The following is a 114585-nucleotide window of genomic DNA, read 5'->3' as shown; positions in this document are numbered from 1 at the left end:
CTGTTCGCCGGGTAGTGTTTCTGCAGATAGTCGGCCAGTTCAGAACCGTGATTGGGCCCGGCCACGGAGGTTACCGAGGCGACCAGATCCGGCCGTTTGGCAGCAGCATAACGTGCGGTCAGCGAACCCTGGCTGTGGCCGAACAGATTGACCCTGGCTGCGCCGGTCTCGCGCAGAATTTCGTCGATGCGCGCCAGCAACTGCTCGCCACGCACCTCGGTGGAATTGAGCGGCGATACCTGCACCGCAATCACCGTCGACCCGCCACGGCGCAACGCCTTGATGATGCCGTACCAGTACGGATACAGCAGCAGCCGGATAAACCCGAGCATGCCCGGCACCAGTACCAGTGGATAACGTGTCGCCGAACTTTGTGACATGGGCAAACATCCTTGTGGTCGCTGAGTGGATGCCAGACGTGCAAAACGCCCGCCAAGCCTCCTCCTTGATGATGACAACTGCACCATCAGCCTACTTCAGGCCCACCACCCCCGCCACAATCAGCCCCACCGACAGCAGTTTGACCAGAGTCAGGCTCTCGCCGAGCAGGGCAACACCGAGAAACACCGTGCCCAGCGAGCCGATCGCCGTCCAGATCGGATAGGCGATGCTCACCGGCAACTCGCGCAGCGCCAACGTCAGGAAGTAAATCCCGCCAATCGCAGCCACCACCGTGATCAGCGACGGCCACAAGCGGGTGAAGCCTTCGGCGTACTTCATGCCCATGGCGAAAGTCACCTCGAAACCGGCGGCGATCAGCAAGAACAGCCAGGCCACTTAGAACGTCCGGGCGAGGTCGAGCAAACGCTGCTCGGCCTCGGCCACTGATACCGCGAAGGTGCGCTCGGCCGATTCCTCGCCCTCGGCCGCGACCACGCTGACGTCGTTGATGCCGATAAAGCCCAGCGCGGTGCGCAACCACGGATCGGCATGATTCAACGCTTCCAGTTCGCCGCCGGGGCCGAAGCCGAAACCGCCACGACTGGTGACGATCAGCGCTTTCTTGCCTTGCAGCAGCGGCGTGTACTGGGCCACGCCGTTGTCCAGGGTGTGGTCGAACGTCAGGCCCAGACGCACGATCTGATCGACCCACGCCTTGAGGCCGCTGGGTACGCTGAAGTTGTACATCGGCGTGGAAATCAGCAGCAGGTCATGCTCGAACAACTCGCCGACCAGTTGATCGCTGAGCGCCAGATCGGCCTGCATCGACAGCGGCCGTGCTTCGGGTTCAGGGTAAAACGCCGCCGCCACGAACGCTTCGTTGACCGCTGGAATCGGCGCCCGTCCGACTTCACGGCGGGTGACCTGCGCCTGCGGATGACGTAATTGCCAGGCACTGAGAAAGCTTTCCGCGAGGCGCCGTGAATGCGAACGGTCACCCCGTGGACTGGCATGGATCGCAAGAATCTTGCTCATCTGAATCTCCTTGGGACTAGACTTGAATGGCTGTGTAGCGCCAGATTGGCGCCGACCCGCCGCTGTCTCAACTGAGCAAAAATCAGTCGGGATGAATCCATTTCATCCATGGAGCATTGAATGTTCGCCTCGTTGCCGCTGACCGCCCTGCGCGCCTTCGAATCCGCTTCGCGGCTGTTGAGCTTCAAGGCCGCTGCTGAAGAGCTGTCAGTCACACCGACGGCGATTTCCCATCAGATCCGAGCGCTGGAAGACTGGCTCGGCGTGGCGCTGTTCGAGCGTTTGCCGCGTCAGGTGCGCCTGACCGAAGGGGGCGAGCGACTGTTTCGCAGCCTGCACGGCGCGCTGCTGGAGGTGGCACAAAGCGTCGACACCCTGCGTCCGCAACGCAGTGGCAGCAGCCTGACACTGTCGACCACCGCCGCGTTTGCTGCGCTATGGCTGGTGCCGCGCCTCGGAAGGTTTTATGCGCAACACCCGAACATCAACGTACGCCTCGATACCCACTGCGAAGTCATCGACCTGCATCAGGACGCTAGCGTCGATCTGGTGCTGCGCTATAGCCTCGACGACTACCCCAACCTTTACGGCTTGTGCCTGTTCGATGAGACCTTCGGCGTGTACGGCTCGCCGGAACAGGTGGCGCTGGCCGCCCGGCGCACGCCGGCGCTGATCAGCGTGCGCTGGCACAACTCGAAGCTGTATGCCCATGGCTGGGAAGCGTGGTGCGCTCGCTCCGGCGAGTCGTGGCTGAACCAGCATCCGGCGATCCGTGAATACGATGAGGAGCATTACGCCTTGCAAGCGGCGATTGCCGGGCAAGGTCTGGTGCTGGCGAGCAATATTCTGGTGTCGCAGAGCGTCGCCAGTGGGTTGCTGGTGCCGTACAAGGGGCAGGTGCAAGTCGATGGTGCCGGATACAGCGCGCTGTGTGTGCCGGGACGGGAGCGGCATCCGCCGGTGCGGGCATTTTTTGCCTGGTTGCGCGAAGAAGCGCAGTTGTCCGGGCTGGTACCAAGGTCGCCGGAAATCTCATAAAACTTTTTGCGTCGCTCAGGACTCACAACTTGGGTAACCGATCACGCCTGTAGAGCGTGGCGCCATTGGATTAGCCTCCTGGAGATCAACATGAGCGACGACCTGCACTTGTCAGATGTCAAAACCCTGCGCGAACGTGCGCGACAACACGTCGAGAACGGCGCGGTAACCGAGAGCTACAGCGCCGACCGTGACGAGGTGCTGCGCTTGCTCAACGAGTCGCTGGCCACCGAGCTGGTCTGCGTGCTGCGTTACAAGCGTCATTACTTCATGGCCAACGGCGTGAAAGCCCACGTGGCCGCCGAAGAATTCCTCGAACACGCGACCCAGGAAGCGCAACACGCCGACCGTCTGGCCGAGCGCATCGTGCAACTGGGCGGCGAGCCGGAGTTCAATCCGGACCTGCTGTCGAAAATGTCCCACGCTCAATATGTGGCGGGGAACACCTTGAAGGAAATGGTCTACGAAGACCTGGTGGCCGAGCGGATCGCCATCGACAGCTACCGCGAGATCATCCAGTACATCGGCGAGAAAGACCCGACCACCCGGCGCATCTTCGAAGACATCCTCGCGCAGGAAGAAGAGCACGCGGATGACATGGCCGACATTCTGAAAGACCTCTGAACCTTTGATACCGCTATCGCGAGCAGGCTCACTCCTACAAGTTTTGCGCTGTACCTGTAGGAGTGAGCCTGCTCGCGATGACGCGTTTACAGACGCTGAAGATTTACTTGGTTGGCTTGACGGTCACTGGCGCCTTGCCCGCCTTCATCTGCTCAAGCAGAGGCGCACACTGATTCGGCTCCCCGCCGCTCGGCGCCACCAGCGCCAACAGCCCCGCCGCCGGTGCAGCAATCACGCCCAGCGCCACCATCCCCGCCCCGCGTAGCATCAACGGCACGGCCTTGACCCCGGCGTCCGGCTTGATGAACTTGCCGCGCACGTACAACGGTGAACGCAGCGAAATCAGACGCCAGCCTTTGGACTCTGGTGTCACCGTCAGGTCCAATTGCTCGGTGGCCATGTTCGCGGTGCCGTCGATGTAGATGATCGCGTTCTCGGTATCGAACACAAACAGCCGCGTGGTCGCCAGGCCAGTCTTGATGTCGAAGTCCGCCGCCGCGCAGTTGATCTTCACTTCCTTGTCGCCAAAAATCTTGCCGACCACGTAGTTACCGACGTTGAGTCCCGCCAGTTCCATCAGCTCACGGCTGATCGCCCCGTCGTTGATCAGCATCTTCAACTTGCCATTGGCGCCGCCGAGCAGCTTGGCCACCGAGTTGCCGCGACCGCTGATATCAGCATCACCGTTGAGCTCACCGAAGCTGGTTTTCATCGGTTCGAAGGTCGGGAACAACTGCTTGAGCTTGAAGCCGCGCGCAGTCAGTTTGGCCCGGCCTTCCAGCGGTTCGGTGCGACCATTGAGGCGGATCTGCGCGTCCAGATTGCCGCCGGCCACGCCGAAGCGCAGCGGTTCGAGGCTGAGTTCGCCGTCGTTGAGTTTCAGGTGGGTATAGAGGTCGGTGAACGGCAGCTTTTCGCTGTGAACGATGCGCTTGCCGGTGAACTCGACGTCGGCATCCATCGCGCGCCAGCGGTCGGTCTTGAATTCTTCCACCGGCAGCACTTTGTCGGTCGGCTGCTTGCTCTCGCCGCCGCGGGCCTTCTGCTTGTCATTCGAGTCGGCGCCGATCAGCGGCGCGAGGTCGGCGAACAGCAATTGATTGGACAGCAACGCGCCGCTGAGCTTGGGCCGTGGCTGGCTGGCGACGTAGGTCAGATCGCCGTGAATGTCACTGCCGCCGATCTTGCCGTTGAACTGTTCATAAGTGAATTTCGCACCGGCGGCATCATGCAGCTTGGCAATCAGATGGCCGTCGGTGGCGTACGGCGGCGTGTCCGGCAGGGTCACGCCGGTCAGTGGATAGAGGTTGCCGAGGCTGGCGCCGGCCAGTTTCAGACGCAGATCGAGGGCGCCGAGGTTGAGCGGGTCGGTCAAGGTGCCAGCGAGTTCGATGCTAGTGGCGCCGATCTTCGCCTGAGCCTGCAGCGGGAATGGCTTGTTCGCGTCCTGCAACGCCAGTAATCCGCCTATCTTGCCCTGGCCGGTAAGATTCTGACCGTGGTACTGGCCTTTGACCTTCAGCGCGAATGCATAGTCCTGCGGCGCGGCGCCCTTGTCCTGCGCGGTCTTCGCGGCTTTGGCGCCGACGATATCGCTGAACGGAATCGGTTTGCCCAGCGGATCGATCAACACGTCGAGATTAGTCTTGAGTGTCTGGTCATCCAGGGTGACGTGGCCCTTGTCGAAACCAATGGCTCCGATGTCCACCACCCAGTTCGACGGTTCGGCATTCGGGTCTTTCGGGTCGAACTTGAAGGTCCAGTTGGCGCGGCCATCGGCCAGGCGTTGCAGTTGCGCGTTGGGTTCGGTCAGGTCGATGCGCGGGATCGTCACCCGTTGCGCCAGCAGTGCCAGCGGCGAGATGCGCAGTTCCACGCGTTTGAGCGTAACCATCTGCGGCTGCTTCGACCAGTCCGGGTTGCCCAGCGTCAGGTCTTCAGCCACCACATGCGGCCACGGCACCCAGGCCCGCCAGCCGCCCTCGTCCGGCTCACGCTGCCAGATCACCGCGAGGTTGCCATTGATGGCGAACGGACGATGCAATTCTTCCGAGACTTTGGCGTTGAGCGGCGGTTTGATCCGGTTCCAGTCGAAGAACACGATGATCAGAACCAGTACCGCCAGCAGCAGTACGAGGATGGCGAAGGTCCAACTGAAGATTTTTCCGGTGCGCGTCATGCACAAAACTCCTGATGACGACCGCACGCCGACTTCGCGACGCACAGCTGAAACGGCGGGCCAAAGCGGCCCTCATGAATTCTACGACTGGCAAACAGTGCGCAGGTTTAATCGGAATATAGATTCCGCGGCAAAAAATCGCCCGAATGCTGACCGATTGGTCGAACAGCGTTACCGCTGCCCGCACATTTGCGAGGCGCGAGTGAGTCGAAAATACCCACTGCGGTGCAAAACCACCGCCCGCAAATGCCCGAGCTAGAGCGCTCCCGCAGAACAATCAATTCTGTTGATTATTACCATTGCGTTTATGAACTTTTATATCGACTTATCGAGAGTAGCATTGGCTTCGTACCCACTTTATCGCCCTCCCAAGGAGCAACCCATCATGAAACGCCAATTACTGCTCAGCCTTACCCTGTCGATGCTAGCCAGCACCGCTTTTGCCCTGCCCGCTGCCGATCAGGCTACCCCACAAGTGAAATCCAGCCACTCGGTGTTCAGCCAGACTGTGGCGGCTGACGGCAGCGACCGTACTCCACAAGGTCAGACTCTGGCTGAAAACGGTCGTCATCGTCTGGAAGAAAAAGGTCTGGTTGAAGATGGCTACGACAAGACCCCACAAGGTCAAGCTGTAGCAGAAGGCGGCCGTGATCGCCTGGAACAGAAAGGTCTGGTTGAAGACGGCTATGACAAAACTCCACAAGGTCAGACCCTGGCTTCCGATGGCAGCGACCGTACTCCACAAGGCCAGACCCTGGCTGAAGACGGTTTCGATAAAACCCCACTGGGCCAAGCCGTTGCCGAAGGCGGTGGTGACCGTGTGATCGAACGCAACAGCGCTTTGAGCTAAGCCCATGGCGGCCTGGAAAAAAAGCCCAATCACCGGATTGGGCTTTTGACTTTTTCAGTACCGACAATCTGCGAAACCTTTTTTCCTGCTGACTTTTCCCCCTGCCGTTCGACGCCAGCAAAGCCGATTTGCTAGAGTGCGGCGCTTGTCCCGCTCAAGAAAACGCCTTTGCGATGCTGCCCCGCGCCGAACAGAAACAACAGACCCGCAACGCCCTGATGGACGCCGCCCGCCATTTGATGGAAAGCGGCCGAGGTTTCGGCAGCCTGAGCCTGCGCGAAGTGACCAAGACCGCCGGCATCGTGCCCACCGGTTTCTATCGGCATTTCGCTGACATGGACGAGCTGGGTCTGGTGCTGGTCAGTGAAGTCGGTCAGACCTTCCGCGAAACCATCCGCCTGGTGCGCCACAACGAATTCGTCATGGGCGGGATCATCGATGCGTCGGTGCGGATCTTCCTCGACGTGGTCAGCGCCAACCGTTCGCAGTTCCTGTTTCTCGCTCGTGAGCAATACGGCGGCTCGCAGCCGGTGCGTCAGGCGATTGGCCGTCTGCGCGAAAACATCAGCGCCGACCTCGCGGCCGACCTGACATTGATGCCCAAGTTGCAGCATCTGGACGCTGCCGGGCTGAGCGTAATCGCCGACCTGATCGTCAAATCGGTGTTCGCCACTCTGCCGGACATCATTGACCCGCCCGCCGAGGCCCTGCCGGAGCATCTGACGCCGCAGGCGAAGATCACCCAGCAATTGCGCTTCATCTTTATCGGCCTCAAGCACTGGCAAGGGTTGGGCAGTACCGAGTAATTCCCCTTTTTTCAAACCCAACACAAATCCCTGTGGGAGCGGGCTTGCTCCGGGCGGCGATCCGACGAAAGCGGTGGGTCAGTCACTTCATTGTTGACTGATGCACCGCTTTCGCGAGCAAGCCCGCTCCCACATTGGTCATGCACCGCCGCTCACATTTGGTGCATGTAAAAATCTTCACGCACCAAAACCTTCCAAAATTCTGCAACATCTTGAAACATTCTCTACGCTCCGACAGGGATTTCCTACATCTCGTCCGGTTGGCAAGCCCCTTGCTCTAGCCCTCCTACAAGTCCACTGCTGGAAGCTTTCCGATGCTGGTGATTCATCGCAGAATCGACCCTCAACCTGTCTGGTCCGCCGAGTTGCACCTGACCTTCGAAGCGCGGAGCAAAAGCCGTCTGCGCTGTTTCAGTGCCGATGGCGAAGACGTCGGGTTGTTTCTGGAGCGCGGTCAGGCACCGTTATATGACGGCGAATGCCTGCAGGCCGAGGACGGCCGCATCGTTCGCGTCTGCGCCCGCCCCGAGCAACTGCTGCACGTCACCTGCGCCAATGCCTTCGAACTGACCCGCGCCGCCTATCATCTGGGCAATCGCCACGTCGCCTTGCAAGTCGGCGATGGCTGGCTGCGTTTGCTCGACGATTACGTGCTGAAGGCCATGCTCGAACAGCTCGGCGCCCAGGTCGAGGCGATTGAAGCGCCGTTCCAACCGGAACACGGTGCCTACGGCGGCGGCCATCACCATTCGCGGCATGGCGACGAAGATTTCAACTACGCGCCCAAACTCCATCAGTTCGGCGTACGCCTGTGAATCCGGCCTGGGCGCTGCTGCGCCTGGCCAGTCCGCAACTGCCGATTGGCGGCTACAGCTATTCGCAAGGCCTGGAAATGGCGGTGGATAACGGCCGAGTGAACGACCCTGACAGTGCCCGCCGCTGGATCAGCGATCAACTACTGCTCAACCTCGCGCGTTTCGAGGCGCCGCTGCTGCTTGCCCATTGTCAGGCCGCGGCCGAGGAAAACTGGCCCGAGTTGCTGCATCTCTGCGAAACCCACCGCGCCAGCCGCGAGACCCGCGAGTTGCATCTGGAGAGCCGGCAGATGGGCTACTCGCTGCAGCAATTGCTCAACGGTCTGCCGGAACTCGACACGCCGGCCCGCAGCTTTCTTGAGCAATGCGCTGAACCGCACCTGGCCCTTGGCTGGGCACTCGCTGCCCGCGCCTGGCAGATCAGCCCACAGGACGCCCTCGCTGCGTGGCTATGGAGCTGGCTGGAAAACCAGCTCGCGGTACTGATGAAAACCCTGCCGCTGGGCCAGCAAGCCGCCCAGCGCCTGACCAGCGAACTGTTGCCGTTGCTGCAACAGGCGCAGCAGGACGCCACCCGCATCAATCCCGAACACATCGGCAGCGCCGCATTCGGCCTGTCTCTGGCGTGCATGGCGCATGAGCGCCAATACAGCCGTCTGTTTCGCTCTTAGGGCCTGTCATCTTGGAGAAGCACATGAACACACAACCCCTGCGCGTCGGCATCGGCGGCCCGGTCGGTTCCGGCAAGACTGCATTGACCCTGGCCCTGTGCCTGGCGTTGCGCGATCGCTACAACCTGGCCGTCGTTACCAACGACATCTACACCCGCGAAGACGCCGACTTTCTGGTGCGCAACGAAGCGCTGGCACCGGAGCGGATCATCGGCGTGGAAACCGGTGGCTGCCCGCACACGGCGATCCGCGAAGACGCTTCGATCAACCTCGAAGCCGTCGATCAACTGAACCGGCGCTTTCCGGGGCTGGACCTGATTCTGGTGGAATCCGGTGGCGACAACCTGTCGGCAACCTTCAGCCCGGAGCTGTCAGACCTGACCATTTACGTGATCGACGTCTCCGCCGGCGACAAGCTGCCGCGCAAGGGCGGCCCGGGGATCTGCAAGTCCGACCTGCTGGTGATCAACAAAATCGACCTGGCGCCGCTGGTCGGTGCCTCGCTGGAAATGATGGATAGCGACACCCAGCGCATGCGCAACGGCAAGCCATTCGTCTTCAGCAACCAGAAAACCGGCCAGGGCCTGGAAGAGATCATCGCCTTCATCGAGCGCCAGGGCCTGCTGAACGCCGCCTGATTCAATGACCAACAAGGAAGCTTATCCATGACACTCAAACGCATTCTCGGCGCCGTGGCGCTGCTGCTGACCCCGGCACTCGCCTTCGCCCACCCGGGCCACGGCGACAGCGGCTTGATCGCCGGCATCAGCCACCCGATCGGCGGCCTCGACCACTTGCTGGCGATGGTTGCAGTCGGCCTGTGGGCCGCGCAGCAGCAAGGCGCGGCACGCTGGGCGCTACCGTGCACGTTTGTCGGCACCATGCTGATCGGCGGCATGCTCGGTTTTGAAGGGCTGGAGTTGCCGGCGCTGGAAAGCGGGATCGCCGCTTCGGTGCTGGCGCTGGGTCTGGCAGTGGCACTGACGGTGCGTCCACCGCTGGTGATGGCGGTGGCGGCAACGGCGTTGTTTGCGCTGTTCCATGGCGTGGCGCATGGCCTGGAGCTGCCGGACATGAGCAACCCTTGGGCGTATGCCGCCGGTTTTGTCGCGGCGACGGCGGCGTTGCATGCGGCGGGTTATGGCCTGGTGCGCGTGTTGCCTCAGGCTGCTGCACCATTGGTGCGAGTGGCGGGGGCTGCTTCGGCGCTGACCGGTGCATGGTTGCTGGCCGGCTGATCTTTATCGCCTGAACCGGCCTCTTCGCGAGCAAGCCCGCTCCCACCCTGGATTTGCGGTGTACACAAAACCTGTGGGAGCGGGCTTGCTCGCGAAGGCGGACTGACAGACACCGCGTCTCATCAGGCCGTCGCTCTGCTACCATGTCGCGCAATCGCCCCAGCCGTGACGACGTCCGCCAATGCCCCATGCTTGCCGCTCCACCTCCCTGCCCGAATTGACCGCCCTGTTCAGCGATGTGCAACAGCACTTTCTGAACGTGATCGTGCCGCTTTGGCAAGGTCCGGGCTGGAACGCCGACATGGCGCTGCCCTACGAGGCACTCGACGCGGCGCATCAACCTTTGCCACCGCAACGCTATCGGGCGATGGCCTGCGCACGGCAGCTGTACCTGTTTTCCAGCCTGATCGGGGTTGTGGATAACGCCGAGGTGCGCGCCGCCGCGCTGTTCCGCTCGCTGCAACGGCAGTTCCACGACGCCGAGCACGGCGGCTGGTTCTACAGCGTCGACGCGCAAGGCAAGCCGCTGGATCAGCGCAAAGACCTCTACACCCACGCTTTCATCCTGTTCGCCTGCGCCCATTACTGGGCCAAGTCCCGGGAGCCGCTGGTGGAATCCACGCTGAACGCCGCACTGGAAATCATCGGTCGGCGCTTCGCCACCGGTGACGGCCTGTACGAAGCGTGCCTGGACCGCGACTGGATCACCCTGCAAACCGGCCCGCTGCAAAACCCGCTGATGCACCTGGCCGAGGCGTTCCTCGCCACCCTCGAGGTACGCGAAGACGCGGCGACGCAGAAAGCGCTGGTCGAGTTATGCACAGCCATGCACAAGCAGTTCGTCGACCCGCAACATGGCGTGTTGATGGAAAAACCACTGGGGGCTGTGGATAACTGGTACGAGCCAGGGCATCAGTTCGAATGGTATTTCCTGCTTGAGTCTTCAGCCCTGCTGCGTGGTTCGAAACTGCACGCGGCGCTGGAGCGAGCCTTCGCTTTCACCGAGCAATTCGGCGTTGAACAGCCATCCGGCGCCGTGCGGGCAATGCTCGATCTGGAACTGGACGGTCGCCCGAAAGATTCGACTCAGCGCATCTGGGCGCAGGCGGAATACCTGCGCGCCCTGACCTTGCGCCCGAACAGCGAAGGCACCGTGCTGCGCCAGTTGCAGGCGCTGCAGCAGCGTTTTCTGCACGCGGGCGGGTGGCATGAATGCCGAGATGAGCTGGGAGAGGTCAGCCGCAAGGACATGCCTTCGACGACGCCTTATCACCTGGCGACGTGCTACAGCGGGCTGGCTGAATATCTGCGTTGATTGAAAAATAGCTTTCGCGAGCAAGCCCGCTCCCACAGGGGAATTTCGGCGAACACATAATCTGTGAACAGCCTGGATCCCTGTGGGAGCGGGCTTGCTCGCGAATAGCCGTTACACGGTCTCTAGGCAATCCACTTCTTGTCACCGGTAAAGCTGATCGTCAACCAGCGTGCCGCATCCGGCTCGCCGAGCTGCGCCGAGATTTCCTCCCGCAACACATCCAGCTGACCTACGCTGCTCAGCGCATAATCCGCCGGCAACACCACATGAATCTCGATAAACCGCGCCCGCCCGTGCTTCTGCACGTAGGTCACGTAATCATCGAAACCATGCTCGACCTTCGCCGCTTCCATGACCTGACGCACCTGATCATCCAGGGTGTCCGGGGCAATACCCAGTACATCACGCAGTGCCGGGCCGAGGATTTTGAACGCCGGTGGCAACATGGTCAGCGCCAGCACGATCAGGATCAGCGGGTCGACAAACTTCGCCCACTCGTCAAAGCCCTGGGCCTTGAGCAGCAACGCGGCGAGAAAACTGATCAACAGGCCGACCGAGAGCATCGCGTCCACCAGCCAGCTGATGTTGTCGAACTGGATCAGGCTGGACTTGAGCTTGCGATTGCGCCGACGCACATAGAAGAAATAGGCGAATTCGACGACGGTGAACACCGCCGCATAAATGATCACCAGCCCCAGCTCGATGTCGCGGCCGCCGTTGATGATGCCGAACACACCGTTGAGAAAGGCATAGATCGCGATCAACAGCAGGAAGCTGCCTTCGATCAGCAGCACCATCGGCTCCAGATGCCAGAAACCGAACTGGAAGCGGTGATTGCTTTCTTTGGCGATCAGCCGGGCGGTGATCAGCATCAGCACTTTGATGAACGTTGCGATCAGCGAGAAAAAACCATCGAAAAGGATGGATTGCGAACCTGAAACAAAACCGGTGACGATCCCGGCAATCGACACCGCGAACATCAGGATGGTCGATTGTTTGAGCAGTGACTGCTCACCTCGGTTACTCACTTTAACTCCTCGAAAACCTTGAAAACCTTGAAAACCTTGAAAACCGCAGGGTGCGGTGGGGTTGTTGCGAGGAGAGTTTACCTTATCGGTATTTATTGCCTGTGACGGCCCCTTCGCGAGCAAGCTCGCTCCCACATGAGACCGCGATCAAATGTGGGAGCGAGCTTGCTCGCGAATGGCCTCAACGCGGTGTCAGGCCTTGTTACGCTCGATCGCAAACCCCGCCCAGGTCTGGCTCACCGGCATCAGCTCCAGGCTGTTGATGTTGATGTGCGCCGGGGCGTTGAGCACCCAGAAGATGGTCTCGGCGATGTCCTGCGGCTGGATCGGCTCAGCACCGGCGTAAGTGGCGTTGTAGCGTTCCTGGTCACCGGCAAAGCGCACCAGCGAGAACTCGCTTTCGCACAGACCCGGCTCGATGTTGCTGACACGCACGCCAGTGCCCTGCAGGTCGCAACGCAGGTTCAGCGAGAATTGCTTAACGAACGCCTTGGTCGCGCCATACACGTGGCTGCCCGGGTACGGGTAGTTGCCGGCGATGGAGCCGAGGTTGACGATACCGGCGCCACGGCCGTGAGCGATCAACCGCGGCAGCAGCAGACGAGTGCTGTACATCAGACCTTTGACGTTGGTATCGACCATGGTGTCCCAGTCGTCGAGGTCGCATTTGGGTGCCGGATCGACGCCCAGCGCCAGCCCGGCGTTGTTGATCAGGCCACGCAGCTTGGCGAACGACGGCGGCAGATTGGCAATTGCCTCTTCCATCGCCTTGCGGTCACGCACGTCGAGCACCAGACCATGCACTTCAGTCTGCTTCGACAACTCGGCGCACAGCGCGTCGAGACGTTCTGCACGACGGCCGGTCAACACCAGTTTCCAGCCAGCCTCGGCGAAACGACGGGCACAGGCTTCACCAAAACCGGAGGTTGCGCCGGTAATAAACAGGGTGTTGGACATCGTGTTCTCCTTGCGTCGGCCGCCAGCGCAGCCATTGGAATAGAAAATCAGCAGCCAGCATGCCCGGCCCGGCATTTACGAGCAACACCCGCACCGGGACATCTTCCGATCAAAATTTGATCAATCGTCGCTACACCGTATGTGGCTTGGCCTGTAGCCATGTGCACGCACGTTATCCACAGTCCCTTCCACAGTTTCCGGGGGCAAGTGGAAACGCGCAAAGCCGCGCCATACAAGGCTTTGCGCGGGAAACAGAAAGTTTTTTGCTTGACCCTGAAGCGGCTGATGTGCCGGAGATGGCATTTTGCACGACCGACCGGTCAGCGCAGTGATTGCGCGAGGCCAGTAATTACGGCCCTCAGCGGAGTCTTTCCAGAGTTTAGTCACAGACTTATCCACAGGCTTGCTCACACGTAATTGTCTCCACAGCACACCCTAGAAAAAGGTTGACAACAGCGTCTTCAGCTCCAGCAAAAACGCCTGATCAAAAAGCGATCACCAGCCTGCAAGCCACGGAACACAAGGGCTTCAGCCAGCTACTCCCACGTTATTCACAGCCAGCTCCACAGTAAACGGGGACAAGTCAAAACTGTGGAAAAACAGCCATTTGCAGCGTCTATATGTCGCGCTTTGGCAGCTATGGGAATTTGTTTTCCACAATTCTGAAATCTGGCGCAGATCAACTGTGGGAGCGGGCTTGCTCGCGAAGAGGATGTGTCATAAAACACGGCGTTATCTGACACACCCTCTTCGCGAGCAAGCCCGCTCCCACAAGGGATTTGTGCGGGACTTGGGATGTAAAAAGCCCCGCGACTTTCGTCGCGGGGCTTTGTGGACAACTCAAGCAGAATCAGTGCCCGCCCAGGTAAGCGTTACGCACCTCCTCATTCACCAACAACTCCTTACCGGTACCGGTCAGACGAATCTCGCCGTTGACCATCACGTACGCCCGATCCGACAGCTTCAACGCATGGTTGGCGTTCTGCTCGACGAGGAAAATGGTCATGCCGGTTTTCGCCAGTTCCCGCAGGGTGGCGAAGATCTGCTTCACCACGATCGGCGCCAGGCCCAGGCTCGGTTCATCGAGCAACAACAGCTTCGGCCGGCTCATCAGCGCACGGGCAATGGCGAGCATCTGCTGCTCGCCGCCGGACATGGTCATCGCCCGCTGAGTGCGGCGCTCTTCGAGCCGCGGGAACAGCTCGAACATGCGCTGCATATCCTCCTTGGCATATTTGTCGCCGATCGGGATGGTACCCATCAGCAGGTTCTCCTCGACGGTCATGTCGGGGAACACCCGCCGCCCTTCCGGCGACTGCGCGATGCCGTTGGAGGCGATGTAGTGCGAGGACTTGTGGGTGATGTCGACGCCTTGATAGAGGATCTGCCCACTCGCCGCGCGCGGCTGGCCGAAGATCGACATCAGCAGCGTCGATTTACCCGCGCCGTTGGAGCCGATCAGGCTGACGGTCTCGCCTTCGTTGATCTGCAGCGACACGCCCTTGAGGGCCTGGATCGGGCCGTAGAACACGTCCAGGTCTTTGAGTTCGAGGATCGGTTTGCTCATACCAGCTCCTCTTCGTCGGCGCCCAGGTAGGCGGCAATCACTTTCGGATCGTTGCGAATGGCTTCAGGCCCGCCTTCGGCGATGACCACGCCGTGATCCAGCACCACGATGTGGTCGGAAATGCTCATGACCATGCCCATGTCGTGTTCGATCAGCACCACGGTCAGATCGTGCTCGTCGCGCAGCAGCCGGATCATCGCGCTCAGCGCTTCGGTTTCCTGAGGGTTGAGGCCAGCAGCCGGTTCGTCGAGGCAGATGATCTGCGGCCGCGTGCACATGGCCCGGGCGATTTCCAGACGGCGTTGCTGGCCGTAGGACAGTTCACCGGCCAGACGGTTGGCGCAGTCCACCAGATCCACCACTTCCAGCCAGTAGAACGCGCAGTCCAGCGCATCACTTTCGGCCTTGCGGTAGCCCTTGGTGTTGAGGATGCCGGCGAGCATGTTGCGGTTGACCCACATGTGCTGCGCCACCAGCAGGTTCTCCAGCACCGACATTTCCTTGAACAGGCGAATGTTCTGGAATGTCCGGGCCAGGCCGGCGCGGTTCACCAAATGGGTGCCGCCGAACATCTTGTAGTACAGGCGACTGAGGAAGCTTTTCGGCGAGACGAAGTCGGTCGGTTTGAACGACTCGCCCAGCAGCTGGATGACGTTGGTCTGCTTGCCGCGCACGTTGAGTTCGATCTTGCCGCCGGAGGCCTTGTAGAACCCGGTCAGGCAGTTGAACACCGTGGTCTTGCCGGCGCCGTTGGGGCCGATCAGGGCGAAGATCGAGTTGCGTTTGACCTTGAGGCTTACATCGCTCAGGGCCTTGATGCCACCGAAGTGCATCATCAGTTTTTCCACAGAGAGTACGACTTCACTCATGGCGCAGTCCTCTCATAGTGAATGGCACCTTTGCGTGGAGTGACCCCGGTACGGCTGATGCGAATCAGCCCGCGAGGTCGCCAGATCATCATCAACACCATCAGGATGCCGAACAGCAGCACGCGGTATTCAGCGAAGCCGCGCAGCAGCTCCGGGGCAACCGTCAGCACGAACGCTGCAATCACCACGCCGATGGTCGAGCCCATGCCGCCGAGCACGACGATGGCGAGGATCAGCGCCGATTCGAAGAAGGTGAACGAGGTCGGGTTGACGAAGCCTTGATAGGTGGCGAAAAACACCCCGGCCAGCCCGGCGGTGGATGCACCGATAGTGAACGCCGAGAGCTTGACCAGCACATGGTTGAGGCCCATCGAGCGGCAGGCGATTTCATCTTCGCGCAGCGCTTCCCAGGCGCGACCCACCGGCATTTTCACCAGCCGATGCTTGATGTACAGCACGGCCAGTACCACCAGGAACAACACCGTGTAAATGAAGTAATACTTCACGTCCGGGTTGTAGGCGATGCCGAAGAACTCATGGAACGGTACCCCGCCATCCTTGGCCCGCTTGCCGAATTCCAGACCGAAGAAGGTCGGCAGTGGCGCCGGCATGCCGTTCGGCCCGCCGGTCAGCGACAGCCAGTTGTTGAGGATCAGGCGAATGATTTCACCGAAGCCCAGGGTCACGATCGCCAAGTAGTCACCGTGCAGACGCAGCACCGGAAAACCGAGGATGCAGCCGGCCAGGCCCGCGGTGATCGCCGCCAGTGGCAGCACGGTCCAGAAGCCCAGCCCGAGGTATTGATAACCCAGCGCCAGACCGTAGGCGCCGATGGCGTAGAACGCCACGTAACCGAGGTCGAGCAGACCGGCCAGACCGACCACGATGTTCAGCCCCAGCCCCAGCAGCACGTAGATCAATCCGAGGATGACCACGCCCAGCAGGTACGAGTTGGAGACAAACGGCACGATGACCGCGAGCACGATCAGCAGTGGAATGATCCAGCGCAGGCGTGATTTGTGATCGGCAGGCAGCACATGCACACCGGACCCGGTGCTCTCGAATCCGTCGAGAATCTTCAGGCCCTTGGGCGTCTGCAGAAACAGACTCAAGGCAAAGCGGCCGATCATGACAATGCCGATAAGCCACGCCACGCGGGTTGGTTCGAGGTTGAAGCTGTAGCCTTCGAGCACGACGCCGACAATCGGGCCGAACACGATCAGGGCAATCAGGCCGGCCAGAATCGCCTCAACCAGACTTTTTTTGATATCGATGGATTTTTGGGTGGTTGAAGACATCGCTTACACCTTCGACACAAGAGGACGGCCCAACAGGCCCTGAGGCCGGAAGACCAGAACAAGTACGAGCAGCGAGAAGCTGAACACGTCTTTGTAGTCGGAGTTGACCAGGCCCGAGAACAGCGACTCGGAAATGCCGAGAATGATCCCGCCGAGCATCGCGCCGGGCAGTGAGCCGATCCCGCCCAGCACGGCGGCGGTGAACGCCTTGATGCCGATGACGAAGCCGGCGTAGAAGTCGAACGTGCCGTAGTTCATGGTGATCAGCACGCCGGCCAGCGCCGCCATCGCCGCACCGATGATGAACACGTAGGAAATCACCCGGTCGGTGTTGATTCCGAGGATCGAAGCCATCTTGCGGTCTTGCTGGGTGGCGCGGCACATGCGGCCGAGCTTGGTGTACTTGATCACGTAGGTCAGCAGGCCCATGCCGACAAATGCGGCGACCAGAATGAAGATCTTGGTGTAGGTCAGTTGGACGAAACCGCTGCCGACGTCGATGCGCCAGGCACCGGTGAGGAGCGTCGGAACACCCTGTTGACGGGCGCCCTGGCTGATCTGGGCGTAGTTCTGCAGGATCAGCGAGATACCGATGGCACTGATCAGCGGTGCCAGTCGAGTGGAGTTGCGCAGAGGTTTGTAAGCGACGCGTTCGATTACCCAGCCATAGACGCCGGTGACGACGATAGTGAAAACCAGCGTGCCAAGCATCAACAGCGGGAAGGATTCGATACCGAAGTAAGCCAGCAGAGCCAGACTGATTGCCGCGAGGTACGCGGAAATCATGTAAACCTCGCCGTGGGCGAAGTTGATCATGCCGATGATGCCGTAGACCATTGTGTAGCCGATGGCGATCAGGCCATAGACCGACCCGAGGGTCAGGCCGTTGACCAGTTGCTGCAGGAAAATACCATCCATAACGCAATCTCACGCAATGAGAACCTGCCCACCGGAGCGGGCGGTTCTTCTAGGAAAAATACAGATTTACGTCGGAGCAATGCAGACACGTTCCCCCGGAACACCATCGCCTCCTGTGGGAGCGGGCTTGCTCGCGAAAGCGGTGTATCAGCTACCGTTGATGGCGACTGACATCCCGCATTCGCGAGCAAGCCCGCTCCCACAGGGGTTCATGGTGTTCGGATGATCGCGTCAGCCCTTACTTCTGTTTTTCCAGCTGATGGTATTTGCCGTCCTTGTCCCACTGGTAAACCACGTAGTCAGAGACTTTCAGGTCGCCCTTCTTGTCCCAGGCTTTCTCGCCCATGACGGTTTTCACCGGGTTGGCCTTGAGCCACTCGGCGGCTTTTTCGCCACTGTTGGACTTGGCGCCGTTGAAGGCGGCCGCCAGGGTCTGAACCGACGCGTACGCGTACAGGGTGTAGCCTTCAGGCTCGGTGCCGGCCTTGCGGAACGCGTCCACTACCGTCTTGCTGTCTGGCAGCAGGCGAGGGTCGGCGCCGAAGGTCATCAGCACGCCGTCAACGTATTGCGGGCCACCGGCGGTGGTCACCAGTTCGTCGGTGACGATGCCGTCGTCAGACATGAACTTGACGTCTTTCAGGCCTTCGGTACGCAGTTGCTTGACCAGCGGGCCGGCTTCCGGGTGCAGGCCGCCGAAGTAGACCACGTCGGCACCGGCTGCACGAATCTTGGTGACCACGGCGCTGAAGTCTTTCTCGCCGCGGGTCAGGCCTTCATACAGCACCGGCTTCACGCCACGTTTTTCCAGTTGAGCCTTGGTCGCATCGGCCAGGCCCTGACCGTAGGTGTCCTTGTCGTGCAGCACGGCGACTTTCTTGCCCTTGAGCACGTCGACGATGTAGTCGCCCGCGACGATGCCTTGCTGGTCGTCACGCCCGCACATACGGAACATGGCGCTCAGGCCGCGCTCGGTCACTTGCGGGTTGGTGGAACCCGGGGTGATCGCGATAACGCCGGCTTCGTCGTAGATTTCCGAGGCGGGGATGGTGGAAGAGGAGCAGAAGTGACCGACCACGCCGGCTACCTTCTGGTTGACCAGATCCTTGGCGACTGTCACTGCCTGTTTCGGTTCGCAGGCGTCATCGCCCTTGACCAGTACGATTTTCTCGCCGTTGACGCCGCCTGCCGCGTTGACTGCGTCCGCCGCTGCCTGTGCACCCTTCATGTACTGCTCGCCAAATGCCGCGTTGGCGCCAGTCATCGGACCCGCTACACCGATTTTCACATCAGCTTGAGCAAACGCAGAAACACCCAGCGCAGTAGCTACTGCGAGGGCCAGAAAGCCTTTCTTGTAAAACGTCTGGGACATGAGGTGGTGCTCCAAGGTTTTTTTTAGTTGGCACTGCGACTTCACTTCACTGAATGCTCTGAGCAAGCGCCGTGCCATCGGTTTTTTATTCTTCAAAAAGTCGCTGCTTTCTTGTTATTTCGACTGTTTCGTTCCCATTTTCATTGGGCGTGCAACCGTCTAAACCGCGGAAGGTGAAACCTTTTTAAATCTGAGGCGCAACCCGCTTGCGCCATCATTGCAACCGCGGCACCAAACGACGTGCAACCAGCCTGTAACAGCTCGCGTCACCGAACTGCACACTGCTGGTGCGGGACTGCTACAACCCGCACCATTAGAGGCTAGTCGCTACGCCGAAAAGCGCCGCTTCCGGCAACATATTTCAACACTCAAATGACGATGCGCAGGCACTGGCCCGCGTGATACAGCGAGAAGCCGGCCTCGTACAGGCAACTGCGCAGGCCGACGCCGGCCAGGGGCTGCATCGGTGCGAAGGGGATCGGCAGGGCTTGAGGATTTCCGTCACACAGGTAGTCGGCGAAGGCTTTGCCGACCACAGTGCCGGTGGTCACGCCACGACCGTTGTAACCGGTGACGGCCACCAGTCCCGGCGCCGGTTCGAACAGGCGCATCAGGTGATCGGGGGTGAAGGCGATGCGCCCGGTCCAGGTGCATTCCCATTCCACCGGTTTCAGGTTGGGGAAGTAGTGTTGCTGCACCCGGTCGGCCCAGGCCTTGAGGAACCACGTCGGCTTCTGATTGCCGTTGCCCAGACTGCCGAGCAACAACCGGCCGTCCTTATCACGACGGATGCTGCTCAGCACTTGGCGCGTGTCCCACGAGCCCTGCCCGCCGGGGAGGATGTCATGGGCGGCGTCTTCGGTCAGCGGCACCGAAGCGACCTGATAGTAGTAACCGGGGAAGAAGTTGCGCTTGAGTTCGGTCCAGTCGCCCTCGGTGTAGGCGTTGGAGGCGATCACCACTTGCTCGGCGAGTACCGAACCTAGCTCGGTCTGCACCGACCATAGCTGGCCCACGCGTTCGAGACGGGTCACTGGCGAGTGATCGAACATCTGCCCGCCCAAGCCCTTCACCGCGTTGGCCAGGCCGGTGACATAGGCCATAGGGTTGAGCGTACCGGCGCGGCGATCGAGCAGTGCGGCGGCAATCTTCTGCGTACCGGTGGCTTGCTCGCAGGCCTTGCCGGTGAGCAGCTCGACCGGCGCCCCGCGGCGCTTCCATTGTTGCTCGCGACTTCGCAGATCCGCCTCGCCCTTGGCGTTGTGCGCCATGTGCAGGGTGCCTTCGCGGCGCAACTGGCAATCGATGTTGTATTTATCCACAAGGCTGAACACCAGCGCCGGCGCCGCCCCGAGCATGCGGTTGAGCTGACTGCCGACCGCTTCGCCGAATCCGGCTTCGATCTCGTCCGGCGGGATCCACATGCCGGCGTTGACCAGCCCGACGTTGCGTCCGGAGCCGCCATACCCGGCACGATGCGCTTCGAGCACGCAGACGCTTTTGCCCTTCTCCAACAGATGCAGCGCCGCCGACAACCCGGTAAACCCGGCGCCGATCACGCAGACATCGACTTTGACCTCACTCTTGAGCGCGGTGTTATCCGGGCGCTGCGGCGTGAGTTTTTCCCACAGACATTCTTCGCGTAACGGCATTGCCAGACTCCAACAGAAACCTGCCAAACACACTGCTGATCCTGTGGGATAAAGCCCTGTGGCGAGGGGATTTATCCCCGATCGGTTGCATAGCAAACGTAAAACCAGTGCATGCGGTGTATCTGAAACTCCGCGATTGCATGTTTTGGGGCCGCTGCGCAGCCCATCGGGGATAAATCCCCTCACCACAAAAGCCCGCTCCCAGGATCTGCTTCATTCCAAACTCAGTCGAAGGTAATGCCCTGCGCCAGCGGCAACTCCAGCGAGTAGTTCACGGTGTTGGTCTGGCGGCGCATGTAGGCGCGCCAGGCGTCGGAGCCCGACTCACGACCGCCACCGGTCTCCTTCTCGCCACCAAACGCGCCGCCGATTTCCGCGCCGCTCGGGCCGATGTTGACGTTGGCGATGCCACAGTCGCTGCCGACCGCCGACATGAACTGCTCGGCCTCGCGCACGTCGGTAGTGAAGATGCACGACGACAGGCCCTGCGGCACCGCATTGTTCAAGCGCAGTGCTTCCTGGAAGTCGCTGTAGCCGACCACGTAGAGGATCGGGGCAAAGGTTTCGCTGCAGACCACGTCGCTCTGCTCTGGCATTTCGACAATGGCCGGCGACACGTAGTAGGCGTTGGGGAACTGATCTTCGAGCTGACGCTTGCCGCCGAACACCCGGCCGCCCTCGCTCAGTGCCTGCTCCAGCGCGTCCTGCATATTTTCGTAGCTGTGTTTGTCGATCAGCGGGCCGACCAGATTGCCTTCCAGCGGATGACCGATGCGCACTTTGGCGTACGCGGCTTTGAGGCGGGTGACGATTTCTTCCTTCACCGACTCATGGGCAATCAGCCGCCGCAGGGTGGTGCAACGCTGCCCGGCAGTACCGACCGCACTGAACAGGATGGCGCGCACGGCCATGTCCAGATCGGCGCTCGGGCCGAGGATCATCGCGTTGTTGCCGCCCAGTTCGAGAATGCTGCGAGCAAAACGTGCGGCGACTTTCGGCGCCACTTCACGGCCCATGCGGGTGCTGCCGGTGGCGCTGACCAGCGCGACACGCGGGTCATCCACCAGCGCTTCGCCGGCATCACGGCCACCGATGATCACCTGGCACAGGTGCGCCGGCGCATCGGTGAAATTCTTCACCACGCGATCGAACAGTGCCTGGCAGGCCAGTGCGGTCAGCGGGGTTTTCTCCGACGGCTTCCACACCACCGGGTTACCGCAGACCAGCGCCAACGTGGTGTTCCACGCCCACACCGCGACGGGGAAGTTGAACGCGCTGATCACGCCGACCACGCCCAGCGGATGCCAGGTTTCACGCATGTGGTGGCCCGGGCGCTCGGAGGCGATGGTCAAACCGTACAGCTGACGCGACAGGCCGACGGCGAAGTCGCAGATGTCGATCATCTCCTGCACTTCACCGAGGCCTTCCTGAGTGATCTTGCCCGCTTCCCACGACACCAGTTCGCCAAGGTCAGCCTTGTACTCACGCAGCACTTCGCCGAACTGACGCACCAGTTCGCCGCGACGCGGGGCCGGCACCTTGCGCCACAGCTCGAAAGCATGATCTGCGCGACTGATGTGCTGCTCGACTTCAGCCGGGCCTTCCCAGTTCACGGCGGCGATGCGGCTGCCGTCGATGGGCGAATGCACCGGCACTTTGCCGTTCTGATACAGGGCCGGGTTCACACCAAGACGATCAAGCAATGCGGCAACCATGGGTCACTCCTCAAGCGAAAAACAGAATGTGTGCGGACGCATTTTCGCGACCGGGCAGGCCTTTAGTTGTAGCTTCCCGAGGGCAAGGCAACAAACGACCTTTACGCGAGATATCATTCCGTTTATTCATGCTGCGCACAGAAAGACAAGAAAAAGGGATCACCCATGCTGAATAAACGCCACCTGCCATCGATCACCGCGTTGCAGTGCTTCGAGGCCGTGACCCGGCACCTGAGCTTCACCCGGGCCGCCGAAGAGCTGAACCTGACCCAGAGCGCTGTCAGCAAGCAAGTGGCGCAGCTTGAGGAATTGTTGCAGCACTTGTTGTTCCGTCGGGTGCGTCGTCGCTTGCAGATGACCCCGGCCGGGGATTTGTACCTGGTGGAAGTCCGAAAAATCCTCACCCAGGTGGAAATGTCCACGCATTACCTGCGTTCCTACGGCGGCGAGACCGAAGTCCTGCGCGTTTCTACCCCTTCGACCTTCGGCGCGCGCTGGCTGGTACCGCGTCTGAAGGGCTGGCGTCTGCGCCATCCGTCGATCCATCTCGACTTGTGCAACGAACAGGAGGCCGACGATTTGCTGCAGGGGCGCAGCGATCTGGCGTTCTATTTCGGTCAGGGCTCACGCCCCGGCACCGAATGCCTGAAGCTGTTCGGCGAAGAGCTGGTGCCGGTCTGTGCGCCCGGCAGCCTGCCGGATCAGCCCTTCACCGACCCGACGCAACTGACCGATCTGGTGCTGCTGCAAAATGCCTCGCGCCCACAGGCCTGGCATGACTGGTTCGACAGTCAGGGTTACCACACCGAACACAGCTACCACGGCCCGCGTTTCGAAACCTTTTATATGTGCATCCGCGCCGCCCAGGTCGGCTGCGGTGTGGCGCTGCTGCCACGGTTTCTGGTGGAAGAGGAATTGGCCGACGGCAAACTGGTCATTCCCTGGCAGCATGCAATGCCCAGCTCCGACGCCTATTACCTGGCCTACCCGGAGCATGCGGCGGAAGTGCCGAAGGTGCGGGATTTTGTGAAGTGGATGCTGGAGCAGATCGACAGCCCGGACCTGACGCCGATATAGAGTTTTCAACAACCCTGTGGGAGCGGGCTTGCTCGCGAATGCGGTGGGCCAGTCAATTCAAATGGGACTGATGCACCGCATTCGCGAGCAAGCCCGCTCCCACAGGTGATCTCGACGCTCTTAAAAAATGCTGGCAATCCCCACCGCTGATATGCGCCACTAGCGTCATTGATTGATCCCGCGCATCCGCGCGGTGTACCTGGAGACCCCGTTTATGAGCGAGAGTGTGTTTGCCGATCGCATCGTGCAGAACCTGCTCGACACCGACTTCTACAAACTGACGATGATGCAGGCGGTGCTGCACAACTACCCCAACGTCGAAGTCGAATGGGAGTTCCGTTGCCGTAACAGCGAGGATCTGCGGCCGTATCTGGCCGAAATTCGCTACCAGATCGAGCGCCTGGCCGAGCTGAGCCTGAGTGCCGACCAGTTGAGCTTTCTCGAGCGCATCACCTTCCTGAAACCGGATTTCCTGCGCTTTCTCGGACTGTTCCGCTTCAACCTGCGCTACCTGCACACTGGCATCGAGAACGGCGAGTTGTTCATCCGCCTGCGCGGTCCGTGGCTGCATGTGATCCTCTACGAAGTGCCGCTGCTGGCGATCGTCAGCGAAGTGCGCAACCGCTATCGCTACCGGGAAATCGAACTGGTGCAGGCGCGCGAACAGCTGTATCGCAAGTTCGACTGGCTCAGCGCCAACGCCTCGGCCGACGAACTGGCGCAATTGCAGGTCGCCGATTTCGGCACCCGCCGGCGCTTCTCGTACCGCGTGCAGGAAGAAGTGGTCAACGTGCTCAAGCACGATTTCCCCGGGCGCTTTGTCGGCACCAGCAACGTGCACTTGTCCCGCGAGCTGGACATGAAACCGCTGGGCACCATGGCCCATGAATGGATCATGGCCCACCAGCAACTCGGCCCACGCTTGATCGACAGCCAGATCGCCGCGCTCGACTGCTGGGTGCGCGAATACCGTGGCCTGCTGGGGATTGCTCTCACCGATTGCATCACCACCGACGCCTTCCTCGGCGATTTCGACCTGTTTTTCGCCAAGCTCTTCGACGGTCTGCGCCACGATTCCGGGGATCCGGTGCAGTGGGGTGAAAAGTGCATCGCCCACTACCACAAACTCGGCATCGACCCGATGAGCAAGACCCTGGTGTTCTCCGACAGCCTGACCCTGCCCAAGTCGCTGGAGATCTTCCGCGCGCTGCACGGGCGGATCAACGTCAGCTTTGGCATCGGCACCAACCTGACCTGTGACATTCCGGGTGTCGAACCGATGAGCATCGTGCTTAAAATGACCGCCTGCAACGGCCAGCCGGTGGCGAAGATCTCCGACGAGCCCGGCAAGACCCACTGCAAAGACCCGAATTTCGTCGCCTATTTGCGACATGTGTTTCAGGTTCCTGCCGTTTCCAGTCTATCTAGCAAGGAGTGAATTCATGCAAGCCGTACAGCGTGAGATTGCTGAACAGCTCAAGGTGCAACCGCCATTCGCCGGGCATCAGGCCCTCGAAGCGGAAGTCGCCCGGCGCATCACCTTTATCCAGGATTGCCTGGTCAATTCCGGCCTCAAGACCCTGGTGTTGGGCATCAGCGGCGGCGTCGACTCGCTGACCGCCGGCCTGCTGGCCCAGCGCGCCATACGTGAACTGCGCGAGCGCACCGGCGACGACGCCTACAAGTTCATCGCCGTGCGCCTGCCGTACGAAACCCAGTTCGACGAGCACGACGCCCAGGCGTCGGTGGACTTCATCGCTCCGGACGAACGCCACACGGTGAACATCGGCCCGGCGGTCAAATCACTGGCCAAGGAAGTGGCGGCGTTCGAAGGCAAACATGCGGTGTCGGTGGATTTCGTGCTCGGCAACACCAAGGCGCGGATGCGCATGGTCGCCCAGTACACCATCGCCGGCGCGGCGCACGGCCTGGTGATCGGCACCGACCACGCGGCGGAAGCGGTGATGGGCTTCTTCACCAAGTTTGGTGACGGCGCCTGCGACCTGGCCCCGCTCAGCGGTCTGGTGAAAAACCAGGTCCGGGCGATTGCCCGCAGCTTTGGCGCACCGGAATCGCTGGTGGAAAAAGTGCCGACCGCGGATCTGGAAGACCTGTCGCCGGGCAAACCGGACGAAGCCTCCCACGGCGTAACCTACGCCGAGATCGACGCCTTCCTGCACGGCGAGCCCGTGCGTCAGGAAGCGTTCGACATCATCGTCAGCACCTACAACAAGACCCATCACAAGCGGGTCATGCCGTTCGCGCCTTGATCGGCGACCGAATGAAAAAGCCCGCTGAGGAGCGATCCTCAGCGGGCTTTTCTTTGGCCAGTTCACCTGTCGATGCTGATGGCCTCTTCGCGAGCAAGCCCGCTCCCACAGTGTCCCGGTTGTTCACAAAATGTGTGACCGACACAAACCCTGTGGGAGCGAGCCTGCTCGCGAAGAACGATAACGCGGTGAACCTGCTTACTTCACAGCAATGGTGCCTTTCATCATCGAGATGTGGCCCGGGAAGGAGCAGAAGAAGCCGTAGTCAGTGCCAGCGGTCAGCTTCGATACGTCGATGGTCAGCGTATCTTTCTCGCCGGCGCCGATGATCTTGGTGTGAGCGATAACGCGCTCGTCGCCGTCTTTCAGGTAGTTCTTGTCGATGCCAGCGGCCAGGCCGTCGGTGGCGATCGGCTGCATGTCAGCGGTTTTGCTGACCACCAGGTTATGGCCCATGACGTTCTTCGGCAGGCTGCCGGAGTGAGTCAGTTCGACGGTGAAGGTCTTGCAGCTCTTGTCGATCACGATCTCCTTGGTGTTGAAGGACATCTGGTCGGTGGAATCAACGGTGGTTTTGCACTCGGCAGCCATCAATTGGCTGCTGGCCAGCGCCAGCAGGGATACCGCAACAACTTTGGAAAACATGGTGAATCTCCAAGGCAGGGTTAACAAAAACACTAATGGTGGAAAGACTGCCTGAAATCTTCGCAAGTTCCTATGACTTGAGTCAAAAATTGTATACAACTTTCAGGCTATGACACTCATCGAAACAATCTACCGGCCAGAATCCAAGGCCGGGCCTATGATCGGCGCATCTACTGAAACGGAGTACCGATCATGTTCTTTAACGGTCTGTTGTGCAGTTTGCTCGCCGCCTACGCCTGTGGCGCCAGCGGTACCTTTGAATCGCCAGAACGCGAAGCTTAGTCCTTGGATCAAGGCTTGCCAGCCATTACCCTGTGACGGATTGACCCAGGAGGAAGGCATGTCTCTCAAATCCGTTTGTGTATTTTGCGGTGCCAACGCCGGCACTGATCCGGCTTACACCGAAGCCGCCCAAGCCCTTGGCCGGGCTCTCGCCGAGCGCCAGCTGACGCTGGTTTACGGTGGGGGTGCCGTGGGCCTGATGGGCCTGGTGGCGGACGCCGCGCTGGCCGCTGGCGGCGAAGTGATCGGGATCATTCCGCAAAGCCTGATGGACAAGGAGATCGGTCACAAAAGCCTGACGCGCCTTGAAGTGGTCGATGGCATGCACGCGCGCAAGGCCCGCATGGCTGAACTGAGCGATGCGTTCATCGCGTTGCCCGGTGGCCTCGGCACGCTGGAAGAGCTGTTCGAAGTCTGGACCTGGGGCCAGCTCGGTTACCACGGCAAGCCGCTGGGGCTGCTTGAGGTGAACGGTTTTTACAGCAAACTCACCGCTTTTCTTGACCATATCGTCGGCGAAGGCTTCGTTCGCGCCCCACACCGTGACATGCTGCAAGTGAGCGAATCAGCACAAACGCTGCTCGACGCGCCCTGGATAACTGGAAGCCGACCGTCACGCCCAAGTGGGTCGACCAAAAACCCGGCTAACCGCCAGGCACCGATACAGGGCAGAATACGCGCCGCTCAACCTCACCTTCGACCCCAGAGGATCGCCCATGGCCAAACCCAATTACTCCTTCGCCAAACGTCAACGAGACCTGGAAAAGGAAAAGAAGAAAGAGGAAAAGCTTCAGCGCAAGAAACAACAGGCTGAAGAAGCGGCACTAAACCCTGACGGTGAAGTGGCGACTGACAACGATGATGAAGTTGTTGATGCACCGAAAGACCAGGCGCCTGACGCCTGAGCTGATTGCTGATTCGCTCCCTGCGGGAGCGATCTGTGGTGAGGGGATTTATCCCCGATGGGTCGCGAAGCGGCCCCAAATTGTTTTGCGACTGCTTCGCAGCCGATCGGGGATAAATCCCCTCGCCACAAAAGCTCCCCACACTCGATTGTCTTCACTCCAATGGCATCACCGTGACCCGCACTTCCGGATCATGCGAACCGCCCCCCAGAATCACCCCCCGCAACGGCGACACATCGGAAAAATCCCGGCCCCAGGCCAGGGTGATGTGCTCCAGCGCCGGCTGCACGTTGTTGGTCGGATCGAAATCCACCCAGCCCAATACCGGACAGAACACCGACACCCAGGCATGCGACGCATCGGCGCCGATCAGCCGTGGCTGCCCCGGTGGCGGCTGGGTCAGCAGATAGCCACTGATGTAGCGCGCTGCCAGTCCTCGCGAGCGCACGCAAGCGAGCATCAGATGCGCGAAGTCCTGACACACGCCACGCCGGCGCTCGAGCACCTCGACCAGCGGCGTCGCCACTTGCGTGGCCTCGGCATCGAAGGTGAATTCGCTGAAAATTTTCTGCATCAAGGCCTGCACGCCCAGCAACAAGGGCCTGCCTGGAGGAAAACAGCTTTCGGAAAACTCGACGAAGCTGCGTTTCAAATGCACGTAGGGTGATTGAAACCGATAGCGACAAGCCTCCAGCATTTCGGCGGACAACGGCTGACTGCTGTAGGTCAGCGCGTTGCGCGTCTGCTCCCACGCCGGGGACAGACTGAAATCCGCCAGTGGCCGCGCCAGCACCTCAACCGTGAGCCGGGCGTTGACCTGCAACTCGTCATGCGGGCGCTCGAAGGCCAGTCGGGTCAGCGGATTGCCGAACACATCCAGTTCATCCCGCCGCGTGGTCGGGTCCGGGCTGATCAGCAATTGCTGCTCGGTGCAGCGTTGCCACGTGCACTCACGCGGCCACAGGTGCGCGAGTTGCTGTGCCAGCGAAACCGGGCTGTCGTAGTGGTAACAGGTGTCGTGAAAGATCTGGTAGTGCGCGCTCATCAGACGGACACCGTGCGCTGGCTGACATCATCGACATGGGCAAAGTGGCGCAGCGCCAGCCGATCGGACACCTGACCGCTGGCTTCGGCAATCTCTTGCAGCAAATCCGCCAGACCATCGAGCGCGGCACGCACGCTGTTTTCCCCGAACAGCGGGTTCTCCAGACAGCCCAGATCGAACCGAGCCAGACGCTCGACCAACTGCGGCAATCCGGCCTCGCGAGGCACGCCGAAATCATCGTTCAAGCGTTTCAAAGTGCGGGTCACCAGTTTTAACTGGAACAGCACCGCGTGCGGGTTCTGCTCATCCAGCAGCAACAGGTCGAGCACCGGAATCAACTGCGCCACCGCCAGATACCGCGAACGGTAGGTGATGCTGCTGTTGCCCAGTTCCAGCAGCCATTCCAGCCCCGCCTGATCGAACGCCCCGGCGCCGCGCAGAAATGCGGCCAGACTGCGGCTGAGAAACTGCAAGCGTTCGATCCGCCGACCGATCATCAGAAAGCGCCAGCCTTCGTCGCGGGTCATGTCGTCGAGCGCGAAACCCGAAAGCGCCGCCAGCGACATCACCAGCCGGTTGAGAAAATCCAGCAACTCGCCGAAGTCCGGCTCCTCGGTGTCCAGTTCCAGCGCCTCGCGTTGCAACTCGACCAAGGCCTGCCAGTTCTCCCGCGAGAGCTTGCCGCGCACCTGCGAGGCCGCCCATTGCAGGCGCTGCAGGTTGGAGCGCAGGCTGAACGACCAGTCCTCGCCGAGCAGCGCCGCCAGCAGCCGCTCCGGCAGCTCACCCTCCTCCGGCAGCAACATCAGACGCTCACCCAGCTCCACAGCGGCCTGCAACGCTTGCGGATCATCGCCATCGACATACCGCGCGAGCATGATCCGCAGCAGTCGCGCACTGTCGTCACAACGCTCGCAGTAACGACCGAACCAGAACAGGTTTTCCACTACCCGCGAGGGCAGATAAGGATCGCGGCGCACCAGATCGTGTACGCCGACGTTGCGCTGGGTTTTCCATTGTTCGCCACTCGGCGCACGCTCGCCCAGCACCCAAGTGTCCTTGCTCGCGCCACCGCGCTGCATCGACACCACTTCGGCATCGGCCTCGGCGGCGACCCGGGTCAGCCCACCGGGCAATACGCGATAGCCATCGCGACTGGCCACGGCGTACATGCGCATGCCGATGGCTCGCGGTTGCAACTGGCCGTCTTCGGCTTGCCAGATCGGCGCCTGCGACAACTGCGCCAGCTCTTGCGCGACATACGCGTACGGCCGCGCCTGCATCCGCTCGGCGAGTGCCTGGCGCTGTTGTTCACTCAGATCGCGGCCGAATACCGGGGCGAAGCTTTGTGAGGGGAACGCCGGTTTGATCAGCAGCTCCGGAAGCTTTTCCAGCGCCTGCGCCAATACCGGTGCCTCGCCGCACCACCAGGTGGCGATGGACGGCAGGAGCAGTTCCTCGCCGAACAGGTACTGATTGATCTTCGGCAGAAATCCAAGCAATCCCGGCGACTCCAGCACGCCGCTGCCCAACGCATTGGCCACCAGCACCCGGCCCTGACGCACCGCTTCCAGCAAGCCAGGCACCCCGAGTGCCGAGTCGGTGCGCAGCTCCAGCGGGTCGCAGAAGTCATCGTCGAGCCGGCGCATGATTGCGTGCACCCGGCGCAGACCACTGAGGGTTTTCAGGTACACCGTGGCATCGCGCACGGTGAGGTCGCCGCCCTCCACCAGCGGATAACCGAGCTGGCGTGCCAGATAAAGGTGTTCGAAGTAACTTTCGTTGAAGCGCCCTGGCGTGAGCAACACCACCAGCGGCGCGTCATCGGCACACGGCGCCTGACGCGCGAGGGTTTCCTGCAGGGTGCGGAAGAAGCCGGCCAGGTGCTGCACTTTCAGATCGCGGTACAACTCGGGAAACGCCCGCGAAACGATGGTGCGATTTTCCAGCGCATACCCCGCGCCCGACGGCGCCTGAGTACGATCCGCCGTGACCCACCAGCGCCCGTCCGGCGTGCGCGCCAGGTCCACGGCGTACAGATGCAGAAAGGCATCTTCCGGTGGCGCGATGCCCTGACAGGGCCAGAGAAAATTGTTGTGGCCGAACACCAGCTCCGCCGGTAACAACCCTTCGCTGATCAGCCGCTGTGGCCCATACAGATCGGCCAGTACCGCATTGAGCAAGCGTGCTCGCTGGGCAATCCCCGCCGACAGTTGCTGCCACTCATCAGCAGCGATCACGTGCGGCAGCAGGTCCAGCTCCCACGGGCGGTCAGCGCCCTTGGGATCGGCATAGACGTTGTAGGTCACGCCGTTTTCCTGAATCTGCCGGGCCAGCAACGCCTGCCGCTGCACCAGTTGCCCCGGGGTGCTGCGCTGCAATTGATCGAACAGCCGCCGCCAATGCGGGCGCACTTCCCCGCTGTCATTCAGCAGTTCGTGATAAGTGCCCGCGGTCAGCGGGTAGCGGTCTAGCAGGTCAGGCATGGAAAGCTCGGCAGACAGCAGGGAACGGTCAGACTAACGCAGGCACATGACGTGCGGATATACGAAAAATCCGCATGTCGTGCAGGACTTAGAAACGTCGCAAATCGAGCGTCATCGGCAACTCGTCGGAGATTGTCAGGTTCGGTATCGGAAGTTTCCCCGGCGTGTGTCCGATGCGGAAAAACCGCGCCATGCGCCGGCTCTCCGCTTCGTTGGCATTGACCGGTAACGTCTCGTAATTGCGCCCGCCCGGGTGCGCCACGTGGTACTGGCAACCGCCCAGTGAACGCTGCATCCAGGTGTCGAGCAGGTCGAACACCAGCGGCGCGTGCACCGGGATGGTCGGTTGCAGGCAGTTGGCCGGTTGCCAGGCCCGAAAGCGCACGCCGGCGACGAACTCACCGATGCGCCCGGTCGGTTGCAGCGGCAGCGGAATGCCGTTGCAGGTCAGCAGATAGCGCTGCGGCGGCAGGCCGCTGAGCTTGATCTGCAAACGCTCCAGCGACGAATCGACATAACGCACCGTGCCGCCGGCCGTACCCTCCTCGCCCAGCACATGCCAAGGTTCCAGCGCCTGGCGCAGCTCCATCTCGATGCCGCTGACCGCGTAATCGCCAACCTTGGGAAAACGGAACTCCAGATGCGCAGCGAACCACTCGGCGCGCAATGGATAGCCGGCGTTGTTCAGTTCGACGATGACGTCGGCGAAATCCTGCTCGATAAAGTGCGGCAGCATGAAGCGGTCGTGCAGCTCGGTGCCCCAGCGCGCCAGTTTCGGCGGCGCATATGGCTCGCGCCAGAATCGCGCAACCAGCGCACGCAGCAACAACTGCTGAGCCAGGCTCATGCGCGCATGCGGCGGCATTTCGAAGGCGCGCAGCTCCAGCAGGCCAAGGCGCCCGGTAGCGCCATCCGGCGAATACAGTTTGTCGATGCAGAACTCGGCGCGGTGAGTGTTGCCGGTGACGTCGATCAGCAAATTGCGCAGCAGTCGATCCACCAGCCACGGCGCGCACGCTTCGCCCGGTTCAGGCATCTGCGCGAAGGCGATTTCCAGTTCGTACAGGGCGTCGTTGCGCGCTTCATCGACCCTCGGCGCCTGCGAGGTCGGGCCGATGAACAGACCGGAAAACAGGTAGGACAGTGACGGATGGTTGTGCCAGTAGCTGATCAGGCTACGCAGCAGGTCCGGGCGGCGCAGGAATGGTGAGTCTGCCGGGGTCGCGCCACCGAGGACGAAATGGTTGCCGCCGCCGGTGCCGGTATGGCGCCCGTCGATCATGAATTTTTCGGTGGTCAGGCGGGTTTGCCGCGCCTGTTCATAGAGAAACTCGGTGCGTTCGACCAGTTCGTCCCAAGTCGCGGACGGCTGCACGTTGACCTCGATCACGCCCGGATCCGGGGTGATGCGGAAGTTGCTCAGGCGCGGATCACTCGGAGGCTCGTAACCTTCCAGCAGCACCGGGCAACGCAGCTCTTCGGCGGTGGCTTCGATGGCCGCCACCAGTTCCAGATAGTCTTCGACCCGCTCCAGCGGCGGCATGAACAGATACAGACGCCCTTCGCGCGCTTCGGCACAGAAGGCGGTGCGGGTCAGCCAGTCGGCGGACTCGTCAATTTTCGGCGCGCGTTCGGCGGCCGTGGCGGGTTCGGCATGACTGTTGAGCTGCGCGGTGTTCGGCAGCTCGGGGAAGTCCTGATTCGGATCGTTGGGATGAATGAACGGATACTCGGCGGCCTTCACCCACGGCTGCGAGCCGAGTGGCAAGCGATAACCCAGCGGCGAATCCCCCGGTACCAGCCGGCAATGCTCGTCGCGCAGATACCAGCGCCCGCTCTGCCATTGATCCCCCTTGGCGGTGCGGGCCAGCGGCAGCACCTGGCCGATCACTTTATCCAGGCCCTGCGCGAAAACCTTGCGCAGACGCGCACGCTCCAGCGGTTCTTCAAGACGCGAGTCTTCAGCGCTGACGTTGCTCGGCAATGCGCCCTCACGCCAGAGGTAATAAAAATTGTCTTCGTAGGCTGGAAACACGAAACGAGCAGGCAGTTTCAGGCGTTCGGCAACACTCGCCAGAAAACGCCCGGCCAGTTCGCCATCGGCGCCGTAGTCCTGCTGCTCATCGGCGATCAGCGCGCTGTTTTGCCAGATCGGCACGCCATCGCGGCGCCAGTAGCAGTTGAGCGACCAGCGCGGCAATTGCTCGCCGGGGTACCACTTGCCCTGACCGAAATGCACCAGACCTTTCGGCGCATAGTGCTGGCGCATGCGCTGGAACAGTTCGGCGGAGAGGCGGCGCTTGTCCGGGCCCAGCGCGGCGGTGTTCCACTCGGCGCCATCGGGGTCGTCGATGGAGACGAAGGTCGGCTCGCCGCCCATGGTCAGGCGCACATCGCCTTCCAGCAAGTCGGCATCGATCTGCCGGCCCAGCGCCTGAATCGCCAGCCACTGCTCATCGGTATAGGGTTTGGTGACCCGTGGCGCTTCCCAGATCCGCTCCACCGACATTTCGTGGCTGAACTGGCATTCGCACGGCTCGACCAGACCACTGATCGGCGCGGCTGAGGATGGATCGGGGCTGCAGGCCAGCGGGATATGCCCTTCGCCGGCGAACAATCCGGACGTAGCATCCAGGCCGATCCAGCCGGCGCCCGGCAAGTACACCTCGCACCAGGCGTGCAGGTCGGTGAAGTCCACTTCGGTGCCGGACGGGCCGTCGAGACTCTTCACGTCGGCGGTCAGTTGAATCAGGTAACCGGAAACGAACCGCGCGGCCAGCCCGAGGTTGCGCAGCAGTTGCACCAGCAGCCACGCCGAGTCGCGGCAGGAGCCGGAGGCATGCTCGAGGGTGTGTTCAGGGGTTTGCACACCCGGTTCCATGCGAATCAGGTAGCGAATGTCTTCGCTGAGGCGCTGGTTGAGCATCACCAGGAAATCCACGGCGGGCAGCGGCGTACGGTCGATCCCGTCCAGATAGGCTTTGAATGCCGGAGTCAGCGGCAAGGTTTCGAGGTACGGCGCCAGCTCTTTGCGCTCATCGGCCGCGTAAGTGAAGGGGATTTTCTCGGCGTAGGGTTCGAGGAAGAAGTCGAACGGGTTGAACACCGCCATCTCGGCCAGCAGATCGACTTCGATGCGCAACTCGTCGGTTTTCTCGGGGAACACCAGACGCGCGAGGTAGTTGCCCTGCGGGTCTTGCTGCCAGTTGATGAAATGCTGCTCGGGCGAGACCTTCAGCGCATACGAAAGAATCCGCGTGCGGCTGTGGGCGGCCGGACGCAGGCGTACGATCTGCGGGCCGAGTTCGACAGCGCGGTCGTAGCGGTAATGCGTGACGTGATGCAATGCGACATGAATCGACACGGCGTGCCTCCTGCGAGCCTAAGCGTATTCGAAAGCGCGCAAGACTTATGCCATGCAGAGGCTTGGGCGCTTTCCCGGAATGCTCAGGGCAGTACAGCACCAAAATCGGGCGATGCGGGGAAATGGATTGAGGAAGTTGCGCCTAAATGTGGCGGCAGTGGTAGATGCGGCGCCTAAGATGACGCCTTCGCGAGCAAGCCCGCTCCCACAGGAGACCGCATTCCAACTGTGGGAGCGGGCTTGCTCGCGAAGGGGCCAGTCGATTCAGCGCATTTCCTGAAACCTGAAATGCAAAACGCCAACCCGAAGGTTGGCGTTCTGTTGAAACAAAAAGCGACTTAGCGCGGTACGACCGGCTTGCGAGCCGGTTTCGGCCCCTTGCCCTTGGCCGCTTCCTTGCGCTCCTTGGCCGCCTGCTGGTTGCGGGCGAATGCCGCAGCCTTGGCCTGTTCACGCTTGTCCCAAGGATTGCCACCGTCGCTGGCACGCGGCGGCAGGCCGTTGTGCTGGGTGAGAATCTTGGTGGTCTTCTCTTTCGCGACCTTGTGGCTGCCGGCCGGCGTCGAGTTCTTGCGACGGGCGCTCTGGTAGCTGTCGGTGGCCGGTTGATGCAGCGGAATCAACTGATCCTTGCCCGGACCGATCAGATCACCACGGCCCATGCGAATCAACGCTTCGCGCAGCATCGGCCAGCCTTTCGGGTCGTGATAACGCAAGAACGCCTTGTGCAGGCGGCGCTGCTCTTCGCTCTTGACGATGGTCACGCCGTCGCTCTTGTAGGTGACCTTGCGCAGCGGGTTCTTGCCCGAGTGGTACATCGCGGTCGCAGTGGCCATCGGCGACGGATAGAACGCCTGCACCTGGTCGGCACGGAAACCGTTGCCCTTGAGCCACAGCGCCAGGTTCATCATGTCTTCGTCGGTGGTGCCCGGGTGCGCGGCGATGAAGTACGGGATCAGGTACTGCTCTTTGCCTGCTTCCTTGGTGTACTTCTCGAACATGCGCTTGAACTTGTCATAGCTGCCAATGCCCGGTTTCATCATCTGGTTGAGCGGACCTTCCTCGGTGTGTTCCGGGGCGATCTTCAGGTAACCGCCGACGTGGTGGGTCACCAGCTCTTTGACGTACTCCGGCGATTCAACCGCGAGGTCGTAACGCAGGCCGGAGGCGATGAGAATCTTCTTCACTCCCGGCAAGGCACGGGCACTGCGGTACAGCTGAATCAGCGACGAGTGGTCGGTGTTCAGGTTCGGGCAGATGCCCGGGAACACGCAGGACGGCTTGCGGCACGCGGATTCGATTTCCGGGCTCTTGCAGGCGATGCGGTACATGTTCGCGGTCGGGCCGCCGAGGTCGGAGATGACGCCGGTGAAGCCCGGAACCTTGTCGCGGATCTCTTCGATTTCGCGAATGATCGACTCTTCGGAACGGTTCTGGATGATCCGGCCTTCGTGCTCGGTGATCGAGCAGAAGGTACAACCGCCGAAGCAGCCACGCATGATGTTCACCGAGAAACGGATCATGTCGTAGGCCGGAATCTTCTCCTTGCCGTACGCCGGGTGCGGAACCCGTGCGTAAGGCATGCCGAACACGTAGTCCATTTCTTCAGTGGTCATCGGAATCGGCGGCGGGTTGAACCAGACGTCGACCTCGCCATGCTTCTGCACCAGCGCACGGGCGTTGCCCGGGTTGGTTTCAAGGTGCAGCACGCGGTTGGCGTGGGCGTACAGGACCGGGTCGTTACGCACCTTTTCCATCGACGGCAGGCGGATCACGGTCTTGTCGCGAGTCATGCGCGGGCTGGCCAGGATCTGTACGACCTTGGCTTCCTCGGGATCATCCACCGGGCCCTTCTCTTGCTCGATGGCGCAAGCCTGGGTGTCCTGGGTGTTGACGTACGGGTTGATGATCTTGTCGACCTTGCCCGGACGGTCGATACGCGTGGAGTCGACTTCGTACCAGCCCTGCGGCGTGTCACGACGGATGAACGCGGTGCCGCGCACGTCGGTGATGTCTTCGATCTTGTGCCCGTAGGACAGACGCTGGGCCACTTCGACGATGGCGCGCTCGGCGTTGCCGTACAGCAGAATGTCGGCGCTGGCGTCGATCAGGATCGAGTTGCGCACGCGATCCTGCCAGTAGTCGTAGTGGGCGATGCGACGCAGGGAAGCTTCGATGCCGCCGAGGACGATCGGCACATGCTTGTAGGCTTCCTTGCAGCGCTGGCTGTAAACCAGGCTCGCGCGATCCGGACGTTTGCCCGCCATGCCACCCGGGGTGTAGGCGTCGTCGGAACGGATTTTCTTGTCCGCGGTGTAGCGGTTGATCATCGAGTCCATGTTGCCGGCCGCGACGCCGAAGAACAAGTTCGGCTCGCCGAGCTTCATGAAGTCGTCTTTGGATTGCCAGTTCGGCTGGGCAATGATCCCGACGCGGAAGCCTTGGGACTCCAGCAGCCGGCCGATGATCGCCATGCCGAACGACGGGTGATCGACGTAGGCATCACCGGTGACGATGATGATGTCGCAGGAATCCCAGCCGAGCTGATCCATCTCCTCCCTGCTCATCGGCAGGAATGGCGCTGGCCCGAAACATTCGGCCCAGTACTTCGGATAGTCAAATAACGGCTTGGCTGCTTGCATGTCGATAACCGGTGTTGGCTTTCATTGAATTTCGCGGGCGCGGAATATAGCACAAATTTTGACCAATTCCGACGGCTGTGGTCGGAAATTGCGCCACGCCCATTCGCGAGCAAGCCCGCTCCCACATTTGAATGCATTCCAGGTGTGGGAGCGGGCTTGCTCGCGAAAGCGTCAGCTCAAACGATGAAGAATTTACTCATCGTCGTCGAAGTTGTAACTGCCCGGCGCGAGGTTTTCGAAGCGGGTGTACTTACCGATAAAGGCCAGGCGGATAAAGCCGATCGGGCCGTTCCGCTGCTTGCCGATGATGATTTCGGCGATGCCCTTGTGTTCGGTTTCCGGGTGATACACCTCGTCCCGGTACACGAACATGATGACGTCGGCGTCCTGCTCGATCGCTCCGGATTCCCGCAAGTCGGAGTTCACCGGACGCTTGTTGGGACGTTGTTCCAGGGAACGGTTGAGCTGCGACAGCGCCACCACCGGGCAGTTGAATTCCTTGGCCAGGGCTTTCAGGGATCGCGAAATCTCGGAAATCTCGTTGGTCCGGTTGTCACCGCTGGAGCCGGGAATCTGCATCAGCTGCAGGTAGTCGATCATGATCAGGCCGACGTCGCCGTGCTCGCGCACCAGACGCCGGGTCCGCGCGCGCATTTCCGACGGGCTGATGCCGGCGGTGTCATCGATGAACAGCTTGCGGTCGTTGAGCAGGTTGACCGCCGAGGTCAGGCGCGGCCAATCGTCGTCTTCCAGTTGGCCGGAACGCACCTTGGTCTGGTCGATACGACCGAGGGACGAGAGCATACGCATGATCAACGATTCACCTGGCATCTCGAGGGAGTACACCAGCACCGCCTTGTCGCTGCGCAGTACGGCGTTTTCCACCAGGTTCATCGCGAAGGTGGTTTTACCCATCGACGGACGGCCGGCGACGATGATCAGGTCGGACGGCTGCAGGCCACTGGTCTTCTCGTCGAGGTCGGTATATCCGGTGGACAGACCGGTAATCGCGTCGGCAGTGTTGAACAGGGTGTCGATGCGATCGATGGCCTTGGTCAACAGTTCGTTGACCCCCACCGGGCCGCCGGTCTTCGGCCGCGCCTCAGCGATCTGGAAGATCTGCCGTTCGGCTTCGTCGAGGATCTCTTCGGCTGTACGGCCTTCAGGGTTGAAGGCGGCGTCGGCAATTTCGGTGCTGATACCGATCAGCTGGCGCAACGTCGCGCGCTGGCGAACGATCTGCGCATAGGCTTTGATGTTGGCGACGGACGGCGTGTTTTTCGCCAGTTCGCCGAGGTAACCGAGGCCGCCGACCTGGGACGTCTGACCTTCCTTGTCCAGTTGCTCGGCAAGTGTCACGACGTCGATCGGCATGTTCTGATCGGCCAATTTGGCGATCGCACGGAAGATCAGACGGTGGTCATGTCGGTAGAAATCGCCGTCGGAGACTTGATCGAGCACGCGTTCCCAGGCGTTGTTGTCCAGCATCAGACCACCGAGTACGGCCTGTTCGGCCTCGATGGAATGCGGCGGCACCTTCAGGGCAGCGGTTTGCAGATCGTATTGCTCGGGAGCGGTGATTTCGTTCATGGCCACTTGGAGTCAGGTTTGAAAACGGGAGTACCAGAAAGACAAAGGGCACGACCTGTAAACAGGATCGTGCCCGATGTTACCGGCAAGCACCCGAGGGTGCCAGCCGACAAGTATTGCTTAAGCTGCTACCACGACAACGCGTACGGTGGCTTCAACTTCGGCGTGCAGGTGCACAGCCACGTCGAATTCACCCACGTTGCGGATGGTGCCGTTCGGCAGACGAACTTCGCTCTTCTGCACTTCAACGCCGGAAGCGGTCAGTGCGTCAGCGATGTCGTGAGTACCGATCGAACCGAACAGCTTGCCTTCGTCGCCAGCGGTGGCAGTGATGGTCACTTCCAGCTCGGCCAGTTGGGCAGCACGGCTTTCAGCCGATGCTTTACGGTCTGCGGCGGCTTTTTCCAGCTCGGCACGACGCTCTTCGAACGCAGCCAGGTTGGCAGCGGTCGCAGCGGTAGCCTTGCCGAAAGGCAGCAGGTAGTTACGGCCGTAACCGGCCTTAACGTTTACTTTGTCGCCCAGGTTGCCCAGGTTGGCGATTTTTTCCAGAAGGATCAGTTGCATGTGGAAATCCTCTTAACTTTTAACCTTCACCGTTCGCGTTATCGGTGTCTTTCGACACGTGACGACCGCGAAAATCAATCAGGCTGTCGACAATGGCCAGAACCACGAGCAACGGATAGAGCAGCTGCATGAACAACAGCAGCGTGACGTACAACCCCACCAGCCAGAAACCGGCCAGTCGCTTCTGCCCGACCAGCCCGTGAATCAGGGCGAGTCCGGCGAACACCAGCGGTACACTGCACAACGGCGTCAACATGGCCATCTGTGCACCGAGATTCGGGCCCAGAAGCATCAACGCCAGCAGCAACATCGCCGGCCCCAGCGGGATCCGGATGGCGCGAAACTCGCGACCAAAACCACCCGGGTTGTACAACAACGCCTGCCAATGCCGCCCGACAATCAGGCTCAGCACGCTGACGATCTGCAACAGAGCCGCAATCAGTCCGGTCAGGACTGGTGCAATCAGGGACGCGAAGCGCGCTTGCTCATCGACCGACAATTGCTTGTAGGTTTCACCAAGAAGCGCCGGCATGACCTTTATCAAGGCCTGCGCGAGCATCTCGATCTGGGCCGCAAACGCTGCCCCGAGCACCACTGAAAACACCACTCCAATCACTACGCTGACCAGCAGCGTGCGAACCCAGGACTCGCTTGCGCGCAACACCAACGCAAGCCCCGAAGACCCCAGCAGCACCAGAAGTGCCCGTGGATCATCGGCATACAGCCACCAGACCAAAGCCGGCAGCAGCCCCAGAGACAGAACACCCAGGGCGTCCGTCAGTCCGCGCCGCAGAAGCACCAGGCTCCCGGCGGCAGCACCCAACCAATACAACAACGGCAATGTTGCACATCCGGCCACCACGAGAGTGGCCTGCATACGGCCTCGCATGATGAACTCAGCTAAGGCACGCATGCATTCAATCCTTTGCTACTTGTCGACTGCCCGGTCTCAGCGGCCGTGGCTGTCGGTGTAGGCCAGCAGGGCCAGGAAGCGGGCGCGCTTGATAGCGGTGGCCAGCTGACGCTGATAACGAGCTTTGGTACCGGTGATGCGGCTTGGAACGATTTTGCCGGTCTCGGATACGTAGGCTTTCAGAGTGTTGAGATCTTTGTAATCGATCTCTTTCACGTCTTCAGCGGTGAAGCGGCAGAATTTACGACGACGGAAGAAACGTGCCATTTGATAGGCTCCTTAAAAGGTCCGTGGATTACTCGTCAGCGTTATCGCTGTTGTCGCTGTCATCACCCTCAACGCCATCAGCGTCGGAGTGCTCAGGACGATCGCGACGCTCACGGCGCTCACTGCGGTTTTCTTCAGCCTTGAGCATCTCGGACTGGCCGGTAACGGCTTCGTCGCGACGGATGACCAGGTTACGGATCACAGCATCGTTGTAGCGGAAGTTGTCTTCCAGCTCGGCCAGGGCCTTGCCAGTGCACTCAACGTTCAGCATCACGTAGTGAGCCTTGTGAACATTGTTGATTGCGTAGGCCAGTTGACGACGGCCCCAGTCTTCCAGACGGTGGATTTTGCCGCCGTCTTCTTCGATCAGCTTGGTGTAACGCTCAACCATGCCGCCGACTTGCTCGCTCTGGTCAGGGTGGACCAGAAAGATGATTTCGTAATGACGCATGAATGCTCCTTACGGGTTGTAGCCTGCCGCTCAAAAACGGTCAGACAAGGAGTGAATGACACTTATGGACTTGCTGGCGCGGGGCACATGCGTGCCTGCCGTCACAGCAAGGGGCGCAATTGTAGAGAAGGGACTGCGGAGGTGCAAGGCAATTGGTGATTATTTGAACAATCACCATTTCTTCGCCTTCGCACAAAACACTGTGGGAGCGGGCTTGCTCGCGAATGCGTTTCATCAGGCAACATTATTGTTGTCTGACACACCGCTTTCGCGAGCAAGCCCGCTCCCACAGTTTGTTTGCGTACAGCCTTATTTCTTGGCTGCAGCCTTGGCCTTGGCGCCGCGTTGACGCTGTGCTTCGAACAGGCACACACCGGTCGCCACGGACACGTTGAGGCTGCTGACGCTACCGGCCATCGGCAAGTTCACCAGATAGTCGCAGTGCTCGCGAGTCAGGCGACGCATGCCTTTGCCTTCGGCGCCCATGATCAGGATGGTCGGGCCGGTCAGGTCCTGGTCATAAATGCTGACCTCGGCCTCACCCGCCGTGCCGACCACCCACAGACCGCGCTGCTGAAGCTTTTCCAGAGTGCGCGCCAGGTTGGTCACCGCCACCAGCGGAATCACTTCCGCCGCGCCGCAGGCCACTTTACGCACCACCGGCGTCAGGGTTGCCGACTTGTCCTTGGGCACGATCACCGCCAGCGCGCCGGCAGCATCCGCCGAACGCAGGCAGGCGCCGAGGTTGTGCGGGTCGGTCACGCCGTCGAGCACCAGCAACAGCGGTGCGCCTTCGGTACGGTCGAGCAGCTCATCGAGCATCGCCTCGCCCCAGACCTGGCTCGGACTGACGTCCGCCACCACGCCTTGGTGCACGCCTTCAACCCAGGCGTCCATTTCGCGGCGCTCGGCCTGACCGATCTGCACACGATTTTCGTTGGCCAGTTCGATCAGGGTCTGCACGCGCGGATCGTTGCGGCTTTCGGCCAGCCAGATCTGCTTGACGCGTTTAGGGTGATGACGCAGCAACGCTTCTACCGCGTGAACGCCGTAGATTTTTTCCAACTGACTCATGACTTCGCCTTCGGTTTACGCGACCCGCCACTTTTGGCTGGAGCCGAACCCGCTTTCGGCGGGCCTTTACGGTGTTTGCTCGGTTTGGCTGGCTTGCCGCCGACGGCCTTCTCAGGCGCCGACCGTCCGGTCTTTCCCCCAGACGCCGCTTTACCACCGCTTTTGGCTTCGGCCAGCAAGGCCTTCTTCAATTCACGGCTTTTGCGCAGCTCGGCGTTTTTCGCCACGGCATCGCTCGGGCGATAGGCCTCGACGGCTTTCTCTTTGGCTGGACGACGGCTGGCGGTTTTCGCCGGAGCCTTGTCTTCCACAGCCTTGGTCGCTGCCGGAGCAGTGCTTTCGCTGCCGCGCTTCTTGCGACCGATCGGCGCGCTGATGGTTTTCTCGGCCATCTCGAAGTCGATCTTGCGCTCGTCGAGATCGACGCGCATCACGCGCACTTCAACGGTATCGCCGAGACGGAAGCTGCGACCGGTGCGCTCGCCCGCCAGGCGGTGATGCACAGGGTCGAAGTGGTAGTAATCGCCTGGCAGCGCGGTGACGTGCACCAAGCCTTCGACGTAGATATCGGTCAGCTCGACGAACAGACCAAAACCGGTCACGGCGGTGATCACCCCCGGGAACGATTCGCCCACGCGATCTTTCATGAACTCGCACTTGAGCCAGTTCACCACATCGCGGGTGGCTTCGTCGGCACGGCGCTCGCTCATCGAGCACTGCTCGCCGAGTTGCTCCAGCGCCGCTTCGTCGTACGGATAGATGCGCGCCTTCGGAATGGTCATCGCCCCGGCACGACGAACGTGCGGAGTGTCCTGTTTCGAATGGATCACGCTGCGGATGGCGCGGTGCGTGAGCAGGTCCGGGTAACGACGGATCGGCGAGGTGAAGTGGGTATAGGCTTCGTAATTCAGGCCGAAGTGGCCTTCGTTCTGGACGCTGTACACCGCCTGGCTCAGGGAGCGCAGCATCACGGTCTGGATCAGATGGAAATCCGGACGGTCCTTGATGCTCGCCAACAGGGCCTGATAGTCCTTTGGCGACGGGCCATCCTTGCCTTTGTGCAGGGACAGGCCGAGCTCGCCGAGGAACGCGCGCAGTTTTTCCAGACGCTCCGGTGGCGGGCCGTCGTGGACACGGTACAGCGCGGGGATTTCGTGCTTCTTGAGGAATTCGGCGGTGGCCACGTTGGCCGCCAGCATGCATTCCTCGATCAGCTTGTGCGCATCGTTGCGGGTGGTAGGACGGATTTCGGCAATTTTGCGCTCGGAACCGAAGATGATCCGGGTTTCCTGGGTTTCGAAATCGATCGCGCCACGCACGTGACGGGCAGCCAGCAACACTTTGTACAGCGCATAGAGCTGCTTGAGGTGCGGCACCACGTCGGTGTATTCGCCGCGAAGCTTGCGCGCTTCGGTGGCTTTCGGGGTTTCCAGCATCGCGCTGACCTTGTTGTAGGTCAGACGGGCGTGGGAATGGATCACCGCTTCATAGAAGCAGTAGTCGGTCATTTCGCCGGACTTGGAGATGGTCATCTCGCAAACCATGGCCAGACGATCGACGTGCGGGTTCAGCGAGCACAGGCCGTTGGACAGCTGTTCAGGCAGCATCGGCACCACGCGCTCGGGGAAATACACCGAGTTGCCGCGTACCTGGGCTTCGTTGTCCAGCGCCGAACCGATCTTCACGTAGCTGGAAACGTCGGCAATCGCCACGTACAACTTCCAGCCGCCGGAGAACAGGCGCAACTTGCCCGGTTTGGCTTCGCAGTAGACCGCGTCGTCGAAGTCGCGGGCATCTTCGCCGTCGATGGTGACGAACGGCAGATGGCGCAGGTCGACACGCTTCTCTTTGTCTTTTTCTTCGACTTCCGGCTTGAGCTTGGCGGCTTCTTTGAGTACCGCTTCAGGCCAGACATGCGGAATGTCGTAGGTACGCAGCGCGACATCGATTTCCATGCCCGGCGCCATGTAGTTGCCGACCACTTCGACCACATCGCCTTGCGGCTGGAAGCGCGGCGTCGGCCAGTGGGTGATTTTCACCTCGACGAACTGACCGATCTGCGCGTTGGCGTTGCGGCCTGGCGTAACCAGCACTTCCTGCTGGATCTTCGGATTGTCGGCAACGACAAAACCGATACCGCCCTCTTCGAAGTAGCGACCGACGATCGTTTCGTGGGCACGGGACACCACTTCGACGATCACGCCTTCACGGCGGCCACGACGGTCGAGACCGGAAACACGGGCCAGCGCACGATCGCCATCGAACACCAGACGCATCTGCGCCGGGCTCATGAACAGGTCATCGCTGCCGTCGTCCGGCACCAGGAAGCCGAAACCGTCACGGTGGCCGCTGATGCGGCCGAGGATCAGGTCGAGCTTGTCCACCGGCGCATAGGTGCCACGGCGGGTGTAGATCAATTGAGCGTCGCGCTCCATGGCGCGCAGGCGGCGGCGCAGGGCTTCGATCTGGTCTTCTGTGGTCAGACCAAACTCTTCGACCAGTTGCTCGCGGGCAGCAGGCGAACCCCGATCGGCGAGATGCGCCAGGATCAGTTCGCGGCTGGGAATAGGGTTTTCATATTTTTCCGCTTCACGAGCGGCCTCGGGATCGAGGGACTGCCAATCGGCCATTAGAGAGTTTTCACCTTGTCTATATGCGGGTTAGTTTGGCATAGGCGCCATCAAACGGGAAATTTCCGACTATATAAGGCCCTTCTGGAGCCTTGTATCGACGCCTAAAAGCCCTTTTGAACACCGCTGGTAAAAAAATTCATTTTTTTTGCTGACAGGGGTTTACAGTTAAAAAGGCGCTCCGTATAGTGCGCGCCATCGACGACGTACATACGTTGACGAGATGCCCAGGTGGTGAAATTGGTAGACACGCCAGCTTCAGGTGCTGGTGACCTTACGGTCGTGGAAGTTCGAGTCTTCTCCTGGGCACCAATTTCGAGTTTGAGACTAGATCAGTTTCAAGACTCACACAAAACCCGCGAAAGCGGGTTTTTTGCATTCTAAGGAACGGGTTTGTTAAAACTGATTAATTAAAATTAAATCAGGGGTTTACAGATCAAAAAGCGCTCCGTATAGTGCGCCACATCAACAGCGGCAACGCTCGCGATGAATGCCCAGATGGTGAAATTGGTAGACACGCCAGCTTCAGGTGCTGGTGACCTTACGGTCGTGGAAGTTCGAGTCTTCTTCTGGGCACCAATTCAAACTCAAGGTTACGACGTTGAGTTTCCCAAAAACCCGCGAAAGCGGGTTTTTGCGTTTCTGGCGTTTGAAAACCTGCAGCTCCCTCGCCACACATGATCACCAGATCATGCTCTAGCAAACCTCCGCCCTCGTCGCAAGGCGCACTTGAGAAACAATATCGTTTATCATTGTTGCAAGTTTTTGCAATGCGACAGTGAGGAACCCTGCGAATGATGTTTCGAAATACCCTGCGCCGCGGCTTGACCTTCACCCTGCTCGGCCTGGCACTCGCCACTCCCCTCACCCAGGCAGCCGATGCGGTTTCCCTGACGCTCTACAACGGTCAACACAAGGAAGTCGGCGATGCGATCGCCAAGGCTTTCGAGGCCAAGACCGGCATTCACGTCAACGTACGCAAGGGCAGCAGCAACCAGCTCGCCAGCCAGGTCATCGAAGAAGGCGACCGTTCCCCCGCCGACGTGATCTACACCGAAGAATCTCCTCCGCTGAACAACCTCGGCGAGCAAGGCCTGCTGGCCAAGACTGACGACGCCACGTTGGCCGTGCTGCCCAAGCAATACGTCGCCGGCAACGGCACCTGGATCGGTGTCACCGCGCGGGTTCGCGTGGTTGCCTACAATCCGAAACTGGTCGATGAGAAAGACCTGCCGAAGTCGGTGATGGAATTCTCCGATCCGAAATGGCAAGGCAAAGTCGGTTTCGTACCAACCAGCGGCGCCTTCCAGGAACAGGCCGTGGCGATCATCAAGATGCACGGTCGCGACGCCGCTGAGGAATGGCTGACCGGCCTGCGCGCTTTCGGCAAGACCTACAGCAACAACATGGTCGCCCTCAAAGCTGTGGAAAACGGCGAAGTCGCCACCGTACTGGTGAACAACTATTACTGGTTCGCCCTGCAGCGCGAGAAAGGCAAACTCGACTCGAAACTGCATTACTTCACCGGCGGCGACGTCGGCGGACTGATCACCGTATCCAGTGCTGCCGTGCTGAAATCCAGCAAACATCCAAAAGAAGCCCAGCAATTCCTTGCCTACATGGCCAGTGAGGAAGGCCAGCGCGTGATCACTCAGACCACCGCCGAATACCCGCTGCACAAAGGTATGGAATCGGATCGCGGGCTCAAGCCGTTCAGCGAACTGCAAGCGCCAAACGTGACCCCGGCCGACCTGGGCAACGCCGAAGAAGCGCTGGAGCTGGAACGTGAAGTTGGCCTGAACTGATGGCCGCATCGTTATCCACCCCCGCCGCGCGCGGGGGTTACGTACCACGACGCAAGCGCCCGTCGATCTGGCTGGTGCTGCCGGTCTTATTGCTGGTGATCATGAGCCTGTTGCCTCTGGCCTATGTCGGCCTGAAAGCCTGGCAGGCCGGCTGGGCCGAAGCGCTGCACCTGTTATGGCGCCCTTACGTATTCGGTCTGCTGCGCAACACCCTGGCGTTGATGGTCGGCGTAACGCTGACTTGCGGCGTGATCGGCCTGTCACTGGCGTGGCTGCTGGAGCGCAGCAATCTACCGGGACGTCGCCTGTGGGGGGTGGTTCTGTGCTTGCCGTTCGCGGTGCCGGCGTTCGTCAGCAGCTTCACCTGGGTGTCGTTGAGCGCGCAGTTCGAAGGCCTCGGCGGGGCGATTCTGGTGATGAGCCTGTCGAAGTATCCGCTGATCTTTCTGCCGGTCGCGGCGACCCTGCGCAACCTCGATCCGTCCCTTGAAGAATCGGCCCGCACCTTGGGACAGAACCGCTGGGGCGTGTTTTTCCGCGTCACCCTGCCGCTGCTCTGGCCGTCGCTGCTGGCCGGCTCACTGCTGATTGCCCTGCACATGCTGGTCGAGTTCGGCGCTCTGTCGATCATCGGCCTGCAAACTTTCACCACCGCGATCTACCAGCAATTCGAACTGGAATTCAGCAACGCCAATGCAGCGATGCTTTCGGCGGTGCTGCTCGCGCTGTGTCTGATGCTGCTGTGGCTGGAGCTGCGGGTGCGCGGTAAAGGGCGCCATGTGCGCACCGGCCAGGGTGCAGCGCGGCAGGCTGAACAAGTACGCCTGGGGCGGTGGGCGGTTGTCGGTCAGCTGTATTGCCTGTTGCTGGCGATCGTCGGCAGCGGGATTCCGCTGGGCATGCTCGCGTATTGGCTGGCGGTGGGCTCATCGGCAGCGTTCCCGGTCGCGGCGATCACCGAAGCCCTGCTGTCTTCGCTGGCCTTGTCGCTGGGTGGCGCAGCGCTGTGCCTGCTGCTGGCGGTGCCGGTCGGGCTGCTGGTGGTGCGTTACAAGGGCCAACTGGCGATCTGGGCCGAACGCTTGCCGTATCTGCTCCACGCCTTGCCGGGCCTGGTAATCGCGCTGACGCTGGTGTATTTCGCCCTGCACTACGTGCCGGCGCTGTACCAGACCTCGGCATTGCTGCTGATCGCTTATGCGCTGCTGTTCCTGCCATTGGCACAGGCGCCGATCCGCACGGCACTGAACAAGGCTGCGCCGCAGCTGGAGGAAGCGGCACGCACGTTGGGGGCATCGTCATTCACCGCGTTTTGCCGGGTGACCCTGCCGATCATTTTCCCGGCACTGGGTGCGGCGTTTGCGCTGGTGTTTCTGGATGCGATGAAGGAATTGACGGCGACGCTGCTGCTGAGCCCAACGGGACTTAATACACTGGCGACGGAAGTGTGGGCGCACACCGCGAATGTCGAGTTCGCGGCGGCGGCGCCTTATGCGGCGTTGTTGATTGTGGTGTCGGGGTTGCCGGTGTATCTGCTGACGACGCGGATGTATCTGAGCCGCTGAAATCGCCTTCGCGAGCAAGCCCGCTCCCACAGTTTGACCGAGTCCCACCAGAGGAATGCGATCGAATGCGGGAGCTGGCCTGCTCGCGAAGGGGGAAACATCAGGCCCTGAACTGTCCCAGACTGGCCTTCAGCTGCGCCGCCAGCCCATCCAGCACCTTGCCACTGGCCGTGGTTTCCACCACCGCCTGCGCCGCTTTCTCGGCCTGGGCATGAATCGTTTCGACCCGCCCACGCACTGCCTGCGCGCCCTGCGCCTGATGCGCCGCTGCCTGCGTTGCCAGACCGATCGCCGCATGCACCTGCTCGACCGAGGCCTGCACTGACTGCTGCAACCGTGCGCTGTCGCGTAACACCAGCAAACCTTCGCTGGCCTGACGCCCCGCCTGGCCGATCGCTTCGACCGCCTCACGCGCGCCCTGCTGCAACGCGACGATGTGCGCCTGAATGTCACCGGTCGAGCTTTGCGTCTTGCTCGCCAGCGCGCGCACCTCGTCCGCGACCACGGCAAAACCGCGGCCGGTCTCACCGGCCCGCGCCGCTTCGATCGCCGCATTCAGGGCCAACAGGTTGGTCTGCTCGGCGATGCCGTGAATCACCGTCAGCACCACTTCGATCTGTTCGCTCTGCTGCGCCAGTCGCTCGATGACTTTCGCCCCGGTATCAACCTGCCCTGCCAGCGCCTCGATCAGGCTGCCGACTTTCGCCGAGGTACGAGTGTTTTCATCGGTGGCCTGGCGAATATCCACCACCTGCTTCAACGCCGCCTGCATGGCATGGCTTTCCGATTGCGCCTCGTCAGCCATTTGCGACAGCGCGCGCAGGCTTTCCGCCACTTCGTCACGCTGCATCCCGGCCGCTGCGTCGGCACCGGCATTGCGCAGGGTCATGGCGCCGATTTCCACACCGGTACGCTGGGCCACGTCGCCCGCCTCGCGCACGATCGGCTGCAACTTATCCACAAAGCGATTGACCGCCGAGGCCATGTCGCCGATTTCGTCCTTGCTGTTGATCTGCACGCGCTTAGTCAGGTCGCCCTCGCCTGCCGCCAGATCGTCCATCGCCGCATTGAGCATCTTCAAGCGATTGACCACCCGGTGCCCCAGCACCACCGCCAGCAACAGCAGCACGCCACAGCCGACCAGCGCCAGACCCATGCCGATCCGCCAGCGCAAGGTCGCAGCGGCGTCCTGTACCGTGCTGGTGGTATTGGCTTTCATTTCGGCAGCGGTGGATTGCGCCGACTGCAGGCGCGCCTGCATTGCCGTCGCGCTGTCGGCGGCGGCGCCCTTGAGGCTGTCGCCCACCAGTTGATCACTGCTGGCGATCAGCGCCGAGAAGCGCTGGTCGAGCGCCGCCAGATCGGTTTCCACCGACGCGGTCGAGACGCCCATCAGCACTTTGCCGATTTCCACGCCGTTAGGGTTGATCGAGGCTTCGAGGTAGTAGACCGACGGATCGTTTTTCGCCGCGTCCAGCACCTTGTCCAGCGCGCGCTCGCCCTGGCCTTTTTCCAGCAAAGCCTTGTTGATCGGATTTTCGCGGTTGAGGTAACGCGTCAGGTGTTGACCGGTGGCATCGTCGTAAACCACGAACAACACGTTGGGATTGCGCTGGGCGCGACGAGCAAATTCGGACAGGGTCGGCACGTCGCTGTCCCACATGGCGCGCGGCGCCACCGAAGCGAGCAACTGAGCCATGTCATTGGCCGAGTCCTTGAGATCTTTTTCCAGTGTCGTACGCAGTTGCGCCTGCTCCTCCTTCAGACGGGAAGACAGGCCGGCGGTCAGACGCTGCCGGGTACTTGAGGAAAGGTTATCGAGGCTTGAGGTGACCTCACGCCCGGCCTGTTCCAGCTCGCCGGAGAGCTTTTGGCTGTCAGCGCCCAGACGAGTGCCGAGATCGGCCTCCAGCGCCGTGACCGTGCTTCGTGTCAGGGCGACTGCCACCAGCACTTGCACCAAAAGGGCGATACCAAGGGTAACGAACACGGGCCGCAACAAACGGCTTTGTAACAGTGAGAGAACGGCCGACACTGTGAATCCCTCTACTTCTGACGCCATTAATTTGATGGCACTCTTGTAGGAAGATTTACAGCAAAGGTCATGCCGTCCAACAGGCATAAACGACAAAGGCCCCGATTAAGGGGCCTTTGTTTTTTACATCAACGACTTATCAAGCGAACGGATGACGCAAAACGATGGTTTCGTTGCGGTCCGGGCCCGTCGAAATAATGTCGATCGGCGCGCCGATCAACTCTTCAACGCGTTTAATGTAGGCACGAGCATTAGCTGGCAGCTCTTCCAGGGTTTTGGCACCCACGGTCGATTCGGTCCAGCCCGGCACTTCTTCGTACACAGGCTGCAGGCCCACGTAGCTGTCAGCGTCGGTCGGCGCCACGGCATTGCCTTGCGCGTCCTTGTAGCCGGTGCAGATGTTGATGGTTTCCAGACCATCGAGTACATCCAGCTTGGTCAGGCAGATGCCCGAGATGCTGTTCACATCGATAGCGCGACGCAGGATGACGGCGTCGAACCAGCCGCAACGACGGGCACGACCGGTGGTAGCGCCGAACTCGTGACCTTGCTTGGCCAGATGCGCACCCACGTCGTCGAACAGCTCAGTCGGGAATGGACCCGAGCCGACGCGAGTGGTGTAAGCCTTGGTGATGCCCAGGATGTAGTCGAGGAACATCGGGCCAACGCCCGAACCGGTCGCCACGCCACCTGCGGTGGTGTTGGAACTGGTCACGTACGGGTAGGTACCGTGGTCGATGTCGAGCAACGAACCCTGAGCGCCTTCGAACATGATGTCTTTGCCGGCGCGACGCAGGTCGTGCAGCTCGGCAGTCACGTCGAGCATCAGCGGCTTGAGCAGCTCGGCGTATTCCTTGCACTCGGCCAAGGTCTTTTCGAACTCGATGGCCGGCTCCTTGTAGTAACCGACCAGCATGAAGTTGTGGTAATCCACCAGCTCACGCAGCTTGTCTTCGAAACGCGGCATGTTCAGCAGATCGCCCACGCGCAGACCACGACGGGCAACCTTGTCTTCGTAAGCCGGGCCGATGCCGCGACCGGTGGTACCGATCTTCAGCTCGCCGCGGGCTTTTTCACGGGCCTGGTCCAGCGCCACGTGGAAGGACAGAATCAGCGGGCAGGACGGGCTGATACGCAGGCGCTCGCGCACCGGTACGCCTTTCTCTTCCAGCTTGGTGATCTCACGCAGCAGGGCGTCAGGTGCAACCACCACGCCGTTGCCGATCAGGCACTGCACGCCTTCGCGCAGCACGCCCGACGGGATCAGGTGCAAGACGGTTTTCTCGCCGTCGATCACCAGGGTGTGGCCAGCGTTGTGGCCACCTTGGTAGCGCACTACGGCGGCAGCATGTTCGGTCAGCAGATCAACGATCTTGCCTTTGCCCTCATCACCCCATTGGGTGCCCAGGACTACGACATTCTTACCCATAACACTTGTCCTCATTCGCGCAAACTTGGTGCCGGCGATGGCCGGCAGGAAAACTCAAGAAGCCAGTGGCGATACTTGCCAAAGCCCGTTCTGCTGAATCAATTGCCGGTCGCAGTCCGCATCACGGGCGGCGGCCAAAGGTTGTCCAGGCAATGCCTGAACGACACGCTGACCCTCACTGCGCAACTGGCAAACCTGCTGCCAGAGTGCCGCATCCGTACTGTCAGGCATCCAGATACCGCCAGACGGTAGCTCGATCTCAGCACGCCCCAGGGTCACCAGGGTTTTCAAATCGGTAGAGAAGCCGGTCGCCGGACGGGCACGACCGAAGTCGGCGCCGATGTCGTCGTAACGACCGCCCTGAGCGATGGACTGGCCCACGCCCGGGACAAACACCGCGAACACCACACCCGTGTGGTAGTGGTAGCCGCGCAGCTCGCCCAGGTCGAAGTACAGCGGCAACTCCGGGAAACGCGTCGCCAGACGATCGGCGATCTCCAGCAAATCTTCCAGCGCCGCCAGAACCGGCGCCGGTGCATTGGCCAGACGCTCACGGGCCGCACTCAGTACTTCACGGCCGCCACACAGATCGACCAGCGCCCGCAGCATGCCGGACAGATCGGCAGGCAGGCCTTCGGTCAAGGTAATGACCTCGTCGATGGCCTTGCGTTGCAACGCATCGAACAACTGCTGTTCGACTTCACCGGACAGACCGGCGGCACGCGCCAGACCACGGTAGATGCCGACATGGCCAAGGTCCATGTGTACATCCGGCACATCGGCCAGTTGCAGCATGGCCAGCATCAGGCTGATGACTTCAACGTCGCTGCTCGGGCTGGCGTCGCCGTACAGCTCGGCACCCAACTGGATCGGGCTGCGCGAGGACGACAGTGCACGCGGCTGGGCATGCAGCACGCTGCCGGCGTAGCACAGACGGCTCGGACCTTCGCGACGCAGGGTGTGCGCATCGATGCGCGCCACTTGCGGCGTGATGTCGGCACGGAACCCCATCTGCCGACCCGACTGCGGGTCGATGACCTTGAAGGTACGCAGATCCAGGTCCTGGCCCGCACCGGTCAGCAGGGATTCCAGGTACTCGATATGGGGAGTCACGACAAACTCGTAACCCCAGCTCTGGAACAGATCCAACACCTGACGACGCGCGACTTCAATGCGCGCCGCTTCCGGTGGCAGTACTTCTTCGATGCCATCTGGCAGCAGCCAGCGGTCTACCGTTGCCATTACGCCATTCCCCTTTGATCCGGGCGGCCAGCCTGCGGGCGAGCCTTGAGTGAAGCAGAAAATGACCGATCCGTTCAAAACGCACGCGCATGAACGACGCGGCGAAAGGCCTGTTACCGGCTTCGCCCATCACTTTCCTCGAAAAACGCTCGGGCCATTCAACCCGATGCCTGCAACAAAAAACAGCAATCAAACGTGCAGACGCAAAAAAGCCGGGAATTTCCCGGCTGCCGCATCATACACACGTTTTCCCAAAGGATCACCCCGCCCGAGGTTTTAGCCGCCGGGCGGAATGATTCAGGTCAACGTCGTATCAAGGCTTGGACTTTTCCAGGTAACGGAAGAAGTCGCTGCTTGGGTCGAGAACCATGACGTCGGATTTGTTCGCGAAGCTTTCACGGTAGGCACGCAGGCTACGGTAGAAACCGTAGAACTCCTGATCCTGGCCGTAGGCCTTGGAGTAGATCGCAGCGGCCTGGGCATCGCCATCACCGCGAATCTCTTCGGACTCACGATAGGCTTCAGCCAGCAGCACGCGGCGTTGACGATCGGCGTCGGCACGGATGCCTTCGGCCAGCTCGTTACCCTTGGCGCGGTGCTCGCGAGCTTCACGCTCACGCTCGGTGCTCATACGTTCGAACACGCTGCGGTTCACTTCTTTCGGCAGATCGATGGCCTTGACCCGGACATCGACGACTTCGATACCCAGCTCTTTTTCCGCCATCTTGTTCAGCGACGCGGTTATGTCAGCCATCAGCGCATCACGCTCACCCGACACCACTTCGTGCAGGGTGCGCTTGCCGAACTGGTCACGCAGACCGGATTCCAGACGACGGGACAGACGCTCGTCGGCGATCTGCTTGAGGCCGGAAGTCGCGGTGTAGAAGCGCTCGGCATCTTTCACGCGCCACTTGGCGTAGGCATCGACCATCACGGCTTTCTTTTCCAGGGTCAGGAAGCGCTGTGTCGGTGCATCCAGCGTCATCAGACGTGCGTCGAATTTACGCACCTGGTTAACGTAAGGCACTTTCACATGCAGGCCCGGCTGGACATCGGCCTGAACCACACGACCGAATTGCAGCAGCACCGCGCGCTCGGTCTGAGCCACGATATAGAAGCAGTTCCAGCCCACCAGCACCACGACAACGCCAACGATCAGGGCGATCAGCGATTTATTGCTCATCAGCGGGTCTCCCTTGTACGTGTCTGCGGCAGGTCAGTGACATGCGGCGCGACGTCCGTGTTGTTGCTGGCGGCAGCCGAACCGGTAACCGGTGCATTGCTGCCCGAACTGTTCTGGATCATTTTGTCCAACGGCAGGTAAAGCAGGTTGCTCTGGCCGTTCTTGTTGCCGGTCACGAGTACCTTGCTAGTGTTGCTGAAGACTTCCTGCATGGTGTCCAGGTACAGACGCTGGCGGGTGACTTCAGGGGCCTTGCGATACTCGGCGACCAGTTTGGTAAAGCGATCCGCCTCACCCTTGGCGCGCGAAACCGTTTCGTCGCGGTAACCGTTGGCATCCTCGAGGATACGCTGGGCCTGACCACGGGCTTCCGGCACGACGCCGTTGGCGTAGGTTTCCGCCTGGTTGCGCGAACGCTGCTCGTCTTCACGGGCGCGGATCACGTCGTCGAAGGCTTCCTGCACTTCACGCGGTGCCGCTGCGCTCTGTACGTTGACCTGGGTGACGGTGATACCGGTGCGATAGGTATCGAGGAAACGTTGCAGACGCTCCTTGATTTCGCTGGCCATCAATTCACGACCTTCGGTCAGCACCTGATCCATGGCGGTCGAACCCACCACGTGGCGCAAGGCGCTGTCGGTCGCATGCTGCAGACTGATTTCCGGCTGATCGACGTTCAGCACGAAGTCCTGCAGGTTGCTGATCTTGTACTGCACGGTCAGCGGCACTTCGACGATGTTCTCGTCTTCAGTCAGCATCTGGCCCTGCTTGGTGTAGGCACGCTCACGCGTGACGTTTTCCATGTACTTCTTGTCGATCGGCGGGAAGTAGATGTTCAGGCCGGGGCCGACGGTCTCGTAGTACTTGCCGAAGCGCAGCACCACGGCTTGCTCCTGCTCGTCGACCACATAGACCGCGCTGTACAGCCAGACAGCCGCCAGCACCACGAGGCCGATGCCGAGCAGACCGCCGAAGCCGCCACCACTCCTGCCCGAACCACCGCCGTCATCACCACCGCGTTTCTTACCACCACCGAACAACCCGTTCAGGCTTTCCTGCAGCTTTCGGAAGGCCTCGTCGAGATCCGGTGGCCCCTTGCGGTCGCCGTTATTGCGGCGCTTGCCACCCCAAGGATCCTGATTATTCGAGTTGCCACCCGGCTCATTCCAAGCCATAGCGCTCTCCATCTGATAAAGCAAAGACGCACCCACGGCGCGCCGACCAATGCTACAGAATGCCTGCCGTTGCGGCACAACCGCTTTGCCAGGCTTTTATTGCAAAGTGTGTTGCTCGATGAATTCCATCGGCTGCAATCCTTCGCGGCTTACCAGTCGATTCAACTCGACCCGGGGCAAACGAACGGCCAGCAGGCAGATGCCTTCTTCGTCATGCTCTTCTTTCTGTACCGCACCGAGTTCGAAGAACTGCGCACGCAGTCGAGCGAACCGTTGCGGCAAGCGCAATGTCCCCACAAACAAATCACTGCCCAGCAACTCGGCAATGGCTTGCTCAAGCAATTCCAGCCCCGTGCCATCGCGCGCCGACAGCCAGACCCGCTGCGGTTTGCCATCGGCATCGCGCTGGATCTGTGGCTCAACGCCTTCAAGCAAATCGAGTTTGTTGTATACCTCGAGGATCGGCAAGTCCTGGGCTCCGATCTCGCCCAGTACCACCATCACCTGCTCGATCTGCAACATGCGATCCGGTTCGGCCGCATCGATCACGTGCAACAGCAGGTCGGAATTGCTCGACTCTTCGAGCGTAGACCGAAATGCCTCGACCAGCTTGTGCGGCAAGTGCCGAATGAACCCTACCGTGTCAGCCAGAACGATCGGCCCCAGGTCGTCCAGTTCCAGACGGCGCAGGGTCGGGTCGAGGGTGGCGAACAACTGGTCGGCCGCGTACACCTCGGATTTGGTCACGTTATTGAACAGCGTGGATTTGCCGGCGTTGGTATAGCCCACCAGAGACACGGTAGGGATATCCGCACGGGAACGGCCGCGACGCGATTGCTCGCGCTGGCTGCGCACTTTTTCCAGACGACCCTTGATCTGACGCAGACGAACCCGCAGCAGACGCCGGTCGGTTTCGAGCTGGGTTTCACCCGGGCCACGCATGCCGATACCGCCACCCTGACGCTCAAGGTGAGTCCAGCCGCGAACCAGGCGGGTGCTCATGTGATCAAGCTGGGCCAGTTCTACCTGGAGCTTGCCTTCATGGGTACGGGCGCGCTGAGCGAAGATATCGAGAATCAGGCCGGTACGGTCGATCACGCGACACTCGAAAACACGTTCGAGGTTACGTTCCTGACTGGGCGTGAGAATGTGATTGAAAATCACCAGATCGGCCTTTTCGGCATGGACCAGGTCGCGTAATTCCTCGACCTTGCCGCTGCCAATCAGGAATTTGGCGGTTGGCCGATGACGCGGTACGTTAAAAAACGCAACGGTCTCGGCGCCCGCCGAATTAGCCAATTCCTGAAACTCCTGCGGATCTTCGCGCGCCTCAGGGTCCTGACCTTCCAAGTGAACGAGGATGACTCGCTCACCACCACCGTGGCGCTCAAAGAACAAAGGAGACTCCTATCAGGCGTTACCTGGCTCAGCGTCACCCGCATCGGATTCGGTTGCGCTAGGCAGACGAATTGGACGTACTGGCACGACTGTCGAGATAGCGTGTTTGTAAACCATCTGGCTGACGGTGTTTTTCAGCAGGATAACGAACTGGTCGAACGACTCGATCGTGCCTTGCAGTTTGATACCGTTGACCAGGTAGATGGAAACCCCAACTTTCTCTTTACGTAAAGTATTCAAGTAAGGGTCTTGTAGCGAATGCCCTTTTGACATGTGCCGCACTCCTTTAAGGATTCAATAATAAAAATAGGTAATTCAGATGGCTTTGGCCGCCACACCCCCAAGGATAGACGGCAATTGCAAGGACTCAGCTCAATATGGAGATGGTCCCAAGGTATTTCAAGGCGCGTGGCAGATTGTCGCAATCAAGACTGTCCAGCCAGTGCAGTTCTTCCCAGCTGCGCAGCCAGGTGAACTGGCGCTTGGCCAATTGACGCGTGGCAATGATGCCGCGTTCCTGCATTTCAGCTAACGACAGCTTGCCATCCAGGTAGTCCCAGACTTGGCGGTAGCCTACCGCACGTATAGACGGCAACCCGGAATGCAGGTCACTTCTTTTACGCAGGGCTACGACCTCGTCGATGAACCCCTGTTCCAGCATATTTGTGAATCTTTGTTTAATGCGCTCATGCAGTACCTGGCGATTTGCCGGAGCAATGGCCAAGTTCGCGACAGTATAGGGCAATTGTTGCCGTCCCGAAGCGGCTGCTTCAGTACTTTGCGCAGATTGTTGCTGACGCAGGGCAGTCATGCTCTGACCGCTGACCCGATAAACCTCCAGCGCCCGACTCAGGCGCTGCGGATCGTTCGGATGAATGCGTGCCGCCGACACCGGATCGATGATCGCCAGCTGATCGTGCAGGGCTTGCCAGCCAAGGCGTGCAGCCTCTTCTTCGATCTGCGCACGAACCTCGGGATCGGCCGCCGGCATGTCGGCCAAGCCATCAACCAACGCTTTGTAATAGAGCATGGTGCCGCCAACCAGCAGCGGGATTTTTCCGCGCGCGGTGATTTCGGCCATAGCTTGCAGGGCATCGCGGCGGAAATCCGCAGCCGAATAGGCTTCAGCCGGATCGAGAATGTCGATCAACCGGTGCGGAAACTCGGCCAGCAATTCTTTGGAAGGTTTGGCGGTGCCGATGTCCATGCCGCGATAGACCAGCGCCGAGTCGACGCTGATCAGCTCGCACGGCAGCACCTTGGTCAGCTCGATGGCCAGGTCGGTCTTGCCCGCAGCGGTCGGGCCCATCAGAAAAATCGCTGGAGGAAGCTGGCTCATCAACGACCGCGCAGGAACAGTTTGTCCAGATCGTCCAGGCCCAGCTGGGTCCAGGTCGGTCGGCCATGGTTGCATTGACCGCTGCGCTCGGTATTTTCCATGTCGCGCAGCAGACCGTTCATTTCCGGCAGGGCCAGGCGCCGGTTGGCACGGATCGCGCCGTGGCAGGCCATGGTCCCGAGCAGTTCGTTCAGGTGCGCCTGAATCCGGTCGCTGGTGCCGTATTCCATCAGGTCCGACAGCACGTCACCCACCAGACGATTGGCCTCGGCCTGCTTGAGCAGCGCCGGAATCTGGCGGATTGCCAATGTTTCCGGGCCCAGACGCTGCAGCTCGAAGCCCAGTTTCTGGAACCATGCAGCGTGTTCTTCAGCGCAATCGGCTTCACGCTGACTGACCGCCAGCGACTCCGGCACCAACAGCGGCTGACCGCTGAGACCTTCGCTGGCCATGGCGATTTTCAGGCGTTCGTACATGATCCGCTCGTGCGCGGCATGCATGTCCACCAGAACCAGCCCCTGAGCGTTCTCGGAGAGAATGTAGATGCCCTTGAGTTGCGCCAGCGCGTAACCGAGCGGCGGAATATCGTCCTGACCGGCCGGCAGCGCATTGGCATTCGCTTCCGGCAACGGTGCGAAAAACTCGCGGTAAGCGGCTTGAGCCTCGGCGGCTGGCACAGCCGACTGCGGACGCGGCGTGTACTGATACTGATAAGCACCGCCAGCGCTGGCGCCCGACGAGGTGTTGAACACCGGTTGCGCCTGCGGCTGCTCCAACAGCGCGTTGGCCGCCAGACGCATTTCGCCCTGCGGGCCGAACTCGCCGGCCTCGATGCCGCTTGGACGCACCACAGCGGTGGTGACAGAGCCGGCCAGTTGATCTTCCGGACGCACATCACCCAAGGCGCGGTGCAACGTGCCATAAAGGAAGTCATGCACCATGCGCCCGTCACGGAAGCGCACTTCGTGCTTGGTCGGGTGCACGTTGACGTCCACCGCCGCCGGATCGACTTCGAAAAACAGCGCGAAGGTCGGATGACGACCGTTGAACAGCACATCGCGATAAGCCTGACGCACCGCGTGGGCCACCAGCTTGTCGCGCACCGCACGACCGTTTACGAAGAAATACTGCAAGTCCGCCTGGCTGCGGTTGAAGGTCGGCAACCCGACCCAGCCCCACAGATGCAGGCCATTGCGCTCGATCTCGATCGGCAGCGCCTGCTCGAGGAACCCCGAACCACAGATCGCCGCCACACGCCGGGCGCGGGCTGCATCATCGTGGGCCTCGTGCAGGCTGAGGATGGTCTTGCCGTTGTGGCGCAGATGGAAGGCCACGTCGAAACGCGCCAGCGCCAGACGCTTGATCACTTCTTGCAGGTGATCGAATTCGGTTTTTTCGGTCTTGAGAAACTTGCGCCGCGCCGGCGTATTGAAAAACAGGTCGCGCACTTCCACCGAGGTACCGACCGGATGCGCCGCCGGCTGCACCCGAGGCGCCATGTCGCGACCTTCGGTTTCGACCTGCCAGGCCTGATCAGCATCGCGGGTGCGCGAGGTCAGGGTCAGGCGCGCCACGGAGCTGATCGACGCCAGTGCCTCACCACGGAAGCCCAGGCTCATCACCTGCTCCAGATCTTCGAGATTGCGAATCTTGCTGGTGGCGTGACGGGCCAGCGCCAGCGGCAGGTCGTCGGCGGAAATGCCGCTGCCATCGTCACGCACCCGCAGCAGCTTGACGCCGCCCTGCTCGACATCGACATCGATGCGCTTGGCACCGGAGTCGAGACTGTTTTCCAGCAACTCCTTGATCACCGAAGCCGGGCGCTCGACCACCTCGCCGGCGGCGATCTGGTTCGCCAGCCGCGGGCTGAGCAGTTCGATGCGTGCGGCGTTCAACACCTGATTCATTCTTTGGACGCCAGTTCGGTGCCGGGAATGGTCAGGTGCTGGCCGATCTTCAGCTCATCGCTACTTAGATTGTTGGCACTGCGCAGCGTCGCGGGGGACACCTGATAACGCACGGCGATCATCGCCAGCGTCTCGCCCGGGCTCACGCGGTGATCGCGCGGGCCTTGGGCGATCTTGCCGGAGTCACGCAGCCAGGCAATGTAGGTGCCCGGTGGCGGATTCTGCTGGAAGAACTGGCGCACGCCGCTGCTGATCGAACGCGCCAGCGCCTGCTGGTGGCTTGAAGCCGATAGTTTGTTCGCCTCGTTGGCGTTGGAGATGAAGCCGGTTTCGACGAGGATCGACGGGATGTCCGGCGACTTCAACACCATGAACCCGGCCTGCTCCACGCGCTGCTTGTGCAACGGAGTCACGCGACCGATGTTGGTCAGGACTTTCTGGCCGACGTTGAGGCTGGAAGTCAGCGATGCGGTCATCGACAAGTCAAGCAGTACGCCGGCGAGCATGCGGTCCTTGTCGTCGAGGCTGACGTTGCCGGCACCACCGATCAGGTCGGAACGGTTTTCGCTGTCGGCCAGCCAACGGGCGGTCTCGGATGTCGCGCCGCGATCAGACAGGGCAAACACCGAGGCACCGAAGGCTGCCGCAGACGGCGCAGCGTCGGCGTGGATCGAAACGAACAGGTCGGCGCCCTTCTTGCGGGCAATTTCGGTACGGCCGCGCAACGGGATGAAGTAGTCGCCGGTACGGGTCAGTTCGGCGCGGAAACCTTTCATGCCGTTGACCTGACGCTGCAGCTCGCGGGCGATCTGCAGCACCACGTCTTTCTCACGCTGGCCGCGCGAGCCGGACGCACCCGGGTCTTCGCCGCCGTGACCGGCGTCGATCACCACAATGATGTCGCGCTTGCCGGCCGGGGCCGGTGGCAACTTGATCGCCGGTTCAGACGGTGTCACCGGCACTGCCGGCACGGTGGCGACCGATGGCGTTGGCGCAGGCGGCGGCGCGGCATCGGCCGGGTTGTCGAACAGGTCGACCACCAGACGGTTGCCATATTGCGCGTTCGGCGCCAGCGAGAAACTTTTCGGGGTGACGGCTTTTTTCAGGTCGATGACCACTCGCAGATCGGTCGGCGTGCGCTGGGCCGAGCGCATCGCGGTGATCGGCGTGTTAGCAGTCGAGACCTTTAACGGCGCCCCCAGGGTGGCGCCATTGATGTCGATCACCAGCCGATCCGGTGCGGTCAGGGTGAAGACGCTGTGCTGCACCGGACCGCTCAGGTCGAAGACCAGTCGCGTGTTGTCCGGCGCCCGCCACAGGCGCACGCTGTTGACCTTTGTCTCGGCCACAGCGTTGACGGTTACTGCCATCAACATCAGTCCAACGGCAGCCACCAACGCGCGAAAGCGCATACCTAACCCCATCATTTAATTGGATTCCAATGCCAAAGCGGCACACCAGGCCTCGCCACGCGAGCCCTGGGATAAAATTTTCAGCGAACGCCCGCTGTCTTGCGGGCTAATGGTAATGGTCAGGTCAGGCTTTGGCAAAAAGCCTGCACCTTTATCGGGCCACTCGATCAGGCACAGTGCGTCGTCTTCGAAATAGTCGCGGATGCCGAGAAACTCCAGCTCCTCCGGATCGACCAGGCGATACAGGTCGAAGTGGAAGGCGCGCACATCACCGATCTCGTAGGGTTCGACCAAGGTGAAGGTCGGACTTTTTACCGCGCCGACATGCCCCAACCCACGAATGATGCCCCGCGACAGGGTGGTTTTGCCCATGCCCAGATTGCCTTCCAGGAAAATCAGGCCGTGACCCTGGGTAATGCGGGCGATCCGTGCGCCAAAGTCGCTCATGGCCTGTTCATCGGCCAGGTACAGGGTTACTTCAGACACGGTGCATGCTCCTCCAACAACTGACGAATGACTGGAATCAGATCACTGGCCGCCAGCCCACGGCCGAATTTACCTTGTTGCGCGCCGGCATTGGCGTGCAGCCAGACGGCCAGGCAGGCGGCATCGAAGCCGTTCATGCCTTGGGCCAACAACGCGCCAGTCAAGCCGGCGAGTACGTCGCCCAGGCCGGCGGTTGCCATGGCCGGATGGCCTTGATGACACAGCGCCAGACGCCCATCGGGGTGGGCGATCAGGCTGCCGGCGCCTTTGAGCACGACGACGGCCGAGTATTTTTTGCTCAACGCCCGCGCGGCGGCCGGACGATCTGCCTGCACCTCAGCGGTACTCACGCCCAGCAGGCGCGCCGCCTCGCCCGGATGCGGGGTGATCACGCATTCCTTGGGCAGACTGACAAATCCGCTCGCCAGCAGATTCAATGCGTCGGCGTCCCAAACCTGTGGCAGCGGCGCATTGGCAGCAGCGGATAACAGCGCCCGCCCCCAACTCGCCTGCCCGAGTCCCGGACCAACCACCAGCACCGAAACCTTTTCCAGCAGCCCCATCAACTGATTGGCCGACGACGTGCCGAGCACCATGACTTCCGGGATTCGCGTCAGCGCTGCCGGGACATGTTCCGAACGGGTTGCCAGCGACACCATTCCGGCGCCGCTGCGCAAGGCCGTTTCGCTACTGAGCAGAATCGCCCCGCCAAAACCCTGATCGCCGCCGATCAGCAGCAAGTGCCCGAAGCGCCCTTTGTGTGCAGCGGGCGCACGCGGGGCCAATCGTGGAAGATTAGCCGCCGAGAGACGCAGAGCGCTGACAGGAATGTCACGGTAAATGTCGGCGGCGGCTTGCAGATCGTTAAACACCAACGCCCCGACCTGATCCGCCGCATCCCCGGTGAACAGGCCGAGCTTCAAGCCGATGAAAGTCACGGTAAGGTCAGCGTGAACCGCAATGCCGAGGACATGTCCGGTATCGGCACACAGTCCGGAAGGAATATCCACCGCCACCACCGGCAGGCCACTGGCATTGATCGCCTTGATTGCAGCGGCATACGGTTCACGGACATCGCCGGCCAGCCCGGTGCCGAGCAAGGAATCGACAATCACCCCGCGCAGCTCGCTTTGCGCGGCCCAACCCTGCACGGCGACGCCATCGTTGATGGCCTGCGCATAAGCCTGTGCTGCATCGCCCTGCAAACGTTGCGGATCACCGACGGCCAGCACCCGCACCGCCCACCCGGCCCGGTGCGCCAGCGCGGCGATCAGAAAACCATCACCGGCGTTGTTGCCATGCCCGGCAAGCACAGTCATTTCGCTCGCCGACGGCCATTGCCGCACCAATGCACGCCAGGTCGCGTGCGCGGCGCGCTGCATCAATTCGAAGCCCGGCGTGCCCGCAGCGATCAGCCGCGCATCGAGTGCTCGCACCTGTGCAGCGCCATACAGCGCGTCGGGTAATTCATCTTTCGTGTGCGGCATGCGTCTTCGGGCTCCGATGTCTGGCAGAATTATACGCACCTCAGCTCCGGTTTCTCTCGCCTCATGTCCGCCATCACCACAGATCTGCCCGCCCTCGCCCAATCGATCAAGGATTGGGGCCGCGAGCTGGGCTTCCAGCAAGTCGGCATCAGCGGTCTGGACCTGGCCGAGCATGAGCAGCACCTGGAGCGCTGGCTCGCCGCCGGCTACCACGGCGAAATGGATTACATGGGCGCCCACGGCAGTAAACGCTCGCATCCGGAGCAACTGGTTCCGGGTACGTTACGCGTGGTTTCGCTGCGCATGGACTACCTGCCCGGCGACACGCAAATGGCGCAAATGCTCGCGCAACCGGAGAAAGCCTACGTTTCGCGTTATGCCTTGGGCCGCGATTACCACAAATTGATCCGTAAACGTGTGCAGCAATTGGCTGACAAGATTCAGTCGGAGATCGGCCCGTTCGGTTTTCGCGCCTTCGTCGACAGCGCCCCGGTGCTGGAAAAAGCCATCGCCGAGCAGGCCGGGCTGGGCTGGATCGGCAAAAACACTTTGGTACTGAACCGAAAGGCCGGCAGTTATTTCTTCTTGAGCGAACTGTTTGTCGATCTGCCGCTGCCGGTGGACGAACCGCACAGCAGCGAACATTGCGGGCGCTGCACCGCGTGCCTGGACATCTGCCCGACCAACGCCTTCGTCGGCCCCTATGTGCTGGACGCCCGGCGCTGCATCTCCTACCTGACCATCGAACTGAAAAACGCCATCCCCGAAGACCTGCGCCCGCTGATCGGCAACCGCGTGTTCGGCTGCGACGACTGCCAGATCGTCTGCCCGTGGAACCGCTTCGCCAAGCCATCCGGGGAAAGCGATTTCAAGCCACGGCACAACCTGGACAACGCCGAACTGGCGGAGCTGTTCATGTGGGACGAGGACAAATTCCTCAGCAGCACCGAGGGTTCGCCGCTGCGCCGCGCCGGTTACGAACGCTGGTTGCGCAATCTGGCGGTCGGGCTGGGCAACGCGCCGTCGAGCATTCCGGTGCTGGAGGCCTTGAAGGCGCGCCGTGACTACCCATCAGAGCTGGTGCGTGAACATGTCGAGTGGGCGCTGAGACAGCACGCTGAACGTCAAGGCGCGTCGTTGTAGACAAACTTGGGCATTTCCCAGTGGAACCGAATCGCCAGCAACCGCAACAGAAAACCGCCGAACAAAGTGATCAGAATCGCCTGCTCGCTCGGCACATTCAGGTACAGGCAGAGCATGTAGCACCACGCGGCGGCGAACGAGACGCTGGCGTACAGTTCGCGGCGGAAGATCAGCGGGATGTCGTTGCAGAAGATGTCACGCAGGATGCCGCCGAAGACGCCGGTGATCACCCCACTGACCGAGGCCACCAGCATGCCGTGGCCCATTTCCAACGCGGTCATGCAGCCGATCAGGGTGAACGCCACCAGACCGACCGCATCGAGCACCAGAAACAATGAGCGCAGGTGACGCATCCAGCGTGCGGTGAATACAGTGAGCATCGCGGCGGCCGAAGTCAGCACCAGGTATTCCGGGTGCTTGACCCACGTCAGCGGATAATGCCCGAGTAACACATCGCGCACCGAACCGCCGCCCAATGCAGTGACGCAGGCGATCAACACCACCCCGAACCAGTCCATGCCGCGCCGCCCGGCAGACAGCGCGCCGGTCATGGCTTCAGCGGTAATGGCGATCAGATAGAGCATCAGCAACATGGCGGCGGTCCTGGCAGGAAGGCGCGCAGTCTAGCCATTTCAGCGCCGCACCAGAAGGGGGCGCGCTCCGGGATGCATTTCTGACTTGAATCTTACGGGACTCTGACGCCCTCTTCGCGAGCAAGCCCGCTCCCACAGGGGGGACGCATTCCAAATTGTGGGAGCGGGCTTGCTCGCGAAGACGTCAGGGCAGACACCCCTCAATCAGAACTTGATGAAATGCTTGCGGTAGTGCTGCAGCTCGGCGATCGACTCGCGGATGTCGTCCAGCGCCAGGTGAGTGCTGCCCTTCTTGAAGCTGTCGCGCACGTCCGGTGCCCAGCGTGCGGCCAGCTCTTTGAGTGTCGACACGTCGAGGTTGCGGTAGTGAAAGTAGCTTTCCAGTGCCTTCATGTGGGTATAAAGGAAGCGACGATCCTGGCAGATGCTGTTGCCGCAGATCGGCGACTTGCCCTTCGGTACCCATTTCTCGAGGAAAGCGATGGTTTCGGCCTCGGCCTCGGCCATGCTGATACGGCTGTCACGCACGCGCTGGGTCAGGCCCGAGTTGCCGTGGGTGCGGGTGTTCCACTCGTCCATGCGGGCGAGCACTTCGTCACTGTGGTGAATGGCGATCACCGGGCCTTCGGCCAGGGTGTTCAGGTCACTGTCGGTGACGATGGTGGCCATTTCGATGATGACGTCGTTTTCCGGATCCAGACCGGTCATTTCCAGGTCGATCCAGATCAGGTTCTGCGGGTTTTGCATATTCGGGCTCCTAGGCAATGCTGCGCAGTTTAGCCTAGGCCGGTGCCCGGGCGTGCTAAACTCGCGGCCGTTTTACCTAATCGCTGCATTCTTCAGACGGAACACCCATGGCCAAACGCCAACTCAATCGTCGTCAAAACTGGCGCATCGAAAAGATTCAGGGCGAGCGCGCCGCCCGCGCCGCCAAACGCGAGTCCTCGGCGGTCGAAGCCCTCGAGGGCGGCGACCTCGGCCCCGAGCAACACGGCCTGGTGATCGCCCACTTCGGTGTGCAGGTCGAAGTCGAGGCTGTGGACGGCGAACAAGCCGGCCAGGTTTTCCGTTGCCACTTGCGCGCCAACCTGCCGGCGCTGGTGACCGGTGATCGGGTAGTCTGGCGCGCCGGCAACCAGGGCATCGGGGTGATCGTCGCGCAACTGCCGCGCAGCACCGAACTCTGCCGCCCGGACAGCCGTGGCCAGCTCAAGCCGGTCGCCGCCAACGTAGACATGATCGTCATCGTCTTCGCGCCGCTGCCCGAGCCGCATGCCAACCTGATCGACCGCTACCTGGTCGCTGCCGAACACGCCGGCATCCGCCCGTTGCTGTTGCTGAACAAGTTCGACCTGATCGACGAGCAGAACGCCCCGGCACTCAACGCCCTGCTGGCGGTGTACCGCACGCTGGGTTATCCGGTGCTGGAAGTCTCGGCGCATCACGGCAATGGCATGGAACAGTTGCAGAAGCAGCTCGACGGGCGCATCAGCGTGTTCGTCGGCCAGTCCGGCGTCGGCAAGTCGTCGCTGGTCAACAGCCTGCTGCCGGAAGTCGAAACCCGTGTCGGCCCGTTGTCGGAGCTGTCCGGTCAGGGCACGCACACCACGACCACCGCACGCCTGTTCCACTTCCCGGGCGGCGGCGAGTTAATCGACTCCCCGGGTATCCGTGAGTTCGGTCTGGGCCACGTCAGCCGCGCCGACGTCGAAGCCGGTTTCATCGAGTTCAATGACCTGCTCGGCACCTGCCGCTTCCGCGACTGCAAACACGATCGCGAACCGGGTTGCGCACTGCTCAAGGCCCTGGAAGACGGCCGCGTGCAGCAGCAGCGGATGAACAGCTACCGCTCGATCATCGCCAGTCTGCCGGAAAACGGCTACTAAACAGCTGCACCGGCAGCCCCTCGTCCGAGGGCTGCCGGATGTGGGACCGCGCCTGACAAATCCTCGATTCCGTTAAACGTCAGACTCTTCTGACAGACTCGTTCGCACCTGTTTGCAGGACATTTCTCTTTCACCGCCCAGCCCTTGTAGGCTCGCGTCAGATGCCTAGATTGGGGTCCTCCTTCGCACCTTCGCGACCTTCGAGGAACCCCATGCAGACCTACCATTTGTTCATCAGCCATTCGTGGAACTACGCCCACGCTCACGACAATCTGGTGCGCCTGCTCGGCGCCAGACCGGATTTCAGTTTCAAGAATTTTTCCGTGCCGCCGCACAACCCGATCATGGGCGCGCAGACCGACAAGCAGCTCGAGGAAGCCATCGAAAACAAGATTCGCCCGTGCTCGGCGGTGCTGATCATGGCCGGGATGTATTCGACTTACAGCAAGTGGATCAACAAGGAAATCGAGATCGCCAAGCGCATGGACAAAGTGATCATCGCGATCAAGCCGTTCGGCGCCGAGCGCATTTCCACTGTCGTGCGTGAGGCGGCGCACGCCGAATGCGCGTGGAACACCAACAGCATCATCGGTGCGATCCGTCAGCACACGGCGGTGTAACCATGCGCAAGGGACTGTTTATCGGCATCAACCACTACGACCACGTCTCGCCCTTGAGCGGCTGTAACAACGACGCCATGGCCATGGCGTCGGTGCTGGAGCGTCATGCCAACGGGCGACCGAACTTCAGCAGCAAAGTGCTGACTTCAGCCGAAGAAAAACTCACGCTCAGCCACATGAAACAGCAGATCCAGAGCCTGTTCTCAGGCGATTGTGACGTGGCACTGCTGTACTTCGCCGGCCATGGTCAGTTTGACACCAGCATCGACGAAGGACTCCTGATTCCCCAGGACTATCAGCCTGGCGGAGACGGGATCCGCATCAGCGACATTCTGGAATGGGCGGACAAGGCCCCGCACATCAAGAACAAAATCATCATTCTCGATTGCTGCCAGGCCGGCGCAGCAGGCGCCATGCGCAATCTGCGTGGCGGCAGCAGTGTGATCGGCGAAGGCGTGACCATTCTCACGGCCTGCAAAAAAGAACAGTACGCCCTGGAAAGTCGCGGTCATGGCGTATTCACGGATCTGTTGCTGCAAGCGCTGCACGGTGGCGCTGCCAACGTACTCGGCAAGGTCACCCCCGGTAGCGTTTACTCATTTGTCGACAATGCGCTGGGCGCCTGGGAACAGCGTCCGGTATTCAAGACCAATGTCTCGCAGTTCGTACCGCTGCGCGAGGTCGCGCCGCTGATTGCCGAGGAAACCCTGCGCAAACTCAAGGACTGGTTCCCGGAGCCGAGCTTCGTTTTCAGACTCGATCCCAGCTACGAGCCCACCGAAGCGCTGTTCGACCCCGAGCACGGCGACATTTTCAAGCAACTGCAAATGTGCAATCGCCACAGCCTGATCGAACCGGTCGACGCCGAACACATGTACTACGCCGCCATTCACTCCACTGGCTGCCGCCTCACGGCGCTCGGCGCCTATTACCGTGAACTCGCCCTCAAAGGACACTTCTGATGCCCGTATTCATCAGCTACCGCCACATCGATCGTCCGCAAGCCATGGCGATCAATGCGCAATTGATGCAGGCCAACATCAAGACTTACCTCGACGTACTCGACCCGGAGTCGCAGACCACCGACGACATCACCGGGGTGATCACCCGCAACATCACCGAATGCACGCACCTGCTGGCAGTGGTTTCGGAGAAAACCGCGTTGTCGTGGTGGGTGCCGTTCGAAATCGGCGAAGCGACGATCAGCAACCGCCGGATCTGCTCGTTCCGCACCGGGCCGGCAAAGCTGCCGGAGTATCTGGACAAGTGGCCGAAGCTGAGCACGGCCAGTGATCTGAATTTCTTCATCGATGCCTATCGTGAAGAAGTATCGAGCAAGCGCTCGATGACGCTGGATTCGAGCAACGAATCCTTCAGCGGCACCTATAAGCGCAACGCCGATCTTTTCCATGAACAACTGAAGAACCGGATTCGGCGCGGTTTCTGAGACCAATCGACAGCCACAAAAAAGCCGACATCACTGTCGGCTTTTTGTCGCTCACTGCTTCGGCGCAGGGGCCGGCGCAGCGGCTGGCGGAGCTGTTGGCGCTGGCGCCGCAGTCCCCGGCACTGCCGGTTTCGGTGCGGCGTCGTCGAACAGGTTCAAGCGTTCGCGCAACTCGTGCGCCGGCACAGGTTGCTGATCCGCCGGCAGCGCGTTCGGATCGACCGGCGTCGCCGGAGCGGCGCCGTTCTGACCTTCGGCGGCTGGCTTGGCCGCGTCGGCACCTTGCGAACCTTCGATGGCCGCCTGGGCCTTTTTGGTCAGGACCACAATGTCGATGCGGCGGTTGACCGGGTTGAACGGGTTTTCCTTGTCGAACAGCGCCGACGAGGCGTAACCGACGACCCGCGCCACCTGCGAATCCGGATAGCTGCCTGCCACCAGCGCACGCCGCGCGGCGTTGGCACGGTTGGCCGAGAGTTCCCAGTTGCCGAAATCGCCGGTGCCGGTGTACGGCTTGGCGTCGGTGTGGCCGCTGATGCTGATCTTGTTCGGCACCGCTTTGATGGTGTCGGCCATGGCCAGCAGGATGTCTTCGAAGTACGGCTTCAGGCGTGCGGAACCTGAGTCGAACATCGGCCGGTTTTCCGCGTCCATGATCTGAATGCGCAAGCCGTTCGGGGTGATCTCGAACAGGATCTGATCCTTGAACTTCTGCAGCTGCGGGTTCTCGTCGACCTTGTTCTGCAGTTCTTGCAGCAACAGCTCCAGGCGTTCTTTCTCGACCTGCTCGGCCATGCCTTCGACCTGCTCGGTGTCGACCGTGACCTTGTCCGGTTGCGGCTGCGACTTCACCTCAGGGTTGAGGGTGTTTTCCGGCGCCAGGGTCGGCGTGCCGCCCAGATCAATGATGTACGGCGTGCCACTTTCGGAGAAGCCGACCGGGTCCTTGAAGTAACCGGCGATGGCGATCTTTTGCTCAGGCGTTGCGGTGGACAGCAGCCACAACACCAGGAAGAACGCCATCATCGCCGTGGCGAAGTCGGCGAAGGCGATTTTCCACGCCCCGCCGTGGTGCCCACCGGCTATGCGCTTGACGCGCTTGATGATTATCGGCTGATTATTTTCCATGGCTTAGCGACCGCGAACGGCTTGTTCCAGCTCGGCAAAGCTTGGACGGTGCGCCGGGTACAGAACCTTGCGCCCGAACTCCACGGCCAGCGATGGCGGCATGCCGGAAGCCGACGCCACCAGCGAGGCCTTGATGGCTTCGTAGACGTTCAGTTCTTCCTTGGCATCGTGCGCCAGGGAATGCGCCAACGGCCCGAAGAAGCCGTAGGCCGCGAGAATACCGAAGAAGGTACCGACCAGTGCCGCACCCACGTGCAGACCGATGGACTTCTGATCGCCTTCACCCAGGGACGCCATGGTCACCACGATACCCAGTACCGCCGCGACGATACCGAAACCGGGCATGGCGTCGGCGATGCCGTTCACCGCATGGGACGGGTGCTCGAGGTCTTCCTTGAGGCTGTAGAGTTCCATGTCGAACAGGCCTTCCAGCTCATGCGGAGCCATGTTGCCGGAGGACATGATGCGCAGGTAGTCGCAGATGAACGCGGTCATGCGTTCGTCTTTGAGCACGGCCGGGTACTTGGCGAAGATCGGGCTTGCGGCAGCGTCTTCGATGTCGCCTTCGATGGCCATCATGCCTTCGCGGCGGCTCTTGTTGAGGATCTCGTAGATCAGGCCGAGCACTTCCAGATAGAACGTGTGGCTGAAGCGCGAACTGAACATGCTCAGGGATTTCTTGAGCACGTGCATCGTCATGTAACCGGGGTTGGCCTGGAGGAATGCACCGAGGGCCGCACCACCGATGATCATCACCTCGAAGGGCTGGATCAGGGCGGCAATTTTGCCGTGGGAGAGCACGTATCCGCCGAGCACGCTCGCGAATACGACGATGATGCCGATAATTTTAGCCATAGGTAGAAAGTACTTATTTAAGTCGGGTTCAAGGTCATATTCGGAAGTTAAAAAATCTCTTCTTCTACTTATCGGCAAAACTGCGCCAGACTATAGCCAGTTCAGGCGAAAAGCCAATTTAGCCCATGCCGGGCGCGTCTACAGTCAGTGAAGATCTCGTCCAGACATGGCTAATGAAACGAACGTCCCACACGCAAAACCGACCACGCTCGAGGGCTGGGTCAAACTGCTCGATGGCGTGCGCCTGCCCGTGCCGCAAGAGGCGCACGACAAGGTTTGCCGGGCGATCCGCGACAACCGCAGCTCGTTGCGCGATATCGCCGACCTGATGCAGGACAGTCCGGCGCTGGCCTTGAGCATCATCCGTGAGGCAAATCGTCACACCCACGGCACCATGGCCGCTCCGGCGGAAAATCTCGAGGTGGCGATCAACCGTCTGGGCCTGGCGCGTACCGAAGAATTGCTCGCACGTCTGCCCGTCGAACCGCAGATGCAGATCCCCAAGGCCTTGCGCCAACTGCAGATGATCAGCCAGCACGCGACACAACAGGCCAACGGTTTTTTTGCCAGTCGCCTGGCGCGCCTGTGGCAGGACATCCACTGGGGCAGCCTGTTGTTTCTGTCGCCGTTATGGCCGCTGGCGCTGACGTTTCCCGAATTGCTCGAAGAGTGGGAGCTGCGGGTTATCCACAAGGGCGAATCGGCACGCACGGTCGAGAAGCAACTGTTTGGCGTGCGCCTGCTGAAAATCGCCGAAGCGCTGGTACAAGTCTGGCACCTGCCGATCTGGGTGCAGCAGGGTTATAAACTGCTGCTCAGCGAACAGCGCGAACTGGTGAAAGTCCTGCGTATCGCCCGCGACAGCGAACACCCGCTGCGCCAGCAGAATCGCCTCGACGACGATCCGACCCTGCGCCGCTGGCTCAATCAGCCGGCCAACACCGTGTTGCTGGCCAACGGCCTGGCGCTGTCGGCGCAACAGGCCTGGGACAGTCCGCACAGCGAGCGCTGGCAGTACCTGACCAGCCTTTATCTGCAAATCTCGATGGACGAAGTGCAGCAGCAGTTGCACCAGCAAGCCGCCAACAGTGCGCGCCAGCATGCCATGCCCGATCTGTGGCACCCGGCCGTTTCATTATTATGGCCATGGGGCACCCATCGCTTGCCGGCCGGGATGCTGCCGGCGGCGGCGCCGAATGCCGAGGATCTGACTCAATGGCGCCGGCAATGCGCCGAACTGCTGGCCGAGCCAAGTCGCTTCACCAATGCCATGAGCCTGACCGTCGCCGCCCGTGATGCGCTGGTCGCCAGCGGCATGCGCCGGGTGATGATTCTGATGGCCGACCGCACGCAATCGAATCTGCGGGTGAACCAGACCTTCGGTTTGCCGAAGGAAGCCGCCGCGCTGAATTTTGTCGTCAGTCAGAGCAAAGTCTTGCAGCGCCTGCTCGCACAACAGGCACAGGTGCGGATCAACCCCGAGAACAACGCACAATTTTCCGCATTGTTGCCGCCGGGCCTGCGTGCGCTGTTCCGTGGCGAGCATCTGTTCCTGCGTTCGCTGGTCAATAACGGCCGGGTGATCATGATCGTCGTCGCCGACCAGGGCGGTGGGCCGTTCGCCGACATCAGCGTGCAGGCTTTCGGCAAAACCGCGCAGTGCATCGAAAAGGCCCTGCACAGCTTTAGCAGCCGTGGCCGATGAGGCTGCGCTACAATCCCCCCCTTTGTGCTCTGGAGACCTCACATGTCTGACTTCTCTGGCTTGCCGCTCGTCATCGAACCGAGCGACCTGCTCCCTCGGCTGGATGCCAGCGAACTGATTCTGGTGGACCTGACCAGTGCCGCCCGCTATACCGAGGGCCATCTGCCCGGCGCACGTTTTGTCGACCCCAAGCGCACCCAGCTCGGCCAGCCGCCGGCGCCGGGGCTGCTGCCGGCCAAAGCGGATCTGGAAGCGTTGTTCGGTGAGTTGGGCCATCGTCCAGACGCGGTCTACGTGGTCTATGACGACGAGGGCGGTGGCTGGGCCGGGCGTTTCATCTGGCTGCTCGACGTGATCGGTCACGACAAATACCACTACGTCGACGGCGGTCTGCCGGCGTGGCTGGAAGCCGGCATGCCGATGTCGATCCAGGTGCCGCCTGCGGTGGGCGGCCCGGTGGCGCTGACCCTGCACGACGAGCCGACGGCAACCCGCGAATACCTGCAAAGCCGTCTCGGCGCCGCCGATCTGGCGATCTGGGACGCACGCGGGCCGCTAGAATATTCCGGTGAGAAAGTGCTGGCCGCCAAGGGTGGACACATCCCCGGCGCGGTGAACTTCGAATGGACCGCCGGCATGGACAAGGCGCGTCAATTGCGGATTCGCACGGACATGCCGCAGATCCTCGAAGACCTCGGGATCACCAAGGACAAAGAAATCATTACCCACTGCCAGACCCATCACCGGTCGGGCTTCACTTATCTGGTGGCCAAGTCCCTCGGTTATCCGCGGGTCAAGGGCTACGCCGGTTCCTGGGGCGAATGGGGCAACCACCCTGACACGCCTGTCGAGATTCAAGGTTCTAAGGACAACTAATGAAAGAGCGTCTGTTTATCCTCAGCCAGTACCTGCTGCCTCATCACCTGCTGTCGCGCCTGGCCGGTTGCGTCGCCGAGTGCCGCGTGCGCTGGTTCAAGAATGCCTTCACCCAGTGGTTCGCCAAGCGTTATCAGGTGGACATGTCGCAAGCGCTGGTCGAAGACCTGACCGCCTATGAGCACTTCAACGCGTTCTTCACCCGAGCCCTGAAAGACGGCGCGCGGCCACTGGACCAGACTCCGGGCGCGATCCTCAGCCCGGCCGACGGTGCGGTCAGCCAGCTCGGCCCGATCGAACACGGTCGGGTGTTCCAGGCCAAGGGCCACAGCTTCAGCGTGCTGGAACTGCTGGGCGGTGACACGGCGAATGCCGCGCCGTTCATGGGCGGCGACTTCGCCACCATTTACCTGTCGCCGAAGGATTATCACCGCGTGCACATGCCGCTGGCCGGCACCCTGCGCGAGATGGTCTACATCCCGGGCCGGATCTTCTCGGTCAACCAGACCACTGCGGAAAACGTTCCGGAGCTGTTCGCCCGCAACGAGCGTGTAGCATGCATTTTCGACACCGAACGCGGGCCGATGGCCGTGGTGCTGGTCGGCGCGATGATCGTCGCCTCGATCGAAACCGTGTGGGCCGGTCTGGTCACCCCACCGAAGCGCGAACTGAAAACCTTCCGCTACGACGAAGCCGCCCGTGCGCCGATTCATCTGGAAAAAGGTGCGGAACTGGGGCGCTTCAAGCTGGGTTCGACGGCGATCGTGCTGTTTGGCCCGGATCAAGTGAAGTGGGCTGAAGAACTGGTAGCGGGTTCGCCAGTGCAAATGGGCCAGGCCCTGGCCCTGCCGACGGCCTGAGCCGGCTGATCCGCCCTTTCACACGTCTGTGAAGGGGCGGACACGACCTGGGAGGCGCCGTTACTCTATCTGCCCACGGAAGCCGATCGGCCCTTCGTTGGCGTAGGTATTGGTGCCACTGAGGTTTTTCCCTCCATCGCTGGAAGTGACGCTCAACGCGACAACGTTCTGATTGTCCCGGCCACCGATCACCCACTTGCCGCCCGGATGCCATGGGGCATCATTGCCACCCCACTGGTTCTCGACGTTGTATTGATTTTGACCGGTGCGCTGCGCCTTGAAGCCAATCGGGCCTTCGCCGGCGTAAGTCATGGTGCCGGTGAAGCTTTTGCCGCCATCGCCCGACTTGATCTCGATGGCGACGACTTGCTGGTTGTCCCGCCCGCCCAGCACCCAGGTTCCACCCGGATGCCACGGTGCCGAACTACCGCCCCATTGATTTGCCACTGCATATTTAGACATGAACCTCATCTCCTTGAAGTTTCGGGAGACCTGCCCGAGGTTGACGGCAGGCCGTGCAACCGTGCGTTTCCGATCGCACGCCTGAGAGACTAGTAGGGCTTGTTGAATGGCATCCGGCCAGCAGTCCAGCGGTCAAAAAGCCTGATGCCATCCGGCGAAACAGACCACAGCTGCTAGAGTTCTTGGTGTTGCCAATTTCGCCGCTGGAGCCAGTCACGGCATGAGTGAGTCACGCCCCCAACCCTCCCTGCGCGCCTCGATCCCGACGCAAACGCGCCTGTCGTTCTGCGAAGCCACCCCGCGCGATCTCAAGCGCTGGATCGCCGGCCTGCCCAAGGCCAACATCGGCGAAACCGCCCGCCAGTTGTATCAAGGCCTGGGCGAACTCAACCAATTGCTCACCCCCAGTGACAATCGCCTGCAACTCCTCGAACTGCTGCGCCCTGAGGTTTACTTCGTCTGCCAGCATCTGGAGCGGCATTTCCTGCATCAGGCGATCATGCTCGATGACCGTTCGCGCAAGATCAGCAACCTGTGTCAGGCGCTGCAAAGTCATCTGGCTATCGGCTACAAGCAGATCGTTCTGCGCATTGTCCCCAAGTACCACAAGGATCGTGCGGCGCTGGTCAGTCAGGCCCTGCAACGGGCCGCGCATGCGCTCAAGGGGCAACTGCTGCGGGCGACGCAGCTGTACAGCCCGCCGCCGGAACATCTGTGGTTCGAGCTGCATCAGTTGTATCGCTGCGCTTGCGCCTTGCAGTTGCAACAGCGTCGGGTGCATGACGATCTGGCGAGCCTGAGCAGCGAACTGAGCCTGGAACAGACCTACATTGCCGCCCTGCTGCTGGGCAGCGCCCGTTGCAATCAATTGCGCCAGAACCAGATCGCCCGGCTGGCCGAAGTGCTGGAGCCGTGGAGTGCCCTGCTCAAGCTGCATCCCGGCAGCCCGCAGGATGGACTGTTCGCCATCAGCGCTGAACTGGACGCTGGCCCGCGCTACCGCAGCATGTTTCGCAAAGAACAACAGGGCGCATTGCTGGGCTTCGATCCGCAACCGCTGGTGAACATGATCGAAGCGCATTTACTGCAGCAGGAGACGTCGACGCCGCTACCGGTCCCGGCAGGACTGAGCCTCGATACCCTGCAACATTTGCACGCCAGTTGGGGCCAGGCCGCCGAGCGCAGTTTTCAGCGCACCGCCGGTCAAGGCAGCCTGACCGTGTGCGTCGGCATGAGCGCCCTGCACTTTTACCTGGGCGGCGAACGCAGCTTCAGCGAACTGCTGAAACATCCCGGTGCTCGCGCGGCCAACTTCAGTCGCGTCGTGGTCCAGGGCGAAAAGGACAGCTGGAGCCAGGCCTTCGACGCCGCACCGCAGGGCGAGACTGAAGAGTTGCTGCCGTACGAAGAAATCCAGTACGACCATCTGGGCGAAGACGAGAGCAACACCGACAGCCCTCCACACTATCCGACCTACAGTTTGCCGGTGATCAACCACAGTCCCGGCGGCTATTGTCTGGCGTGGCCGAGCGAAGTACCCGCCGAATTGCAGGCCGGGGAAATGCTCGGAATTCAGGACAGTGCGAATCAGGGCTGGAGCATTGCGGTGGTGCGCTGGATTCGTCAGGTGCGCGGCAGCGGGCCGCAAATGGGCATAGAACTGGTGGCGCCACACGCCGAACCTTGCGGTTTGCAACTGGTGCGCTCGCGAGATGATCACAGTCAGTATTTGCGCGGTCTGCTGCTACCGGAGATCAGCGCCATCGACTTGCCCGCGACCTTGCTCGCCCCGCGCCTGCCGTTTCAGGAAGGCAATAAAGTGCTGATCAACACCCACGGCGAAGAACACCGCGCCGGGCTGGATCGACGGGTGGCGAGTACGCACAGTTTCAATCAGTTTGCCTATCGCTCGCTGGAGGCCGCGCAGAATGGCGGGGGCGAGGAGGATTTCGATTCGTTGTGGAAATCGCTTTAGATCGGGTTGAGCCCTTCGCGAGCAAGCCCGCTCCCACAGGAGACCGAGTTCAATGTGGGAGCGGGCTTGCTCGCGAAAGGGCCCGCTCAGACTACAGAGATATCAGAGCTGCCCGTCGCGATCGCGAAAGCCCAGCAGATACAGCACGCCATCCAGTCCCAAGGTCGAAATCGCCTGCTTCGCCGACTGTTTGACCAGCGGCTTGGCGCGGAACGCCACACCCAGCCCGGCAATCGCCAGCATTGGCAGGTCATTCGCGCCGTCGCCCACAGCGATGGTCTGCTCCAGACGCAAGCCTTCCTTGTGCGCCAGTTCCTTCAGCAGATCCGCTTTACGCTGCGCATCAACGATCGGCTCGATGGCCACGCCGGTGCACTTGCCGTCGACCACTTCCAGTTCGTTGGCGAACACGTAGTCGATGCCGAGTTTGGCCTGCAGCTGTTTGGCGAAGTAAGTGAAGCCGCCAGACAGGATCGCGGTCTTGTAGCCCAGACGCTTGAGTTCGGCGAACAGGGTTTCCGCGCCTTCGGTCAGGCGCAGCGAAGCGCCGATCGAGTCCAGCACGCTGACATCCAGGCCCTTGAGCAGCGCCAGGCGCTCTTTGAAGCTGGCGCGGAAGTCCAGTTCGCCGGCCATCGCGCGCTCGGTGATGGCCGAGACCTGCTCACCGACACCGGCGGCCTTGGCCAGTTCGTCGATGACTTCAGCTTCGATCAGCGTCGAGTCCATGTCGAACACCGCCAGACGCCGGTTGCGGCGGAACAGCGAATCTTCCTGGAAGGCGATGTCGACGTTCAGCTCCTGCGCAACGCTGAGGAATTCGGCACGCAGCGCCTGCGGATCAGCCGCTTCACCACGCACGGAGAACTCGATGCAGCCCTTGCCCTTGTCCGCCGGAGTGTCCAGCGGCATGCGACCCGACAGACGGTCGATATGGTCGATGTTCAGGCCATATTTGGCGGTGATCGAGCTGACCGCCTGCAATTGGCCGGCGGTCACTTTGCGGGTCAACAGGGTGACGATGTGGCGTTTCTTGCCCTGATTGCCCACCCATTGCTGGTAATCCTCTTCGGACACCGGGGTGAAGCGCACCTGCTGGTCGAGCTCGTAGCCCTTGAACAGGATGTCCTTGAGCACGGCTTTGCCTTGCTCGGAGTCGGGAATCTCGACCAGGATGCCGAACGACAGGGTGTCGTGGATCACCGCCTGACCGATGTCGAGAATGTTCACACCACCTTGTGCCAGAACGCCGGTAATGGCCGCAGTCAGACCCGGACGGTCGACTCCCGTGATGTTAATCAGGACGATTTCGCGCAACGCGCACCCCCGCAACTGGAAAAAAACCGCATTCTACCCACTTTCAGTGACCATCGGGCACCGCGAGCGCTTTGCCGGTCTAGGGCCTGTCGCTATACTGCGCGTCAACTTCACGGACAAAAGAGCCGAGCTCAGTGAACCGGCCCACGCCAGTTAAAACCGATAACTTCTTCCTGCTGATCTTCCGTGCACTGCGCCACCGCCGTGTGCCGATTGCATTGCGCATTGCCAGCCATAACGTGATCCTGGTCGCTCTGGCCCTGGTGATCTATGCCGGGGTGATGGGCCTGCAGTTCAAGCAGGCCATGCACGAGCAGGCCGATGCGCTGGGCGAAAGCCTGACCACGCAGACCGCCACCTCTGCCACTGAACTGTTGGTGTCCAACGACATCCTCAGCCTCAACGTGCTGCTCAACAACCTGACCAAGAACAAGCTGGTGGCCCACGCGGCTATCTATAGCGTGGACAACCGCATCCTCGCCGAATCCGGTCAGCGCCCCAAGCACAGCCTGCTGGGCGAAGCCGAGGGCATGTACGAGAGCAAGATCACCTTCCAGGACGTGACTGCCGGGCAACTGCGCATCAGCCTGGACATGGATCAGTTCCAGCAGCCGATGACCATCAGCCTGCAGAGCATGGGCATTCTCAGTGCGATCCTGCTGGCCTTGTCGCTGGCCCTGAGCCTGCGCATGGGGCGCTATCTATCGACGCCGTTGCTGCAATTGCGCGTCTGGCTGCGGCGCATCGACGAACACACGCCGGGCATAGATCGTCAGGACGAAATCGGCGATCTGGCGCGTCAGCTGCACGCCAACTACGCTCCGGAGCCTGCGCCTGAACCTGAGCCAGAGCCGGAACCCGAGTTCGAGGAAGAGGATGAGCCAGAGTTCGAAGTGCGCAACCTGCGTGACCCGAGCTTTGACGAAACCCGCCCGATGGCCGCGCAAAAACCGGCGCCGCGCCACGTGGTCAGCACCGTTGAAGACGATGATGACGACGAAGATCCGTTTGCCGATCTGCGCGACGAGTCGCTGACCGAAGCTGTTCCGGCGCCGCGTAAAGCGACACCAAGCGTGCCGCAGCACAGCGCGGTGCTGGCGATCCAGCTGGGTTCGCAAGAGCAACTGCGGCGCCTGCCGCGTGCCCGTCTGGAAGAGTTGCTGGAGCGCTATCGCGATTGTCTCGATCAGGCCGCTTCGCTGTATCAGGGCGAAATCGAAACCCTGAACGATGGCAGCACACCTGATGCTGTTCCACACCGAAGACAGCGGTGACGACTACCTGACCCAACGCCATCTGCTGCGGCGAGTTGCTGCGGGCGCTGGGCCATCAGTTGCAGATCGAAGTCGCCGACAGCGGCATCACCCTGCAATTGCAACTGGGCCTGACCCTGGGCGACGAGCTGTTCGGCCTGAGCCAGATCGACCTGCTGCTGACCGATTCGGCTCAGGATGCCCTGGCCCTGTCGCAACACAGTCGCAACCTGCTGCTGGTCGAGCGCAAGATCGGTGACGATGCGCTGATTCGTCAGCGAGCGCGGATCCGCCCAATCGCCAGCCCTGAAGGGGCCTGCTGTGTCGAGCGGTTGATGGAGCCTTATCCGTCGGTGCTCGAGCGACAACTGGCGCGGATGCATGAGCGCCGAGCGTAAGCCTTAGGCCAGATGCACAGAAGCCCGCAGACAAGTGATTGTCTGCGGGCTTTTTTGTTGCCTGACCGGCCCTTTCGCGAGCAAGCTCGCTCCCACAGTGGACGGTGGCTGCCACAGACCTTGCGAACACCTTCAAGACCTGTGGGAGCGAGCTTGCTCGCGAAGAGGCCCGCACTGACGGCAAAGATTTCCAGCCCCCAGACACAACAAAGCCCGCACAAGGCGGGCTTTGTTTTGACTCGAACCAGACTCAGAAGCGGAACACTTCCATATCCGTGCGAATCGGCGAAGCCATCGGGATCTTCGGCTGCTTCTCTGCATCCGCCGCCGGCGCTGCCGGTTTAGGCGCTGCCTTACGCGGTGCTTCGGCCACCGGAGGCTGGTTGGCCAATGGCTTGAGCGCCAACGACAACTGCTCGGCCAGACGCTGTAGCAGAATCCCCTGCGCCTGCACCTGCGAAGCCGTGGTACCGGCATGCAGCTCCTGCAGGTGAACGATGCGGTTATCGCGCACCTGACCACGACGGTCGATCAGACGCCATTGTGCATCGAGGATCGCCGGTTGCTTCTCACCGGAGTCCAGACGCGTGATGGTCAGCAATACCTGCACATCCGGGGCAAATCCCAGAGTGGCGGGTGCCAATACCACACGCTGGCTGTCCAGATGACCGGCCACCTGACGCATCAGCAATTGATCGATATCCGACGAAAGGCTGCCCGCCCAGCGACCGTCGGTCGAGGCTTGCAGGCTGCCGTCCGGTTGACGTTGCAGCAAAGTTTCACGTTGCAGGTAATCAGCAATGACTACCGGACCCAACAAAACCGCCATGCCTGTGCTTTGCGCAGGCTGAGCCGGACTTCCGCTGTCCAGCTGATACAGCGACACCGGTTGGTGAACGCTGCAACCCGCCAGGCCCAAAACGCCGGCGAGCAGGAAAATAAGGGGGCGCAGAGCAGTCATCATCCCGTCCAGGTGGCCGCCACAAGGCTGACCACAGTGAAAATACTCAATAAATATGAAGAACGCTCGGCCACGCCGGCGCTTGGAAAGGCCATATCATCCGTGAATATGCGTTCCGACTCCAGCGCCAAAGCGTCGATCTACGCGTTAAATCGTAGATCGACGCCTCTAGATGGGCGTTTTCGCCTAATTGAGGTTTTCGACGAGCAGTGCATCGACCCGCTGGAAGCCACGTGGAAGCTTGTTGCCACGCCGTCCACGCTCACCTTTGTAGTGTTCGAGGTCTTCAGCTTTCAGTTTATACGGACGTTTGCCTGCTTGCAGGATCAAGGTTGCCCCCGCGGGAATCACAGCAATGTCCGTGACAAACTCTTCACGGCTGGCGACACGGTCACCCGGCACACCGATGATTTTGTTGCCCTTGCCCTTCGCCAGCTGCGGCAAATCGCTGATATTGAAGACCAGCATCCGCCCCTCGCTTGTCACGGCGGCAAGCAAGTCATTCTCGCGATCAGTCACCGGACGCGGCGCGATCACCTTGGCGTTGTTCGGCAAGCTCAACAGGGCTTTACCGGCCTTGTTCTTGGCTTGCAGGTCTTCGCCCTTGACCACGAAACCGTAACCGGCGTCGGAGGCGATCACGTACAGCGCATCGTCTTCCGGCATCAGCACGCACTCGAAGGTCGCACCCGGTGGCGGGGTCAGACGCCCGGTCAACGGTTCGCCCTGGCCACGCGCCGACGGCAAGGTGTGGGCGGCGACCGAATAGCTGCGGCCAGTGGAGTCAATCACCACGGCAGACTGGTTGGAACGCCCCGCCGCCGAGGTCTTGAAGCCGTCACCCGCCTTATACGACAGGCCGGTGGCATCGATGTCATGGCCTTTGGCCGAACGGATCCAGCCTTTTTCCGACAGCACGACGGTAACTTTCTCGTTCGGCAGCAGATCGTGTTCGGTCAGCGCTTTCGCTTCAGCACGTTCGACGATCGGCGAACGACGGTCATCGCCATAGGTTTCAGCGTCTTTGAGCAGCTCGGTGCGCACCAGCTTCTTCAGCTTGGCTTCGCTGCCCAGCAGGGCTTGCAGCTTGGCCTGTTCCTTGAGCAGTTCGTCTTGCTCGTCGCGCAGCTTCATCTCTTCCAGACGCGCCAACTGCCGCAGGCGGGTGTCGAGGATGTAGTCGGCCTGGATCTCGCTGAGGGCAAATCGCTCGATCAGCTTGGCTTTCGGGTGCTCCTCGGTGCGGATGATGTGGATCACTTCATCCAGGTTGAGGTAGGCGATCAGCAAACCGTCCAACAGGTGCAGGCGACGCTCGACCTTGTCGAGGCGGAATTGCAGGCGGCGACGCACGGTCAGCACGCGGAATTCCAGCCATTCGACCAGCAACGCCCGCAGGTTTTTCAGCTGCGGCTTGCCGTCCAGACCGATGATGTTGACGTTGACCCGGTAGGTCGACTCCAGCTCGGTGCTGGCGAACAGGTGCTGCATCAGCGCTTCATGATCGACGCGACTGTTGACCGGAATGATCACGATGCGGCACGGGTTTTCGTGGTCGGATTCATCACGCAGGTCAGCGATCTGCGGTGCTTTCGACGGCTTGGCCTGCATCAGCGCGGCGATCTGCTCCAGCACTTTGGCCCCGGAGACCTGGTGCGGCAGCGCGGTGACGATGATGTCGCCGTCCTCGACGTGGTACACGGCGCGCATGCGTACCGAGCCCTTGCCGGTTTCGTACATTTTCAGCAGGTCGGCACGCGGCGTGATGATTTCCGCTTCGGTCGGATAGTCCGGGCCTTGAATGTGTTCGCAGAGCTGTTCGACCGTGGCTTTCGGCTCATCGAGCAAGCGCACGCAGGCAGTGGCGACTTCGCGCAGATTGTGCGGCGGTACGTCGGTGGCCATACCGACAGCGATGCCGGTGGTGCCGTTGAGCAGGATGTTCGGCAAACGTGCCGGCAACACCAGCGGTTCCTGCAGGGTGCCGTCGAAATTCGGGCCCCAGTCAGCGGTGCCCTGGCCCAGTTCGCTGAGCAGCACTTCGGAATAGCGCGACAGGCGTGCTTCGGTGTAACGCATGGCGGCGAAGGACTTCGGATCGTCCGGCGCACCCCAGTTGCCCTGGCCGTCGACCAGCGTGTAGCGATAGCTGAACGGCTGGGCCATCAACACCATCGCTTCGTAACACGCCGAATCGCCGTGCGGATGGAACTTGCCGAGCACGTCACCGACGGTACGCGCCGATTTCTTGTGCTTGGAATCGGCGTCCAGCCCCAGCTCGCTCATCGCATAAATGATGCGCCGCTGTACCGGTTTCAGGCCGTCGCCGATATGCGGCAGAGCACGGTCCATGATCACGTACATGGAGTAGTTGAGGTAGGCATTTTCGGTGAAGTCAGCCAGCGATCGGCGTTCTACGCCGTCTAAGCTGTCTGCAAGGATGTCGCTCATGCGGGCCTCATCGGTTCGTTGTCTGGCGCAGCAGCATGGTGCCGCCGCGCTGGGTAAATTCAAGTTTGTTCAGGGCGCTCATGCCGAGCAGCACCTGATCGCCATGCAGACCTGGCGCCACCAGCGCGCGGACGTCCCGCAGCACGATGTCGCCCAGTTGCAGGCGGTCGATCTTTGTCCGGTAGCCTTGGCTCAGGCCGTTGGCCGTGCTCAGGGTCACGCCGAAACCTTCTTCCAGCTTTAACCGTTTGGCCAGATCCGCCGGGATCGCCACATCGGTCGCGCCGGTGTCGAGCATGAACTCCACCGGCTCACCGTTGATCTGGCCGCTGGCGACAAAATGCCCTTGGGCGTTGCCGGCCAGCTTCACTTCGATCACGCCACCGTGCTGCTCGGACGTGACCACCACGTTCGGATTCTGCTGACGTTCTTCCCACTGGCCGAAAAACCGCGTGGCCAGAAACAGCCCCGCGCACCAGGCCAGAATCATCAACACCCGGCCGGCGCGTTTGCCCGGCGGTTGCTGACTCACGGCTTGGCGCTCCAGCCACCTTCAGGCGCGGCGAAGCGCCAGACGATCGGTCGAACCTCTCCGTCGGCGCGGGGGCCGAAATTATTGTCGACGCCGACCCACGCACCCTCAGCGTCAACGATCAATGCCTCTTCCAACCCGAAGTTTTGCGAGTAACGGCGGTTGGCCTGCAACAGTTCAGCGGCGTACGACCAGCAGCGCTCGACCTTGGCAGTCTGCGCATCGCGCCGACAAATCTGGAAGGCGTTGCGTTCAAGGGTAAACAATTTGCCGTTGAACAACGAAAGGTCGGAAAAGTCGCGGTCGACCGCTTTGGCGTGCGGGAACTGCGGCGGCTGCATCTCCTTGCCGCCCTCGCTGAGCAGCACGCAACGACCGTCGCAATCCCACACCGTCTGCTGACGCTTGATCAGCAGCAAGCCGCGGTTTTGCCGTTCGCCGGCCAGCCACATCTGATCGCCCGCCGGGTTGATCGCCAGACCTTCGAAGATCGCATTGAAATGCAGGAGCATGCCACTGGCCCGCGCTTCGCGAACCATCATCGGCGAAATCTTCAGCCAGTTGGCCGGGCCGCTGACGGGCACCTGCAAGACCGCCGCGTGGCCCTCGCTGACAATGTAGCGATTGCCGGCGCTGTCGCAGCTGATGCCTTCGAAATCGAGGTCGCCACCGCGCACGAACGACGCGGCCCAATTGCGCGAGCGCAATCCCCACGGCAAACCGGTCTCCGGCACCAGCGGCACGTCGATGTGCAAGGCTTCGGCCTGCCAGACCTGATCGGCGGTATTGAGCCGATAGATCTGATCGTCATCGCGGTCCGACACCGTCCACAACTCGCTGCCACACATGGCCAGTCCCGACAGGTTGCCACCACGCATGCCTTCGACCGGATGTTCCGAGAGCACGCGCAACTCCTGCAGCGGCTCCGCCGACACGCCCATCGCACTCAGCAGCAATGCACCCGCCAAGGCCCAGCCAAACCGCATCAGGCCAGCACCTCGGCAAGGTTGCCCTTGGATTCGAGCCAGGTCTTGCGGTCACCGGCGCGTTTCTTCGCCAGCAACATGTCCATCATTTCCGAGGTTTCGGCAAAATCATCGCCCAGCGTCAACTGCACCAGGCGCCGGGTGTTCGGGTCCATGGTGGTTTCACGCAGTTGCGGCGGGTTCATTTCACCCAGACCTTTGAATCGGGTGACCTGCGGTTTGCCGCGTTTCTTCTCGGCCACCAGACGATCGAGAATCCCGTCGCGCTCGGCTTCGTCGAGGGCGTAGTAGATCTCTTTGCCGAGATCGATGCGGTACAGCGGCGGCATCGCCACGTAGACGTGACCGGCGTCCACCAGCGGGCGGAAATGCTGGACGAACAACGCGCACAGCAGCGTCGCGATGTGCAGACCGTCGGAGTCGGCGTCGGCGAGGATGCAGATTTTGCCGTAGCGCAGCTGACTCATGTCTGCCGCACCCGGATCGACCCCGATGGCCACGGCGATGTTGTGCACTTCCTGGCTGGCCAGCACTTCGCTGCCATCGACTTCCCAGGTGTTGAGGATCTTGCCGCGCAACGGCAGGATCGCCTGGAATTCCTTGTCCCGCGCTTGCTTGGCGGAACCGCCGGCGGAATCACCTTCGACCAGGAACAGCTCGGAACGCATCGGATCCTGACCCGCGCAGTCAGCCAGTTTGCCCGGCAACGCCGGCCCCTGGGTGACGCGTTTGCGCTCGACTTTCTTGCTTGCTTTCAGGCGGCGACCGGCGTTGTTGATCGCCAGTTCGGCCAGCGCCAGACCGGTTTCCGGGTTGGCGTTGAGCCACAGGCTGAATGCATCTTTCACGACGCCGGAAACGAATGCCGCCGCTTCACGGGACGACAAGCGCTCTTTGGTCTGGCCAGAGAATTGCGGCTCCTGCATCTTCATCGACAGCACGAAAGCGATGCGCTCCCAGACGTCTTCCGGCGCCAGCTTCACCCCGCGCGGCAGCAGGCTGCGGAATTCGCAGAACTCGCGCATCGCATCCAGCAGGCCCTGACGCAAACCGTTGACATGGGTCCCGCCCTGCGCCGTCGGGATCAGGTTGACGTAGCTTTCCTGCACCGCGTCGCCACCTTCCGGCAGCCACAGCAGCGCCCAGTCCACCGCTTCTTTATTACCGGCGAGGCTGCCGCAGAATGGCTCGTCCGGCAGGCGTTCGAATTCGCTGACCGCGTCCACCAGATAGGAGCGCAGGCCGTCTTCGTAATGCCATTCGACTTTCTCGCCGGTGCCCTTGTCTTCGAAGCTGACCAGCAGCCCCGGGCACAGCACAGCCTTGGCCTTGAGCACGTGCTTGAGGCGGCTGATGGAGAATTTCGGTGAATCAAAATATTTCGGATCCGGCGCGAAGTACACGCTGGTGCCGGTGTTGCGCTTGCCAACGGTGCCGACGATTTCCAGCTCGGTGGCCTTGAAGCCATCCTTGAAGGTCATCTGGTATTCGTTGCCGTCACGCTTCACGCGCACCCGGACTTCGGTCGACAAGGCGTTGACCACGGAAATACCCACCCCGTGCAGACCGCCGGAGAACTGGTAGTTCTTGTTGGAAAACTTGCCGCCCGCATGCAGCTTGGTGAGGATCAGCTCGACACCCGATACGCCCTCTTCCGGGTGAATGTCGACCGGCATGCCGCGACCGTCGTCGCTGACTTCCAGCGAGTGATCGGCGTGCAGAATGACCTGCACCGATTTGGCGTGGCCGGCCAGGGCTTCGTCGACACTGTTGTCGATGACTTCCTGGGCGAGGTGGTTCGGCCGACTGGTGTCGGTGTACATGCCGGGGCGTTTGCGCACCGGGTCGAGGCCCGAGAGGACTTCGATGGCGTCGGCGTTATAAGAGCTAGCGCTGGGAGTGGCCATAGGGTCTCGTCGTCAGTGATTCAATGAAAAAGGGGCAAGACTTCACAGTGCGGTGAAATCGATTGCCTGATACAAATCGGCGCCAATGCCGGCAAAACTCAACAACGCCGGTAATTGTTCGGCAAAACCCTGGTAACCATGGTCGCCGCCGGCCTGAATGCGCAAGGCGCAGGCCCGGTAATGCTGCTGGGCGAGGCGATAATCCAGTGTTTCATCGCCGGTCTGCAACCACACCTGATAACGCTGTGCATCCACGGGTGCCGGCACTTCCAGCTCGGCCAGGGCCGTCACATGGTCGTGGGTCAATTCCCAGGTCTCATCGGTATACAGGTTTTTCTGTGTGCCCAGGTAGCCGTCGAACATCCGGTGCGGGCTGACCGCCGGGTTGACCAGCAGGGCTTTCAAGCCGTGGCGCTCAGCCAGGTGAGTCGCATAGTAGCCGCCGAGTGAGCTTCCCACCAGCAACGGCCGGCCCAGCTCGGCAATCGCCCGCTGCAACTGACCGATGGCTTCACGCGGGTGGTGATGCAGCGCCGGGACACGCAATTGGTCGCTCAAACCCAGCCGTTCCATCACCTCGACCAGCTGACAGGCCTTTTTCGAGGCCGGCGCGCTGTTGAAACCGTGGATATAGAGGATCGAACCGGACATTTGAGCTCCCTGGGTGTCGGCGAAAGATAGCGGAGTTTACAGGGAGAAAGCCCCTCACCCTAGCCCTCTCCCGGAGGGAAAGGGACTGAATGGGGGATATTCAAGAGCTACACCGACTTGAGCGAGTTTCAGCGAATCCATAATCGACACATTCTTTCAGGTCGATGGATAACGCCAGACACCTCGGTCAGCTCCCTCTCCCTCCGGGAGAGGGCTGGGGTGAGGGGCTCTTGATCGAAATCAGTAGCCTTCGGAGCCGTAATCGACGGTGAATTGGAAGTCGGTAACGCGCTCGACACCGGTTTCCAGCCGCCCGTCCGGCAACAGCCGCAACCAGCGATAGCCCGGCGCCTGTTCGCCGACCTTGAAGTCGTGACTGCCGGGCTCGAACTGAATGCAGGTCGATGGCGAGGCCATCAGCCGTACGCCGTTGCGTTCGCGGTCGATCTCCTGATGCACATGCCCCCACAGCACCGCGCGAGCCTGAGGAAAACGATCGAGCACGTCGAAGAATGCTTCGGGATTGCGCAAACCGATCGGCTCCGCCCAGGCACAACCCACCGGCACCGGATGATGGTGGAAACACACCAGATGATGGCGCTCCGGCGCTTCGCTCAGCGAGCGCGCCAGCAGTTGCAACTGATCATCCTGCAGATACCCCGGCACAGAGCCCGGCACCGCCGAGTCGAGCAAGGTCACGCGCCAGTTGCCGACATCGACCACTGACTCCAGCAATGCACTTTGCACTGCGGCCTGAGCCATGATTTGCGGCTCATCGTGATTGCCGGGAATCCAGCGCGCCGGCGCATCGATCTGCGCCGTCATCTCACGAAACTGTTGATACGACTCCAGAGTGCCATCCTGGGAAAGGTCCCCCGTGGCCAGAATCAAGTCGATCCGAGGTTGCTGCCCCAGCACCAACTCGATGACCTTTTGCAGACTCTCGCGGGTGTTCATGCCCAGCAGTGTGCCGTCCGCCTCGGCGAACAGATGACTGTCGGATAACTGCACCAGCAACGCCGGATCGGCGGTGGTCAATGTGGATACGCTCGGCAAGGCGTTCTCCCAGGGCAAAAGCACGGAATCGGTTGAGTGCCGCAATTATGCTGGGGGATGACGCAAAGAGGAAACCGGCGAACCGGACGCAGTTCACAACTAGCGTACGACTTCGTACTCGTGCCCCAGGGCCAGACAATGGCTCAGCCATTCCCCGAGGAACAGATTGAGCTGGGCCTTTTCATCCGGCTGATGCATCGCGGCGTTCGGGTAAGGATAGATGCCGCGAAAGCGTCGTGCATGTTCGGCGCTGATCACCTCGGCCATGCGCGCGTCGTGATAGACCTGCACTTCCAGTTGCGGCACCGGCAGCCACGGCAAACTGTGTTCCTGACGCACCTGCAAAGTGGTGGTGTAGGGGCAAGTCTGCAGCACTTCGAGGGCCAGCACGCCGAGCATCTGCTCGCCCTGGGTCACGGCGATCCGCCGCGCCTCGGGGTCGTTGCGCATGTCCGGCACCAGTCGCATCAGGCGCGCGTAGTTGGCCTCGCAGGCGGCTTGCAGCCCGGCGAGGTCGACTCGATAGCGATCGCGCAGCTTGTTTACGACCATAACCCCCTCACTTCGGCGCGGTTCAGCGCCAGCCATTGCAAGGCGATGATGCTCGCCGCGTTGGCAATGCGTCCGTCACGGACGGCCTGCAAGGCATCTTCAAAGGCCCAGACCGTGACACGGATGTCTTCTGCTTCTTCCTCCAGCCCATGCAGGCCGCCTACGCCTTCTGTACTGCAACGCCCCAGAAACAAATGCACGTATTCGTTGCTGCCGCCCGGCGACGGGAAATATTGGGTCATCGGCCACAGGGCCTTGATGTCCAGCCCAGCTTCCTCCTGCGCCTCGCGGTGAGCAACTTCTTCCGGCACTTCGGCCTTGTCGATCAGACCGGCGACCAGCTCAACCAGCCACGGGTTGTCGGTCTTGCCCATGGCACCGACGCGAAACTGCTCGAGCAGCACCACTTCATCGCGCTTTGGATCGTAAGGCAGCAGGCACACGGCATCGTGACGCACGAAGACTTCGCGGTTGATCTCGCGGCTCATGCCCCCGGCGAACAGCTCATGGCGCAGGTGCAAACGGTCGAGCTTGTAGAAGCCCTCGTAGCAGCGCTCGCGCTTTACAACATCGACGGTGGCCGGAGTGGCGTTGGCAAAATCTGTCATGAGCATCCTCTCTTGCTGCAAATCCAATACGAGGCTGCTTTTGGTTACTGGCGGCCTCGACTTCGCGCCATCCTAACGCGCCCGCGATGATTGATGCAGCCCCTTTACCGTCAGCGGGATGGACGGTGGCGGCGAAACCCACTCTAATTAGCTTAGTGGCGAACTGACTGCTTCGGCGAGAGTCGAAGCGGATAACTTTTTGCCTTCCCCTGTTTCAGAAAGGACGCCCATGTCGCTTTTCAAAATTGCCTCCGTGGCCGCCATCGCCCTGACCCTGGGCGCCTGCGCCAACCTGTTCCAGCCCAACTACCGCACGCCGCTGGAAACCACCCGCGATGCGTCGGAAACCCTGAAACCCGGCTGTTCCAACCCGGACTGCCCGCTGGTGAATATCGATACCGTGCACTTCGCGGCCGAGCCTGCGCTGGACGGCATCATCGAAAAACGCCTGCTGCAAATGACCCGCACCGAGCAAAACGCAGCGGTAGCGCCAACCCTGGCCGCCTATCGTGATCAATTCCTGCGCAACGCCGGCCCGCGCAACAGCAGCTATTTGCAGGCCAAGGTACGCGAGCAGCATGACGGCTTGGTGATCATCGAACTGTCGAGCTATCTCGACACCGGCGGCGCCCATGGCACGCCGGGCCGCGGTTTCATCAACTATTCGCGTCAGCAGCATAAAGTGCTGAACCTGTCGGACATGTTGCTGCCGGGTCAGGAAGAGGCGTTCTGGAAAGCGGCGCAAGTGGCGCATAACAGCTGGCTGATCAGCACCAAGCTTGATCAGGAAGCGGATTTCGTGAAGAGCTGGCCGTTCGTCAAAACCCCGAACGTGGCGCTGACCTACGGTGGCGTGATCCTCAAGTACGACGTGAGCACCATCGCGCCTTACGCGCTGGGCCACGTCGAACTGAAGATCCCTTACCCGCGTCTGAACGGCATTCTCAAACCCGAGCTGTTTCCCGGCCGTAACTGAACGCCCGACCGAGCACCAGTTGCAACAGCCCTGCCAGCACCAGTGCCGGCAGGGTCGCGCCGACATCCGGATACAGATTCGCCAGCAAGTGGTAGGTGCTGATCCCGCCCAGCCACGCCAACAGCGCCGGCCAGCGCAATGCGGCTGACGCCACCTGAGCGCTGCGCTTGCGCAGGATGAAGTGATCCACCAGCACCACGCCGAACAGCGGCGCGAACACCGAACCGATCAACAGCAGGAAGTTCTGGTACTGCGCCAATGGCGCCAGCAGTGCAATCAGGGTGCAGATCACGCCGATGGCCAAGGCCAGATGCTCGACTTTCAAGCGCAACAGAATCCCGCTCGACACCGCGGCCGAATGAATGTCGGCGAAAGCGTTTTCCGACTCATCCAGCAGAATCAGCAACAGCGGAATGCCCAGACCGGCCCCGGCCAGTGCCAGCAGTAACGCATTGACTTCACCACTCGGCGCAAACGCCAGGGTGTAGGCCACGCCGAGACTCATCAACCAGAAGTTACCGATGAAGAAACCGATGGCGGTGCCGCCGAACACGTTCTTCGCACGCTTGCCGAAGCGCGAGTAATCGGCGATCAGCGGCAGCCACGACAGCGGCATGGCGATGGCAATGTCGAAGCCCACGGCGAACGGCATCGAACCGTCCCCGGCACGCGCCCAGAGTGCCGCCAGATCAGCCTTGGCGAACAGATTCCAGGTCAGCCAGATGCACGCGGCCAGAATCAGCCAGATGCCCCACTTGCGCAGGATCTTGCGCACGAACGTCAGCGGCCCGCTGACCGCGAGCAGGGTCGCCAGCGCACCGAAGCACAAGGTCCAGAGCATCGGACTGGCCCACAGCGAACCCTCGCTGAACGCGCGAGTGCCGAGCAGGCTGGCGGCGTCACGCATGACTATGATTTCGAACGAGCCCCAACCGATCAGTTGCAGCAGGTTGAGCAACGCCGGCAGGCTCGCGCCTTTGCTGCCGAGGCTCAGTTTCAGTGCGGCCATCGACGACAGACCGGTATCGCTGCCGATCACGCCGACAGCGGCCAACAGCAGAACGCCAACCAGCGTGCCGAGGAAAATCGCCAGCAGCGAACCGGAGAGGCCCAGACCCGGCGCGAGCAAGGCGCCGGTCTGCAATACCATCAAGCCGATGCCGAGGGAAAACCACAGGGAAAACAGATCGCGACCGCCGAACACCCGCTTGTCGGCGGGTACGGCGAGGTCAGGGGAATAAGTGCCGGGTTGAATGCTCAAGGGTGTTATCTCAGAGGGACATTTGTTGTTGTGTGTGATCAAGCTGGCCCACTTGTGGCGAGGGGATTCATCCCCGATGGGCTGCGAAGCAGCCCCAAAACCTGAGAATGCGGTACATCTGAAGGACCCGGTTCTCAAAATTGCGACTGCTGCGCAGTCGATCGGGGATAAATCCCCTCACCACAAAAGATCAGTCAGGGATCAGACTTTTTTATAGAGCTGACTGCCTTCCTTCTTGAACCGCTCGGCCTGTTCCGCCAGGCCCTGGGCGACGTCCACGTCGACCGCGTCGATCCGCTGGTTGGCCGCGTATTCACGGACTTCCTGAGTGATCTTCATCGAGCAGAATTTCGGCCCGCACATCGAGCAGAAGTGCGCGACCTTGGCCGAGTCCTTCGGCAGGGTTTCATCGTGATACGAACGCGCGGTGTCCGGATCGAGACCGAGGTTGAACTGGTCTTCCCAACGGAATTCGAAACGCGCCTTGCTCAAGGCGTTGTCGCGAATCTGCGCGCCCGGATGCCCTTTGGCCAGGTCCGCTGCGTGGGCGGCGATCTTGTAGGTGATGATCCCGGTCTTCACGTCATCCTTGTTCGGCAAGCCGAGGTGTTCCTTCGGCGTCACGTAGCAGAGCATGGCGCAACCGAACCAGCCGATCATCGCCGCACCGATACCCGAGGTGATGTGGTCGTAACCCGGCGCGATGTCGGTGGTCAGCGGGCCGAGGGTGTAGAACGGCGCCTCGTCGCAGCACTCCAGCTGCTTGTCCATGTTCTCTTTGATCAACTGCATCGGCACGTGGCCCGGGCCTTCGATCATGCACTGCACGTCGTGTTTCCAGGCAATCTTGGTCAGCTCGCCGAGGGTTTCCAGTTCGCCGAATTGCGCTTCGTCGTTGGCGTCGGCAATCGAGCCCGGACGCAGGCCATCGCCCAGCGAGAAGCTGACGTCGTAGGCCTTCATGATTTCGCAGATTTCGTCGAAGTGGGTGTAGAGGAAGTTCTCTTTGTGGTGCGCCAGGCACCACTTGGCCATGATCGAACCGCCACGGGAAACGATGCCGGTCACGCGTTTGGCGGTCAGCGGCACGTAGCGCAACAGCACGCCGGCGTGGATGGTGAAGTAGTCGACGCCCTGCTCGGCCTGTTCGATCAGCGTGTCGCGGAACAGCTCCCAGGTCAGGTCTTCAGCGACGCCGTTGACCTTCTCCAGCGCCTGATAGATCGGCACGGTACCGATCGGCACCGGCGAGTTGCGGATGATCCACTCGCGGGTTTCGTGAATGTGTTTGCCGGTGGACAGGTCCATCACCGTGTCCGAGCCCCAGCGAATGCCCCAGGTCAGTTTCGCCACTTCTTCTTCGATGGACGAACCCAGGGCGCTGTTGCCGATGTTGCCGTTGATCTTCACCAGGAAGTTACGGCCGATGATCATCGGTTCCAGTTCGACGTGGTTGATGTTGGCCGGAATGATCGCGCGACCACGGGCGATTTCTTCGCGGACGAATTCAGCGGTGATTTCTTTCGGAATGCTCGCGCCGAAGCTGTGGCCGGCGTGTTGCTGGTTCAGCAGGCCGGCGGCGCGGGCCTCTTGCAGCTTCATGTTTTCGCGGATGGCGACGTATTCCATCTCGGCGGTGATGATGCCTTTGCGCGCGTAGTGCATCTGGCTGACGTTGGCCCCGGCCTTGGCCCGGCGCGGGTTGTTGACGTGAGCGAAACGCAGTTTGGTCAGTTCAGGGTCGGCGAGGCGCTCCTGACCGAAGTTGGAACTCAGGCCTGGCAAACGCTCGGTGTCGCCACGGTCGTCGATCCACGCCGAACGCACGTCGCCCAGACCTTTGCGCACGTCGATCACCACGTTCGGATCGGTGTACGGGCCGGAGGTGTCGTAGACGGTGACCGGCGCGTTGATTTCGCCACCGAAATCGGTCGGCGTCACATCGAGGGTGATTTCGCGCATCGGCACGCGGATGTCCGGGCGCGAGCCCTGAACGTAGACTTTTTGCGAACGGGTGAACGGCTGAACCGACTGCTCATCGACCTTGGCCGAATCACTCAGGTTGATCGCGTTTTTTGCTTTTGTAGTCATCACGGGCTCTCCAGACAGCATCCAGGCAATGGATTGTCGGAGCAGAACCTGAAAGGCACGGACGCACCAGGACTGGTGCTGTGCATCGTCGTCGAGCGTTCGATTGTCGAACAATATCCCGGACGAAGCACAAGAGGACTCGCCGGGTGACGAGAAATCTTGTTCCCTACGCAGGCGCTAACCTGATCAGGTTCAACGGGATCCGAAATTATTCGATCTCAGCCTCATAGCAAGGCACCCCGACAAGAACCCGGCCAGTCTAGACACAACCAGCAAAGAACGCCAACACCGCGGCAAACACCATGATGAATGGCGCAATTACCGGGACTTGCAGGATTGTTGCCGCACGATTGCGCAACTACACTCGCTTTGCCCTGCGCGCCTTGACGCTGCCGGGGCCGCGCCGTAGCCTTGGCGCGCACATTATTTCCGTAATATTTTTGCTAGGGATCGCCTCATGCTGCGCAAACTTTCACTGGCTCTTGCCGTGTCTTGTGCGTCCAACGCAATGGCCTGGGCAGCAGAAGCGCCCTTGTCGACCAAGACCGATCTGGTCAGCGTCTATCAGGAAGCCGTCGACAACAACGCCGATCTGGCCGCCGCCCGCGCCCAGTACGGCGCCCAGAAAGAAGTGGTGCCACAGGCCCGTGCCGGCTTGCTGCCGAACTTGTCTGGCGGCGCCGAAGTGGCGAATGTGCGCACCTCGATCGACCAGCCTTCAGCCATTGCCAATCGCAGCGCGCATTCCTATCAGGCGACCCTGGCACAACCCTTGTTCCGCGCCGATCGCTGGTTCCAGTACCAAGCGGCGAAAGACGTCAACGAACAAGCCGCCCTGCAACTCTCGGCCACCGAACAGAACCTGATTCTGCAATCGGCTGAAAGCTACTTCAACGTGCTGCGCAGTCAGGACAACCTGGCCTCGACCAAGGCTGAAGAAGCCGCGTTCAAGCGTCAGCTCGACCAGTCCAACGAGCGTTTCGATGTCGGCCTGTCGGACAAGACCGATGTCCTGCAATCGCAGGCCAGTTACGACACCGCGCGCGCCAACCGTATCGTTGCGCAGCGTCAGGTTGACGATGCGTTCGAAGCGCTGATCACCCTGACCAACCGTCAGTACAACTCGATTCAGGGCATCGTCCACACGCTGCCGATCCTGCCGCCGGCGCCAAACGACGCCAAGGCCTGGGTCGACACGGCGGGCAAACAGAACCTCAATCTGCTGGCGAGCAACTTTGCGGTCAGCTCCGCCGAACAGACCCTAAAACAGCGCAAGGCCGGTCACCTGCCGACCCTCGATGCCGTGGCCAAATACGAAAAGGGTGACAACGACGCCCTCGGTTTCGCCAACCCGAACGCCTTCGGTACGCCGTACAGTGGCAACGTCGAGCAAAGCACCCTGGGCCTGCAACTGAACATTCCGATCTACAGCGGCGGGCTGACCAGTTCGCAAGTGCGCCAGTCCTATGCGCAACTGGATCAGAGCGAGCAACAGCGCGAATCCCTGCGCCGGCAAGTGGTGGAAAACACCCGCAACCTGCACCGCGCGGTGAACACCGATGTCGAGCAGGTGCAGGCGCGCCGTCAGTCGATCATCTCCAACCAGAGCGCGGTGGAAGCCACGGAAATCGGCTATCAGGTGGGGACGCGCAATATCGTCGACGTGCTTGACGCCCAGCGCCAGCTGTACACCTCGGTGCGCAACTACAACAACACCCGCTACGACTACATCCTCGACAACCTGCGTTTGAAGCAGGCAGCGGGAACGTTGAATCCGGGTGACTTGCAGGACCTGGCGCGCTATCTGAAGCCCGACTACAACCCGGACAAGGACTTCCTCCCGCCGGATCTGGCCAAGGCAGCCGAAGCACAGCTCAAGGCGCGCCCGTAAACAATCTGGAAAATCCCCTGTGGCGAGGGGATTTATCCCCGATGGGGTGCGTAGCAGCCCCAAAACCATTCACCGCGGTGATTCAGTCTGATATGGCAAGCAGGGTTAACGACTGCTGCGCAACCCATCGGGGATAAATCCCCTCACCACAATAAATGTTCCGGGCGACTATTTGATCAACCGGCCCAGCCCATCCAGCAACCGCTGCAACGCCCCCTGATTACGCCGCATCACCGCCAGCCCCGCCTCGGCCATGTGCTGGGCATCGCGCGGCAATTCGAACAAGCGCTGCACTTCCACCGCCAGCCCTTCGGCATCATCCACTTCGGCCAGCGCGCCGGCTTCGCGCAACTGCGCGGCGATGTCGAGGAAGTTGAACAGGTGCGGGCCGCTGAGTACCGGTTTTGCCAGTGCTGCCGGCTCTAGCAGGTTATGCCCGCCGTTGGTCACCAGGCTGCCGCCGACGAAAGCACTGTCAGCCAGTGCATAGAGAAACAGCAGCTCGCCCATGGTGTCGCCGAGCAGCACTGAAGTGTCCGCTTCGACGTTGGCACCGGTGGAACGGCGCACCGTGGCAAAGCCTTCACGCTGGCACAATTCGAACACCGAGTTGAAGCGTTCGGGATGGCGCGGCACCAGAATCAGCAGCGCATTCGGGTAGTTCGCCAGCAGCCGACGATGGGCGTCGAGCACGACCTCGTCTTCGCCTTCGTGGGTGCTGGCGGCGATCCATACCGGGCGCTCCAGCGCTTGCCACTGCCCGCGCAGCTCAGCGGCACGTTGCAGCAGTTGCGGGTCGATGGTCAGATCGAACTTGATCGAACCGGTGACTTCAACCGTCTGCGGACGCGCGCCGAGATCGCGGAAGCGCTGGGCTTCAGCCTCGGTCTGCACCGCGAAAAAACTCATTTCAGCGAGCATCGGCGCGGTCAGCTTGCTGAAGCGGCCATAGCCTCGGGCCGAGCGCTCGGACAATCGCCCGTTGGCCAGCGCCACCGGAATCCCACGCTTGGCGCACTGATGGATGTGGTTGGGCCACAGTTCGGTTTCCATGATCACCGCGAGTTTCGGTTTGGCGTGATCAAGAAAACGCGCCGCTGCGCACGGCAAATCATAGGGCAGATAGCAATGCTGGATGCGCGGCTCATTGGCGAACAGCGCCTGAATCCGTTCTGATCCGGTCGGGGTCATGCAAGTCACGGTGATCGGCAGCTGTGGATAACGTTGCAGCAAGGCGCGAATCATCGGCGCGGCGGCAATGCTTTCGCCCACAGACACCGCGTGCACCCAGACCCCGCCGGGTTGCAGTCGCGGCATCCCGTAAGAGAAGCGCTCGCCAATCCGTTTGGCATACGCCGGGGCCTTGCGCGAGCGCAGCCACAGCCGAATCGCCACCAATGGCAGCCCCAGGTAAAACAGCGCGGTGTAGAGAGTTCTATTCATGGCGGCGGAGTTTATCGACTTTTGTCGCCAATCGCCCGCAAGTGCACGGCAAAACGTTCAGCCAGCCAGCGCGCAGCCGGGCCGAGGGGTTCATCCCGGCGCCAGACCAGCTCCACCACCAGCGCCGGCGGGGTCCATTCGCTGTCCAGTTCAACCATCAGGCCCTGATAAGCCGAATACTGCACCACATGCCGGGGCAGCCAGGCCCAGCCCAGATCCCGCACCAGCCATTCGGCCATCACGTAGAAACTGTCAGCGCGCCACACCTGCGGACTGGCCGGTTCGTTGCCGGGGTAGACGCTGGTTTGCGTCGACATCAGCAATTGCCGATGCTGTGCCAGTTGCTGGCAGGTGACATAGGACTGCGTCGCCAGCGGATGATTGATCCCGCAGACGGTGACCATTTCCACCCGGCCCAATACCCGACGCTCCAGCGCTTCGGGAATTTCGTCGTGATAGAACAGCAAGCCCAGATCGGCGCGACGCTCGACCAGTTTGCGTGCGACTTCACCCTGGGCGGCGCTGGTCAGTTGCACTTCGAGGCTGGGAAATTGCTCGGCCAGCGCATCGAAGCTTTCCACCAGTGCCTGATAAGGCATGGCTTCATCCTGAGCCACCCGAAGCTGCGCTTCCTGGCCGCGCATCATCGCCATCGCCCGACCGTTCAGCCGCGCGCATTGGCGCAACACTTCCCGGGCTTCTTCGAGCAAGGCTTCGCCCGCTTCGGTGAGCCTGGGTGAGCGACCACTGCTACGCTCGAACAGGCTGACGCCCAAATCGTCCTCCAGCATGGCAATCGCACTGCTGATCGCCGACTGCGCCTTGCGCTGCTGGCGCGCCACGGCAGAAAACGAGCGTTGTTCGGCGACGCTGACGAAAGCGCGCAGTTGTTCCAGATTCCACAGGGTATTCATGCTGCAACCCATCTTCAAAACAGATAGGTAATGACTTTACCCCATCTGGCGAGCGACTAGAATGCCGCCTCAGCAAGCAACGTTTTACATGAGGATCTACACATGAACGCCTACGCCTTCCTGGCTATTGCCATCTGCGCCGAAGTGATCGCCACCGTTTCGATGAAAGCAGTCAAAGGCCTGAGCACCCCGCTGCCGCTGATTCTGGTGATCGTCGGCTACGGGATCGCGTTCTGGATGCTGACGCTGGTGGTGCGCACTGTGCCGGTGGGAGTCGCCTACGCCGTGTGGGCGGGCATGGGCATCGTCATGGTCAGCGTCGCAGCGCTGTTCATTTATGGGCAGAAGCTGGACGTGCCGGCGATGCTCGGAATGGCGCTGATCGTGCTCGGCGTGGTGGTCATCCAGCTGTTCTCCAAGACTGCCGGGCACTGATTTGCAGTAACGCAAATCCCCTGTGGGAGCGGGCTTGCTCGCGAAGGCGGTGTGGCAACAACATTTCTGTTAACTGACACACCGCATTCGCGAGCAAGCCCGCTCCCACATTTGGTTTTGCATCTGCCCTGTTGATCATCGACAAATCCCGCTCTTTCCCGAGTCTGTATACTGCGCCCTCGTCTTGAACACTGAGGTCGTTGCATGCCATCCGTTATTTCCACCGACGTTCTGATTGTCGGCGCTGGTGTCGCCGGCCTCTGGCTGAACGCGCGTCTGCGCCGTCAGGGTTTTTCGACCGTGCTGGTGGAAAGTGCCAGCCTCGGTGGCGGGCAGAGTGTGAAGTCCCAGGGCATCATTCACGGCGGCGCCAAATATGCGTTGCACGGTGCGCTGACCGGCGCCTCGGAAGCCATCGCCGACATGCCGCGCCGCTGGCGTGAAGCGCTGGCCGGCAACGGCGAGCTGGACCTGTCCGGCGTGCGCCTGTTGTCCGAAGCGCATTACCTGTGGTCGCCCGGCACCCTCGCCGGCAACCTCACCAGTTTCTTCGCCAGCAAAGCCGTGCGTGGCCGGGTCGATCAGGTCAAGGGCGATCAACTGCCGCCGGCCCTGCAAGACAAGCGCTTCAAGGGCAAGGTCTATCGCCTCGCCGAACTGGTGGTTGACGTGCCGAGCCTGATCCAGCGCCTGGCCGATCTGGCCGGTGACGGTCTACTCGCCGGGCAAACCATCGAGCCGCTGCTGGAAGCCGGTGTGCTGGTCGGCCTGAAAGTCGACGGTCGTGAAATCCACGCCCAGCGCATCGTCCTCAGTGCCGGCGCCGGCACTGCCCGATTGCTGGAAGACCTGGGCCTGACTCAACCGGCAATGCAACGCCGGCCGCTGCACATGATCATCGCCAAAGGCCCAAGCCTGAAGCCGCTGTACGCTCACTGCCTGGGCGGCGGCACCAAGCCGCGCATCACCGTCACCACCCACCCGGCCGCTGACGGCAACTGGGTCTGGTACCTGGGCGGCGACATTGCCGAAAGCGATGGCGTGGCCCGCGAACCTGCCGAGCAGATCGCCACCGCGCAGAAAGAGCTCGGCCAGTTGCTGCCATGGATCGATCTGAGCCAGGTGCAATGGGCGACCTTGCGCGTCGACCGCGCCGAGCCCCTGCAAACCGGCCTGAGCCGGCCGGACAACGCCTTCCTCGCCGAGCAGGGTCGCCTGCTGGTGGGCTGGCCGACCAAACTCGCACTGGCGCCAGACTTTGCTGACCGGGTCATCGCCTCGCTGGAGCGCGACGGTATCCAGCCGCAACCGGCCGAGCCATTACCGGCACTGCCAAAACCACCTATGGGCGTACCAGCCTGGGAGCAACTGTTGCCATGAGCGTAGCGACCCTGCACGAACTGCATCGCCCCTTGGGCAGCACCGGCCTGATGGTTTCACCGCTGGGCCTGGGCACGGTCAAACTCGGCCGCGACCAGGGGGTGAAATACCCCAACGGTTTCCAGATCCCCGACGATGACGCGGCACGCATGCTGCTCAAGCAGGCCAAAGGGTTGGGCATCAACCTGATCGACACCGCCCCGGCCTACGGTCGCAGCGAAGAACGCCTCGGCCCGTTGTTGCGCGGCCAGCGGCAGGACTGGGTAATCGTCAGCAAGGTCGGTGAAGAGTTTGCCGACGGCCTGTCGCGCCATGACTTCAGTGCGGCGCACACGCGGATGTCGGTGGAGCGCAGCCTGCAACGTCTTGAAACCGATTTTATCGACCTGGTGCTGGTGCACTCCGACGGCAACGACATGGCCATCCTCGAACACGAAGAGGTCTACGCCACCCTCGCTGCACTCAAGGCCGAGGGCAAGATTCGCGGTTTCGGCTTCTCCGGCAAAACGGTCGAGGGCGGACTCAAGGCGCTGGAGCAAGGGGACTGCGCGATGGTCACCTACAATCTGAACGAACAGAACGAGAAGGCAGTCATTGACTATGCTGCTGCCCACGGCAAAGCCATTCTGGTGAAAAAAGCCCTGGCCAGCGGCCATGTATGCCTGAGTCCGGGCGTGGATCCGGTGCGCGCCAGCTTCGAGTTGTTGTTCCAGCAGCCCGGCGTGGCCAGTGCTATTGTCGGGACGATCAATCCGCTGCACCTCGCCCATAACGTTGCGACCGTTGCCCAGGTCCTTCGTGGTCACTGACGCCGCCCCGCGGCCTTAAGCAGGAGCCGACATGCCGCGCACGCTCATCAGAAAGAACCCGAGCAACTTCAAGACGCTGCCGCTGTTCGTCGAGGCCACGCCCGAAGGCCTGACGTATCAGAGCGTCGGCATGCCGCTGAATTTCGCCCAGACCCTGCAGCGGCGCAAACCGGTGAGCGTGGCGGATGCCGAGCGCTTTGCGGTGGAACTGGCCAACCTCGGGGTCTCGGTGCGCCTGACCCTGCACTGGCAGAATCGCGATTACTGGGTGCTGGTGCGCCAGCGTCGGCAGGATCGTGGGGACGTCGTGCTCAAGCTGATTTCCGGTTACGTGCCTGCTCAAGAACTGAACATCCCGCTGCACACGGCGATTCAGGAAATTGCCGAAGAGTGCCTGCTGGAAACCCCGGAAGGCTGGCTCGGCGGGCGCTTCAACGACACCTGGCTACCGGCGCCCTACGCCTCCGCCCTGCATTATCGCGAGGCCCTGCCGTTTCGCCTGACGCCGCAGTCCGGTTCGGCGCGACCGGTGCGCTGCGCCAACCTGCAATTGCTCGAACGACCACGGGCCTACGTGCATCTGCCGACAGCATCGCTGCAACTGATCTACGACTTGCGCCTGGACGTGCCCAAGGAAGCCAAATCCCTGAGTCTGTTTCACGTCGATGAACGCCTGGAAGGTGATCAACTGGTGGCGCGACTGGACCGCAAGCGCCCGGATTTGTACCTGATGCCGTTGCAGGACGGCGAACCGCTGGCCGAGCTGTATACCTTGAAGAAAGGTCAGCTGTCTCCGGCGGGCACGCGCGGTCTGTATCTGGCCGAAAGCTTTGCCAGACAGGATGGCTGGCTGGTGCGTGACGAGCGGATTCGCTGGAAGGACTGGTTACGCCAACAAGGCCTGACCCCGCCGGAGAAACCCACGGGGCTGGCGCGGTTGCGCGGCAAGGCCAGGCAATTGCTGAAGAAGATCGTACCGCGCAAGAAAGTCAGTTCCTGAAAAGCAAAAGATCGCCGCCTGCGGCAGCTCCTACAGGGAAACGCATTCCAATGTAGGAGCTGTCGCAGGCGGCGATCTTTTTAGCTTGAATCAGTTACCGCGGATTTTTTCCACGATCGCCGTGGTCGAGCTGTTTTCCACCAGACCCAGCACTTTCACCGTGCCGCCGTAAGCCTTGACGATATCAGCACCAACAACCTGGTCGATACCGTAATCACCGCCCTTGACCAGCACATCCGGCTTGACCTCGCGCAGCAGGTTTTCCGGGGTGCCTTCGGGGAAGCTGATCACCCAGTCCACCGCACCGAGGCCGGCGAGTACCGCCATGCGTCGGTCGACACTGTTGATCGGACGTCCCGGCCCCTTCAGGCGGCTGACGGAGGCGTCATCATTGATCGCCACGATCAGACGGTCGCCCTGGGCGCGCGCCTGCTCGAGGTAGGTCACGTGCCCGGCATGCAGAATGTCGAAGCAGCCGTTGGTGAAAACGATGCGCTCGTTATGCGCACGGGCATCGGCCACCGCCAGCACCAGTTGCTCCAGACCCAGCACACCACGCTCCGAACCTTCTTCACGCTGGATCGCGCGGCGCAGTTCCGGAGCGCTGATTGCTGCAGTACCGAGCTTGCCGACCACGATGCCCGCCGCCAGATTGGCCAGCGCCACCGCGTGCGGCAGTTCTTCACCGGCAGCGATCGCCGCCGCCAGCGTGGAAATCACCGTGTCGCCGGCACCGGTCACGTCGAACACTTCACGGGCACGGGCCGGCAAGTGCAGCGCCGGATGCTCCGGACGCAGCAGGGTCATGCCGTGTTCACCACGGGTGACCAGCAGCGCGCCGAGCTCGAGATCGTGCATCAGGGTCGCGCCCTTGCTCACCAGCTCGTGCTCATCGGCGCAACCGCCGACGATGGCCTCGAATTCGCTGAGGTTCGGCGTGATCAGACTGGCGCCACGGTAGATCGAAAAATCCTTGCCCTTGGGATCGGCCAGCACCGGAATGCCTTTGGCACGGGCCGCCTGAATCAGGGCTTGATGGTTCTTCAGCGCGCCTTTGCCGTAGTCCGACAGCACCAGCACCTTGATGCCTTCGAGCAGATCATCGACCTGCGAGGCCAGGGCCAGCGCATCGGTGGCAAACGGTTCTTCAAAGTCGATACGCAGCAACTGCTGGTGCCGGCTCATGACCCGCAGTTTGACGATGGTCGGCTGGTGCGCGATGCGCTGGAACAGCGCGCGCACGCCCGCGCCCTTGAGACTGTTGCTCAGGCTGTCGGCGGCTTCGTCGTCGCCGGTCACACCGACCAGTGACGCCGGCGCGCCCAGCGCGGCAATGTTCAAGGCAACGTTGGCAGCACCGCCCGGGCGGTCTTCGATTTGCTCGACTTTTACGACCGGTACCGGTGCCTCAGGGGAAATCCGTGAGGTTCCACCATGCCAGTAACGGTCGAGCATGACATCGCCGACCACCAAGACTGGGGCTTGATCGAATCGCGGCATGGACAACTTCATGGAGCAACCCACATACAAAATGAACAGGGGCGCGATATTAACACAGGGTTGGCGCAGGCTTGCGTGCAGCCTGCAACAGGATGAAACAGTCCGTTACTTTGCTCATTTTTTGAGCACCAGTGCCGCCAGTTGTCCACAGGCTTCGGACAATTCCAGCGCCTCGGTGTCGATTTGCCACTCGGCTGCCAATGGCGCTTCGTAAGGACTGTCCACGCCCGTAAAGTGCTTGATCCGACCTTCCCGTACGGCCTGATACAAACCTTTCGGATCGCGACGGGCGCAGACTTCCAACGAAGTGCTGACGTGCACTTCAATGAATTCATCCTGGGCAAACAGCCTGCGCGCGGCGTCGCGTTCGGCGCGGAACGGCGAAATGGCCGCAACGATCACAATCAGCCCGGCGTCGACCATCAACCGCGCCACCTCGGCCATACGCCGGATGTTTTCCCGGCGGCAGAGATCGCTCATGCCCAGGTCGCGGCACAGGCCATTGCGCACATTGTCGCCATCGAGCAAAAACGTGTGCAGACCCGACGCATGCAGGTGCAGTTCGAGGGCATTGGCCAGGGTTGACTTGCCGGCGCCGGAAAATCCGGTCAACCACAGGCAGCGTGGGTGTTGTGCCTTGAGCGCTGCCCGGGCCTGGTGCGAGAGCGCCAGACCGTAAGGCCGAATGGCGAGCTTCTGTAGCGGCAGTGACAGGGACTCATTCATACCCGAGCAACTCGTAATCACGCTGATAAACCCGACGTACCAGACGCCGGGTGCGCACCGAACAGAACTCGCGCGCCGGCATCGATTGCCGTTCCCGCGAGCCGTTGACGTGAGGCAACTCGCCAGTCAGCCCCAACTGTTCGCAAACCAGACGAAAATCCCGCGTCAGGTGTTCCTGATAACCGATGAAGTCCAGCGCCAGATGCCCCAGCGAGTCCGTCAGAAAGTCGGTCTGCGCGGCAAAGTGCAATTGCCGGGCAATCGTTTCCGGATGCAGCCAGCGCGCGACAAAATCGTCGAAATCCCGGTACTGCCGCACCAGCCGTTGCGCCATATGGTCACGCGCGCTCAACTCGTTGCCACGCAAAAAGGCGTAGGCCGAATAGGCACGTTCCAGCGGGTCGCGAACAAAAGCGAACTTGAAGGCGTTGGCGAACTGCTCGGGAAACTGCTCTTCATACCAATACAGCGGCAAGTGCCCGGGTCGCCAGCCGTCGAACAGCGCCGTGCAAACGCTGCTGCCGGCGCATTTCGGAACATGGATAAACAGGCAGGAGCGCTGCTGGAAGGCCTGAGGAAACGTCAGGTTGGCCGACATCGACTTGTTCACCACCTGCCGATCGACCACCGACAGGCGCCCGAGCAGAAAAGCCCGCTGTGGCTTGGGCAGCAGTTTCCAGAGATAGCGTTGCAGCATGAAAGCACCCGCGCGACGGGGATGGCCCCCTCGATGGAAGTCAGAGTTCGTTGAGGAACCTTAACAAGCGCGGTGCCCGGTTTTATTCCGGTTTGGTCAAGAAGGGTAAAGGTCTGGATACAAACGACTGTGGGAGCGAGCAGGCTCGCTCCCACAGGGCAGGGCCTGGAGTCAGGCGATATCTTCGGCCGGGGCATCGAGGCCCATGGCGTTGAGGCGCGCGTAGTAACCATTTTGCGCCAGCAACTGGTCGTGGGTGCCGCGCTCGACGATGCGCCCCTGATCCATGACCAGAATCAGGTCGGCCTTCTCGATGGTCGACAGACGGTGAGCGATCACCAGCGTGGTACGCCCCTTCATCACCTGATCCAGTGCCGCCTGAATGTGCCGTTCGGACTCGGTGTCGAGTGCCGAGGTGGCCTCGTCGAGAATCAGCAGCGGTGCATTCTTCAGCAACGCACGGGCAATCGCCAGACGCTGGCGCTGGCCACCGGAAAGCAAGACGCCGTTCTCGCCGACCTGAGTGTCCAGGCCTTGCGGCAACTGCGAAATGAAGTCCATCGCGTAGGCATCACGCGCGGCTTTTTCAATGTCTTCACGCGGCGCACCGGCCAGATCGCCATAAGCGATGTTGTTGGCCACGGTGTCACTGAACAAAGTGACGTGCTGAGTCACCTGAGCGATGTGACGACGCAGGTTGAGCAGTTTGTACTGTTCGACTTCCACATCGTCGATGAGGATTTCGCCCTTGTCGTGGTGATAGAAACGCGGAATCAGGTTGGCCAGCGTCGACTTGCCGCTGCCCGAACGCCCGACCAGTGCGACCATCTGCCCCGGCTGGACCGAGAAACTGATGTCGTCCAGCACCTGGCGTTCGGTGCCAGGGTAGGTGAAGCTGAGGTTGCGCACGTCCAGACGGCCACTCACCGCATCGCGCTCGACGGTGCCGGTATCGACTTCCGGCTCGACATCCAGCTGCTCGAAAATGCTCTCGGCACCGGCCACGCCTTTCTGAATGGTCGAGCTGACTTCGGACAATTGACGGATCGGCTTGGGCAGCAGGCCCGCCAGCGTGATGTAGGCGACCATGTCACCGGCCGAGGCGTCACCGCGCAGGTACAGCACCAGGAACATCAGCACGGCCATGGCGGTGTAGATCACCAGTTGCAGCATCGGCGTATAGATCGCACCCGTGCGAGTCATGCGCAGTTGCTTGTCGGTGTTGCCCTGGCTGGCATCGAGGAAGCGCTTTTCTTCATAGGCCTCGCCGCCGAAGCTGCGAACCACGCGATAACCCTGGATGGTTTCCGAGGCCACATGCGTGACATCGCCCATCGCCAGCTGGATCTTCTTGCTCTGCTTGCGGAATTTTTTGCTGGCGGTGCGCACCATTACGGCGATCAGCGGCAGGATCGCCACCATCACCAGGGTCAGCTTCCAGTTCATGAACAACAGCGAGGCAAACAGGAAGATCACCGTCATGCCTTCACGGATTACGACCTTGATCGCATCTGTTGCCGCCCCCGTGACCATCGTCACGTTGAAGGTGATACGCGAAATCAGATGACCGGAGTTATGCTTGTCGAAATAGCGGTTAGGCAGCACCAACAGGTTGTTGAACAACTGCACACGCAAGTCATGCACCAGCCCGAGAGAAACCTTGGCCAGGAAATAGTTGCCCAGATAGGAGCCCAGTCCCTGCCACGCGGCGATCAGGATGATCAACAGCGGCACGGCCTGCAGCAGCTGCAGGTCACGCAGATAGGGCACGGAGGGAAACAGCACCGCTTCAGGGTTGGACAGGCCATCGACAAAGTACTTGAGGATGTAGCCAAGCATCGGTTGCGTCGAGGCGAAAATCAGAAAGCCGACGATGCTGATCAGGAACAGACTGATGTACGGCCGGACATAGCCGAGCAGGCGGAAGTAGATTTTCAAGCTCGATGGGCTTGCGGCGGGACTGGAATCGGTCATATCACGCGAAAGTCGATAAAAAGGACGCTGACTTTAGCACAGCTTCTTCAGGGTTCTGGCAATCGGCGAAAGGCTGTTATTGTTATGCACCTCTTCTGCATCAAATAGCCATCACTCGAATGGTCGATCAACCTCAGGAATGAATCTCACAGCATGCAACTTCGCGGCTTCAGCAGTACGTCCAATCGGATTTTCGATTTCATTAGCCTGTGGATTCTTCCCACCGGTTTTTTCCTGCTCCTGTGCGCGCTGTTCTTCTTGCCGGGTCGAAGTCTGCATCACAAGTTGTTCTATGGCCTGTTCAGCATTCCGACACTGATCGCGCTGTGCCTGCGCCCGCGCGAACTCAAGGAGCTGCTGCGCGAGCCGATTTTCATCGCGACCCTGCTGTTCGCCGCCTGGGCGTTGCTCAGCCTCGCCTGGGGGCCGGGCGGGGAGCCGCTCGGCGGAATGTTCAAGCCGCCACTGCATACCTTGCTGCTGTTTGCCGGCTGCTACCTGCTGGTGCGCTACCGCAGCGACATCCTGCAACCCTTGCTGTTCGGCGCCGCGTTGGTCGCGCTGATTGCCACGACCATTTTCCTGTTCATGTTCGCCCGGGTTTATGAGCCGGGCATGCGCCTGATCGGCGGTGGTGCCTTCGATAACCCGTTGCTCAGCTCGCACCTGTTCGGCTTCTTCAGCGCCTACTGGCTGAGCGTGACCATGACCTGCAAACGTCGCCAGATGATGTGGCTCAGCTTGCCGGCGATGGCAATCATGTTCATGGCCGTGATCGGCACCGGTTCCCGGACGCCGTTGGTGGCACTGACCATGGCGGCGCTGTGGCTGTGTTTCATCTGCTGGAACAAGCGCTCGGTGGGGTTACTGATCGCGCTGGTCCTGAGCGGCGTAGCAGTCATTACGCAGTTTTCGCAGATGATCACCGAACGTGGCGACTCCTATCGTCTGGAAATCTGGCAGAAGGTACTGCACATGATTGCCGATCATCCATGGATCGGTCATGGCTACAGCGCCAGCCTTGCCGTAGACCCCGGTAACGGCATCAGCTTTCAGGAGCCGCACAGCTTTATCCTGGGTGTGCTGTATTACGTCGGCATCATCGGCTTGCTGCCCTGGTTGTTCTTCCTGCTGTGGGGCCTGCTGAGCAGTTGGCGCCAGCGTGTGCAGCCACTGCTGATCATTGCCTCGACCTGGCTGGTATTCGGTATCGGCGCCGGGCTGACCGAAGGCGGCGGAATAATCTCGCGGCCCAAGGAGCACTGGTTCCTGTTGTGGATCCCGCTGGCACTGATCGCGGCGCTGAGCATCAATCAACGCGCGCGGCGCCTGTTGACCCAGCCGGTGCAAAAGCTTGCGACCGCTGACCTGGAGCACATGAGCAGCACGGCCCAGATCATTGAAGAAGATGGCCTCGGCCCGAAAGTCCTGCGCCTGACCGACGGCAGCTTCCTCAAGCTGTTCCGCCGTCGCCGCTGGTACACCTCCGGCAGTTTCAATCCCTACTCCGAACGTTTCGCGGTCAACAGCGAACAACTGCGTAAGATGGGCATCCCGACCCCGCAAATATTGAATCTGTACCGTCTCGACGATGGCAGCAGCGCTGTGCAATACGCGCCGTTGCCGGGGCACACGCTGCGTCAGGTGCTGCAGAGCATTACCGCTCCTGCGGTGCGCCAGGCGCTGGTGGAGCGCTTTGGCAAATTCATGGCGCAACTGCACGAGAAAGGCGTTTATTTCCGCTCGCTGCACCTGGGCAACGTACTGGTACTGGAAGACGGCGAGTTCGGCTTGATCGATCTGGCCGACCTGCGCATCTACCCTACCCCGCTCAGTCTTTCCCTGCGCCAACGCAATTTGCGTCATATGCAACGTTACACTGTCGACAAACGCTGGCTGTTCGAGGATCACCTCGATGCGTTGCTTCAGGGATACGCCGTGACGGCGTCCAAATCCGCGGTTGAAAATCTGCACAGGCAAGTGCTGGCCGGCAACACCCCGGTCCGGGTTCATTGATGATCGAAACCAATCCGCTTATCGCGCTGGCAGCCTATCTGCTGGCCATCGTCACTTCCGCCCTGCTGTTGCGTGCGGTGCCGAAAATCGCTCGGCACCTGCAGCATTCCGGCGAAAGTCGATATGCCAGCATCGACGGCCTGCGTGGCTATCTGGCGTTTGGTGTGTTCGTGCACCACTCGGTCATTACCTGGATCTTCTTGCGCACCGGGGTGATCGACTTTCCGCCGAGCAACTTCTATTCGATGCTCGGTCAGGGCAGCGTCGCGCTGTTCTTCATGATCACCGGTTTTCTGTTCTGGAGCCGCCTGCTCGCGCAGGGACGCAACCATGACTGGCTGGCGTTCGGCGTCTCGCGGGTATTTCGCCTGTATCCGCTTTATCTGCCACTGATGCTGCTGGTGTTCGTCTCGATCTTCCACTTGCAGGGCTGGCAAATGAAGGAGCCTGGCCTGGAGCTGTTCAAACAGATCCTTGCCTGGCTGACGTTCGACCGCCCGGACATCAACCAGTACCGCCACTCCGGCATGCTGATATCCAACGTCACCTGGACGCTGGCCTATGAGGTGTTTTTCTACATGGCGCTGCCATTGGCCGGGCTGGTGTTCATCTACCGCGGCAGCTGGTTGCAGGTGGTGCTGTGCCTGATCGGCATCTACACGCTGTACCAGGTCATCGGCTGGGAACATTCGCTGAAGAAACACTTTCTGGCGAGCTTCCTCGGTGGCATCGCCGCCGCCTACTGGATTCGCCGGCCGGCGCTCGTGGCGTGGAGCCAGTCGCGTCTGGCGAGCATCATCGCCGTGCTCGCGCTGTTGATCGCGTTCACCGCGTTCAGTCGGGCGTTCAAGACTGCACCGCTGTTTCTGCTGGGGTTGTTTTTCGTGATCGTGGCGTCCGGCAATAATCTGTTCGGCGCGCTGAAACCACGCAGCATTCGCTGGCTCGGCGAAATCAGCTACAGCACCTATCTGCTGCACGGGTTCGTTCTATGGCTGATGGTGCAACGGCTGCCGCTGCTGCTGAATATCGATGCGCGGGAAACGGCGGTGTACCTGCCCCTGGTGGCCGTCTGCACCTGCTTGCTGATTCTGATCAGCAGCGCGACGTTCCTCTATATCGAGCAGCCGGGCATGGCTGCCGGCAAGAAGGTTGTGCATTGGCTGCGCCAGCGTCAGAAGGGCGAAAAGCGCCTGCCGGAGAAGGTCGCCCGCTGAGCGCGAGCGACCGCTGCCTCAGTCCTTTTCCAGCGGGGAAAAGAGTAAACGCCCCAGTCCGCGCCAGGTCTTCTTGTTCCAGGCCTTGAACGGGATCTGCGCCAGCAGCTCCCTTGCCAGTTTGCGATTGCGGTTGGCGGTCTTGAGGAACATCGAGTTCAGCGCCTTGAAGCGCACTTCGTCGTACAGCGGATGATCGCTGAACAGCGCATAGGTGCGCAGGATGTTCTCGATCATGAAGCGATGATTCTTGTACGAGTTGGTGGCGTGCTTGCGGTAGCGCGCCATCACCACGTTCAAACCGTCGATGAAGTAGCCAGCACGGGTCACCTTGAGCTCGATGTACAGGTCTTCAAGACGAATCGTCGGATCGAACCCTCCCACCTTTTCCAGCGCCTCACGACGGATCATCAACGTCGGTGCTGGCGGATACGGCTTGCGTTCAAGAAACATGTCGTCGAAATCGAGGCGGCGAAACGGCACGTCGCGGCGCTGACGCTTCTCTGGATACAGGCTGCCGTCGGCGTGCATCAGCTCGATATTGCCGGCACAGATCCCGACTTCAGGCTTGCCGTCCATGTACGCCACCTGGGTGGCAATACGTTCGGGGTACATGATGTCATCGGAGCCGAACGGCACAATCAGGCTGCCCTTCGAGCGGGCGATCGCGCCGTTGAGGGTATTGGTCAGGCCCTGATTCTGCTGCACACGGAAATCGAAGCCGTACTGCGCCTGCAACGCGCTGATGCGCTCGACGCTGTCGTCCTTCGAACCGTCGTCGACCACCAGCAACTCGATGTTCTTGTAGCTCTGGTTGAGGACACTGAGGATGCTCTCCTCGATGTACGGGCCGTGGTTGTACGAGGCGATGATCACGGTGACGAGGGCGTTGGCTTCGCTCATGACTCTTTCTTCGCTCACGGTTTTCTCTTCGCTCACGGCTGTTCCTTGCGGGCCTGCTCCAGGCCGGAGTCGATCAGGTCCAGGTATTCCTGACGGAACACCTCGATGTCGTGTTGTTCCTGCAGATAACGGTAGGCCTGTTCGCCCTTGGCCTTGAGCTCGTCGTCCGACAGCGCCAGATAATTATCCAGCGCGGCGACCAGACTCGGCACGTCCTTGGGCGTGATCGCCAGACCACCGGCACCTTCGATCAGCGGCAACATCGCCGGCACGTTCGAAGCGATCACCGGCAAATGGCCGCTCATGCCTTCGAGCAAGGCCAGACCCAGGCCTTCGGCCAGCGACGGCATGGTCCAGATGTCGAACGCACGCACGTATTGCAGAGCGTTTTCCTTGAAGCCCAACAGGTGCGCGCGACCGATCAGGCCCAACTGTTCGATCTCGGCCGCCAGCGGCGCTTGCAGGCGCCCGGCACCGATGATTGCCAGTTGAGTGTTCGGGTATTTGTCCTTCAGTGCGGCGAAGGCCTGCAACAGATAGGTGTGGCCCTTGACCGACACCAGCCGTCCCAACGCACCGATCAAACGCACATTCGGGTCGAGGCCCAACAGCTCACGAGCTTTTTCGCGGCTGTGTTGCAAGCCCTCGGCCTGCTCGATGTCGATGGCATTGGTGATGGCGTAGGTGTTCTGGTCGGTAAAGCCGCAATCGCAATCGAGCAGGTACTGTTTGACCGCTGGCGACACACCGACGAAGCGCCAGTGCCGATCGATCAGACGCTGGGTCTGACGACGCCGGTAAAAGCGATCGTACTCACCGAAACCATGGGAGATGCCAATGCACAGCGGCACCTTCAACCAGCGGTTGAGCGCGAGCATCATGTTCACCGGTTTGAAGCGGTTGCAGATCACCACGTCGAACTTTTCCCGGCGGCAGAACTTGTACAACTGCCACATCGCCCGCAGGCGCATGCCCTTGAGCGACTTGTCGGAAAACTCGAAGTACACCGAATGGTCGGCCCGGCTCACCGGCTCGCCCGGCCCCGGTTTGCCGCGCAGGAAAGCGGCGGTGATCTCATAGCGCTCGCTCGGCAATGCCTTGACGATCTGCTCGGCGAGGTCGGCAAAGTCATGGGCTTTGACGTTGTAGTCGGGTTGCAGCTGCAACACCTTGAACCGTTGACTCATGACTCTCCCCGCTGGACGCCTGTCTCACCGTGCTTCAGTAGCCAGAACAACTCCTGGCGCCTGACTGCTTTTCGAAAAAATTCGTTTTCGCCGTACACCGACCCAGCCCGCCCGGCGAGCACACGCTGGATAACCCGGCGCAGGCGACGCTTGAACGGTGCCGGCGGCTGCAGGTCATGCATCATGCCCAGCGCCATGGCCTTGTCCCGTTGCAACTCGATGGACAGCGGCAGGCACAGCGGCTGCATCGGCACCGCCGAATCGAAGGCCGGCGGCAAGGCAATGCCCTGCCCGGTGTTGCCCATCGGCCAGCGGTCGTTGTCGTGCAAGTGGTTGGCGTAACCGAGCAGCGTCGGCTGCCAGTCGAGGCCTTGGAGCGCCTGCAAAACCGCTTGCTGGGCGCAGATATGGTCAGGGTGCGGATCGAGGGTCGGGTGCGGCAGCACGATCACCTCCGGACGCGCGCGCAACAGCACTTCACGCAGGTCGGCCAGCAGGTTGTTCCAGCTCGGCGCGCCATCGGCATCGCCCGGCAGAGTGAACGGATTCAACTGACGAAACAGTCGCGTGTCGTTCAGGTCGGCTTCGCGCGAGCCCACCGCCTGATTCGGCGCGGCCTGCATCGCCGCCAGTTGCAGGCAGAAGTAACCGAGTTGCACGCAGTGTTCCTGCGGCACACCGGCCCAACGCGGCACGGCGAGGCTGTCCCAGGCACGCAGACGGCCCTTGAGCCGCGCGGCCTCGACCTTGTTCATGCCCATCTGTTGATAGTGTTCGGCTTCGATCTCACCCGCGGTCAGGGTGACGATCCAGGCTTCGTCGGCCTGGCTATACAAGCCATAGGCGGCCAGCTCGGCATCGTCGGCGTGCGGGGCGATCACCATCACCCGCTGACGGCGGTAGTCTGGTTGCTCCAGCGCCCACAGCACCGGCTCGCCAAAGACCCGGCAAAAGCGCCCGCGCAAGCGCAACTGACTTTGCGCCAAGGCTTGCGCCTGACCGCTGAGGTTCAGGTAACGCAGGCCATTGACCCCGCGCTCGAAGGTTTGCGCATCCGGATGCGTCCCGCCGAGCAGTTCGACGCGCGGATCAAAGAAGCGTCCCAGCCAGGTGCTTTTGACCTTTACCGCGAGGATCAACGTCGCTTCGTCGACCAGCATCACACCTTCATCCAGGCGCAATTGCTCGCCGTTCAGATGGACCTTTGGCTGCGGTGTGAACGGCGGAAAGCTGTACTGGTAATCGTCTTTCGGCGAATAGAACAGGTGATCGGCAAACCACGCTTCATGGGCGATCCAGCCAACCACCGCGAGCACCAGCGGCAACCACCACGCGACCAGCACACCGAGCGCGATCAACACGATCAGGGCGATCAGCAAGGTAATGCGTTTATTGCGACGATGACGCTTGAGCAGTTGCTGTTTGCGGCTCATGGGCTGACTCATACGGTGAACACCGGCACAGGATTGCACCAGCGATCCTTGTATTCACGGTCGGCGCGACCGAAGGAAAACCGCAGCGGCTTGTTCAGGGCGCGCGCATGTTCCCAGGCGCTTTGCGTATTGAGGAAGCTCAACACGCTGCCGGGGCTGAATTCGCGGGTTTCGGGATCGACGCCACCGTTGATGTACTCGACGCTGATCCACTCCGGGGCTTCGACGCGGTACACCAGTTGAATGGCGATCGGCGCATCATTGAGGAAGATCACCGAGCCGATCAGCAGTTCGCGCAGCAGCTCGATGACCTCGGCCATGCGCGCCGCACCGGTGGCCGGAAAGCCCCAGCGGCGCTGAAACAGATCACAGTAGATCGCCGCCAGTTCGGCACTGGAGAACTCGGCAACCGGACGCACCACGCCACCCGCCTCCTCCAGCAGGCGCAGTTCGCGGCGCTGGTTGTAGCGGAACTTCTTCGACAGTTCTTCGGGGGTGCGGGCCATGGCCAGTTGTTCGGTCTGCAACTTGAGGCCGCTGAAGCGGTTTTCGTTGAGCGCCGACAGATAGCGTGCGCGATGGCGCAGGGGTGCCTGGGCATCGACCGCGGCCGGCAGGATCAGCTCGGCATTGCCGAGGTCGAACAGGCCTTTCTTGCCGTTGCGCTTGAGCACGTCCTTGGACAGGGCCAGGTCGCGGCCCCAGGTCGGGATTGCCGCTTTGACTTCACCGTCCTGCTCCCAGGCCAGATAGCGCACCGGGATGCCGGCCAGATCAGCCAGACGCTCGACGACCAGTGGATGTGTCGCGACGCTGCCGCCAAATCGCTGCCAGACGGTGGCATAGGTGGAGGCGTCAACGGGCGACCAGCCACGTTCGCGCCAGCCTTGAAATCGGTTGAGCATCAGCCCCTCGGTGCCAGATCGGTAACTTGCGGCAGACGCCAGAAGGTGTCGCGCACCGCACGGTCGGAGAAACGCTCACGCAGGCGATCGAGCATCAGCTCGGCGCACTGCCGGCGTTGCTGATCATCCATACCGGCCAAATGTTGCAGGCCTTGTGCAAGGTGTTCGGCATCGCCCAGCGGGAACAGAATCCCCACGCCTTCGACCACTTCCTTGGCCCCGCCACAGGCCGTGGCGAGCAACGGCACGCCGGCGGCCATGGCTTCGAGCAGCACCATGCCGAACGGTTCGTGATCGGAGCTCAGGGCAAACACGTCGAAGGCGCGGAAGTAATTGCGCGCGTCCGGCACCTGGCCGAGAAACAGCACCCGGTCACCGATGCCCAGTTCGCGCGCCAGCTCCTTGAGGTCCTGTTCCAGACGGCCCTTGCCGAGAATCACCAGCTGACTGTTGCCCGGCAGACCGGGCAATGCCGCGGCAAAACCGTGCAGCAACGTCGCCTGATCCTTGTCCGGGTGCAGCCGTCCGACGTTGCCGACAATGAACGCATCCGCCGCCAGCCCCAGGGTCTCGCGCGCTTCGCGGGCTGACACCTGACTGGCCTGC

At 61.3% G+C, this 114585-nt stretch carries 97 protein-coding genes, 2 tRNA genes, 2 pseudogenes and 1 riboswitch (2 of these 102 cut by a window edge); of the genes and pseudogenes, 36 read left to right on the top strand and 65 right to left on the bottom strand.

Going from position 1 to position 114585, the window contains the following annotated elements:
- The 3 genes from E3Z29_RS05540 to E3Z29_RS05530 form a co-directional block, all read right to left on the bottom strand.
- Positions 1-380 carry the 5' portion of a triacylglycerol lipase gene (locus E3Z29_RS05540; RefSeq protein ID WP_098966979.1) on the bottom strand. 511 nt of this gene lie to the left of the window's left edge, so the window shows 380 of its 891 coding nt (coding positions 1-380); it begins with the start codon at positions 378-380; the stop codon falls past the left edge of the window.
- Between the two features lie 91 nt (positions 381-471).
- Positions 472-777: a multidrug efflux SMR transporter gene (locus tag E3Z29_RS05535; RefSeq protein ID WP_098966977.1), complete on the bottom strand. Its 306-nt coding sequence runs from the start codon at positions 775-777 to the stop codon at positions 472-474.
- Complete coding sequence (locus tag E3Z29_RS05530; protein WP_134785317.1) at positions 778-1416, bottom strand: FMN-dependent NADH-azoreductase; 639 nt, start codon at positions 1414-1416, stop codon at positions 778-780.
- 120 nt (positions 1417-1536) lie between these two features.
- Between E3Z29_RS05530 and E3Z29_RS05525 the strand changes: the two genes are divergently transcribed.
- Positions 1537-2454, top strand: a complete 918-nt coding sequence (locus E3Z29_RS05525) for a LysR substrate-binding domain-containing protein (protein ID WP_134785316.1) — start codon at positions 1537-1539, stop codon at positions 2452-2454.
- A gap of 90 nt (positions 2455-2544) precedes the next feature.
- Positions 2545-3078, top strand: a complete 534-nt coding sequence (locus E3Z29_RS05520) for a bacterioferritin (protein WP_027613544.1) — start codon at positions 2545-2547, stop codon at positions 3076-3078.
- 103 nt (positions 3079-3181) lie between these two features.
- On the opposite strand, the gene E3Z29_RS05515 is transcribed toward E3Z29_RS05520, so the two are convergent.
- Positions 3182-5257: an AsmA family protein gene (locus tag E3Z29_RS05515; protein WP_134785315.1), complete on the bottom strand. Its 2076-nt coding sequence runs from the start codon at positions 5255-5257 to the stop codon at positions 3182-3184.
- A gap of 385 nt (positions 5258-5642) precedes the next feature.
- Here E3Z29_RS05515 and E3Z29_RS05510 point away from each other — a divergent pair, with 385 nt between their 5' ends.
- The 7 genes from E3Z29_RS05510 (at position 5643) to E3Z29_RS05480 (ending at position 10952) form a co-directional block, all read left to right on the top strand.
- Positions 5643-6107 (top strand): hypothetical protein, encoded by a 465-nt coding sequence (locus E3Z29_RS05510; protein WP_098966970.1) that lies wholly within the window; start codon positions 5643-5645, stop codon positions 6105-6107.
- A gap of 173 nt (positions 6108-6280) precedes the next feature.
- Complete coding sequence (locus E3Z29_RS05505; RefSeq protein WP_027613541.1) at positions 6281-6913, top strand: TetR family transcriptional regulator; 633 nt, start codon at positions 6281-6283, stop codon at positions 6911-6913.
- A 314-nt stretch (positions 6914-7227) separates the two neighbouring features.
- Complete coding sequence (gene ureE, locus E3Z29_RS05500; RefSeq protein ID WP_003221180.1) at positions 7228-7728, top strand: urease accessory protein UreE; 501 nt, start codon at positions 7228-7230, stop codon at positions 7726-7728.
- Positions 7725-8399 (top strand): urease accessory protein UreF, encoded by a 675-nt coding sequence (locus tag E3Z29_RS05495; protein ID WP_134785314.1) that lies wholly within the window; start codon positions 7725-7727, stop codon positions 8397-8399. The genes ureE and E3Z29_RS05495 overlap by 4 nt, the downstream gene beginning before the upstream one ends.
- Positions 8400-8422: 23 nt before the next feature.
- Positions 8423-9037, top strand: coding sequence for an urease accessory protein UreG (ureG, locus tag E3Z29_RS05490; RefSeq protein ID WP_007966946.1), 615 nt, complete (start codon positions 8423-8425; stop codon positions 9035-9037).
- A gap of 27 nt (positions 9038-9064) precedes the next feature.
- Complete coding sequence (locus E3Z29_RS05485; protein ID WP_134785313.1) at positions 9065-9637, top strand: HupE/UreJ family protein; 573 nt, start codon at positions 9065-9067, stop codon at positions 9635-9637.
- A 181-nt stretch (positions 9638-9818) separates the two neighbouring features.
- Positions 9819-10952, top strand: coding sequence for an AGE family epimerase/isomerase (locus E3Z29_RS05480; RefSeq protein WP_134785312.1), 1134 nt, complete (start codon positions 9819-9821; stop codon positions 10950-10952).
- A gap of 122 nt (positions 10953-11074) precedes the next feature.
- Here the strand turns inward: E3Z29_RS05480 and E3Z29_RS05475 are convergent, their stop codons facing one another.
- From E3Z29_RS05475 to E3Z29_RS05425, 9 genes are all read right to left on the bottom strand, one after another.
- Positions 11075-11980 (bottom strand): cation diffusion facilitator family transporter, encoded by a 906-nt coding sequence (locus tag E3Z29_RS05475; protein ID WP_098966960.1) that lies wholly within the window; start codon positions 11978-11980, stop codon positions 11075-11077.
- Between the two features lie 192 nt (positions 11981-12172).
- On the bottom strand, positions 12173-12937 hold the full coding sequence (locus E3Z29_RS05465) for an SDR family oxidoreductase (protein WP_027613536.1): 765 nt from the start codon (positions 12935-12937) through the stop codon (positions 12173-12175).
- An 850-nt stretch (positions 12938-13787) separates the two neighbouring features.
- Positions 13788-14504: an ABC transporter ATP-binding protein gene (locus E3Z29_RS05455; protein WP_134785311.1), complete on the bottom strand. Its 717-nt coding sequence runs from the start codon at positions 14502-14504 to the stop codon at positions 13788-13790.
- Complete coding sequence (locus E3Z29_RS05450; RefSeq protein WP_027613534.1) at positions 14501-15373, bottom strand: ABC transporter ATP-binding protein; 873 nt, start codon at positions 15371-15373, stop codon at positions 14501-14503. The genes E3Z29_RS05455 and E3Z29_RS05450 overlap by 4 nt, the downstream gene beginning before the upstream one ends.
- On the bottom strand, positions 15370-16671 hold the full coding sequence (gene livM / locus E3Z29_RS05445) for a high-affinity branched-chain amino acid ABC transporter permease LivM (protein WP_007967484.1): 1302 nt from the start codon (positions 16669-16671) through the stop codon (positions 15370-15372). Before livM ends, E3Z29_RS05450 begins: the two co-directional genes overlap by 4 nt.
- A gap of 3 nt (positions 16672-16674) precedes the next feature.
- Positions 16675-17589, bottom strand: a complete 915-nt coding sequence (locus E3Z29_RS05440) for a branched-chain amino acid ABC transporter permease (RefSeq protein ID WP_027613532.1) — start codon at positions 17587-17589, stop codon at positions 16675-16677.
- 238 nt (positions 17590-17827) lie between these two features.
- Entirely contained in the window at positions 17828-18961 is a 1134-nt protein-coding gene (locus E3Z29_RS05435; protein WP_027613531.1) for an ABC transporter substrate-binding protein, read from the bottom strand.
- A 368-nt stretch (positions 18962-19329) separates the two neighbouring features.
- Positions 19330-20613 carry an FAD-binding oxidoreductase gene (locus tag E3Z29_RS05430; RefSeq protein ID WP_134785310.1) on the bottom strand — a complete coding sequence of 428 codons (1284 nt, stop codon included), beginning with the start codon at positions 20611-20613 and terminating at the stop codon, positions 19330-19332.
- Positions 20614-20837: 224 nt separating this feature from the next.
- On the bottom strand, positions 20838-22328 hold the full coding sequence (locus tag E3Z29_RS05425; protein WP_098966956.1) for an aldehyde dehydrogenase family protein: 1491 nt from the start codon (positions 22326-22328) through the stop codon (positions 20838-20840).
- 165 nt (positions 22329-22493) lie between these two features.
- Here E3Z29_RS05425 and E3Z29_RS05420 point away from each other — a divergent pair, with 165 nt between their 5' ends.
- The 3 genes from E3Z29_RS05420 to nadE all read left to right on the top strand — a co-directional run bounded on the left by E3Z29_RS05420 (position 22494) and on the right by nadE (position 25675).
- On the top strand, positions 22494-23405 hold the full coding sequence (locus tag E3Z29_RS05420) for a LysR family transcriptional regulator (protein WP_098966954.1): 912 nt from the start codon (positions 22494-22496) through the stop codon (positions 23403-23405).
- Positions 23406-23619: 214 nt separating this feature from the next.
- Positions 23620-24843, top strand: coding sequence for a nicotinate phosphoribosyltransferase (pncB, locus tag E3Z29_RS05415; RefSeq protein WP_041065644.1), 1224 nt, complete (start codon positions 23620-23622; stop codon positions 24841-24843).
- A 4-nt stretch (positions 24844-24847) separates the two neighbouring features.
- Positions 24848-25675, top strand: a complete 828-nt coding sequence (gene nadE / locus E3Z29_RS05410) for an ammonia-dependent NAD(+) synthetase (RefSeq protein ID WP_134785309.1) — start codon at positions 24848-24850, stop codon at positions 25673-25675.
- Positions 25676-25873: 198 nt separating this feature from the next.
- Here nadE and azu read toward each other — a convergent pair whose 3' ends face one another.
- A complete protein-coding gene (gene azu, locus E3Z29_RS05405) occupies positions 25874-26320 on the bottom strand; it encodes an azurin (RefSeq protein ID WP_098966950.1) in 447 nt (148 codons plus the stop codon).
- 340 nt (positions 26321-26660) lie between these two features.
- Between azu and E3Z29_RS05400 the strand changes: the two are divergent.
- Both E3Z29_RS05400 and E3Z29_RS05395 read left to right on the top strand, forming a co-directional pair.
- Positions 26661-27250 (top strand): annotated as a pseudogene (locus E3Z29_RS05400) (TIGR00730 family Rossman fold protein).
- Between the two features lie 68 nt (positions 27251-27318).
- Entirely contained in the window at positions 27319-27507 is a 189-nt protein-coding gene (locus tag E3Z29_RS05395; RefSeq protein WP_097089877.1) for a hypothetical protein, read from the top strand.
- Between the two features lie 154 nt (positions 27508-27661).
- Here the strand turns inward: E3Z29_RS05395 and E3Z29_RS05390 are convergent, their stop codons facing one another.
- The 11 genes from E3Z29_RS05390 to rnr all read right to left on the bottom strand — a co-directional run bounded on the left by E3Z29_RS05390 (position 27662) and on the right by rnr (position 44536).
- Positions 27662-28552, bottom strand: coding sequence for a transglutaminase family protein (locus E3Z29_RS05390; RefSeq protein ID WP_098966948.1), 891 nt, complete (start codon positions 28550-28552; stop codon positions 27662-27664).
- On the bottom strand, positions 28552-31038 hold the full coding sequence (locus E3Z29_RS05385) for a circularly permuted type 2 ATP-grasp protein (protein WP_134785308.1): 2487 nt from the start codon (positions 31036-31038) through the stop codon (positions 28552-28554). Before E3Z29_RS05385 ends, E3Z29_RS05390 begins: the two co-directional genes overlap by 1 nt.
- A gap of 88 nt (positions 31039-31126) precedes the next feature.
- Positions 31127-34402 (bottom strand): DUF2126 domain-containing protein, encoded by a 3276-nt coding sequence (locus E3Z29_RS05380; protein WP_134785307.1) that lies wholly within the window; start codon positions 34400-34402, stop codon positions 31127-31129.
- Between the two features lie 338 nt (positions 34403-34740).
- Positions 34741-37044, bottom strand: a complete 2304-nt coding sequence (locus E3Z29_RS05375; protein WP_027611423.1) for a YgiQ family radical SAM protein — start codon at positions 37042-37044, stop codon at positions 34741-34743.
- Between the two features lie 192 nt (positions 37045-37236).
- Positions 37237-38634, bottom strand: coding sequence for a replicative DNA helicase (gene dnaB, locus E3Z29_RS05370; protein ID WP_047600693.1), 1398 nt, complete (start codon positions 38632-38634; stop codon positions 37237-37239).
- Between the two features lie 120 nt (positions 38635-38754).
- On the bottom strand, positions 38755-39201 hold the full coding sequence (gene rplI / locus E3Z29_RS05365) for a 50S ribosomal protein L9 (protein WP_003221136.1): 447 nt from the start codon (positions 39199-39201) through the stop codon (positions 38755-38757).
- Between the two features lie 19 nt (positions 39202-39220).
- Positions 39221-40114: a hypothetical protein gene (locus E3Z29_RS05360; protein ID WP_027611422.1), complete on the bottom strand. Its 894-nt coding sequence runs from the start codon at positions 40112-40114 to the stop codon at positions 39221-39223.
- A 36-nt stretch (positions 40115-40150) separates the two neighbouring features.
- Positions 40151-40381, bottom strand: a complete 231-nt coding sequence (gene rpsR, locus E3Z29_RS05355) for a 30S ribosomal protein S18 (RefSeq protein WP_002551829.1) — start codon at positions 40379-40381, stop codon at positions 40151-40153.
- Positions 40382-40409: 28 nt separating this feature from the next.
- Positions 40410-40832, bottom strand: coding sequence for a 30S ribosomal protein S6 (gene rpsF, locus E3Z29_RS05350; RefSeq protein ID WP_003221133.1), 423 nt, complete (start codon positions 40830-40832; stop codon positions 40410-40412).
- A 309-nt stretch (positions 40833-41141) separates the two neighbouring features.
- The gene (gene rlmB / locus E3Z29_RS05345) at positions 41142-41906 is read right to left on the bottom strand and encodes a 23S rRNA (guanosine(2251)-2'-O)-methyltransferase RlmB (protein ID WP_003221131.1); all 765 of its coding nucleotides are present in this window, start codon (positions 41904-41906) and stop codon (positions 41142-41144) included.
- The gene (rnr, locus tag E3Z29_RS05340) at positions 41903-44536 is read right to left on the bottom strand and encodes a ribonuclease R (protein ID WP_134785306.1); all 2634 of its coding nucleotides are present in this window, start codon (positions 44534-44536) and stop codon (positions 41903-41905) included. The genes rlmB and rnr overlap by 4 nt, the downstream gene beginning before the upstream one ends.
- 225 nt (positions 44537-44761) lie before the next feature.
- Between rnr and E3Z29_RS05335 the strand changes: the two genes are divergently transcribed.
- The 4 genes from E3Z29_RS05335 to E3Z29_RS05320 all read left to right on the top strand — a co-directional run bounded on the left by E3Z29_RS05335 (position 44762) and on the right by E3Z29_RS05320 (position 47906).
- Positions 44762-44848, top strand: a tRNA-Leu gene (locus E3Z29_RS05335).
- A gap of 180 nt (positions 44849-45028) precedes the next feature.
- A tRNA-Leu gene (locus E3Z29_RS05330) sits at positions 45029-45115 on the top strand.
- A 215-nt stretch (positions 45116-45330) separates the two neighbouring features.
- The gene (locus E3Z29_RS05325; protein WP_041065682.1) at positions 45331-46341 is read left to right on the top strand and encodes an extracellular solute-binding protein; all 1011 of its coding nucleotides are present in this window, start codon (positions 45331-45333) and stop codon (positions 46339-46341) included.
- Positions 46341-47906, top strand: coding sequence for an iron ABC transporter permease (locus E3Z29_RS05320; protein WP_134785305.1), 1566 nt, complete (start codon positions 46341-46343; stop codon positions 47904-47906). The genes E3Z29_RS05325 and E3Z29_RS05320 overlap by 1 nt, the downstream gene beginning before the upstream one ends.
- A 100-nt stretch (positions 47907-48006) precedes the next feature.
- On the opposite strand, the gene E3Z29_RS05315 is transcribed toward E3Z29_RS05320, so the two are convergent.
- From E3Z29_RS05315 to E3Z29_RS05260, 12 genes are all read right to left on the bottom strand, one after another.
- A complete protein-coding gene (locus tag E3Z29_RS05315) occupies positions 48007-49941 on the bottom strand; it encodes a methyl-accepting chemotaxis protein (RefSeq protein WP_098966935.1) in 1935 nt (644 codons plus the stop codon).
- Between the two features lie 139 nt (positions 49942-50080).
- Positions 50081-51370, bottom strand: coding sequence for an adenylosuccinate synthase (locus tag E3Z29_RS05310; protein ID WP_003221122.1), 1290 nt, complete (start codon positions 51368-51370; stop codon positions 50081-50083).
- A gap of 54 nt (positions 51371-51424) precedes the next feature.
- The gene (locus E3Z29_RS05305) at positions 51425-52612 is read right to left on the bottom strand and encodes an ATP phosphoribosyltransferase regulatory subunit (RefSeq protein WP_047600701.1); all 1188 of its coding nucleotides are present in this window, start codon (positions 52610-52612) and stop codon (positions 51425-51427) included.
- Between the two features lie 313 nt (positions 52613-52925).
- Complete coding sequence (gene hflC, locus E3Z29_RS05300) at positions 52926-53795, bottom strand: protease modulator HflC (protein ID WP_027611416.1); 870 nt, start codon at positions 53793-53795, stop codon at positions 52926-52928.
- Positions 53795-54970, bottom strand: coding sequence for an FtsH protease activity modulator HflK (hflK, locus tag E3Z29_RS05295; protein ID WP_007967435.1), 1176 nt, complete (start codon positions 54968-54970; stop codon positions 53795-53797). The genes hflC and hflK overlap by 1 nt, the downstream gene beginning before the upstream one ends.
- A gap of 96 nt (positions 54971-55066) precedes the next feature.
- Positions 55067-56368: a ribosome rescue GTPase HflX gene (gene hflX / locus E3Z29_RS05290; protein ID WP_003221114.1), complete on the bottom strand. Its 1302-nt coding sequence runs from the start codon at positions 56366-56368 to the stop codon at positions 55067-55069.
- 12 nt (positions 56369-56380) lie between these two features.
- Complete coding sequence (hfq, locus tag E3Z29_RS05285) at positions 56381-56641, bottom strand: RNA chaperone Hfq (RefSeq protein WP_003221112.1); 261 nt, start codon at positions 56639-56641, stop codon at positions 56381-56383.
- 94 nt (positions 56642-56735) lie between these two features.
- Positions 56736-57707, bottom strand: coding sequence for a tRNA (adenosine(37)-N6)-dimethylallyltransferase MiaA (miaA, locus tag E3Z29_RS05280; protein ID WP_027611415.1), 972 nt, complete (start codon positions 57705-57707; stop codon positions 56736-56738).
- On the bottom strand, positions 57707-59605 hold the full coding sequence (mutL, locus tag E3Z29_RS05275; protein ID WP_177416205.1) for a DNA mismatch repair endonuclease MutL: 1899 nt from the start codon (positions 59603-59605) through the stop codon (positions 57707-57709). Before mutL ends, miaA begins: the two co-directional genes overlap by 1 nt.
- 5 nt (positions 59606-59610) lie before the next feature.
- Complete coding sequence (locus E3Z29_RS05270) at positions 59611-60990, bottom strand: N-acetylmuramoyl-L-alanine amidase (protein WP_371260346.1); 1380 nt, start codon at positions 60988-60990, stop codon at positions 59611-59613.
- Positions 60991-61041: 51 nt separating this feature from the next.
- Positions 61042-61512: a tRNA (adenosine(37)-N6)-threonylcarbamoyltransferase complex ATPase subunit type 1 TsaE gene (tsaE, locus tag E3Z29_RS05265; RefSeq protein WP_098966932.1), complete on the bottom strand. Its 471-nt coding sequence runs from the start codon at positions 61510-61512 to the stop codon at positions 61042-61044.
- A complete protein-coding gene (locus tag E3Z29_RS05260) occupies positions 61500-62999 on the bottom strand; it encodes an NAD(P)H-hydrate dehydratase (protein ID WP_134785303.1) in 1500 nt (499 codons plus the stop codon). The genes tsaE and E3Z29_RS05260 overlap by 13 nt, the downstream gene beginning before the upstream one ends.
- 63 nt (positions 63000-63062) lie before the next feature.
- On the opposite strand from E3Z29_RS05260, the gene queG reads away from it, so the two are divergent.
- On the top strand, positions 63063-64142 hold the full coding sequence (queG, locus tag E3Z29_RS05255) for a tRNA epoxyqueuosine(34) reductase QueG (RefSeq protein ID WP_134785302.1): 1080 nt from the start codon (positions 63063-63065) through the stop codon (positions 64140-64142).
- Here the strand turns inward: queG and E3Z29_RS05250 are convergent.
- Entirely contained in the window at positions 64124-64735 is a 612-nt protein-coding gene (locus tag E3Z29_RS05250) for a trimeric intracellular cation channel family protein (protein ID WP_003221099.1), read from the bottom strand. The two genes, queG and E3Z29_RS05250, sit on opposite strands and share 19 nt — an antisense overlap.
- A 204-nt stretch (positions 64736-64939) precedes the next feature.
- Positions 64940-65482 (bottom strand): oligoribonuclease, encoded by a 543-nt coding sequence (gene orn / locus E3Z29_RS05245; RefSeq protein WP_003221098.1) that lies wholly within the window; start codon positions 65480-65482, stop codon positions 64940-64942.
- Positions 65483-65589: 107 nt separating this feature from the next.
- On the opposite strand from orn, the gene rsgA reads away from it, so the two are divergent.
- The 4 genes from rsgA (at position 65590) to E3Z29_RS05225 (ending at position 68688) form a co-directional block, all read left to right on the top strand.
- Positions 65590-66621, top strand: a complete 1032-nt coding sequence (gene rsgA, locus E3Z29_RS05240) for a small ribosomal subunit biogenesis GTPase RsgA (RefSeq protein WP_003221096.1) — start codon at positions 65590-65592, stop codon at positions 66619-66621.
- A 212-nt stretch (positions 66622-66833) separates the two neighbouring features.
- A complete protein-coding gene (locus tag E3Z29_RS05235) occupies positions 66834-67241 on the top strand; it encodes a TIR domain-containing protein (RefSeq protein WP_134785301.1) in 408 nt (135 codons plus the stop codon).
- 2 nt (positions 67242-67243) lie between these two features.
- Positions 67244-68203: a caspase family protein gene (locus tag E3Z29_RS05230; RefSeq protein ID WP_098966926.1), complete on the top strand. Its 960-nt coding sequence runs from the start codon at positions 67244-67246 to the stop codon at positions 68201-68203.
- A complete protein-coding gene (locus E3Z29_RS05225) occupies positions 68203-68688 on the top strand; it encodes a toll/interleukin-1 receptor domain-containing protein (RefSeq protein WP_134785300.1) in 486 nt (161 codons plus the stop codon). Before E3Z29_RS05230 ends, E3Z29_RS05225 begins: the two co-directional genes overlap by 1 nt.
- A 51-nt stretch (positions 68689-68739) precedes the next feature.
- Here the strand turns inward: E3Z29_RS05225 and motB are convergent, their stop codons facing one another.
- Together motB and motA are read right to left on the bottom strand one after the other, a co-directional pair.
- On the bottom strand, positions 68740-69816 hold the full coding sequence (motB, locus tag E3Z29_RS05220; protein ID WP_134785299.1) for a flagellar motor protein MotB: 1077 nt from the start codon (positions 69814-69816) through the stop codon (positions 68740-68742).
- A gap of 3 nt (positions 69817-69819) precedes the next feature.
- On the bottom strand, positions 69820-70671 hold the full coding sequence (motA, locus tag E3Z29_RS05215; protein WP_007952169.1) for a flagellar motor stator protein MotA: 852 nt from the start codon (positions 70669-70671) through the stop codon (positions 69820-69822).
- Between the two features lie 166 nt (positions 70672-70837).
- Between motA and E3Z29_RS05210 the strand changes: the two genes are divergently transcribed.
- Genes E3Z29_RS05210 through asd form a run of 3 tightly spaced genes read left to right on the top strand, consistent with a single transcriptional unit; the run spans position 70838 to position 74112 of the window.
- Positions 70838-72376 (top strand): HDOD domain-containing protein, encoded by a 1539-nt coding sequence (locus E3Z29_RS05210; RefSeq protein WP_098966923.1) that lies wholly within the window; start codon positions 70838-70840, stop codon positions 72374-72376.
- Positions 72377-72418: 42 nt separating this feature from the next.
- Positions 72419-73252, top strand: coding sequence for a thiosulfate sulfurtransferase (rhdA, locus tag E3Z29_RS05205; RefSeq protein WP_134785298.1), 834 nt, complete (start codon positions 72419-72421; stop codon positions 73250-73252).
- On the top strand, positions 73252-74112 hold the full coding sequence (asd, locus tag E3Z29_RS05200; RefSeq protein ID WP_027611402.1) for an archaetidylserine decarboxylase: 861 nt from the start codon (positions 73252-73254) through the stop codon (positions 74110-74112). Before rhdA ends, asd begins: the two co-directional genes overlap by 1 nt.
- 60 nt (positions 74113-74172) lie before the next feature.
- Here the strand turns inward: asd and E3Z29_RS05195 are convergent, their stop codons facing one another.
- Positions 74173-74574, bottom strand: coding sequence for a hypothetical protein (locus E3Z29_RS05195; protein ID WP_027611401.1), 402 nt, complete (start codon positions 74572-74574; stop codon positions 74173-74175).
- Positions 74575-74794: 220 nt separating this feature from the next.
- Between E3Z29_RS05195 and E3Z29_RS05190 the strand changes: the two genes are divergently transcribed.
- Positions 74795-76549: a molecular chaperone gene (locus E3Z29_RS05190; RefSeq protein ID WP_134785297.1), complete on the top strand. Its 1755-nt coding sequence runs from the start codon at positions 74795-74797 to the stop codon at positions 76547-76549.
- A 102-nt stretch (positions 76550-76651) separates the two neighbouring features.
- Here E3Z29_RS05190 and serB read toward each other — a convergent pair whose 3' ends face one another.
- Positions 76652-77866, bottom strand: a complete 1215-nt coding sequence (gene serB / locus E3Z29_RS05185) for a phosphoserine phosphatase SerB (protein ID WP_007967407.1) — start codon at positions 77864-77866, stop codon at positions 76652-76654.
- 134 nt (positions 77867-78000) lie between these two features.
- Between serB and E3Z29_RS05180 the strand changes: the two are divergent.
- Positions 78001-79517 (top strand): annotated as a pseudogene (locus E3Z29_RS05180) (AhpA/YtjB family protein).
- 250 nt (positions 79518-79767) lie between these two features.
- Here E3Z29_RS05180 and E3Z29_RS05175 read toward each other — a convergent pair.
- The 9 genes from E3Z29_RS05175 to E3Z29_RS05135 all read right to left on the bottom strand — a co-directional run bounded on the left by E3Z29_RS05175 (position 79768) and on the right by E3Z29_RS05135 (position 89221).
- Positions 79768-80478, bottom strand: a complete 711-nt coding sequence (locus tag E3Z29_RS05175) for a membrane integrity-associated transporter subunit PqiC (protein ID WP_134785296.1) — start codon at positions 80476-80478, stop codon at positions 79768-79770.
- A 186-nt stretch (positions 80479-80664) separates the two neighbouring features.
- The gene (gene parC, locus E3Z29_RS05170; RefSeq protein ID WP_047600727.1) at positions 80665-82929 is read right to left on the bottom strand and encodes a DNA topoisomerase IV subunit A; all 2265 of its coding nucleotides are present in this window, start codon (positions 82927-82929) and stop codon (positions 80665-80667) included.
- A 7-nt stretch (positions 82930-82936) separates the two neighbouring features.
- Entirely contained in the window at positions 82937-83461 is a 525-nt protein-coding gene (locus E3Z29_RS05165; protein ID WP_027611396.1) for a TIGR02281 family clan AA aspartic protease, read from the bottom strand.
- Positions 83458-84447, bottom strand: coding sequence for an esterase-like activity of phytase family protein (locus E3Z29_RS05160; RefSeq protein ID WP_134785295.1), 990 nt, complete (start codon positions 84445-84447; stop codon positions 83458-83460). Before E3Z29_RS05160 ends, E3Z29_RS05165 begins: the two co-directional genes overlap by 4 nt.
- On the bottom strand, positions 84447-86354 hold the full coding sequence (parE, locus tag E3Z29_RS05155; RefSeq protein ID WP_007967400.1) for a DNA topoisomerase IV subunit B: 1908 nt from the start codon (positions 86352-86354) through the stop codon (positions 84447-84449). The genes E3Z29_RS05160 and parE overlap by 1 nt, the downstream gene beginning before the upstream one ends.
- Before the next feature lie 42 nt (positions 86355-86396).
- Positions 86397-87005 carry a YqiA/YcfP family alpha/beta fold hydrolase gene (locus E3Z29_RS05150; protein WP_134785294.1) on the bottom strand — a complete coding sequence of 203 codons (609 nt, stop codon included), beginning with the start codon at positions 87003-87005 and terminating at the stop codon, positions 86397-86399.
- A 240-nt stretch (positions 87006-87245) separates the two neighbouring features.
- Positions 87246-88061 carry a 3',5'-cyclic-AMP phosphodiesterase gene (gene cpdA / locus E3Z29_RS05145; protein WP_027611393.1) on the bottom strand — a complete coding sequence of 272 codons (816 nt, stop codon included), beginning with the start codon at positions 88059-88061 and terminating at the stop codon, positions 87246-87248.
- A 99-nt stretch (positions 88062-88160) separates the two neighbouring features.
- The gene (locus tag E3Z29_RS05140; RefSeq protein ID WP_007967395.1) at positions 88161-88613 is read right to left on the bottom strand and encodes a DUF1249 domain-containing protein; all 453 of its coding nucleotides are present in this window, start codon (positions 88611-88613) and stop codon (positions 88161-88163) included.
- A complete protein-coding gene (locus E3Z29_RS05135; RefSeq protein WP_134785293.1) occupies positions 88604-89221 on the bottom strand; it encodes an NUDIX domain-containing protein in 618 nt (205 codons plus the stop codon). Before E3Z29_RS05135 ends, E3Z29_RS05140 begins: the two co-directional genes overlap by 10 nt.
- A 229-nt stretch (positions 89222-89450) precedes the next feature.
- Between E3Z29_RS05135 and E3Z29_RS05130 the strand changes: the two genes are divergently transcribed.
- Complete coding sequence (locus E3Z29_RS05130) at positions 89451-90197, top strand: RsiV family protein (RefSeq protein WP_027611391.1); 747 nt, start codon at positions 89451-89453, stop codon at positions 90195-90197.
- On the opposite strand, the gene cytX is transcribed toward E3Z29_RS05130, so the two are convergent.
- Both cytX and thiC read right to left on the bottom strand, forming a co-directional pair.
- Positions 90166-91458 carry a putative hydroxymethylpyrimidine transporter CytX gene (gene cytX, locus E3Z29_RS05125; RefSeq protein ID WP_134785292.1) on the bottom strand — a complete coding sequence of 431 codons (1293 nt, stop codon included), beginning with the start codon at positions 91456-91458 and terminating at the stop codon, positions 90166-90168. The two genes, E3Z29_RS05130 and cytX, sit on opposite strands and share 32 nt — an antisense overlap.
- 201 nt (positions 91459-91659) lie before the next feature.
- Positions 91660-93549 carry a phosphomethylpyrimidine synthase ThiC gene (thiC, locus tag E3Z29_RS05115; RefSeq protein WP_095138094.1) on the bottom strand — a complete coding sequence of 630 codons (1890 nt, stop codon included), beginning with the start codon at positions 93547-93549 and terminating at the stop codon, positions 91660-91662.
- A 146-nt stretch (positions 93550-93695) separates the two neighbouring features.
- Positions 93696-93801: riboswitch (TPP riboswitch) on the bottom strand.
- A gap of 205 nt (positions 93802-94006) precedes the next feature.
- On the opposite strand from thiC, the gene E3Z29_RS05110 reads away from it, so the two are divergent.
- Positions 94007-95440, top strand: a complete 1434-nt coding sequence (locus E3Z29_RS05110) for a TolC family outer membrane protein (protein WP_134785290.1) — start codon at positions 94007-94009, stop codon at positions 95438-95440.
- 168 nt (positions 95441-95608) lie between these two features.
- Here the strand turns inward: E3Z29_RS05110 and waaA are convergent, their stop codons facing one another.
- Both waaA and E3Z29_RS05100 read right to left on the bottom strand, forming a co-directional pair.
- On the bottom strand, positions 95609-96883 hold the full coding sequence (gene waaA, locus E3Z29_RS05105; RefSeq protein ID WP_134785289.1) for a lipid IV(A) 3-deoxy-D-manno-octulosonic acid transferase: 1275 nt from the start codon (positions 96881-96883) through the stop codon (positions 95609-95611).
- 11 nt (positions 96884-96894) lie between these two features.
- The gene (locus E3Z29_RS05100; protein ID WP_095138092.1) at positions 96895-97797 is read right to left on the bottom strand and encodes a LysR family transcriptional regulator; all 903 of its coding nucleotides are present in this window, start codon (positions 97795-97797) and stop codon (positions 96895-96897) included.
- A gap of 102 nt (positions 97798-97899) precedes the next feature.
- Here E3Z29_RS05100 and E3Z29_RS05095 point away from each other — a divergent pair, with 102 nt between their 5' ends.
- The 4 genes from E3Z29_RS05095 to E3Z29_RS05080 all read left to right on the top strand — a co-directional run bounded on the left by E3Z29_RS05095 (position 97900) and on the right by E3Z29_RS05080 (position 101421).
- On the top strand, positions 97900-98232 hold the full coding sequence (locus E3Z29_RS05095; protein ID WP_003221050.1) for a multidrug efflux SMR transporter: 333 nt from the start codon (positions 97900-97902) through the stop codon (positions 98230-98232).
- Between the two features lie 204 nt (positions 98233-98436).
- Positions 98437-99612 carry an FAD-binding oxidoreductase gene (locus E3Z29_RS05090; RefSeq protein ID WP_134785288.1) on the top strand — a complete coding sequence of 392 codons (1176 nt, stop codon included), beginning with the start codon at positions 98437-98439 and terminating at the stop codon, positions 99610-99612.
- Positions 99609-100421 carry an aldo/keto reductase gene (locus tag E3Z29_RS05085; protein WP_134785287.1) on the top strand — a complete coding sequence of 271 codons (813 nt, stop codon included), beginning with the start codon at positions 99609-99611 and terminating at the stop codon, positions 100419-100421. Before E3Z29_RS05090 ends, E3Z29_RS05085 begins: the two co-directional genes overlap by 4 nt.
- Positions 100422-100452: 31 nt before the next feature.
- Entirely contained in the window at positions 100453-101421 is a 969-nt protein-coding gene (locus tag E3Z29_RS05080) for a hypothetical protein (protein ID WP_027611383.1), read from the top strand.
- 90 nt (positions 101422-101511) lie between these two features.
- Here E3Z29_RS05080 and hldE read toward each other — a convergent pair whose 3' ends face one another.
- The 4 genes from hldE to msbA all read right to left on the bottom strand — a co-directional run bounded on the left by hldE (position 101512) and on the right by msbA (position 106318).
- Positions 101512-102933 (bottom strand): bifunctional D-glycero-beta-D-manno-heptose-7-phosphate kinase/D-glycero-beta-D-manno-heptose 1-phosphate adenylyltransferase HldE, encoded by a 1422-nt coding sequence (gene hldE / locus E3Z29_RS05075; protein WP_003221042.1) that lies wholly within the window; start codon positions 102931-102933, stop codon positions 101512-101514.
- Between the two features lie 102 nt (positions 102934-103035).
- Positions 103036-103647 (bottom strand): adenylyl-sulfate kinase, encoded by a 612-nt coding sequence (gene cysC / locus E3Z29_RS05065; RefSeq protein WP_134785286.1) that lies wholly within the window; start codon positions 103645-103647, stop codon positions 103036-103038.
- Positions 103640-104344, bottom strand: a complete 705-nt coding sequence (locus E3Z29_RS05060; protein ID WP_096794740.1) for a sulfotransferase family 2 domain-containing protein — start codon at positions 104342-104344, stop codon at positions 103640-103642. Before E3Z29_RS05060 ends, cysC begins: the two co-directional genes overlap by 8 nt.
- A 171-nt stretch (positions 104345-104515) precedes the next feature.
- Positions 104516-106318: a lipid A export permease/ATP-binding protein MsbA gene (gene msbA / locus E3Z29_RS05055; RefSeq protein ID WP_027611379.1), complete on the bottom strand. Its 1803-nt coding sequence runs from the start codon at positions 106316-106318 to the stop codon at positions 104516-104518.
- A 153-nt stretch (positions 106319-106471) separates the two neighbouring features.
- On the opposite strand from msbA, the gene E3Z29_RS05050 reads away from it, so the two are divergent.
- Together E3Z29_RS05050 and E3Z29_RS05045 are read left to right on the top strand one after the other, a co-directional pair.
- On the top strand, positions 106472-108334 hold the full coding sequence (locus E3Z29_RS05050) for a bifunctional O-antigen ligase/aminoglycoside phosphotransferase family protein (RefSeq protein ID WP_134785285.1): 1863 nt from the start codon (positions 106472-106474) through the stop codon (positions 108332-108334).
- Positions 108334-109551: an acyltransferase gene (locus E3Z29_RS05045; RefSeq protein ID WP_134785284.1), complete on the top strand. Its 1218-nt coding sequence runs from the start codon at positions 108334-108336 to the stop codon at positions 109549-109551. Before E3Z29_RS05050 ends, E3Z29_RS05045 begins: the two co-directional genes overlap by 1 nt.
- A gap of 18 nt (positions 109552-109569) precedes the next feature.
- Here E3Z29_RS05045 and E3Z29_RS05040 read toward each other — a convergent pair whose 3' ends face one another.
- The 5 genes in view from E3Z29_RS05040 to E3Z29_RS05020 are tightly spaced (at most 32 nt apart) and all read right to left on the bottom strand, a layout consistent with a single transcriptional unit that may run on beyond the window.
- Positions 109570-110454: a glycosyltransferase gene (locus tag E3Z29_RS05040; RefSeq protein WP_027611376.1), complete on the bottom strand. Its 885-nt coding sequence runs from the start codon at positions 110452-110454 to the stop codon at positions 109570-109572.
- Positions 110455-110486: 32 nt separating this feature from the next.
- Positions 110487-111641, bottom strand: a complete 1155-nt coding sequence (locus E3Z29_RS05035; protein WP_134785283.1) for a glycosyltransferase family 4 protein — start codon at positions 111639-111641, stop codon at positions 110487-110489.
- Positions 111638-113074, bottom strand: a complete 1437-nt coding sequence (locus E3Z29_RS05030) for a PIG-L family deacetylase (RefSeq protein WP_134785282.1) — start codon at positions 113072-113074, stop codon at positions 111638-111640. The genes E3Z29_RS05035 and E3Z29_RS05030 overlap by 4 nt, the downstream gene beginning before the upstream one ends.
- Before the next feature lie 8 nt (positions 113075-113082).
- Positions 113083-113979: an antimicrobial resistance protein Mig-14 gene (locus E3Z29_RS05025; protein ID WP_098966896.1), complete on the bottom strand. Its 897-nt coding sequence runs from the start codon at positions 113977-113979 to the stop codon at positions 113083-113085.
- A protein-coding gene (locus E3Z29_RS05020; protein ID WP_027611372.1) for a glycosyltransferase crosses the window boundary here: on the bottom strand, positions 113979-114585 show its 3' portion. The gene runs 524 nt beyond the window's last position; the window shows 607 of its 1131 coding nt (coding positions 525-1131); the start codon falls outside the window, past its right edge; its stop codon occupies positions 113979-113981. The genes E3Z29_RS05025 and E3Z29_RS05020 overlap by 1 nt, the downstream gene beginning before the upstream one ends.

It is taken from the genome of Pseudomonas sp. S150, from assembly GCF_004526365.1.
Classification (GTDB): Bacteria; Pseudomonadota; Gammaproteobacteria; order Pseudomonadales; family Pseudomonadaceae; genus Aquipseudomonas; species Aquipseudomonas putida_A.
The sequence above is the reverse complement of the archived record's forward strand: the minus strand, read 5'-3'. Positions and strand labels throughout refer to the sequence as shown.

What these genes read in the sequence shown, in the direction of transcription:
- E3Z29_RS05530 (WP_134785317.1), bottom strand. Translation starts at nt 1,416, where the DNA reads ATGAGCAAGATTCTTGCGATCCATGCCAGTCCACGGGGTGACCGTTCG.
- E3Z29_RS05525 (WP_134785316.1), top strand. Translation starts at nt 1,537, where the DNA reads ATGTTCGCCTCGTTGCCGCTGACCGCCCTGCGCGCCTTCGAATCCGCT.
- E3Z29_RS05520 (WP_027613544.1), top strand. Translation starts at nt 2,545, where the DNA reads ATGAGCGACGACCTGCACTTGTCAGATGTCAAAACCCTGCGCGAACGT.
- E3Z29_RS05515 (WP_134785315.1), bottom strand. Translation starts at nt 5,257, where the DNA reads ATGACGCGCACCGGAAAAATCTTCAGTTGGACCTTCGCCATCCTCGTA.
- E3Z29_RS05510 (WP_098966970.1), top strand. Translation starts at nt 5,643, where the DNA reads ATGAAACGCCAATTACTGCTCAGCCTTACCCTGTCGATGCTAGCCAGC.
- E3Z29_RS05505 (WP_027613541.1), top strand. Translation starts at nt 6,281, where the DNA reads ATGCTGCCCCGCGCCGAACAGAAACAACAGACCCGCAACGCCCTGATG.
- ureE (WP_003221180.1), top strand. Translation starts at nt 7,228, where the DNA reads ATGCTGGTGATTCATCGCAGAATCGACCCTCAACCTGTCTGGTCCGCC.
- ureG (WP_007966946.1), top strand. Translation starts at nt 8,423, where the DNA reads ATGAACACACAACCCCTGCGCGTCGGCATCGGCGGCCCGGTCGGTTCC.
- E3Z29_RS05485 (WP_134785313.1), top strand. Translation starts at nt 9,065, where the DNA reads ATGACACTCAAACGCATTCTCGGCGCCGTGGCGCTGCTGCTGACCCCG.
- E3Z29_RS05480 (WP_134785312.1), top strand. Translation starts at nt 9,819, where the DNA reads ATGCCCCATGCTTGCCGCTCCACCTCCCTGCCCGAATTGACCGCCCTG.
- E3Z29_RS05465 (WP_027613536.1), bottom strand. Translation starts at nt 12,937, where the DNA reads ATGTCCAACACCCTGTTTATTACCGGCGCAACCTCCGGTTTTGGTGAA.
- E3Z29_RS05455 (WP_134785311.1), bottom strand. Translation starts at nt 14,504, where the DNA reads ATGAGCAAACCGATCCTCGAACTCAAAGACCTGGACGTGTTCTACGGC.
- E3Z29_RS05450 (WP_027613534.1), bottom strand. Translation starts at nt 15,373, where the DNA reads ATGAGTGAAGTCGTACTCTCTGTGGAAAAACTGATGATGCACTTCGGT.
- livM (WP_007967484.1), bottom strand. Translation starts at nt 16,671, where the DNA reads ATGTCTTCAACCACCCAAAAATCCATCGATATCAAAAAAAGTCTGGTT.
- E3Z29_RS05440 (WP_027613532.1), bottom strand. Translation starts at nt 17,589, where the DNA reads ATGGATGGTATTTTCCTGCAGCAACTGGTCAACGGCCTGACCCTCGGG.
- E3Z29_RS05435 (WP_027613531.1), bottom strand. Translation starts at nt 18,961, where the DNA reads ATGTCCCAGACGTTTTACAAGAAAGGCTTTCTGGCCCTCGCAGTAGCT.
- E3Z29_RS05430 (WP_134785310.1), bottom strand. Translation starts at nt 20,613, where the DNA reads ATGCCGTTACGCGAAGAATGTCTGTGGGAAAAACTCACGCCGCAGCGC.
- E3Z29_RS05425 (WP_098966956.1), bottom strand. Translation starts at nt 22,328, where the DNA reads ATGGTTGCCGCATTGCTTGATCGTCTTGGTGTGAACCCGGCCCTGTAT.
- E3Z29_RS05420 (WP_098966954.1), top strand. Translation starts at nt 22,494, where the DNA reads ATGCTGAATAAACGCCACCTGCCATCGATCACCGCGTTGCAGTGCTTC.
- pncB (WP_041065644.1), top strand. Translation starts at nt 23,620, where the DNA reads ATGAGCGAGAGTGTGTTTGCCGATCGCATCGTGCAGAACCTGCTCGAC.
- nadE (WP_134785309.1), top strand. Translation starts at nt 24,848, where the DNA reads ATGCAAGCCGTACAGCGTGAGATTGCTGAACAGCTCAAGGTGCAACCG.
- azu (WP_098966950.1), bottom strand. Translation starts at nt 26,320, where the DNA reads ATGTTTTCCAAAGTTGTTGCGGTATCCCTGCTGGCGCTGGCCAGCAGC.
- E3Z29_RS05395 (WP_097089877.1), top strand. Translation starts at nt 27,319, where the DNA reads ATGGCCAAACCCAATTACTCCTTCGCCAAACGTCAACGAGACCTGGAA.
- E3Z29_RS05390 (WP_098966948.1), bottom strand. Translation starts at nt 28,552, where the DNA reads ATGAGCGCGCACTACCAGATCTTTCACGACACCTGTTACCACTACGAC.
- E3Z29_RS05385 (WP_134785308.1), bottom strand. Translation starts at nt 31,038, where the DNA reads ATGCCTGACCTGCTAGACCGCTACCCGCTGACCGCGGGCACTTATCAC.
- E3Z29_RS05375 (WP_027611423.1), bottom strand. Translation starts at nt 37,044, where the DNA reads ATGCAAGCAGCCAAGCCGTTATTTGACTATCCGAAGTACTGGGCCGAA.
- dnaB (WP_047600693.1), bottom strand. Translation starts at nt 38,634, where the DNA reads ATGAACGAAATCACCGCTCCCGAGCAATACGATCTGCAAACCGCTGCC.
- rplI (WP_003221136.1), bottom strand. Translation starts at nt 39,201, where the DNA reads ATGCAACTGATCCTTCTGGAAAAAATCGCCAACCTGGGCAACCTGGGC.
- E3Z29_RS05360 (WP_027611422.1), bottom strand. Translation starts at nt 40,114, where the DNA reads ATGCGTGCCTTAGCTGAGTTCATCATGCGAGGCCGTATGCAGGCCACT.
- rpsR (WP_002551829.1), bottom strand. Translation starts at nt 40,381, where the DNA reads ATGGCACGTTTCTTCCGTCGTCGTAAATTCTGCCGCTTCACCGCTGAA.
- rpsF (WP_003221133.1), bottom strand. Translation starts at nt 40,832, where the DNA reads ATGCGTCATTACGAAATCATCTTTCTGGTCCACCCTGACCAGAGCGAG.
- rlmB (WP_003221131.1), bottom strand. Translation starts at nt 41,906, where the DNA reads ATGAGTCAGTTGGAAAAAATCTACGGCGTTCACGCGGTAGAAGCGTTG.
- rnr (WP_134785306.1), bottom strand. Translation starts at nt 44,536, where the DNA reads ATGGCCGATTGGCAGTCCCTCGATCCCGAGGCCGCTCGTGAAGCGGAA.
- E3Z29_RS05325 (WP_041065682.1), top strand. Translation starts at nt 45,331, where the DNA reads ATGATGTTTCGAAATACCCTGCGCCGCGGCTTGACCTTCACCCTGCTC.
- E3Z29_RS05320 (WP_134785305.1), top strand. Translation starts at nt 46,341, where the DNA reads ATGGCCGCATCGTTATCCACCCCCGCCGCGCGCGGGGGTTACGTACCA.
- E3Z29_RS05310 (WP_003221122.1), bottom strand. Translation starts at nt 51,370, where the DNA reads ATGGGTAAGAATGTCGTAGTCCTGGGCACCCAATGGGGTGATGAGGGC.
- E3Z29_RS05305 (WP_047600701.1), bottom strand. Translation starts at nt 52,612, where the DNA reads ATGGCAACGGTAGACCGCTGGCTGCTGCCAGATGGCATCGAAGAAGTA.
- hflC (WP_027611416.1), bottom strand. Translation starts at nt 53,795, where the DNA reads ATGAGCAATAAATCGCTGATCGCCCTGATCGTTGGCGTTGTCGTGGTG.
- hflK (WP_007967435.1), bottom strand. Translation starts at nt 54,970, where the DNA reads ATGGCTTGGAATGAGCCGGGTGGCAACTCGAATAATCAGGATCCTTGG.
- hfq (WP_003221112.1), bottom strand. Translation starts at nt 56,641, where the DNA reads ATGTCAAAAGGGCATTCGCTACAAGACCCTTACTTGAATACTTTACGT.
- miaA (WP_027611415.1), bottom strand. Translation starts at nt 57,707, where the DNA reads ATGAGCCAGCTTCCTCCAGCGATTTTTCTGATGGGCCCGACCGCTGCG.
- E3Z29_RS05270 (WP_371260346.1), bottom strand. Translation starts at nt 60,990, where the DNA reads ATGTTGATGGCAGTAACCGTCAACGCTGTGGCCGAGACAAAGGTCAAC.
- E3Z29_RS05260 (WP_134785303.1), bottom strand. Translation starts at nt 62,999, where the DNA reads ATGCCGCACACGAAAGATGAATTACCCGACGCGCTGTATGGCGCTGCA.
- queG (WP_134785302.1), top strand. Translation starts at nt 63,063, where the DNA reads ATGTCCGCCATCACCACAGATCTGCCCGCCCTCGCCCAATCGATCAAG.
- E3Z29_RS05250 (WP_003221099.1), bottom strand. Translation starts at nt 64,735, where the DNA reads ATGTTGCTGATGCTCTATCTGATCGCCATTACCGCTGAAGCCATGACC.
- orn (WP_003221098.1), bottom strand. Translation starts at nt 65,482, where the DNA reads ATGCAAAACCCGCAGAACCTGATCTGGATCGACCTGGAAATGACCGGT.
- rsgA (WP_003221096.1), top strand. Translation starts at nt 65,590, where the DNA reads ATGGCCAAACGCCAACTCAATCGTCGTCAAAACTGGCGCATCGAAAAG.
- E3Z29_RS05235 (WP_134785301.1), top strand. Translation starts at nt 66,834, where the DNA reads ATGCAGACCTACCATTTGTTCATCAGCCATTCGTGGAACTACGCCCAC.
- E3Z29_RS05230 (WP_098966926.1), top strand. Translation starts at nt 67,244, where the DNA reads ATGCGCAAGGGACTGTTTATCGGCATCAACCACTACGACCACGTCTCG.
- E3Z29_RS05225 (WP_134785300.1), top strand. Translation starts at nt 68,203, where the DNA reads ATGCCCGTATTCATCAGCTACCGCCACATCGATCGTCCGCAAGCCATG.
- motB (WP_134785299.1), bottom strand. Translation starts at nt 69,816, where the DNA reads ATGGAAAATAATCAGCCGATAATCATCAAGCGCGTCAAGCGCATAGCC.
- motA (WP_007952169.1), bottom strand. Translation starts at nt 70,671, where the DNA reads ATGGCTAAAATTATCGGCATCATCGTCGTATTCGCGAGCGTGCTCGGC.
- E3Z29_RS05210 (WP_098966923.1), top strand. Translation starts at nt 70,838, where the DNA reads ATGGCTAATGAAACGAACGTCCCACACGCAAAACCGACCACGCTCGAG.
- rhdA (WP_134785298.1), top strand. Translation starts at nt 72,419, where the DNA reads ATGTCTGACTTCTCTGGCTTGCCGCTCGTCATCGAACCGAGCGACCTG.
- asd (WP_027611402.1), top strand. Translation starts at nt 73,252, where the DNA reads ATGAAAGAGCGTCTGTTTATCCTCAGCCAGTACCTGCTGCCTCATCAC.
- E3Z29_RS05195 (WP_027611401.1), bottom strand. Translation starts at nt 74,574, where the DNA reads ATGTCTAAATATGCAGTGGCAAATCAATGGGGCGGTAGTTCGGCACCG.
- E3Z29_RS05190 (WP_134785297.1), top strand. Translation starts at nt 74,795, where the DNA reads ATGAGTGAGTCACGCCCCCAACCCTCCCTGCGCGCCTCGATCCCGACG.
- E3Z29_RS05175 (WP_134785296.1), bottom strand. Translation starts at nt 80,478, where the DNA reads ATGACTGCTCTGCGCCCCCTTATTTTCCTGCTCGCCGGCGTTTTGGGC.
- parC (WP_047600727.1), bottom strand. Translation starts at nt 82,929, where the DNA reads ATGAGCGACATCCTTGCAGACAGCTTAGACGGCGTAGAACGCCGATCG.
- E3Z29_RS05160 (WP_134785295.1), bottom strand. Translation starts at nt 84,447, where the DNA reads ATGCGGTTTGGCTGGGCCTTGGCGGGTGCATTGCTGCTGAGTGCGATG.
- parE (WP_007967400.1), bottom strand. Translation starts at nt 86,354, where the DNA reads ATGGCCACTCCCAGCGCTAGCTCTTATAACGCCGACGCCATCGAAGTC.
- E3Z29_RS05150 (WP_134785294.1), bottom strand. Translation starts at nt 87,005, where the DNA reads ATGTCCGGTTCGATCCTCTATATCCACGGTTTCAACAGCGCGCCGGCC.
- E3Z29_RS05140 (WP_007967395.1), bottom strand. Translation starts at nt 88,613, where the DNA reads ATGGTCGTAAACAAGCTGCGCGATCGCTATCGAGTCGACCTCGCCGGG.
- E3Z29_RS05135 (WP_134785293.1), bottom strand. Translation starts at nt 89,221, where the DNA reads ATGACAGATTTTGCCAACGCCACTCCGGCCACCGTCGATGTTGTAAAG.
- E3Z29_RS05130 (WP_027611391.1), top strand. Translation starts at nt 89,451, where the DNA reads ATGTCGCTTTTCAAAATTGCCTCCGTGGCCGCCATCGCCCTGACCCTG.
- thiC (WP_095138094.1), bottom strand. Translation starts at nt 93,549, where the DNA reads ATGACTACAAAAGCAAAAAACGCGATCAACCTGAGTGATTCGGCCAAG.
- E3Z29_RS05110 (WP_134785290.1), top strand. Translation starts at nt 94,007, where the DNA reads ATGCTGCGCAAACTTTCACTGGCTCTTGCCGTGTCTTGTGCGTCCAAC.
- waaA (WP_134785289.1), bottom strand. Translation starts at nt 96,883, where the DNA reads ATGAATAGAACTCTCTACACCGCGCTGTTTTACCTGGGGCTGCCATTG.
- E3Z29_RS05100 (WP_095138092.1), bottom strand. Translation starts at nt 97,797, where the DNA reads ATGAATACCCTGTGGAATCTGGAACAACTGCGCGCTTTCGTCAGCGTC.
- E3Z29_RS05095 (WP_003221050.1), top strand. Translation starts at nt 97,900, where the DNA reads ATGAACGCCTACGCCTTCCTGGCTATTGCCATCTGCGCCGAAGTGATC.
- E3Z29_RS05090 (WP_134785288.1), top strand. Translation starts at nt 98,437, where the DNA reads ATGCCATCCGTTATTTCCACCGACGTTCTGATTGTCGGCGCTGGTGTC.
- E3Z29_RS05085 (WP_134785287.1), top strand. Translation starts at nt 99,609, where the DNA reads ATGAGCGTAGCGACCCTGCACGAACTGCATCGCCCCTTGGGCAGCACC.
- E3Z29_RS05080 (WP_027611383.1), top strand. Translation starts at nt 100,453, where the DNA reads ATGCCGCGCACGCTCATCAGAAAGAACCCGAGCAACTTCAAGACGCTG.
- hldE (WP_003221042.1), bottom strand. Translation starts at nt 102,933, where the DNA reads ATGAAGTTGTCCATGCCGCGATTCGATCAAGCCCCAGTCTTGGTGGTC.
- cysC (WP_134785286.1), bottom strand. Translation starts at nt 103,647, where the DNA reads ATGAATGAGTCCCTGTCACTGCCGCTACAGAAGCTCGCCATTCGGCCT.
- E3Z29_RS05060 (WP_096794740.1), bottom strand. Translation starts at nt 104,344, where the DNA reads ATGCTGCAACGCTATCTCTGGAAACTGCTGCCCAAGCCACAGCGGGCT.
- msbA (WP_027611379.1), bottom strand. Translation starts at nt 106,318, where the DNA reads ATGACCGATTCCAGTCCCGCCGCAAGCCCATCGAGCTTGAAAATCTAC.
- E3Z29_RS05050 (WP_134785285.1), top strand. Translation starts at nt 106,472, where the DNA reads ATGCAACTTCGCGGCTTCAGCAGTACGTCCAATCGGATTTTCGATTTC.
- E3Z29_RS05045 (WP_134785284.1), top strand. Translation starts at nt 108,334, where the DNA reads ATGATCGAAACCAATCCGCTTATCGCGCTGGCAGCCTATCTGCTGGCC.
- E3Z29_RS05040 (WP_027611376.1), bottom strand. Translation starts at nt 110,454, where the DNA reads ATGAGCGAAGCCAACGCCCTCGTCACCGTGATCATCGCCTCGTACAAC.
- E3Z29_RS05035 (WP_134785283.1), bottom strand. Translation starts at nt 111,641, where the DNA reads ATGAGTCAACGGTTCAAGGTGTTGCAGCTGCAACCCGACTACAACGTC.
- E3Z29_RS05030 (WP_134785282.1), bottom strand. Translation starts at nt 113,074, where the DNA reads ATGAGCCGCAAACAGCAACTGCTCAAGCGTCATCGTCGCAATAAACGC.
- E3Z29_RS05025 (WP_098966896.1), bottom strand. Translation starts at nt 113,979, where the DNA reads ATGCTCAACCGATTTCAAGGCTGGCGCGAACGTGGCTGGTCGCCCGTT.